The 115,343-nt window shown below is 34.5% G+C and carries 110 protein-coding genes, 1 tRNA gene and 3 pseudogenes (2 of these 114 running past the window's edge); 82 read left to right on the top strand and 32 right to left on the bottom strand.

All coding sequences use genetic code 11. The annotated features are described in order from the left end of the window. The 7 genes from ABEB23_RS03830 to ABEB23_RS03800 all read right to left on the bottom strand — a co-directional run. On the bottom strand, window positions 1-443 hold the 5' portion of the coding sequence (locus ABEB23_RS03830) for a DUF6642 family protein (protein ID WP_348811047.1). 130 nt of this gene lie to the left of the window's left edge; the window shows 443 of its 573 coding nt (coding positions 1-443); it begins with the start codon at window positions 441-443; its stop codon lies off the left edge, out of view. Window positions 444-588: 145 nt separating this feature from the next. Continuing rightward, window positions 589-1,182 (bottom strand): 2OG-Fe(II) oxygenase, encoded by a 594-nt coding sequence (locus ABEB23_RS03825; protein ID WP_348811046.1) that lies wholly within the window; start codon window positions 1,180-1,182, stop codon window positions 589-591. A 192-nt stretch (window positions 1,183-1,374) separates the two neighbouring features. Further along, window positions 1,375-2,838, bottom strand: a complete 1,464-nt coding sequence (locus ABEB23_RS03820; protein WP_348811045.1) for a magnesium chelatase — start codon at window positions 2,836-2,838, stop codon at window positions 1,375-1,377. A 180-nt stretch (window positions 2,839-3,018) separates the two neighbouring features. Further along, entirely contained in the window at window positions 3,019-4,137 is a 1,119-nt protein-coding gene (locus ABEB23_RS03815) for a vWA domain-containing protein (protein ID WP_348811044.1), read from the bottom strand. A gap of 69 nt (window positions 4,138-4,206) precedes the next feature. Further along, on the bottom strand, window positions 4,207-4,587 hold the full coding sequence (locus tag ABEB23_RS03810) for a YchJ family protein (RefSeq protein ID WP_348811043.1): 381 nt from the start codon (window positions 4,585-4,587) through the stop codon (window positions 4,207-4,209). 14 nt (window positions 4,588-4,601) lie between these two features. Further along, the gene (locus ABEB23_RS03805) at window positions 4,602-4,832 is read right to left on the bottom strand and encodes a hypothetical protein (RefSeq protein WP_348811042.1); all 231 of its coding nucleotides are present in this window, start codon (window positions 4,830-4,832) and stop codon (window positions 4,602-4,604) included. A gap of 138 nt (window positions 4,833-4,970) precedes the next feature. After that, window positions 4,971-5,540: a hypothetical protein gene (locus ABEB23_RS03800; RefSeq protein ID WP_348811041.1), complete on the bottom strand. Its 570-nt coding sequence runs from the start codon at window positions 5,538-5,540 to the stop codon at window positions 4,971-4,973. 91 nt (window positions 5,541-5,631) lie between these two features. Between ABEB23_RS03800 and ABEB23_RS03795 the strand changes: the two genes are divergently transcribed. The 6 genes and pseudogenes from ABEB23_RS03795 (at window position 5,632) to ABEB23_RS03770 (ending at window position 8,513) form a co-directional block, all read left to right on the top strand. Next, complete coding sequence (locus ABEB23_RS03795; RefSeq protein ID WP_348811040.1) at window positions 5,632-5,880, top strand: hypothetical protein; 249 nt, start codon at window positions 5,632-5,634, stop codon at window positions 5,878-5,880. 164 nt (window positions 5,881-6,044) lie between these two features. Next, window positions 6,045-6,485: a KTSC domain-containing protein gene (locus ABEB23_RS03790; RefSeq protein WP_348811039.1), complete on the top strand. Its 441-nt coding sequence runs from the start codon at window positions 6,045-6,047 to the stop codon at window positions 6,483-6,485. A gap of 181 nt (window positions 6,486-6,666) precedes the next feature. Further along, window positions 6,667-6,921 carry a hypothetical protein gene (locus tag ABEB23_RS03785; RefSeq protein WP_348811038.1) on the top strand — a complete coding sequence of 85 codons (255 nt, stop codon included), beginning with the start codon at window positions 6,667-6,669 and terminating at the stop codon, window positions 6,919-6,921. A 164-nt stretch (window positions 6,922-7,085) separates the two neighbouring features. Continuing rightward, window positions 7,086-7,853: a DUF4369 domain-containing protein gene (locus tag ABEB23_RS03780; protein WP_348811037.1), complete on the top strand. Its 768-nt coding sequence runs from the start codon at window positions 7,086-7,088 to the stop codon at window positions 7,851-7,853. A gap of 18 nt (window positions 7,854-7,871) precedes the next feature. Beyond that, window positions 7,872-8,258, top strand: a pseudogene (locus ABEB23_RS03775) (TlpA family protein disulfide reductase); the annotation flags it as partial. A 174-nt stretch (window positions 8,259-8,432) separates the two neighbouring features. Further along, window positions 8,433-8,513, top strand: a tRNA-Tyr gene (locus tag ABEB23_RS03770). A 159-nt stretch (window positions 8,514-8,672) separates the two neighbouring features. Here the strand turns inward: ABEB23_RS03770 and ABEB23_RS03765 are convergent. Together ABEB23_RS03765 and ABEB23_RS03760 are read right to left on the bottom strand one after the other, a co-directional pair. Further along, the gene (locus ABEB23_RS03765; RefSeq protein WP_348811036.1) at window positions 8,673-9,362 is read right to left on the bottom strand and encodes an SIMPL domain-containing protein; all 690 of its coding nucleotides are present in this window, start codon (window positions 9,360-9,362) and stop codon (window positions 8,673-8,675) included. A gap of 52 nt (window positions 9,363-9,414) precedes the next feature. Next, window positions 9,415-10,053, bottom strand: a complete 639-nt coding sequence (locus tag ABEB23_RS03760) for a rhomboid family intramembrane serine protease (RefSeq protein WP_348811035.1) — start codon at window positions 10,051-10,053, stop codon at window positions 9,415-9,417. 123 nt (window positions 10,054-10,176) lie between these two features. Between ABEB23_RS03760 and ABEB23_RS03755 the strand changes: the two genes are divergently transcribed. Then, a complete protein-coding gene (locus ABEB23_RS03755; protein WP_348811034.1) occupies window positions 10,177-11,046 on the top strand; it encodes a lysophospholipid acyltransferase family protein in 870 nt (289 codons plus the stop codon). Between the two features lie 126 nt (window positions 11,047-11,172). On the opposite strand, the gene ABEB23_RS03750 is transcribed toward ABEB23_RS03755, so the two are convergent. Continuing rightward, window positions 11,173-12,660 carry an aminotransferase class V-fold PLP-dependent enzyme gene (locus ABEB23_RS03750; RefSeq protein ID WP_348811033.1) on the bottom strand — a complete coding sequence of 496 codons (1,488 nt, stop codon included), beginning with the start codon at window positions 12,658-12,660 and terminating at the stop codon, window positions 11,173-11,175. A gap of 356 nt (window positions 12,661-13,016) precedes the next feature. Between ABEB23_RS03750 and ABEB23_RS03745 the strand changes: the two genes are divergently transcribed. Further along, complete coding sequence (locus tag ABEB23_RS03745; protein WP_348811032.1) at window positions 13,017-14,504, top strand: glycosyl hydrolase; 1,488 nt, start codon at window positions 13,017-13,019, stop codon at window positions 14,502-14,504. A gap of 71 nt (window positions 14,505-14,575) precedes the next feature. Here ABEB23_RS03745 and glmM read toward each other — a convergent pair whose 3' ends face one another. Further along, the gene (gene glmM, locus ABEB23_RS03740) at window positions 14,576-15,964 is read right to left on the bottom strand and encodes a phosphoglucosamine mutase (RefSeq protein ID WP_348811031.1); all 1,389 of its coding nucleotides are present in this window, start codon (window positions 15,962-15,964) and stop codon (window positions 14,576-14,578) included. 240 nt (window positions 15,965-16,204) lie between these two features. Between glmM and ABEB23_RS03735 the strand changes: the two genes are divergently transcribed. From ABEB23_RS03735 to ABEB23_RS03690, 9 genes and pseudogenes are all read left to right on the top strand, one after another. Beyond that, window positions 16,205-16,789: an acyl carrier protein phosphodiesterase gene (locus tag ABEB23_RS03735; protein ID WP_348811030.1), complete on the top strand. Its 585-nt coding sequence runs from the start codon at window positions 16,205-16,207 to the stop codon at window positions 16,787-16,789. After that, the gene (gene ggt, locus ABEB23_RS03730; RefSeq protein WP_348811029.1) at window positions 16,786-18,468 is read left to right on the top strand and encodes a gamma-glutamyltransferase; all 1,683 of its coding nucleotides are present in this window, start codon (window positions 16,786-16,788) and stop codon (window positions 18,466-18,468) included. Before ABEB23_RS03735 ends, ggt begins: the two co-directional genes overlap by 4 nt. A gap of 21 nt (window positions 18,469-18,489) precedes the next feature. Further along, window positions 18,490-19,158, top strand: a complete 669-nt coding sequence (locus ABEB23_RS03725; RefSeq protein ID WP_348811028.1) for a DNA alkylation repair protein — start codon at window positions 18,490-18,492, stop codon at window positions 19,156-19,158. A 42-nt stretch (window positions 19,159-19,200) separates the two neighbouring features. Next, window positions 19,201-20,985 carry a chloride channel protein gene (locus tag ABEB23_RS03720; protein WP_348811027.1) on the top strand — a complete coding sequence of 595 codons (1,785 nt, stop codon included), beginning with the start codon at window positions 19,201-19,203 and terminating at the stop codon, window positions 20,983-20,985. Window positions 20,986-21,034: 49 nt separating this feature from the next. Further along, window positions 21,035-21,495, top strand: a pseudogene (locus ABEB23_RS18330) (Fic family protein); the annotation flags it as partial. A gap of 101 nt (window positions 21,496-21,596) precedes the next feature. After that, a complete protein-coding gene (uvrA, locus tag ABEB23_RS03705) occupies window positions 21,597-24,428 on the top strand; it encodes an excinuclease ABC subunit UvrA (RefSeq protein WP_348811025.1) in 2,832 nt (943 codons plus the stop codon). A 141-nt stretch (window positions 24,429-24,569) separates the two neighbouring features. After that, window positions 24,570-25,298: an LOG family protein gene (locus ABEB23_RS03700; protein WP_348811024.1), complete on the top strand. Its 729-nt coding sequence runs from the start codon at window positions 24,570-24,572 to the stop codon at window positions 25,296-25,298. Window positions 25,299-25,412: 114 nt separating this feature from the next. After that, window positions 25,413-28,241: a gluzincin family metallopeptidase gene (locus ABEB23_RS03695; RefSeq protein WP_438861665.1), complete on the top strand. Its 2,829-nt coding sequence runs from the start codon at window positions 25,413-25,415 to the stop codon at window positions 28,239-28,241. Window positions 28,242-28,428: 187 nt separating this feature from the next. After that, window positions 28,429-30,837: an alpha-ketoacid dehydrogenase subunit alpha/beta gene (locus ABEB23_RS03690; protein WP_348811023.1), complete on the top strand. Its 2,409-nt coding sequence runs from the start codon at window positions 28,429-28,431 to the stop codon at window positions 30,835-30,837. A 62-nt stretch (window positions 30,838-30,899) separates the two neighbouring features. On the opposite strand, the gene ABEB23_RS03685 is transcribed toward ABEB23_RS03690, so the two are convergent. Next, window positions 30,900-31,403 (bottom strand): CAP domain-containing protein, encoded by a 504-nt coding sequence (locus tag ABEB23_RS03685; RefSeq protein WP_348811022.1) that lies wholly within the window; start codon window positions 31,401-31,403, stop codon window positions 30,900-30,902. 844 nt (window positions 31,404-32,247) lie between these two features. Between ABEB23_RS03685 and ABEB23_RS03680 the strand changes: the two genes are divergently transcribed. The 14 genes from ABEB23_RS03680 to ABEB23_RS03615 all read left to right on the top strand — a co-directional run bounded on the left by ABEB23_RS03680 (window position 32,248) and on the right by ABEB23_RS03615 (window position 44,137). Then, window positions 32,248-32,925 (top strand): peptidoglycan DD-metalloendopeptidase family protein, encoded by a 678-nt coding sequence (locus ABEB23_RS03680; RefSeq protein WP_348811021.1) that lies wholly within the window; start codon window positions 32,248-32,250, stop codon window positions 32,923-32,925. 3 nt (window positions 32,926-32,928) lie between these two features. After that, entirely contained in the window at window positions 32,929-33,405 is a 477-nt protein-coding gene (locus ABEB23_RS03675; protein ID WP_348811020.1) for a hypothetical protein, read from the top strand. A gap of 341 nt (window positions 33,406-33,746) precedes the next feature. Further along, the gene (locus ABEB23_RS03670) at window positions 33,747-34,292 is read left to right on the top strand and encodes a helix-turn-helix domain-containing protein (RefSeq protein ID WP_348811132.1); all 546 of its coding nucleotides are present in this window, start codon (window positions 33,747-33,749) and stop codon (window positions 34,290-34,292) included. A 106-nt stretch (window positions 34,293-34,398) separates the two neighbouring features. Next, window positions 34,399-36,348: a PAS domain-containing hybrid sensor histidine kinase/response regulator gene (locus ABEB23_RS03665; RefSeq protein ID WP_438861664.1), complete on the top strand. Its 1,950-nt coding sequence runs from the start codon at window positions 34,399-34,401 to the stop codon at window positions 36,346-36,348. 2 nt (window positions 36,349-36,350) lie between these two features. Then, window positions 36,351-36,785: a response regulator gene (locus ABEB23_RS03660; protein WP_348811019.1), complete on the top strand. Its 435-nt coding sequence runs from the start codon at window positions 36,351-36,353 to the stop codon at window positions 36,783-36,785. 217 nt (window positions 36,786-37,002) lie between these two features. Beyond that, window positions 37,003-37,197 carry a hypothetical protein gene (locus tag ABEB23_RS03655; RefSeq protein WP_348811018.1) on the top strand — a complete coding sequence of 65 codons (195 nt, stop codon included), beginning with the start codon at window positions 37,003-37,005 and terminating at the stop codon, window positions 37,195-37,197. A 109-nt stretch (window positions 37,198-37,306) separates the two neighbouring features. Continuing rightward, the gene (locus ABEB23_RS03650; RefSeq protein ID WP_348811017.1) at window positions 37,307-37,699 is read left to right on the top strand and encodes a low affinity iron permease family protein; all 393 of its coding nucleotides are present in this window, start codon (window positions 37,307-37,309) and stop codon (window positions 37,697-37,699) included. A gap of 95 nt (window positions 37,700-37,794) precedes the next feature. Next, complete coding sequence (locus ABEB23_RS03645) at window positions 37,795-37,980, top strand: CsbD family protein (protein WP_348811016.1); 186 nt, start codon at window positions 37,795-37,797, stop codon at window positions 37,978-37,980. Window positions 37,981-38,127: 147 nt separating this feature from the next. Further along, the gene (locus ABEB23_RS03640) at window positions 38,128-38,280 is read left to right on the top strand and encodes a lmo0937 family membrane protein (RefSeq protein ID WP_348811015.1); all 153 of its coding nucleotides are present in this window, start codon (window positions 38,128-38,130) and stop codon (window positions 38,278-38,280) included. A gap of 31 nt (window positions 38,281-38,311) precedes the next feature. Beyond that, window positions 38,312-38,512, top strand: a complete 201-nt coding sequence (locus ABEB23_RS03635) for a YtxH domain-containing protein (protein WP_348811014.1) — start codon at window positions 38,312-38,314, stop codon at window positions 38,510-38,512. Between the two features lie 282 nt (window positions 38,513-38,794). Then, complete coding sequence (locus ABEB23_RS03630; RefSeq protein WP_348811013.1) at window positions 38,795-39,268, top strand: nuclear transport factor 2 family protein; 474 nt, start codon at window positions 38,795-38,797, stop codon at window positions 39,266-39,268. A 473-nt stretch (window positions 39,269-39,741) separates the two neighbouring features. After that, window positions 39,742-41,976, top strand: a complete 2,235-nt coding sequence (gene pflB, locus ABEB23_RS03625; protein WP_348811012.1) for a formate C-acetyltransferase — start codon at window positions 39,742-39,744, stop codon at window positions 41,974-41,976. A 134-nt stretch (window positions 41,977-42,110) separates the two neighbouring features. Continuing rightward, window positions 42,111-42,893, top strand: coding sequence for a pyruvate formate-lyase-activating protein (gene pflA, locus ABEB23_RS03620; protein ID WP_348811011.1), 783 nt, complete (start codon window positions 42,111-42,113; stop codon window positions 42,891-42,893). 59 nt (window positions 42,894-42,952) lie between these two features. Beyond that, window positions 42,953-44,137: an L-lactate MFS transporter gene (locus tag ABEB23_RS03615; RefSeq protein WP_348811010.1), complete on the top strand. Its 1,185-nt coding sequence runs from the start codon at window positions 42,953-42,955 to the stop codon at window positions 44,135-44,137. Between the two features lie 162 nt (window positions 44,138-44,299). Here the strand turns inward: ABEB23_RS03615 and ABEB23_RS03610 are convergent, their stop codons facing one another. The 3 genes from ABEB23_RS03610 to ABEB23_RS03600 all read right to left on the bottom strand — a co-directional run bounded on the left by ABEB23_RS03610 (window position 44,300) and on the right by ABEB23_RS03600 (window position 46,973). Continuing rightward, window positions 44,300-44,707 carry a c-type cytochrome gene (locus ABEB23_RS03610; protein WP_348811009.1) on the bottom strand — a complete coding sequence of 136 codons (408 nt, stop codon included), beginning with the start codon at window positions 44,705-44,707 and terminating at the stop codon, window positions 44,300-44,302. 329 nt (window positions 44,708-45,036) lie between these two features. Then, the gene (locus ABEB23_RS03605) at window positions 45,037-46,617 is read right to left on the bottom strand and encodes an NADP-dependent glyceraldehyde-3-phosphate dehydrogenase (RefSeq protein WP_348811008.1); all 1,581 of its coding nucleotides are present in this window, start codon (window positions 46,615-46,617) and stop codon (window positions 45,037-45,039) included. Between the two features lie 41 nt (window positions 46,618-46,658). After that, window positions 46,659-46,973 carry a rhodanese-like domain-containing protein gene (locus tag ABEB23_RS03600; RefSeq protein ID WP_348811007.1) on the bottom strand — a complete coding sequence of 105 codons (315 nt, stop codon included), beginning with the start codon at window positions 46,971-46,973 and terminating at the stop codon, window positions 46,659-46,661. Window positions 46,974-47,267: 294 nt separating this feature from the next. Between ABEB23_RS03600 and ABEB23_RS03595 the strand changes: the two genes are divergently transcribed. Together ABEB23_RS03595 and ABEB23_RS03590 are read left to right on the top strand one after the other, a co-directional pair. Beyond that, window positions 47,268-47,894: a Crp/Fnr family transcriptional regulator gene (locus ABEB23_RS03595; RefSeq protein ID WP_348811006.1), complete on the top strand. Its 627-nt coding sequence runs from the start codon at window positions 47,268-47,270 to the stop codon at window positions 47,892-47,894. Window positions 47,895-47,968: 74 nt separating this feature from the next. Beyond that, window positions 47,969-48,754 (top strand): sulfite exporter TauE/SafE family protein, encoded by a 786-nt coding sequence (locus ABEB23_RS03590; RefSeq protein WP_348811005.1) that lies wholly within the window; start codon window positions 47,969-47,971, stop codon window positions 48,752-48,754. 53 nt (window positions 48,755-48,807) lie between these two features. Here ABEB23_RS03590 and cydB read toward each other — a convergent pair whose 3' ends face one another. After that, window positions 48,808-49,884, bottom strand: a complete 1,077-nt coding sequence (gene cydB, locus ABEB23_RS03585; RefSeq protein ID WP_348811004.1) for a cytochrome d ubiquinol oxidase subunit II — start codon at window positions 49,882-49,884, stop codon at window positions 48,808-48,810. A gap of 3 nt (window positions 49,885-49,887) precedes the next feature. Next, a complete protein-coding gene (locus ABEB23_RS03580; protein WP_348811003.1) occupies window positions 49,888-51,219 on the bottom strand; it encodes a cytochrome ubiquinol oxidase subunit I in 1,332 nt (443 codons plus the stop codon). A 223-nt stretch (window positions 51,220-51,442) separates the two neighbouring features. On the opposite strand from ABEB23_RS03580, the gene ABEB23_RS03575 reads away from it, so the two are divergent. Genes ABEB23_RS03575 through trxA form a run of 6 tightly spaced genes read left to right on the top strand, consistent with a single transcriptional unit; the run spans window position 51,443 to window position 54,733 of the window. Continuing rightward, the gene (locus ABEB23_RS03575) at window positions 51,443-52,858 is read left to right on the top strand and encodes an MBL fold metallo-hydrolase (protein ID WP_348811002.1); all 1,416 of its coding nucleotides are present in this window, start codon (window positions 51,443-51,445) and stop codon (window positions 52,856-52,858) included. A gap of 27 nt (window positions 52,859-52,885) precedes the next feature. Next, a complete protein-coding gene (locus ABEB23_RS03570) occupies window positions 52,886-53,089 on the top strand; it encodes a YgaP family membrane protein (RefSeq protein WP_348811001.1) in 204 nt (67 codons plus the stop codon). 1 nt (window position 53,090) lies between these two features. After that, on the top strand, window positions 53,091-53,399 hold the full coding sequence (locus tag ABEB23_RS03565; RefSeq protein WP_348811000.1) for a DUF202 domain-containing protein: 309 nt from the start codon (window positions 53,091-53,093) through the stop codon (window positions 53,397-53,399). Beyond that, window positions 53,389-54,225: a methyltransferase domain-containing protein gene (locus ABEB23_RS03560; RefSeq protein ID WP_348810999.1), complete on the top strand. Its 837-nt coding sequence runs from the start codon at window positions 53,389-53,391 to the stop codon at window positions 54,223-54,225. The genes ABEB23_RS03565 and ABEB23_RS03560 overlap by 11 nt, the downstream gene beginning before the upstream one ends. A 6-nt stretch (window positions 54,226-54,231) precedes the next feature. Beyond that, window positions 54,232-54,444: a hypothetical protein gene (locus ABEB23_RS03555; protein WP_348810998.1), complete on the top strand. Its 213-nt coding sequence runs from the start codon at window positions 54,232-54,234 to the stop codon at window positions 54,442-54,444. Continuing rightward, window positions 54,431-54,733 carry a thioredoxin gene (gene trxA / locus ABEB23_RS03550; protein WP_348810997.1) on the top strand — a complete coding sequence of 101 codons (303 nt, stop codon included), beginning with the start codon at window positions 54,431-54,433 and terminating at the stop codon, window positions 54,731-54,733. The genes ABEB23_RS03555 and trxA overlap by 14 nt, the downstream gene beginning before the upstream one ends. A gap of 83 nt (window positions 54,734-54,816) precedes the next feature. Here the strand turns inward: trxA and ytxJ are convergent, their stop codons facing one another. Beyond that, window positions 54,817-55,209 (bottom strand): bacillithiol system redox-active protein YtxJ, encoded by a 393-nt coding sequence (gene ytxJ / locus ABEB23_RS03545; protein ID WP_348810996.1) that lies wholly within the window; start codon window positions 55,207-55,209, stop codon window positions 54,817-54,819. Window positions 55,210-55,361: 152 nt separating this feature from the next. On the opposite strand from ytxJ, the gene clpB reads away from it, so the two are divergent. From clpB to ABEB23_RS03450, 19 genes are all read left to right on the top strand, one after another. Then, window positions 55,362-57,965, top strand: coding sequence for an ATP-dependent chaperone ClpB (gene clpB, locus ABEB23_RS03540; protein WP_348810995.1), 2,604 nt, complete (start codon window positions 55,362-55,364; stop codon window positions 57,963-57,965). Between the two features lie 342 nt (window positions 57,966-58,307). Continuing rightward, window positions 58,308-59,708, top strand: coding sequence for an anthranilate synthase component I family protein (locus tag ABEB23_RS03535; RefSeq protein ID WP_348810994.1), 1,401 nt, complete (start codon window positions 58,308-58,310; stop codon window positions 59,706-59,708). Window positions 59,709-59,783: 75 nt separating this feature from the next. Next, window positions 59,784-60,350: an anthranilate synthase component II gene (locus ABEB23_RS03530; protein WP_348810993.1), complete on the top strand. Its 567-nt coding sequence runs from the start codon at window positions 59,784-59,786 to the stop codon at window positions 60,348-60,350. Between the two features lie 83 nt (window positions 60,351-60,433). Then, entirely contained in the window at window positions 60,434-61,426 is a 993-nt protein-coding gene (gene trpD / locus ABEB23_RS03525) for an anthranilate phosphoribosyltransferase (protein WP_348810992.1), read from the top strand. Window positions 61,427-61,467: 41 nt separating this feature from the next. Beyond that, window positions 61,468-62,247, top strand: coding sequence for an indole-3-glycerol phosphate synthase TrpC (trpC, locus tag ABEB23_RS03520; protein ID WP_348810991.1), 780 nt, complete (start codon window positions 61,468-61,470; stop codon window positions 62,245-62,247). Between the two features lie 103 nt (window positions 62,248-62,350). Continuing rightward, on the top strand, window positions 62,351-62,977 hold the full coding sequence (locus tag ABEB23_RS03515; RefSeq protein WP_348810990.1) for a phosphoribosylanthranilate isomerase: 627 nt from the start codon (window positions 62,351-62,353) through the stop codon (window positions 62,975-62,977). A 9-nt stretch (window positions 62,978-62,986) separates the two neighbouring features. After that, the gene (gene trpB / locus ABEB23_RS03510) at window positions 62,987-64,168 is read left to right on the top strand and encodes a tryptophan synthase subunit beta (protein ID WP_348810989.1); all 1,182 of its coding nucleotides are present in this window, start codon (window positions 62,987-62,989) and stop codon (window positions 64,166-64,168) included. Between the two features lie 211 nt (window positions 64,169-64,379). Then, complete coding sequence (locus ABEB23_RS03505; RefSeq protein ID WP_348810988.1) at window positions 64,380-64,700, top strand: gamma-glutamylcyclotransferase family protein; 321 nt, start codon at window positions 64,380-64,382, stop codon at window positions 64,698-64,700. A gap of 42 nt (window positions 64,701-64,742) precedes the next feature. Then, window positions 64,743-65,504 carry a carbon-nitrogen hydrolase family protein gene (locus tag ABEB23_RS03500; RefSeq protein WP_348810987.1) on the top strand — a complete coding sequence of 254 codons (762 nt, stop codon included), beginning with the start codon at window positions 64,743-64,745 and terminating at the stop codon, window positions 65,502-65,504. A 34-nt stretch (window positions 65,505-65,538) separates the two neighbouring features. Next, complete coding sequence (gene trpA / locus ABEB23_RS03495; protein WP_348810986.1) at window positions 65,539-66,300, top strand: tryptophan synthase subunit alpha; 762 nt, start codon at window positions 65,539-65,541, stop codon at window positions 66,298-66,300. A 247-nt stretch (window positions 66,301-66,547) separates the two neighbouring features. Next, complete coding sequence (locus ABEB23_RS03490) at window positions 66,548-66,889, top strand: type II toxin-antitoxin system HigB family toxin (RefSeq protein WP_348810985.1); 342 nt, start codon at window positions 66,548-66,550, stop codon at window positions 66,887-66,889. Further along, entirely contained in the window at window positions 66,889-67,449 is a 561-nt protein-coding gene (locus ABEB23_RS03485; protein ID WP_348810984.1) for a helix-turn-helix transcriptional regulator, read from the top strand. The genes ABEB23_RS03490 and ABEB23_RS03485 overlap by 1 nt, the downstream gene beginning before the upstream one ends. Before the next feature lie 129 nt (window positions 67,450-67,578). Beyond that, window positions 67,579-68,031, top strand: a complete 453-nt coding sequence (locus ABEB23_RS03480) for a hypothetical protein (protein ID WP_348810983.1) — start codon at window positions 67,579-67,581, stop codon at window positions 68,029-68,031. 269 nt (window positions 68,032-68,300) lie between these two features. Further along, complete coding sequence (locus tag ABEB23_RS03475) at window positions 68,301-68,753, top strand: GNAT family N-acetyltransferase (RefSeq protein WP_348810982.1); 453 nt, start codon at window positions 68,301-68,303, stop codon at window positions 68,751-68,753. Between the two features lie 12 nt (window positions 68,754-68,765). Continuing rightward, on the top strand, window positions 68,766-69,239 hold the full coding sequence (locus ABEB23_RS03470) for a GyrI-like domain-containing protein (protein WP_348810981.1): 474 nt from the start codon (window positions 68,766-68,768) through the stop codon (window positions 69,237-69,239). Window positions 69,240-69,454: 215 nt separating this feature from the next. After that, on the top strand, window positions 69,455-70,081 hold the full coding sequence (locus ABEB23_RS03465) for a TetR/AcrR family transcriptional regulator (protein WP_348810980.1): 627 nt from the start codon (window positions 69,455-69,457) through the stop codon (window positions 70,079-70,081). Beyond that, on the top strand, window positions 70,071-71,396 hold the full coding sequence (locus ABEB23_RS03460) for a TolC family protein (protein ID WP_348810979.1): 1,326 nt from the start codon (window positions 70,071-70,073) through the stop codon (window positions 71,394-71,396). Before ABEB23_RS03465 ends, ABEB23_RS03460 begins: the two co-directional genes overlap by 11 nt. Window positions 71,397-71,408: 12 nt before the next feature. Next, a complete protein-coding gene (locus ABEB23_RS03455) occupies window positions 71,409-72,488 on the top strand; it encodes an HlyD family secretion protein (protein WP_348810978.1) in 1,080 nt (359 codons plus the stop codon). A gap of 1 nt (window position 72,489) precedes the next feature. Beyond that, the gene (locus ABEB23_RS03450) at window positions 72,490-74,070 is read left to right on the top strand and encodes an MDR family MFS transporter (RefSeq protein ID WP_348810977.1); all 1,581 of its coding nucleotides are present in this window, start codon (window positions 72,490-72,492) and stop codon (window positions 74,068-74,070) included. Between the two features lie 77 nt (window positions 74,071-74,147). Here ABEB23_RS03450 and yaaA read toward each other — a convergent pair whose 3' ends face one another. Further along, window positions 74,148-74,906, bottom strand: a complete 759-nt coding sequence (gene yaaA / locus ABEB23_RS03445; protein ID WP_348810976.1) for a peroxide stress protein YaaA — start codon at window positions 74,904-74,906, stop codon at window positions 74,148-74,150. Window positions 74,907-75,103: 197 nt separating this feature from the next. On the opposite strand from yaaA, the gene ABEB23_RS03440 reads away from it, so the two are divergent. The 5 genes from ABEB23_RS03440 to ABEB23_RS03420 all read left to right on the top strand — a co-directional run bounded on the left by ABEB23_RS03440 (window position 75,104) and on the right by ABEB23_RS03420 (window position 81,203). Beyond that, window positions 75,104-75,631 (top strand): GNAT family N-acetyltransferase, encoded by a 528-nt coding sequence (locus ABEB23_RS03440; RefSeq protein WP_348810975.1) that lies wholly within the window; start codon window positions 75,104-75,106, stop codon window positions 75,629-75,631. Window positions 75,632-75,633: 2 nt separating this feature from the next. Next, a complete protein-coding gene (locus ABEB23_RS03435) occupies window positions 75,634-76,911 on the top strand; it encodes an MFS transporter (protein WP_348810974.1) in 1,278 nt (425 codons plus the stop codon). Window positions 76,912-76,933: 22 nt separating this feature from the next. Continuing rightward, window positions 76,934-77,707, top strand: coding sequence for a TSUP family transporter (locus ABEB23_RS03430; protein ID WP_348810973.1), 774 nt, complete (start codon window positions 76,934-76,936; stop codon window positions 77,705-77,707). A 76-nt stretch (window positions 77,708-77,783) separates the two neighbouring features. Next, window positions 77,784-79,034, top strand: a complete 1,251-nt coding sequence (locus tag ABEB23_RS03425; RefSeq protein WP_348810972.1) for an ATP-binding cassette domain-containing protein — start codon at window positions 77,784-77,786, stop codon at window positions 79,032-79,034. Window positions 79,035-79,349: 315 nt separating this feature from the next. Further along, complete coding sequence (locus ABEB23_RS03420; RefSeq protein ID WP_348810971.1) at window positions 79,350-81,203, top strand: TlpA family protein disulfide reductase; 1,854 nt, start codon at window positions 79,350-79,352, stop codon at window positions 81,201-81,203. A gap of 44 nt (window positions 81,204-81,247) precedes the next feature. Here the strand turns inward: ABEB23_RS03420 and ABEB23_RS03415 are convergent. Next, window positions 81,248-82,287 (bottom strand): annotated as a pseudogene (locus ABEB23_RS03415) (RluA family pseudouridine synthase). Beyond that, window positions 82,277-82,906, bottom strand: coding sequence for a PASTA domain-containing protein (locus ABEB23_RS03410; RefSeq protein ID WP_348810970.1), 630 nt, complete (start codon window positions 82,904-82,906; stop codon window positions 82,277-82,279). The pseudogene ABEB23_RS03415 and the gene ABEB23_RS03410 overlap by 11 nt, the downstream one beginning before the upstream one ends. A gap of 119 nt (window positions 82,907-83,025) precedes the next feature. Here ABEB23_RS03410 and ABEB23_RS03405 point away from each other — a divergent pair, with 119 nt between their 5' ends. The 3 genes from ABEB23_RS03405 to ABEB23_RS03395 all read left to right on the top strand — a co-directional run bounded on the left by ABEB23_RS03405 (window position 83,026) and on the right by ABEB23_RS03395 (window position 85,255). Beyond that, a complete protein-coding gene (locus ABEB23_RS03405; protein WP_348810969.1) occupies window positions 83,026-83,997 on the top strand; it encodes a D-alanine--D-alanine ligase in 972 nt (323 codons plus the stop codon). A gap of 73 nt (window positions 83,998-84,070) precedes the next feature. Continuing rightward, window positions 84,071-84,526 carry a pantetheine-phosphate adenylyltransferase gene (gene coaD / locus ABEB23_RS03400; RefSeq protein WP_348810968.1) on the top strand — a complete coding sequence of 152 codons (456 nt, stop codon included), beginning with the start codon at window positions 84,071-84,073 and terminating at the stop codon, window positions 84,524-84,526. Between the two features lie 150 nt (window positions 84,527-84,676). After that, window positions 84,677-85,255: a PhnA domain-containing protein gene (locus ABEB23_RS03395; protein WP_348810967.1), complete on the top strand. Its 579-nt coding sequence runs from the start codon at window positions 84,677-84,679 to the stop codon at window positions 85,253-85,255. A 99-nt stretch (window positions 85,256-85,354) separates the two neighbouring features. Here ABEB23_RS03395 and ABEB23_RS03390 read toward each other — a convergent pair whose 3' ends face one another. Both ABEB23_RS03390 and ABEB23_RS03385 read right to left on the bottom strand, forming a co-directional pair. Next, entirely contained in the window at window positions 85,355-85,795 is a 441-nt protein-coding gene (locus tag ABEB23_RS03390) for a hypothetical protein (protein WP_348810966.1), read from the bottom strand. Between the two features lie 291 nt (window positions 85,796-86,086). Continuing rightward, window positions 86,087-87,433 (bottom strand): DEAD/DEAH box helicase, encoded by a 1,347-nt coding sequence (locus ABEB23_RS03385; protein WP_348810965.1) that lies wholly within the window; start codon window positions 87,431-87,433, stop codon window positions 86,087-86,089. Window positions 87,434-87,605: 172 nt separating this feature from the next. Here ABEB23_RS03385 and ABEB23_RS03380 point away from each other — a divergent pair, with 172 nt between their 5' ends. After that, entirely contained in the window at window positions 87,606-89,336 is a 1,731-nt protein-coding gene (locus ABEB23_RS03380; protein WP_348810964.1) for a M14 family metallopeptidase, read from the top strand. 10 nt (window positions 89,337-89,346) lie between these two features. Here the strand turns inward: ABEB23_RS03380 and ABEB23_RS03375 are convergent, their stop codons facing one another. Further along, window positions 89,347-89,949, bottom strand: a complete 603-nt coding sequence (locus ABEB23_RS03375) for an NUDIX hydrolase (RefSeq protein WP_348810963.1) — start codon at window positions 89,947-89,949, stop codon at window positions 89,347-89,349. A 7-nt stretch (window positions 89,950-89,956) separates the two neighbouring features. Here ABEB23_RS03375 and pyrE point away from each other — a divergent pair, with 7 nt between their 5' ends. Continuing rightward, the gene (gene pyrE, locus ABEB23_RS03370) at window positions 89,957-90,604 is read left to right on the top strand and encodes an orotate phosphoribosyltransferase (protein ID WP_348810962.1); all 648 of its coding nucleotides are present in this window, start codon (window positions 89,957-89,959) and stop codon (window positions 90,602-90,604) included. 28 nt (window positions 90,605-90,632) lie between these two features. Continuing rightward, complete coding sequence (locus ABEB23_RS03365; protein WP_348810961.1) at window positions 90,633-91,025, top strand: SRPBCC family protein; 393 nt, start codon at window positions 90,633-90,635, stop codon at window positions 91,023-91,025. 64 nt (window positions 91,026-91,089) lie between these two features. On the opposite strand, the gene ABEB23_RS03360 is transcribed toward ABEB23_RS03365, so the two are convergent. Then, window positions 91,090-91,818, bottom strand: a complete 729-nt coding sequence (locus tag ABEB23_RS03360; RefSeq protein ID WP_348810960.1) for a biotin--[acetyl-CoA-carboxylase] ligase — start codon at window positions 91,816-91,818, stop codon at window positions 91,090-91,092. Between the two features lie 95 nt (window positions 91,819-91,913). Here ABEB23_RS03360 and rsfS point away from each other — a divergent pair, with 95 nt between their 5' ends. From rsfS to ABEB23_RS03325, 7 genes are all read left to right on the top strand, one after another. Beyond that, window positions 91,914-92,285, top strand: coding sequence for a ribosome silencing factor (gene rsfS, locus ABEB23_RS03355; protein WP_348810959.1), 372 nt, complete (start codon window positions 91,914-91,916; stop codon window positions 92,283-92,285). Between the two features lie 15 nt (window positions 92,286-92,300). Beyond that, on the top strand, window positions 92,301-94,226 hold the full coding sequence (ftsH, locus tag ABEB23_RS03350; protein WP_348810958.1) for an ATP-dependent zinc metalloprotease FtsH: 1,926 nt from the start codon (window positions 92,301-92,303) through the stop codon (window positions 94,224-94,226). Window positions 94,227-94,336: 110 nt separating this feature from the next. Further along, window positions 94,337-94,939, top strand: coding sequence for an LUD domain-containing protein (locus ABEB23_RS03345; RefSeq protein ID WP_348810957.1), 603 nt, complete (start codon window positions 94,337-94,339; stop codon window positions 94,937-94,939). A 1-nt stretch (window position 94,940) separates the two neighbouring features. Next, window positions 94,941-95,831, top strand: a complete 891-nt coding sequence (locus ABEB23_RS03340; RefSeq protein WP_348810956.1) for a phosphatidate cytidylyltransferase — start codon at window positions 94,941-94,943, stop codon at window positions 95,829-95,831. Beyond that, window positions 95,821-96,474, top strand: a complete 654-nt coding sequence (locus ABEB23_RS03335) for a phosphatidylserine decarboxylase family protein (RefSeq protein ID WP_348810955.1) — start codon at window positions 95,821-95,823, stop codon at window positions 96,472-96,474. Before ABEB23_RS03340 ends, ABEB23_RS03335 begins: the two co-directional genes overlap by 11 nt. Continuing rightward, window positions 96,474-96,743 carry an acyl-CoA-binding protein gene (locus ABEB23_RS03330; protein WP_348810954.1) on the top strand — a complete coding sequence of 90 codons (270 nt, stop codon included), beginning with the start codon at window positions 96,474-96,476 and terminating at the stop codon, window positions 96,741-96,743. Before ABEB23_RS03335 ends, ABEB23_RS03330 begins: the two co-directional genes overlap by 1 nt. A 6-nt stretch (window positions 96,744-96,749) precedes the next feature. Continuing rightward, window positions 96,750-97,529: a superoxide dismutase gene (locus ABEB23_RS03325; RefSeq protein ID WP_348810953.1), complete on the top strand. Its 780-nt coding sequence runs from the start codon at window positions 96,750-96,752 to the stop codon at window positions 97,527-97,529. Between the two features lie 72 nt (window positions 97,530-97,601). On the opposite strand, the gene ABEB23_RS03320 is transcribed toward ABEB23_RS03325, so the two are convergent. Beyond that, window positions 97,602-99,470 (bottom strand): alpha-amylase family protein, encoded by a 1,869-nt coding sequence (locus ABEB23_RS03320; RefSeq protein ID WP_348810952.1) that lies wholly within the window; start codon window positions 99,468-99,470, stop codon window positions 97,602-97,604. Window positions 99,471-99,755: 285 nt separating this feature from the next. Between ABEB23_RS03320 and ABEB23_RS03315 the strand changes: the two genes are divergently transcribed. From ABEB23_RS03315 to hemN, 6 genes are all read left to right on the top strand, one after another. After that, window positions 99,756-101,399: an OstA-like protein gene (locus tag ABEB23_RS03315; RefSeq protein WP_348810951.1), complete on the top strand. Its 1,644-nt coding sequence runs from the start codon at window positions 99,756-99,758 to the stop codon at window positions 101,397-101,399. Window positions 101,400-101,517: 118 nt separating this feature from the next. Then, window positions 101,518-102,705, top strand: a complete 1,188-nt coding sequence (locus tag ABEB23_RS03310) for an aspartate aminotransferase family protein (RefSeq protein ID WP_348810950.1) — start codon at window positions 101,518-101,520, stop codon at window positions 102,703-102,705. A gap of 318 nt (window positions 102,706-103,023) precedes the next feature. Beyond that, window positions 103,024-104,421, top strand: a complete 1,398-nt coding sequence (locus tag ABEB23_RS03305; RefSeq protein WP_348810949.1) for a tetratricopeptide repeat protein — start codon at window positions 103,024-103,026, stop codon at window positions 104,419-104,421. Continuing rightward, on the top strand, window positions 104,421-105,170 hold the full coding sequence (locus ABEB23_RS03300; RefSeq protein WP_348810948.1) for a shikimate dehydrogenase family protein: 750 nt from the start codon (window positions 104,421-104,423) through the stop codon (window positions 105,168-105,170). Before ABEB23_RS03305 ends, ABEB23_RS03300 begins: the two co-directional genes overlap by 1 nt. Before the next feature lie 286 nt (window positions 105,171-105,456). Further along, on the top strand, window positions 105,457-107,481 hold the full coding sequence (locus ABEB23_RS03295; protein ID WP_348810947.1) for a DUF349 domain-containing protein: 2,025 nt from the start codon (window positions 105,457-105,459) through the stop codon (window positions 107,479-107,481). A gap of 442 nt (window positions 107,482-107,923) precedes the next feature. Further along, window positions 107,924-109,288, top strand: a complete 1,365-nt coding sequence (gene hemN / locus ABEB23_RS03290; RefSeq protein WP_348810946.1) for an oxygen-independent coproporphyrinogen III oxidase — start codon at window positions 107,924-107,926, stop codon at window positions 109,286-109,288. A 160-nt stretch (window positions 109,289-109,448) separates the two neighbouring features. Here hemN and ABEB23_RS03285 read toward each other — a convergent pair whose 3' ends face one another. The 6 genes in view from ABEB23_RS03285 to ccoN are tightly spaced (at most 53 nt apart) and all read right to left on the bottom strand, a layout consistent with a single transcriptional unit that may run on beyond the window. Continuing rightward, window positions 109,449-110,150 carry a sulfite exporter TauE/SafE family protein gene (locus ABEB23_RS03285; RefSeq protein WP_348810945.1) on the bottom strand — a complete coding sequence of 234 codons (702 nt, stop codon included), beginning with the start codon at window positions 110,148-110,150 and terminating at the stop codon, window positions 109,449-109,451. A gap of 9 nt (window positions 110,151-110,159) precedes the next feature. Next, window positions 110,160-110,609 (bottom strand): FixH family protein, encoded by a 450-nt coding sequence (locus ABEB23_RS03280; RefSeq protein ID WP_348810944.1) that lies wholly within the window; start codon window positions 110,607-110,609, stop codon window positions 110,160-110,162. 28 nt (window positions 110,610-110,637) lie between these two features. Beyond that, complete coding sequence (gene ccoG / locus ABEB23_RS03275; RefSeq protein WP_348810943.1) at window positions 110,638-112,056, bottom strand: cytochrome c oxidase accessory protein CcoG; 1,419 nt, start codon at window positions 112,054-112,056, stop codon at window positions 110,638-110,640. A 53-nt stretch (window positions 112,057-112,109) separates the two neighbouring features. Continuing rightward, window positions 112,110-113,000, bottom strand: a complete 891-nt coding sequence (locus ABEB23_RS03270) for a cbb3-type cytochrome c oxidase N-terminal domain-containing protein (protein WP_348810942.1) — start codon at window positions 112,998-113,000, stop codon at window positions 112,110-112,112. A gap of 19 nt (window positions 113,001-113,019) precedes the next feature. After that, complete coding sequence (locus ABEB23_RS03265) at window positions 113,020-113,199, bottom strand: CcoQ/FixQ family Cbb3-type cytochrome c oxidase assembly chaperone (RefSeq protein ID WP_315141231.1); 180 nt, start codon at window positions 113,197-113,199, stop codon at window positions 113,020-113,022. Window positions 113,200-113,210: 11 nt separating this feature from the next. Next, window positions 113,211-115,343: the 3' portion of a cytochrome-c oxidase, cbb3-type subunit I gene (gene ccoN / locus ABEB23_RS03260; RefSeq protein WP_348810941.1), read on the bottom strand. It continues 48 nt past the right edge of the window; the window shows 2,133 of its 2,181 coding nt (coding positions 49-2,181); its start codon lies beyond the right edge, outside the window; the stop codon is at window positions 113,211-113,213.

The following is a 115,343-nucleotide window of genomic DNA, read 5'->3' as shown; positions in this document are numbered from 1 at the left end:
GAGATAAAATCAATATTTTTCGCATAGCCCGAAATAGCCAGAGCTCCCGTTTTATGTAAAAACTCTTTGGCCTTTTTTTCTTGTATAAAAAGAGTTTTGCAACTGCCAAAATGAACAATTTTATCCTGCAACAGATTTTCGAACTGATTGCTAATCTGATCCAATGTATAGTGTTCTTCGCCAATTTGAATTTTACTTTTCCTCCCGTGAAAGGCTAAATAAATAATGGAATATTTTCCATAAATTCTTTTGTCGCCGGTAAGTGTGAATAAACGGTTGCAAAATTCTTCATAAGTGGAACAGGTTTTATAAATGGTGTCAATCTCAAGGTTGGCTTCCAGTAATTGCAAGGCACTTTGCACCGAACTTTTTTTACGTAAATCCGATTCCCAATCGCCTTCTAGGCAAAAGATGTTTTTATCATATAAATTGGCTATTGACATGATTTTAACTGTTTAAAGTACCAGCATACAGTGAAACACAAAGTTCACTATTTTTAAATAATTAAAAATCAAAAACTTAAGTTCTTTTCAGAAATCGTTGTGAAATAAGTATCCTCTTCCAATAGTTGTTGAATTAATTAACCTATCAATCGCTCTTCAACCAACCCGTAATACTCATTCGGGTATTTTTAGTTACTAAAACTTCATGGACCAACTCGTCACTTTTAAAGAAAACGGTTTTGCCTTGAGTAGGTGAAATTTTTTGATTGTTGTCTAATTGATGAATTAGCAGTTCTCCTCCATCGCTTTCTTCCCAATTGCTATTTAGATAACTAATCATGGAGTACTTCCGACTGGGATTGTTTTTGAATTGATCCAAATGCTTGAGATAAAAATCCCCTGATTCATACAAAGAATAATGGAATTCATAACCTGTTATTCCTGCATAACAACTGGTATTTAGATACTTAATAAATTCTTCGATTTGAGCAAAGAATTCATTTTCAAATGCGTTGTTGTGCTTTTTGTCAAGCCAATAAATAGAATCACTTCGTATGGCTCCATCATAAGAAAGTTTCTCAGCATTCCCAATTCCAGCGGCTTTCAATAAGCTATCCTGATTTAAAGCCAGTAGATTTTTCTTTAAATTATTGGCCAATGTGGCACTCAAAAAATGATCCGATATACCTACCTTATTTTCAATATATGTAGCAATCAAAGCTTCAAAGCTATTTTCCATGTCTGTTTTTTATTGACTGAAAAGACTGCCAACGGGACAAGGTAGACTAAATAAAATCGTTATCGTATCATTATGAAATAAATAAACAAAATTCCTGTAATTTAACCTTTTAAAAAGCTTCATTTGTTGCAATAGACCGTCAATTCACTAATAAAAAAAAAGGTCAGCTACGATTGCTAACCTTTTTTTATTTTACAGCTTACTGATAAAGCTTCCGTAAATATCCTTGAACTGATGTCCTTCTGAAAAGCGATCTTTACTCAGTTTTTTGTATTCTACTAAGCCCCAAAGGATAAATTCTTTCATGAAAAATTTATCTTCTTTTTTCAGTTCCGGTTGGTATTTCTTGATTAAAATTTCAAGCGGAACAATACTTCCCAGAATTCTTTGATATTCCTCATCCGAACAATCGTCAAATAATTCGAAACCGCTTTCTGCAAAAAACCATTCAATGACATCGGTGTATGGCGTTTTCTCACCTTGTTTTTCGAGTTTTTCAATTTTTGGAAAATAAGCAGGAAAGAAGGTATGAATGGCATCACCAATTAAATGCTGTGCCACTTCCGCAGCTCCTTCCTGTTCTCCCTCATATACTAATTCTACTTTTCCGGTAATGGATGGAATAATTCCCATAAAATCCGATAGCCGTAAAGTGGTTTTATCAGCACCCGATTTCAAAGCCCTACGCTCAGCAGTACTCAATAAGTTCTCAAATGCTGTAATACTCAATCGCGCACTCACACCACTTTTATGGTCGATATATTCACTTTCTCTAGCTTCAAAAGTAATTTGTTCCAATAAATCTTTTGCCAATGAAGGAACATAGACCAAATCGCTTTGTGCTACATCCAGTTTAGCTTCTTGTTCTGTTATGGTTCTCGCAATTTTAATAGTTTCAGGATAATGCGTCAGGATCTGCGAACCTATTCGGTCTTTCAATGGCGTTACAATACTGCCACGATTTGTATAATCCTCGGGATTAGCCGTGAAAACAAATTGCATATCGAGTGGCAATCGCAATTTAAAACCACGAATTTGAATATCACCTTCCTGCAAAATATTAAACAAAGCCACCTGTATTCTTGCCTGTAAATCCGGTAATTCGTTGATAACAAAAATGCAGCGATTTGCTCTTGGAATCATCCCAAAATGAATTACACGATCATCAGCATATGAAAGTTTCAAATTGGCCGCTTTTATGGGATCGACATCACCTATTAGATCGGCAACAGTAACATCGGGTGTAGCCAATTTTTCATAGAAACGATCGCTTCGGTGCAACCAGGAAATCGGTGTATCATCACCTTCGGATTCAATAATATCTTTGGCAAAACGCGACAGAGGCTGCAATGGATCATCATTTATTTCTGAACCAGTGACAAACGGAATATACTCGTCCAGCAATTCAATCATTTTACGCGCCAATCTAGTTTTGGCTTGACCGCGAAGACCCAACAAATTAATATTATGACGGGATAAAATAGCACGCTCCAATTCAGGAATAACTGTGTTTTCAAATCCGTGAACACCTTCGAATGTAGGTTTCCCTGATTTTATTTTTTCTCTGAGATTGGAACGCAATTCGTCCTTAATACTTTTGCTTTGGTATCCTGATTTTTTTAATTCGCCTAATGTGTTTATGTTTTCTATTTTCATGTTTTATATTTAAAAATTGAAAGATTTAAAAATCAATATACTTTGTTTTTCTAAAAAGTTTTTTTGACTGCGCTCAGTGTACCAACTAAAAAACTTAGATTCTTAGTAACTTAGAACCTTTATAAAAGTACTTCAACTTCGCTAAGCGTGACAATCGAAAACTGAGACTGTGATTAAAAACTATTTTACTCGCTTCTTCCTATTCGTTTCATAATCTTCAAAAATCATTTCTCCCAAACCTTTCAGTCCGGTATAAAATGCTTTCCCCTGATTGGCTTCGGTAAACCGATTGACAAATTTTTGCAAATACGGATCATTAGCAATCATAAAAGTGGTGATGGGAATATGTAATTTTCGGGCTTGTTGTGCTTGAGTATAACATTTGTCCACGATATACTCGTCTAGACCATTACTGTTCATATAATAGGAACCGTCTTTTTCTCGCACACAACTCGGTTTGCCATCGGTAATCATGAAAATTTGTTTGTTAGTATTTCGTTTCCGACGAAGTATATCCATGGCAAGTTGCAGTCCTGCCACCGTATTGGTATGATAAGGACCCACTTTCAAATATGGTAAATCTTTGATGGCAATTGTCCAAGCATCATTTCCAAAAACCAAAATGTCCAAAGTGTCTTTAGGATAACGAGTAGTGATTAATTCGGCCAAAGCCATCGCTACCTTTTTGGCTGGTGTGATTCGGTCTTCACCGTACAAAATCATACTGTGACTGATGTCTATCATCAATACCGTACTCATCTGTGATTTGTATTGGGTTTCTTCGACAACCAAATCATTCTCGGTAAGATGAAAACCATCTACTCCATTATTGATTTGGGCATTTCGCAAACTCTCGGTCAGAGAAATACGTTCTAATCCGTCACCGAAATGAAACTCCCGAAATTCTCCGGTATGTTCATCCCCATTTCCGGTATGTTTCGTTTTGTGATTGCCACTTCCGGAACGTTTTAAATTACCAAAAATATTGTCTAATGCTTGTTGCCGAATAGCGCGCTCCGTTTTGGAAGTGATTCCCAGTCCGGGTGTTCCGTCGTCTTTGAGTTCTTCACGGATGTAACCTTTTTTCTTTAGATCTTCAATAAAATCATCAATCGTATACTGTTCATCGGTGAGTTTATATTCTTTGTCCAATTCCCGCAGCCAATCAATTGCTTCATCAAAATCTCCCGAAGTATGTGTGATTAACTCTTTGAAAATCGCAAAGAGTTTATCAAACGGAGACTGGAATGGCGCTTCGTATTGCTTGAAATAAAATCCTTTTCTACTATCATTTTTCATAGAAAATAAATTTACATCATTTTAAAACGCCTTTCTAACAAACGTTTATTAATTTTTCGTTAAAAACAATTAATAAAATTCCCCATCTACATAGAACCATTTTCCATTTTCAAGTACAAAAGTGGAATGTTCGTGGTGTATTTGATTCTGTTTATTACTGTCCTGAAAATAGGCTTTAAACTCCACCGTATTTTCGGTAGTCTTAATAATTTCAAGTTTTTGCCATTGATTACTGATTGCCCAGTTATGAATATCCGATTTCGAATGATACTTTCTTTCTTCTTGCTGTGTTGTAGCAACTAAATAATCAACGGCATGTGTGGCGTAAGCCGAATATCTGGAACGCATCAAAGACTCTGCAGTTGATGCGTTTTGAATTCCTTTAATTAAAGGTTCACAACAATCGGCAAAGCTTTTTGAAGAACCGCAATAACATTTATCTGAAGTCATTTTTTAATAAAAACTTAAATTTGCCCATCAAGTTCCACTATTCTTTGGTGCAATTGATTCAATAAAACCTGGTAACGGCTTAATTCCATTAAATCTTCATCATCTTCTGAATAATCAAGTAACTCATCCAATTCCTCACTAACTTCAGCCAATTTATTATTAGCCTCTCTCCCATTTCTACTGGCGATCAAATCAATTATTTCCTGAACACCAATTTTTAAATCATCAAAATTATTTTTTTTCATTGTTTTGGTTATTTAGTTAGTCTTCGGCGGTTTTGCTCTCATTAAATTTCTTCGTGATTTCCTTTAATTTTTCCTTACGAAGAATTTCTGCCTGCTTAACTTTATTCTGCGCTTTATGCAACTTATCGTTGTGCTTTTTTATATTTCTTTCGTTGTTTCTACCCATTGTATTTCTCTTTTTATTTCTTCCAAAGTCTTATTGGTAAAAATTAGTTCATTTATAATTTTTTGTCTCAGAATATCCAAATCATCATAATCAAAATGTTTGGCCCAAGAAGTCAGATTTTGCAAATTTCGAATCTGTTTTATTCTTTTAGTAGTTTCAAAACTTGTCCGAAGTACCGCTTTATTATCGTATTCAGGATTATTTTTATGTTGATAATTAACCGTATTTTTGATATAATCGGCCTTTATGTAATACAGTTTATCCAAAGCATTGTCCGGATAAAATGCTGTCCAGGGAGCAAAACCCAGTTTAATTTTTGATTCAGTTTCCGGCTCCAAAGGCTCTAATCTCCATTTACTGTTCGCCAAGCGTCCCCAATGATTCGATAAGCGATACATTCCTTTTTTTGTATAATAATAGGTGCTGCCAGATTTACTTTCATACTGCACCGGCAAACCTTCAATTGCCTTCCTGTTTTCTTCTTTAAATATACAAAAGGTATTTTTGAAAGAATTGGGACTGGGGCGAAATACTTTTTCCATGAAAACAAAGGTAATGAGAAACTCTAAAACATTACGAAACAAACAATAATTGATTAACTTTGCAACTTGAAATTCTTAAATTAAATTGATCATGTCCAAATCTTCACAAGAAAAAATGCTGCAAAAGGGAGTTTACACCGGAATAATGGAAAAAGATGAAAACGGCAATTATTTTTGTGGTGAATATCTTTTGGATTATAAAATGGCACAAGCCAATCATACTGTTGGTGATTGGATTACCATAAAATCTGTAATTGAAAACCCAAGTGATATCAGTTATAACAAATACCCAAAGAAGTCAAAAAACTTCGACAAAGCCAATAATAAGCCTCAACAATAAATACGGCTTCTCACTTTTTTCGCATTCAAAAAAAGACCATTGATTGAATATTTTTTTTGGATAAACCAAAAAGTTAAAAAAAAGTGTACCTTTGCAAAAAATTTGTCGATTTTGAATTTAAATAATACTGAATTCATACTAAAAGACAAGTAGTTACCTTATTTATGAAAAAAATAGTTGAATACCGCAAACTGCTAAATGTAGACAAAACTGCTGAGCTTAAAGATTTAAAAACAATCTACCGTAATGCAATGAAAGAAGCGCATCCTGATAAATTTCAAGGAGACGAAGCTGGATTAAAAGAAGCAGAAGAAAATAGTAAAAAAATTATTGAAGCCTACCACTTTTTGGTTAGTATCAATCCTGAAACTATTAAACAAAATTTACCAGAATACACTGAAACTATCTCAACTTCTACCATTACGGATTATAAATTCGTTGAAGGTCGATTGATTATTAACTTTTCAAACGGAAGTGTTTACGAATACATCAGTGTTCCTAAAGCAACTTATGTAAAAATGGTTAATGCTGATTCTCCTGGAAGATTTGCAAAAAGACATATTCTTAATTCTTTTACTTGGAGAAAAACAATCAACCAAGACTAGTTTTATTGTACATTGAACAGAAAAGCACTCCCAAAAAGAGTGCTTTTTTTTTATACATATAATTCTTGATTTACCAATAAAATAACGTTCGTAATAATTAATTTACAAAGTATTGCACAATAAACATGTTTTTAATAGTTTAGCCAAACCAAACTAACTATAATTAAACCTACTTATTATTATGAATACCCCTTGCAAATTATACAAACGGCAATATAAAAAAGCAAAAGAAACCCTTGACCTGCTTGAAACACAGAAATCTCAAATCGATTTCAAATTAAAATCAAATCCTGTATGTCCTGATTTACACAAAAAATTAAGATTGATAAATCTAGATATCAAGATTACTAATAATGAATTGGAACAGGCTGAATCTGACATTGAAGAATGCGAATCGAAATACAATTTTTCAGAAATGGAGACTCAGCTCTTTTAAATCTATTTTTAGTTCATTATTTCTATTAAATAGTCCAAAAAAAACACCATTCTCTTCCGTTCAGTTAAAAAACAAAAACTATAACAAAAATTTAGCCTGTAAAATTGTTGATACTTTATAATTTTAAATACTTTTGCAGACTTAAATCAATTAACTAATTTATAATGAAAAAAATAATTTTATTACTTTCTGCTACTGTTGTATTATTTTCTTGTAGCAAAGTTGGAAAAGATGAATACCTTATCACAGGTACTGCAACAGGGGTTGAAAATGGTAAAACAATAATCCTGGCTACACAAGATACTAATGGTATGTTAGTTGCCAAAGATACTGTAAAAGTTGAAAATGGTAAATTTGTAATGGAAGGTAAAATCACTGAACCTGCATTTTACACTATCCAACTGGAAGGTGCACAAGCGCCAGTCCCTTTTATTTTAGAAAATGCTGAAGTTACTATCGCTATTAACAAAGATAGTATTCAAAAATCAAAAGTTTCAGGAACTTATAACAACGATGAGTACGTTAAATTTAACGAGGAAATCACAAAAGTTCAAAAGAAATTGATTGATTTTCAAACTAAAAACACACAATTGATGAATACAGCACAACAAACTAAAGACACTGCTGTAATCAATGGTTTGATGAAAGAATTCGCAAAAATTCAACAAGAAGTTGGTGAAGCCTCAAAAGCTAAATACGTTACTTATGCTGAATCACACCCAAAATCTTTTATATCTGCTTTAATCGTTAAAGGTATGCTTAATGACCCTAGCACTGATGTAAAAAAAGCAGAAGCTTTATACAACAGCCTTGACGAGTCATTAAAAAACACAAAACCAGGTAAAGACGTTAAAGCTAAACTAACTGAAATGAAAGCTCCTTCAGTTGGTGCTACTCCTCCTCCAGCTCCAGCAGCAGAGGAAGCTAAATGAAGAACAGATTTTTCAGCTCCTAATCCTGAAGGAAAAGTAATTTCCCTGAAACAGAGTTTAGGAAAAGTTACAATAGTTGATTTTTGGGCATCATGGTGTGGTCCTTGTCGTCAAGAAAATCCAAACGTTGTAGCAATTTATAAAGAGTTCCACTCAAAAGGTCTTAATATTATTGGCGTTTCTTTAGACAAAGATGCTAAAGCTTGGAAAGAAGCTATCGCAAAAGATAAATTAACTTGGACACAGGTTTCTAATCTAAAATTTTGGGATGAACCAATCGCAGCTCAATACAAAGTCGAATCTATTCCTGCCACATTCATATTGGATGCATCAGGTAAAATAGTTGCAAAAGACTTGAGAGGTGATGCCCTTCGAGCAAAAATTTCAGAACTTTTGTCTAAATAAAACATCAATTCTACCTAAATAAAAAAAATCTCCCTTGTGGAGATTTTTTTATTTTATTCAATACCAACAGGTTAAAAATAATAGTAAAATTAAGTGCAAATATTGTTTGGAAACTTCAAAACAGTTGCTATATTTGCACCCGGTTATCGCAATAAGCTATACCAGTTCAGTCTTGGGGAGATACTCAAGCGGCCAACGAGGGCAGACTGTAAATCTGCTGTGTGAACTTCGCAGGTTCGAATCCTGCTCTCCCCACAAAAACTCTTCAAGCAATTGAAGAGTTTTTTTTTATACAATTTTGCCCTGCCCAGAGCAAATATTTTTTTTTCTATTCAGACAGCAATTTTATAGAGAACATTACAAAAAAAAGTCCCGATAGTTATCGAGACTTTTTCAATTATATTATTCTTTTATTTATTCCAAAATAAAATTGACGCTTACGTTAGCTGTAATATTGATTTCACCTATTGCCAAAGTTTCTCTTGGTGCCGCTTCGCTATCCATCGCCATTGTTTTCATGGCTCCATATACTGGCTGAGGATAATAAGTTTGTGAGTTATCAGAAATAGTAATCGCTTTACCTATTTTTTGCCCTAATACTGATACATAATCCTCCGCTTTTAGTTTAGCCTCTTTCATAGCCAATTTTCTGGCTTCCGATTGGTATTGCGCTAACTTCGATGATTGGAAAGTTACATTGTCAATTCTATTTATTCCTTCACCAACTAAACCTTCCATCAATTCATCATACTTTGATAAATCTTTCAACAAAATTTCAATGGTTTGAGTCGCATTGTAACTGTGTTTCTTCTTCTCATAGTCGTATTGAGGATTCAAAGAAACACGCTTGGTTTTAAAATCCTCCGGAGCTAAATTCATTTTTTTAATGAATTTCAAGACAGCTTCTATCTTTTCGTCGTTTTGTTTTTTAACGTCTTTGGCATTATTCCCCTTTGTTTCCACAGTGACAGCTATTGCTGCCTGATCTGGAACCACTTTTACTTTGCCTTCTCCGTTTACGATAATTTGAGGAATTTGCTTAACTTCTTGTGCCTGTGATACTGTAATGAACAGAATTGCTAAAACTAATAATGCTTTTTTCATTTGAATAAAATTTTAATTATTTTGTATAACTTCCCTTTCAAAAGTTGTGCCATTATAATTTTCCCATTTTTTCCATTACGAAAAGAATCACAATAGGAATCGCCAATAAAACAACCATTAAAGTATGATCTGTGAATAATTGGGGCTCTTTGATAAGTGTAATCAAATAACCACCAATAGCGCCTCCAAAATGCGCCGTATGCCCAATATTATCATTCTTTGCTTTCATTCCATAAATAGAATACAGCAAATAGAGTATTCCAAAAAGGTAGGCAGGCATCGGAATGATAAAAAAGATCCCCAACATCATATCCGGCTGCAATAAAATAGCAGAATACAATACTCCGGTTACCGCTCCAGATGCTCCAACAGCTCTGTAACTATAATCATTTTTATGAAAAACCATAGTCAACAAACTGCCAAATATCAAACTGCCAAAATAGATCAAACCAAAAGATAATTCGCCCAAATAGTTCATCACTACTGGAGCAAAAAACCAAAGTGTCAACATATTAAAAATTAAATGGGTAATATCTGCGTGCAGAAAACCAGAGGACAACATTCGGATTTGTTCACCCGAACGAATGCTGCCAACATGAAATTCGTATTTTCTAAAAAAAGCATAATCATTAAACCCCTTGTAGCTAATTAAAACATTTGCAACAATTATTGCAATTAAAATGGTACTCATAAATTGGTATATATTTTTATTAAAATGTAAATCTAAGTAATATTATAATTCTAAAATTCATCAGAACTCATAAACTGTCTATCGAAAGGATTTTTTGAATTATATTTGTCGAAATTTCAAAAAATGCGTTACTTAATTTACCTTATTGTCTACCCTTTTTTATGGTGTATTTCGATACTGCCATTTCCTTTATTATATCTGTTTTCAGACTTCATCTACTACATTGTTTATTATGTAGTGGGATACCGAAAAAAAACTGTTCGGGAAAATTTAGCTATGGCATTACCTCATCTGTCTGCTGAGGAACGATTAGTAATAGAAAAAAAGTTTTTTCACCATCTGTGCGACATGTTTTTGGAAATGATCAAAACAATGACTATTTCACAAGCCGAAATGGAAAAACGTTTTGTTTTTACAAATCTTGAAATATATAAAGAATTAGAGAAAAAAGAAAAAAGTGTTGCCTTAATGTGTGCTCATTACGCGAGCTATGAGTGGTTGGTATCCATGAATTCTTATACTACATTTGAAAGTTATGGTATTTATAAAAAATTAAAGAATCCTTACTTCGATAAGTTAGTCCGTAAAATTCGATCTAAATTTAAAGCCAGCCTAATTACAACGAAGGAAACCATTCCTACTATTATCGAGAACAACAGAATCAAAAAACTTTCACTGTACGGGTTTGCCAGTGATCAATCACCCAGAGCAAATTCTGCATACCATTGGACTAAGTTTATGGGTATCGAAACGCCAGTGCATACAGGAGCCGAAATGCTGGCTAAACGATATAATATGAATGTTATTTTCCTTAAAACAAAAAAATTAAAAAGAGGGTATTACGAATCCAGTTTTGAAATTCTTTCTGAAAATGCAGAAGAAGTTCCAAATTACGAAATTACAGATCATTTCTTAAAACTCGTAGAACAACAAATCTATGAAGCACCTGAGTACTATTTATGGACTCACAAGAGATGGAAACACAGTCGTTAGAGGTAGAGTGTTCAGTAATCACGCAGTATTCAGTCTTGGTGATCAGTTAAATAAAAAATCACTTATTCAAAAATTATAATTTTTGAATAAGTGATTTTTTATTTAATTCTATGAATCTATGAATCTTTACAAAGAAAACCATTCTTTCACTAATTCATCCTCTATTGGCTGAGCCTGCTTGTGAATAAATTCATTGGTCTCTCTATTATAGTCATAGTCCAAAGCCCACGTTTTATGATTTTCCGCCAATGATTTGATACTATTGCAAACAAATTCAATTTCAGCATTGGTAGTGGTCGGATGAATCGACATTCTGATCCAGCCCGGTTTTCTGATTAAATCACCTAAACTAATTTCATTAATCAATTTATTGGATGCTTCCTGATCGACATGCAGAAGAAAATGACCATAGGTACCGGCACAACTGCATCCGCCACGTGTTTGAATTCCGAATTTATCGTTTAGCAACTTCACGCCCAAATTGAAATGTAAATCTTCAACAAAAAAAGAAATTACTCCTAATCTATTATGATGTTGACCGGCAAGAATTTTGATATTTGGAATATTTCCCAATTCTTGAAAAACATAATCTACAATCTCATGTTCTCTCTTCAATATATTCTCAATTCCCATTTGCTCCTTTAACTGAATAGCCAATGCGGTTTTTATAACTTGAAGAAATCCCGGTGTTCCCCCATCTTCCCTATCTTCGATATTATCTATATATTGGTGCTCCCCCCAAGGATTGGTCCAAGAAACGGTTCCTCCTCCAGGACAATCAGGGACCATATTTTTGTATAACTTTTTATTAAAAACTAAAACACCGGAAGTTCCTGGGCCACCAAGAAATTTATGTGGCGAAAAGAAAATAGCATCCAAGTATGACTCTGGATCCTCAGGATGCATGTCGATTTTCACATAAGGTCCTGAACAGGCAAAATCAACAAAGCAAACACCATTACGTTCATGCATTAATTTTGCAGCCTGATGATAAGGTGTCTTAATTCCGGTAACATTTGAACAAGAAGTTATAGAAGCAATTTTGTAAGCCCTGTCTTTATATTTTTCTAATAAAATAGCGAGATTCTCCAAACTAAAAAGGCCGTCTTCCGTCGATGGAATTACTTCAACATCGGCGATGGTTTCCAGCCAAGAGGTCTGATTGGAATGATGTTCCATATGTGAAATAAACACGATAGGTTTCATTTCGGCTGGAAGGTTTATAAAATCTTTTAGATTTTCGGGTACTTTCAAACCTAAAATACGTTGAAATTTATTGACTACCCCCGTCATTCCGGTTCCATCAGTGATCAGAACATCATCAGTACTGGCATTTACATGATTTTTGATAATATTTCTGGCTTTAATATAAGCCTTTGTCATTGCAGTTCCTGAAACTGTTGTTTCGGTATGTGTATTGGCTACAAAAGGACCAAACTCGTTCATTAATTTTTCCTCAATAGGACGATATAATCTTCCGCTTGCAGTCCAATCCGTATAGATGATTTTCTTCTTGCCATAAGGAGATTCAAACTCCTGATCGATCCCAATAACATTCTTACGAAATTGATCAAAGTATTGTTCTAATTGGGTCGAAATTTTAATATTTGTCATTGTATTATCCATTTGATTACAAATATATTGTTTTTTGAATGGATTTAGTTGTTTGAAAATGTTAAAGAAATCTTGAAAAATCCATCCACCCCTTTTGCCATCCATACAAGATTACAAAAACGCAAGAATCAATAAAAAAACAATCCACAAACCAACACATAGACAATTCATTACTAAATAATTAAATTTTATTTTAGTAAGTTTTTGTATAGTCGTAAGATCCTATTTGATGTGTTTTTGTAGGGAACTATTATTACTATTTAATCGATTGGTCACCCTAAATTTGAAATTCAAAAAAGTTCCAAAAAACATTTTTCAAAGTACTTCTGTAAAACTTATAAAAACTCATCCTACTAATGATCAAAATAATAGTACTTTTTATTCTCAGTTTTGTTATCTCTTTTCTCTCTCCTCTTTTTGCCCAAAGTCCAAAACGCGGTATTGCATATGGTTCCCATTCCGTAGCAGACATTACTGCGCTAAAACCAGGCATTTCTTGGTGGTATAACTGGTCTCCGGTTCCAGAAACTGCCGTTAATGCAAGTTATGCTTCTTTAGGAGTTGAATTTGTTCCAATGGCGTGGGGCAAAATCAATAATCCAGATTCATTTATTGCCAATATAAAACCAGGAGCTAAATATTTGCTTGCTTTTAATGAGCCTAACTTTAATGATGGAGCAAAATTAACTCCCCAAGAAGCGGTTAATGCATGGCCAAATATTGAAAAGATAGCCTCCGCAAAAGGTTTGAAAATTGTTAGTGCATCACCTGCTTACAATGGACCTGATAATTATGGCGGCTATCAAAGTCCTATTGCCTGGCATGATGAATTTTTTAGGCTCTGTCCAACTTGTATCGTAGATTATATAGCCTTTCACACTTATGATGATACTGCTGCTTCGGTTATTGGAGTAACCAATGGTTTAAAAAAGTACAACAAACCTATTTGGGTAACTGAATTTGCTAATCGAGTAATTCAAACCAGTACCGAGAAAATCAATTTCATGAAAGACATTTTGACAAGTTTTGAAAACGATCCAGATATTTACAGGTATTCTTGGTTTACCGGCAGAGTTCCTGCAAACTGGACAGATATGTTGGAAGGACAATTATTAAGTCCAACAAGTGGTGTTTTAAAACCTATAGGCTCAGCATACATAAATGTGCCTTATACTGCAAAAAAAATGAATGTTCCCGGTCTGATTCCTGCTAAAAAACATTATCGACGTAACGGTACCGGTTTGCAAAATACAACTGATAGCGGAACTGGGCAAAATGTTTGTTTTATAAACCCTGGGGACTGGGCAGAATATATGATTAATGTAGCAAATGCCGGATTATACAGTATGAAATTCAGATTAGCATCTCCTGCAATTCCTGGTAAATTTGACATTAGTGTAAACGATGTTATTGTAAAAACGGATGAATCTTTCCCTATAACAGGTGCTTGGCAAACGTATGCAGATAAAATAGTCAGTGGAATTACATTGCCAAAAGGAGAAGTCTATCTCAAAATTATTTTTAAAACTAAAGACTTTAATTTTAATTATATCGATGTTACTGCTGAATCAGCTCTTGGAACAGACGATATTAAACTGGAAACGGATTCCAATATCTTTTCTCCAAATCCTTTTACAAATGAAGGCACATTCAAAATTAAATCAGTAACGAATGAAAAATTAGATTTAAAAATCTTTGATATAAAAGGAATTGTTTGCTATTCCTCTGATGCTTTTTTCACCAACCAAGACATCAAAATTGGGGCTGATCTTGCCAAAGGCATATACATTGTGTCCGTAACTTATGGGACTTCACAGCAATCGTTCAAAGTCATTAAAAATTAATCTTTCAAAAAAAAATAACCCTTTCAGAGTGGATTACTTTGAAAGGGTTTTAAATTTAAATAGCAGTGTTTTTATATTCCTGCCACTGCTTTTATTTCATCTATAATTCGTAATGCTAAATCATCTGCCAATTTTTGAGAAGCAGCTTCTGTATAGATACGAATAATTGGTTCCGTATTCGATTTTCTTAAATGAACCCAATTTTCAGCAAAGTCAATTTTTACTCCATCGATAGTTGTGATATCTTCATTTTTGTATTTTTCTGTCATTGCTACTAAAATCGCATCAACATCAATTTGTGGTGTTAATTCGATTTTATTTTTACTCATATAATACTCCGGATAAGAAGCACGCAATGCAGAAACAGTCATTTTTTTGTTGGCCAAATGCGTCAGGAATAAAGCCACACCCACCAAACTGTCACGTCCGTAATGCAATTCCGGATAAATAATTCCTCCGTTTCCTTCACCACCAATTACAGCATTATTCTTTTTCATCAATTCTACTACATTTACCTCACCTACAGCACTGGCTTCGTAGCTGCCATTATGTGCATTCGTTACATCACGCAAAGCACGTGAAGAAGACATATTCGAAACAGTATTCCCTGGAGTTTTGCTCAACACATAATCCGCACAAGCCACCAAAGTATATTCCTCTCCAAACATTTCTCCATCTTCACAAATGAATGCCAAACGGTCCACATCCGGATCTACTACAATACCTAAATGCGCTTTTTCTTTTACTACCAATTCTGAAATATCCGTCAAATGCTCTTTTAAAGGTTCTGGATTATGTGGGAAATGACCATTTGGTTCACAATATAATTTCACGACTTCCACTCCCATCAATTCCAATAATTTTGGAATAATGATTCCTCCAGAAGAGTTTACACCATCAACCACCACTTTGAATTTAGCTGCTTTTACCGCATCCACATCTACCAAAGGCAAATTCAATACCTCATCAATATGAATGTCCATGTAAGCATCATTATTCATTACAGCACCGATACTGTCCACGTCCGAAAAATCAAAAGCTTCGGCTTCGGCAATTTGTAATATTTTTTCTCCTTCAATACCATTTAAGAATTCTCCTTTTTCATTCAGCAGTTTTAAGGCATTCCATTGTTTTGGATTATGAGATGCAGTCAGGATAATTCCTCCTTCAGCTTTTTCTAAAGGAACAGCAACTTCAACAGTTGGTGTAGTCGAAAGTCCCAAATCAATCACATCAATTCCAAGACCGATTAAAGTGTTTACCACCAAATTATGAATCATAGGTCCAGAAATACGGGCATCACGACCTACAACAACGGTCAATTTTTCTTTTCCTGTATAACTTTTCAACCAAGTTCCATAAGCAGAAGCAAATTTCACTGCATCAACCGGAGTCAGATTATCTCCTACCTTTCCTCCTATTGTTCCTCGAATTCCTGATATTGATTTTATTAATGTCATTTTTTTATATTAATGGTTATTTGTTACAAATATAAAAAAGTTGCTGAGTTTCTGAGGTGCTAAGTTTCTAAGTTTTTTTTTAAATTCATTAACTAAAAAGAATGGCTCTAAGAATTCGATAGTGAAACTTTTGCCTCAATTTTTTATTTTGAACTAATGTATGGTCAATTAAAAGTTTATACATTTACGAAAACAAACTTAGAATCTCAGTTTCTAAGAATCTTAGCAACTTAATAAAAAATGAACTTCCTAGCACATATCTATCTTTCTGGTGATAACGATTTGGTTAAAATCGGCAATTTTATGGCTGATGGAATTCGGGGGAAGCAGTATGAAAATTTCCCGTACGAGATTCAAAAAGGAATTCTTCTGCATCGAACCATTGATACTTATACTGACGCGCATCCTATTTTTAGACAAAGTACAAAACGTTTACACAAAAATTACCATCATTATGCCGGTGTAATTGTAGATGTTTTTTATGATCATTTTTTAGCCAAAAATTGGAACACTTATTCGCCAGAAAAACTCGAAGAATATGTGGAGCGATTTTATCAATCCTTACATCAAAATCGTGACATACTAACGTCCCGAACCCAAGGTTTGATGCCTTACATGATTCAACACAATTGGCTAGTCAGCTATCAAACGGTGGAGGGAATCAAGCGAATTCTTACACAGATGGACAGCCGCACCAATCAGCAATCAAAAATGCGTTTTGCTACCAATGAACTTTTAGAATTCTATTCGGACTTTGAAGCCGAATTCACTGCTTTTTTTGAAGATTTACAAACCATTTCATTAGAAAAATTAACCCAGTTATGAGAAAAATAATCCTAAGTCTCGTTTGCGCTTTTATTTGTTTGTCGGCCAACATCGCAATATCGCAAACCGGTTTGGTTGCACAAAAAGCTATGGTCGTTTCAGCTCGTGAAGAAGCCTCCAAAATAGGTGTCGAAATCATGAAAAAAGGCGGTAATGCATTTGATGCAATGGTTGCCACTGAATTGGCTTTGGCTGTAGCCTATCCTTATGCCGGAAACATTGGCGGCGGCGGTTTCATGGTATTCCGAAAAGCAAATGGGGAAGTCGGGTCTTTGGATTATCGTGAAAAAGCTCCATTGGCAGCAACCAAAGATATGTTTTTGGACAAAGATAAAAATGTCGTGAAAGGAAAAAGCACCGAAACATCTCTTGCAATTGGTGTTCCCGGCACTATTGCGGGAGTATTTGCAGTACATAAAAAATACGGTTCCTTGCCGATGTCCGAAATTATGAAACCAGTAATCGCATTGGCGGAAAAAGGTGTTATTGTCACCCAAAAACAAGAACAACGATTGCATGATTACAGGGATGTGATTATAAAAGCAAATGGAGAGAAAACAAAATTTGCCACTGTTTACAAACAAAACGATACGATCAAATATCCTGAATTAGCCGAAACTTTAAAAAGGATTTCCAAAAACGGCAGAGATGAATTTTACAAAGGAAAAACAGCTAAAATATTAGTCCAATATCTGAAAAAAAATGGCGGTATCATTACCTTGAAAGATTTGGCAAAATATGAAGCAAAATGGAGAACGCCTTTAGATTTCAACTATAAGGATTTAAAAATAATTTCTATGGCTCCACCAAGTAGTGGCGGAATTTGTTTAGCCGAAATCATGAAAATGATAGCACCTTATGATTTATCTAAAATGGGACATAATTCCCCAGAAGCCATTCAAGTAATAGTAGAAGCCGAAAGAAGAGCTTATGCCGACAGAAGTGTTTATTTAGGTGATCCTGATTTTGTAAAAATTCCTTTAAAAGAGTTAATGAATGATGTCTATCTGAAGCAAAGGATGTCAAATTTTACTTTTGAAAAAGCCACTTTATCATCGGATATTAAAGAAGGAAAAGTAAAATATAACGAAAGTACAGAAACCACCCATTATTCTATTGTAGATCAATTTGGTAATGCCGTTGCTGCTACGACTACAATCAATGACGGATTCGGATCCAAATACTATTGTGATGAACTGGGATTTTTTCTAAACAACGAAATGGATGACTTCAGTGCCAAACCGGGTGAACCCAATATGTTTGGATTGGTAGGAAATGAAGCCAACAGCATTGCTCCCGAAAAAAGGATGCTGAGTTCAATGACTCCAACAATTGTAGAAAAAAACGGAAAATTATTTATGGTTGTAGGCTCACCGGGAGGCTCTACCATTATTACATCTGTATTGCAAACTATATTAAATGTTTACGAATACAACATGAGCATGCAGGATGCGGTAAACGCTCCACGTTTTCATCACCAATGGCTGCCGGACTTGATCACTTTTGAGCCGAATACTTTCGAAGCTAAAACAATTGAAACATTGAAAGCCAAAGGATATCTTATCAATGAGAAAACTACGCCCGTTATAGGAAAAGTAGATGCGATTTTGGTTTTACCAAATCAGGAACTGGAGGGTGGTGCAGATTTTAGAGGAGACGATAAAGCAGCCGGTTTTTAAAAAGATTTGAACTAAAAACTTATGACATTTATACTTGAATTAGAAACCGCCTTCAGGAAAAAACAAAACACCGAGAATGCTTTTGCCATGGCAAAATACATGAAAAATAATTTTCCTTTTTTTGGAATTAAAACCGATGACAGAAGACATGTTTTTAAAGAAATCTGGAAGAATAATGAAAATGAAGTTTCCACAAATGCTAGAGCAATTGCCGAAGAATTATACGCTAAGCAAGAACGTGAACTTCACTATTGTGCGATAGAGGTTTTAATGAAAACCCTCAAAAAAAATTACATCAAAGAAGATATTCATCTCATTGAAAAACTAATTATCACTAATTCCTGGTGGGATAGTGTGGATACGATTGCTAAATTTATTTTAGGGGAATATTTATTAGAATTTCCAACAGAAACTGTTAGCGTCATTAATCATTTCTCCAATTCGGAAAATATGTGGCTTAACAGAAGTGCTATTTTATTTCAATTGGGATACAAAGAAAAAACCGATTTTGATTTACTAAAAGCAATCTGTGAGAAACACAAATCCTCAACGGAATTTTTTATTCAAAAAGCAATTGGCTGGTCCTTACGCGAATATGCAAAAACAAATCCCGTAGCAGTTCGAAACTTTGTTCTTAATACCGATTTAAAAGTTTTAAGTAAAAAAGAAGCATTAAAAAATATTAGTTGAGCTTAAAATAATACTAATTTTGCACCCCTTTAAAAAATTATAATGTTCAAAAAGTTCACATCCCAATTAGAAAGCATCATTGCCTGGTCGCAAACCAAAATAACGGCAAAACAGTTTATATTTTTATCAGCAGTTTTAGTAGGTATTTCAGTGGCTTTTGCGGTAATTGTTCTTAAAGCTTTTGCACACTGGGTCTTTTTGTTTGCAACTTATGTCAGCGGTATTTTAAAGCTAGGATTCATTAATGGTATTTTACCGATAATTGGTATTCTACTTACTGTTTTTGTTGTCAAAAGATTTTTAGGAGGAACAATCCAAAAAGGAACTTCACAAATTTTATATGCTGTTGCAAAAAAAGCGAGTATTATTCCTCGAAAACAAATGTATGCCCAAATCGTAACCAGTTCCCTGACCGTTGGCTTAGGAGGTTCTGCAGGTTTAGAAAGTCCTATTGTAATTACGGGTGCCGCTTTTGGTTCTAATTATGGTCAAAAATATAAACTATCCTATAAAGACCGGACTTTGTTAATTGGCTGCGGTGTCGCTGCCGGTATTGCCGCTGCGTTTAATGCTCCTATTGCCGGAGTTTTGTTTGCCATTGAAGTTTTATTGGTTGATGTTAGTATAGCGGCTTTCACGCCGATTATGATTGCTGCTGCAACCGGCGCTTTGGTTTCGGTAATTGTTTTAGACGAGACTATTTTATTGTCGTTCAAACAACAGCAAACTTTTGATTATCATAATATTCCTTTTTATGTGTTTTTAGGGTTATTTACGGGATTTATTTCCGTTTATTATTCCAGAAATTTTGGGCGAGTTGAACATTTTTTTTCCCGACTTAAACTTTCTCCCTATAAAAAAGCACTCTTTGGCGCTTCGATTTTGGCGATTCTAATTTTTATTTTTCCAACACTTTTTGGAGAGGGTTATGAAAGCATCAAAACCTTATCCGACGATGATCCCGGAAAATTACTGGAAAACACCCTATTTAGTGGATTTCGTAATAACAGTTGGGCCTTATTGATATTTGTTGGTTTAACTATGATGGTCAAAGTTTTTGCAACTGGAATTACTCTGGGAAGTGGAGGAAACGGAGGAAACTTTGCTCCTTCTATGTTTCTTGGATCCTATGCTGGTTTTTTCTTTTCTAAATTTTTTAATTTAACCGGAATCACAAAATTACCGGTAAGCAATTTCACCCTAGTTGGGATGGCTGGAATTTTAAGTGGCTTGTTTCATGCTCCTCTGACAGCTATTTTCCTTATTGCCGAAATTACAGGTGGCTACAACTTAATGATTCCATTAATGATTGTTGCTTCTATCAGTTTTGCTATTTCAAAACGATTCGAAAAACATTCAATGGACGTAAAAAATCTAGCGAAAAAAGGACATGCATTTACGAGCAATAAAGACACTAATATCCTTTCTACATTAGATACCAATTCAATTATTCAAACCGATTATTTAACGGTTACACCAAATGAAAATCTCGAAAAGCTAGTTGATTTGATTTCCCATTCCAATCAGGTAATTTTTGCTGTAGTCAATTCTGCAAATGAATTATTGGGTATTGTGCATTTTAATGATATTCGGGAAATAATATTCAATACTTACAGGGTAAAATATACATTAGTCAAAGAAGTAATGACAGCCCCAGCAGAAATTATTTTTCCGGAGGACAGTATGGAAATGGTTATGAATAAGTTCGAAAAATCAAGAAAAGCTTTCTTACCCGTACTTAAAAACGACAAATACTACGGCTTCATTTCTAAATCTACGGCGCTCGAAGCCTATCGAAGTAAGCTAAAATCAATGACGATAGAATAATTTTAATATCGGATAGATTTAATTTTTTAAATATCCGATAACAACAATTCCTTTACAGCTCAACGATATTGAGTTAGCAACCGTCTTTCACCATAAATTAGTTTGGATACATCCTTTCTTTGATGGGAATGGTCGTACGGTTCGTTTGGCTATGAATTTATTACTGATGCGTTGCGGTTTTCCACCTGCCATAATCTTGAAAAATGACAGAAAGAAATACTATGAAGCATTAAATCAGGCTAATGGTGGCAATTATCAAAAATTAACACTGTTGATGTGTCAATCATTAGAGCGCACTTTGAATATTTACATTAATGCTCTACCAGGTAATGACAAAGAATATGTAGAAATTTCAAATCTCGTACAAGAACCAAATATGCCTTATGGTCAGTAATACATCAGTTTATTGGCCAGAACGGGCAAAATTGATGCCTACAAAGAAGGCAGGAACTGGCTAACCACCAGAGAAGCCGTCGAAGTTACATGGCAACCCGAAAAAGAAAACGCTAACTCCAATTAGCGTTTTTTTATATCCCATTTTAACACAATCTTCTATCCTGTTCTATCAAAAGTAGCAATCAAAATGGTAACTTTGCTTTTTTGCAAAAATTATGCTAGATACAGACAATACGATTGAAGTTCAAGGTGCTCGCGTTCACAATCTAAAAAACATAGATGTTTCGATTCCCCGTGAAAAACTGGTGGTGATTACCGGACTTTCGGGTTCCGGCAAATCCTCATTAGCTTTTGACACCATTTATGCAGAAGGACAGCGTCGTTATGTGGAAACTTTTTCTGCTTATGCACGACAATTTCTTGGTGGACTGGAACGTCCCGATGTGGATAAAATTGATGGTCTTTCGCCTGTAATTGCGATTGAACAAAAAACAACCAGCAAAAGCCCACGCTCGACGGTGGGAACTATTACCGAGATTTATGATTTCCTGCGTTTGCTTTATGCCCGTGGTGCCGATGCCTATAGTTATAATACTGGAGAAAAAATGGTTTCTTATTCTGACGAACAAATCAAAGATTTAATTATTCAGGATTTTACAGGAAAACGCATCAATATTTTGGCACCGATTATTCGCGCCCGAAAAGGACATTATGCCGAACTTTTCCAGCAAATAACCAAACAGGGATTTTTGAAAGTTCGTGTTAATGGCGATATTCAGGATTTGGTTTCCGGAATGAAACTAGATCGGTACAAAACCCACGACATCGAAATTGTTGTCGACAGAATGCTAGTCGAAGATACTCCTGACAATCAAAAAAGATTATCCGAAAGCATTAATACAGCCATGCATCATGGTGAAAATGTTTTGATGATTCTGGATCAAGACACCAATGAAGTACGCTATTTCAGTAGAAATTTGATGTGTCCAACTACAGGAATTTCGTATCAGAATCCGGAACCGAATTTGTTTTCTTTTAACTCCCCAAAAGGAGCTTGTGAGCATTGCAACGGTTTAGGAACTATCAATGAGATCAATACCAAAAAGATCATCCCTAATCCTAAACTGTCTATAAAAAGTGGTGGATTTGCACCTTTGGGCGAATATAAATCATCTTGGATTTTTAAGCAATTAGAAATTATAGGTGAGAAATACGGATTTAAATTGACTGACCCCGTAGAAACCATTTCGGAAGAAGCAATGGAAATGATTTTGAATGGCGGAAAAGAGAAATTCGTTGTCAATTCTAAAGACTTGGGGGTTTCCCGCGAATATAAAATTGATTTTGAAGGGATTTCGCATTTTATCAAAAACCAACATGACGAAAGCGGATCCACCACAATAAAACGTTGGGCAAAAGAATTCATGGACGAGGTAAAATGTCCTGTTTGTGAAGGTTCCCGTTTGAAAAAAGAAGCTTTATTCTTCAAAATTAATGAAAAGAATATTGCCGAATTGTGTGATATGGATATTTCAGATTTGACCAAATGGTTTCAAGACCTAGACCATCATTTATCCGATAAACAAAAACGAATTGCGACTGAGGTTATCAAAGAAATTAAAGACCGATTGAACTTCCTGATGAATGTTGGTTTGAACTATTTGGCTTTAAGCCGAAGTTCTAAATCCCTTTCCGGTGGTGAAGCACAGCGTATCCGATTAGCGACGCAAATTGGTTCACAATTGGTCGGTGTTTTATATATTCTGGATGAACCGAGTATTGGTTTACACCAAAGAGATAATGAGAAACTGATTCATTCTTTAGAGCAATTGCGCGATATTGGAAATTCAGTGATTGTGGTGGAGCACGATAAAGATATGATTGAACGTGCCGATTATGTGATTGATATTGGTCCGAAAGCCGGGAAATACGGTGGTGAAATCATCAGTGAAGGAACGCCTGCCGAAATCCTCGCTTCAAATACTATCACCGCACAATTCCTTAACGGAGAAATGAAAATTGAAGTTCCATCAAAAAGACGTGAAGGCAACGGAAAATTCCTAAAACTGACTGGAGCAACCGGAAATAACCTGAAAAACGTTTCGATAGAATTGCCTTTGGGTAAAATGATTTGTGTGACTGGTGTTTCAGGAAGCGGAAAATCAACCTTAATTAACGAGACGCTTTACCCTATTTTGAATGCCTATTATTTCAATGGTGTCAAAAAACCGCAACCATACAAAAAAATTGAAGGATTGGAGCATATCGATAAAGTGATTGATATTGATCAAAGTCCAATTGGAAGAACACCGCGTTCAAATCCAGCAACCTATACTGAAGTTTTTACGGAAATCAGAAATCTGTTTACGATGACTTCCGAAAGCATGATTCGGGGATATAAAGCAGGACGTTTCAGTTTTAACGTAAAAGGCGGGCGTTGCGAAACCTGCGAAGGTTCGGGTGTACGTACGATAGAAATGAACTTTCTACCCGATGTGTATGTGGAATGTGAGACCTGTCAAGGAAAACGTTTCAACAGAGAAACATTGGAAATCCGCTATAAAGGAAAATCCATTTCGGATGTACTGGATATGACGGTAGATGAGGCGGTTCCGTTTTTTGAAAATATACCAAAAATTTACCGAAAAGTAAAAACGATTCAGGATGTAGGTTTGGGTTATATCACGCTGGGACAACAGAGCACCACGCTGTCCGGTGGTGAAGCACAGCGTATCAAACTGGCCGGAGAATTATCCAAGAAAGATACCGGAAACACATTTTATATCCTTGACGAACCCACAACAGGATTGCACTTTGAGGACATTCGGGTGTTGATGGATGTGATTAACAAACTGGTTGACAAAGGAAATACGATTTTGATTATTGAACACAATATGGATGTCATCAAACTGGCCGATTATATTATCGATATTGGTCCGGAAGGCGGAAAAGGTGGCGGACAACTTATTGCCAAAGGAACTCCTGAAGAAATCATAAAAATTAAAAAAAGCTACACTGCGCAGTTTTTGAAAAAAGAGTTATCTTAGTCAAAACATCCTTGATAAAGATGAATTGAAAATAAAAAATTAAATTGAAAACGGGATGCCCTAGCCCCTTTGTATGGTGATTTTTCTTCACCGTAGAAAGATACAAGCGGATAGCTGGAATAGCTCCCAAAATAAAAGATTATGAGATTAGAAGATTTTGATAATGATGAAGATAAAGTAATTCAAGACAAACTGAAACGTAAAACCTGGAACGAGATCAGAACCAATGATAGTTGGGCGATTTTCAAGATTATGTCTGAGTTTGTTAATGGTTATGAAAACATGGGACGTATTGGTCCTTGTGTTACTATTTTTGGATCGGCCAGAACAAAACCTACTGACCCATATTATTTGCTTGCCGAAAAAATTGCTTATAAAATCAGTAAAGCCGGTTACGGTATAATTACCGGCGGTGGCCCAGGGATTATGGAAGCCGGAAATAAAGGAGCCCATCTTGGTGGTGGAACCTCCGTTGGTTTAAACATTGAATTACCATTTGAGCAGCATTACAATCCGTATATTGACCGCGATAAAAACCTGAATTTTGATTACTTTTTTGTTCGAAAAGTGATGTTTGTCAAATACTCGCAAGGTTTTGTTGTTATGCCGGGCGGTTTTGGAACTATGGATGAATTGTTTGAGGCCATGACTTTGATTCAGACCAAGAAAATTGGAAAATTCCCGATTATATTGGTAGGATCCAGTTTTTGGTCCGGATTGGTAGAATGGATAAAGACCGTTTTGGTAGAAAAAGAACATACCGTAAGTGCCGAAGATTTGGATTTATTTAAAATAGTTGATACTGAAGATGAAGTAGTTGACGTTTTAGACAAATTCTACAAAAAATATGATTTAACCCCTAATTTTTAGCAGTAATCGGGGCTTAAAAATAATTCGGACACTACTACTATTTTAATAGATTTACCCTTCTTTTTGTAGGTAAAAATCCGTATATTGGTTTACGTTTTAAAATTCTAAAAACTATTGAAATCAATCTGTAAAATAGCGGTATCCATTCTTGTTTTTTTTGCCCCTGTAAAGCTGTTTTCACAACATCATTCTCAATTATCTGTTGAGGCCAATTTAGTTACTAAAACACTTAACATTCAGCAAGAAATCACTTTTTTCAATCAGTCGGACGATACCTTGCGTTCGATTGTTTTGAATGATTGGAATAATGCCTATTCTGAAAAGAACTCTCCTCTGGCCAAACGTTTTTCGGATGAGTTTTACAAAGGTTTTCATTTAGCCAAAGACAGAGAACGCGGAAGCACAGAAAACCTTACCATCATTGGCCCCCACAAACTATTTCTTAGCTGGGAAAGAACCGAAAAAAATCCTGATTTTATCGAAGTGGAATTAAGGGAAAAACTGGCGCCAAACGAAAAAATAACCTTGTCTCTTACCTACGTAACCAAAGTCCCAAGCGACAGGTTTACTGAATATGGCTATACTGACACCGGCGGTATGAACCTTAAAAATTGGTTCCTTACTCCTGCCCGTTTTGAAAATCATGAATTTGCCAGATACAGCAATTACAATTTGGATGATTTTGCCAATGCAATTTCTGATTTTGATATTGACATAAAAATTCCAAAATATCTTGAGGTTATAACCGATCTAAATACTGATTCTAAAACACAAGACGACAAGTTTTTGATTTATAAATTAAATGGACACAATAGAACTGATTTCAGTCTTTTCATAGAACCAAAACTCAGTTTTTACAGCTATAAGAACGATCATCATGAAGTTCTTACTGACATGAAAAGCAGCAGATTGAACGATATTCAAAAAGCGATTGTCATTGACCGAATCGTAAATTTTACAACAAATTTGATTGGGGAATATCCGCATGAAAAAATCCTCGTTTCACAAGCCGATTATAACCGAAACCCATTTTATGGCTTGAATCAACTGCCCTCTTTTATCAGTCCTTTTTCGGATGAATTCATGTACGAAATTAAGTTTCTGAAAACCTATTTAAATACATACCTTAAAAAAAGCCTGCGTTTGGACCCGAGAAAAGACAACTGGGTTTATGACGGTATTCAGATATATACTATGATGAAATATATGGACGAGTACCATCCGGACAGTAAAATGCTGGGTAGCGCCTCAACTATTGGATTGCTGAAAGGTTATAATTTGACCAATATCGATTTTAATGAGCAGTACAGCTATTTTTATATGCTTATGGCACGAAAAAACCTTGACCAGCCATTAGAATACCCTAAAAACTCGTTAATCAAATTTAACGAACAAATTGCCAGTAAATATCGTGCGGGTTTAAGCATCCGATTTTTGGATGATTACTTGCAAAACAACACCGTCCCGAACAGTATCCGCCAGTTTTACGCCTTAAACATGGAAAAACAGGTTTCCCGAAACGAATTTGAAACACTGTTACAATCAAATTCTTCTAAAGACATCAACTGGTTTTTTAACACTATTATCAATTCAAGGGAAATCATTGATTATAAATTCGCCAGCGTTTCCAAAACAAAAGACAGCATTACTTTTTCGATTATCAACAAAACCGAAATCCCGGTTCCTATTCCTATATATGGAACCAAAAAAGGGAAAATAGTTTTTAAAGAATGGCTTGATATCGATGCTTGCGACAGCACTTTTACATTCGCCAGAAAAAATGCCGATAAAATTATTCTAAATTACAAAAACGAAGTACCTGAATTCAATTTAAGAAATAATTGGAAAAAATTGGAAGGTTTTTTTCCAAATAACCGACCGCTGAAATTTACTTTCTTCAAGGATTTAGAGGATCCATATTACAACCAGATTTTATATGTGCCAATAATAAGTTATAATTATTATGATGGAATTGCGCCAGGAATGAGATTTTACAACAGAACCATTTTAGACAAGCCCTTCATTTTTGACTTGAACCCCGCCTATTCTATAAAATCAAAAAATTTGTCGGGATCTGGTGCCTTTATCTATAATACAGATTACAGAAAAAGTCATTTATATAACGTAAAATATTCTATTTCGGGATCCTACTTTCATTATGCCCCCGACGCCGCTTATCTGAGAATAAATCCTATGGTGCAATTACGTATTCGCGGAGACGACTTCAGGGACAACCGAAAACAAGTGATCTTTGCACGTCAGGTAATTGTACAGAGGGAAGAAAGCGCTATTGTTGTTGACAATTCCGAAGAAAATTATTCTGTTTTTAATATCAAATATTTCAATACTAGAACCGAGGCTACCAATCATTTCAACTTTGTACCTGATTTACAAATTTCAAGTCAGTTTGGAAAAGTATCAACTGAGATAGAATTTAGAAAACTATTTGAGAGTAACCGTCAACTTAATTTAAGATTTTATGCAGGAGCATTCCTGTATAACGATACTGATTCTGATTATTTCAGTTTTGCGCTGGACAGACCAACAGATTACCTTTTTGATTACAATTATTATGGAAGATCAGAAGACAGCGGTTTTTTTAGTCAACAATACATTCAAGCTGAGGGTGGTTTTAAATCAAAATTAAGTACGCCTTATGCGAATCAATGGCTTACTACTGTGAACGCCAGTTTTAATATTTGGAATTGGGTCGAAGTATATGGTGATCTTGGTTTATTAAAGAATATGCATCAAAATAAACATTTTGTTTATGATAGCGGAATCCGTTTAAATTTAGTTACAGACTATTTTGAATTGTTTTTACCAGTATATTCTAATAACGGGTGGGAAATTTCTCAAAGTAATTACAGTGAAAAAGTACGGTTTGTGATTACTTTGGCACCTAAAACATTAATCAATCTTTTCACTAGAAAATGGTTTTAATCGACAACAAATCACCTATTTTTATTAAATTATTCTCAGTAAAATCCATAAAAATTAAATTTAATTAAAAAAAAGACAGTATTTTTTTTACATTCGTTATAAATAATAAAATTATATTTTCTTCAATGAATTATGAAAATAGCCAGTTTTTAAGTAAATTTGCCGCATTAAGTGATACTTTTCAATTATGATAAAAGAACAAATAAATTCTACATTGACATTTGAAGACTTCAAATCCGAAGTATTAAATGACTATAAAATCGCTATAACAAGCAGAGAATGCAGTCTGCTGGGGCGTAAGGAAGTATTAACTGGAAAGGCAAAATTTGGAATTTTTGGCGATGGCAAAGAAGTACCGCAACTAGCCATGGCAAAATCCTTCAAAAACGGTGATTTCCGTTCCGGCTATTATCGCGATCAGACATTTATGATGGCTATTGGAAAATTGACCATAGAGCAATTTTTCGCCGGATTGTATGGTCATACTGATATTGAGAAAGACCCAATGTCTGCAGGAAGACAAATGGGAGGTCATTTTGTGACACACAGTTTAAATGAAGACGGATCTTGGAAAAATCTTACTGAACAAAAAAACTCTAGTGCTGACATCTCTCCAACCGCAGGACAAATGCCTCGTTTATTGGGACTTGCACAAGCATCAAAAATATATAGAAATGTTTCAGGTATAAAAAATGCATCTAATTTTTCTATTGAAGGAAATGAAATTGCATGGGGAACTATCGGAAACGCAAGCACTTCTGAAGGTGTTTTCTTTGAAACCATCAATGCAGCAGGAGTTTTACAAGTACCAATGGTTATGAGTGTTTGGGACGACGAATACGGAATTTCTGTTCATGCCAAATATCAGACGACTAAAGAAAGTATTTCTGAAATCCTAAAAGGATACCAAAGAGAAGAAGGAACTAATGGTTTTGAAATCCTTACCGTAAAAGGATGGGATTACGTCGATTTAGTTGCTACTTATGAAAAAGCGGCTGATATCGCCCGTGAAAATCATATTCCTGTTTTAATTCATGTCAACCAATTAACACAACCTCAAGGACATTCCAGTTCAGGTTCACATGAAAGATATAAAAATGCTGCCCGACTGGCTTGGGAAAAAGACTTTGATTGTATCCGTCAGATGAAATTATGGATGATTGCTATTAATATCGCTTCTCCGGAGGAAATTGACGAAATAGATGCTGCAGCAAAAAAAGAAGTTCTTGAAGGTAAAAAAGCTGCATGGAAAGCTTTTATTGAACCTATAGTTGAGGAGCAAAAAGAGCTTGTTTCATTGTTAGAAAAAATCGCAGAAACCAGCAAGAGTAAAGATTTAATTTTACAGCATACTGCTAAATTAAATGCTATAAAAGATCCATTGAAAAAAGAAATATTGGTTACTGCACGTAAAGTTTTACGACTGCTAATCAATGATAATGGGCAAAATGAATTATCGCAATGGATTACCGATTACACCAATAAAACGCAACGCAGGTTTAGCAGTAATTTGTTTTCTGAGTCCGATTCGAATGTATTTTCGGTAAAGAAAGTTTTACCGGAATATTCAGAAGACGCTAAAGAAGATACTGATGGACGTATGATTTTGCGTGATAATTTTGATGCCATTTTTACGAAATACCCAGAAACTCTAGTATTTGGTGAAGATGCAGGAAATATTGGAGATGTTAACCAAGGTTTGGAAGGCATGCAAGAAAAATACGGTGAACTACGTGTTGCCGATGTGGGAATTCGTGAAGCAACTATTCTAGGACAAGGAATCGGAATGGCATTACGAGGCCTGCGCCCTATTGCAGAAATTCAATATCTAGATTATTTATTGTATGCAATTCAAATCATGAGTGATGATTTGGCGACCCTACAATACAGAACAGTTGGAAAACAAAAAGCACCGCTTATTATACGTACCCGTGGCCACCGCTTAGAAGGTATTTGGCATTCCGGTTCACCAATGGGAATGATAATCAATGCCGTAAGAGGTATTCATGTGTTGGTTCCAAGAAACATGACACAAGCTGCCGGATTCTATAATGCACTTTTGGAATGCGATGAGCCTGCACTTGTAGTAGAATGCTTGAACGGTTACCGATTGAAAGAAAAGATGCCGTTGAACTATGGTGAATTCAAAACTCCAATTGGAGTCGTTGAAACCTTAAAAGAAGGCTCAGATATCACCTTGGTTTCTTATGGTTCTACATTACGATTGGTTGAACAAGCTGCCAAAGAGCTTCTTGAAATCGGTATTGATTGTGAAATTATCGATTTACAGTCTTTACTTCCATTTGATATCAACCATGACATTGTGAAAAGTATTGCTAAAACGAATCGTCTTTTAGTAATAGATGAAGACGTTCCGGGTGGAGCTTCTGCATATATTTTACAACAAATCATCGAGCAACAGGATGGTTATAATTATTTGGACAGTAAACCACAAACATTAACTTCAAAAGCGCACAGACCTGCTTATGGAACGGATGGGGATTATTTTTCAAAACCCTCTGCTGAAGATATTTTCGAAAAAGTATATAGCATGATGAATGAGGTGAATCCTTCCAAATTCCCTGATTTATATTAGAAAATTTTAAATCATTAAAAAGCCAGATAAAATTATTTTTGTCTGGCTTTTTTCGTTGTAAATTAAATTTTAATAAAAATATTAGTGTAATATTTTCTTTTGTTATGAGGGTTTTCCCTTATTGAAATTCCAAAATGCGTATAATCCCCAATGATAGTTTCTCTATGTTTAGGACTATTCATCCATGCAGCAAAAGCAGCTTGAGGAGAATTGTAATTATAAGCTATAATTTCACCCACTGTCTTGGCTCCCAAAACATTTGTCATGTTCTCTGAGCGTTCAACAAAACCATTATGGTTGACCACATTATGGGCAATCATATAATTATCGTGTTCTTCTGATTTATAGGAGATGTGATTAATTTTCTCCAACGCATTTAAACCTATACTTACTCTGTAATCATTTATCAATTTCAGAGTCTCTAATTCTGATGAAATATAAGTATAGTCCATAACCTTGAGAGAGGATACATTGGTATCTTCTGGTTCTACATTATCAGAGGAACAACAATTCATGGTGTACGCAATCACAATTAGCGATAATACACCGTACAAATTTGATTTCATAATAACAGCTGTCAAGTTTCACAAGGTTGTTGACGAAAGTTGATTTAATTTTCATTCAAAAAAATTGGAATTATAAAATTTAGAAATACAGAAACAAATCCTTTTTATTCTATTCCTAAAGCCTTATTCTCTTTCAACAATAAGAAGGAAAGGGTAGAAAAAATAGAATAACTCAATATTTCCAAATAGTATTAGGTTACAATAAAAGACAAGAATAGCCACTAGAGAAATTAAAATAGCTTCTCTATTCTTTCTATAAAAAATTGGGGGACGGTTTATCCTTTTAGAGGATGCTTAAGAAGAGGTTGTTTTCCATAGACGCCTTGTTTTAAATTATTATTTTAAAATCGGCACAAAATAGAGCCAGTTACCAATGGTTCGAATGTAACCCGAACAATCATCAATAAGTAAAAATGCAGTAGACGAGGCGTTTATTATGATCAAAAGACAAATTATATTATGTCTCTTTTAAAAAAGTTTTACCTTAATCAAACTTTTAGAAAAATACTTTAAAAAACAGCCCGAAGTTAAAAACAACAAATCTAATAAATTCAATTTTAACCTTAATTAACACTAAATCAACGAATTACAAGAGCTCACTGATTACTATTTAATAAAACAATACTGACTTGCCTATGAAAAATAAGGGGCTATTTGTCGAGAAAAATATATCACATTAGGGCAATCAAAGAAGCTAATCCAAAATGGAATGCTTTTTTTGGATTTGTATTCCTAATCCAATGAATATGAGACTCAATTCACAATTAAAAGTTATAATGCCTCACAAATTATTTATCTTGATTTTTTTTATTTTAAATTTAGACTTCCTAAAAAAATAAAGTAAATGAACCCTTTGGAAAAACTCCTAAAAAGCATTCAAAATGTAAACGTAATAGACGATTCAATTCCTCATGATCAATATATTCCTTTGGATTTATCCGTTTCTAATACGACTTTAGCAGGACTTGCTATAGACAATGCGATTGATTTTGAAAATTTCATCGAAAGAACCTTAGCGGATAATTATTCGAAAGTGGCCTACGGGGGATATAATGAGGAGCGAAATTTATACAAAAGAAGTTCCGTTTTTAATGACAACAAAACCGAAGAAAGAAACATACACATCGGATTAGATTTATGGATTAAAACCGGAACACCTGTATTAGCAGCTCTTGATGGAACTGTTCATAGCTTCAATTACAATAACAATCTGGGAGATTATGGTCCCACAATCATATTGGAGCACCAATTGGAAAATCAGACTTTTTATACTTTATACGGACATTTATCGTTAGAAAGTATTGCGGAACTCAAAATTGGGACTTCTTTTTTAAAAGGACAACAATTAGCCTCATTGGGAGATGCTACCGTTAATGGTGATTATGCACCTCATCTACATTTTCAAATTATTAAAAACATCGGTGATAATTGTGGTGATTATCCAGGTGTTTGCAGTAAAAGTGACCTGGATTATTATTTAGAAAATTGTCCTGATCCTAATCTATTATTGAAAATCCCATAAATCATGAAAAAGATAATCCTCCTTTTTAGTCTTGTTTTGATTATTGGCTGCAAATCCAAAACAATTAGTAATGAACCAAAGCCTGAGGAAGTTAAAATCGTAAAACTAACGCTTTCTGACGCAACTGCATCGCAAAAAGACAAAGCGTACGAATTAGGAAAAAGAGTCCTTATGACTTGTAACACTTCAAAGTTCAAACCTTTTAACGAAAGTGAAGCTACTGCTTCTGTAATTAAAAATACTACGCTTGAAAATCTAACAAAAACCTGTACGAGATTCAGACAATATTACGGTACATTCAAAGACCTTCAGTTAATTGAAATCCACAAAAACCTAAATGAAAACACCCTTATTTTTCGCTATAAAGCCTTATACTCTAAAAAAGTAGCCAACAAAGAACTTCGTGTGTCTTTGAATGATGAAAATAAGGTTTCGTCTATAAAATCACTCGATTGGAAAGATACTTTTGAATTAAACTAGTCCTATCAAAGTAAAAAAAATCCTCCAGACAGTTTCAAATAAAACTGAAAAAGACTACATACCCACCTCACAAACAGCAACTTTGCTCAAATAACGCCCTTTGTCGAAGTTTATTCGTAAATTACAAAAAAGGAAATTGCCCTTGTGAATCTGTTTTTAAAAACAGTCTCTGATACAACTCCCCTTTTCGCAGAATCCTTCCTCTTATTAAAGATATAAAAAATTAATAATGTGTGAATTATGCAACTTATATCAAAAGTTATGTAAGTCTTTCCGGCAAAATTTAACCGAGTTTTACAAAATCTTCTAAAAAAAATAATTTGAAACTATATATCAAATACATGGTCAGTAATCGTTGTAAAATGGCGGTAAAAGAGGAATTGAGAAAACTGGGTCTACATTTCATTGTTGTTGATTTAGGAGAAGTCGAAATCATGGAGAACATTTCTATGGAACAAAGAGAAAAACTTAAATTGTGTCTCTTGAGTTCAGGACTTGAATTAATGGATGACAAGAAAGCCATGCTCATTGAAAAAATAAAAAATGTAATTATAGAAATGGTTCACCATTCTGAAGAAGTTATAAAAATTAATTTTTCAGACTATTTGCACGAGAAATTAAATCACGATTATACCTACTTGTCAAATTTATTTTCAGAAGTTCAAGGAACTACAATTGAGCAATTTATCATATCGCACAAAACAGAACGCATCAAAGAATTAATCATTTATGGAGAGCTCAATATTACCGAAATTGCCTGGAAGATGAATTATAGTAGCGTTGCACATCTCTCTTCTCAGTTCAAAAAAGTAACCGGTCTTTCTCCTTCTCATTTCAAAAAATTGAAGGACAAAAGAAGGAATCCGCTTGAAGAAATTGGGAATTGAAATCAGTAAAATCCAATTTATATAAATTTTATTAATACAAATAGAAATCATAAAAAATCAAGAATCACGATACGCGAGAAGTCTAATTGAGGCAAGCCTTGACCCATTGGTTACAATCAATACCGAAGGGAAGATTACCGATATGAATGAAGCATTAATGAATATAACCGGAATGACACGGGAAGAACTTACTGATTCCGACTTCTTCGATTATTTTACCGAAAAACAAAAGGCACGCGAAGTTTATCAGGAAGTTTTTGAAAAGGGTTCTGTTGCTGATTCGCCTCTTACACTACGACACAAAGAAGGCAAACTAACCGACGTATTGTTCAACGGCTCTGTTTATAAGGATGACAGCGGAAACGTTCTTGGTGTTGTTATTGTTGCCAGAGATGTTACAGATCAAAAAAGAATCGCCACTGAATTGATTGAAGCCAGAATTTTTGCTGAATTAGCAACAGAGATTGCTGAAGAAGCTAAAATAAATGCTGAAAACGCCACAATTATTGCTGAAAACGCCGTGAAAGCCAAGCAACAATTTTTGTCCAATATGAGCCATGAAATTCGTACCCCGATGAATGCAATTATCGGATTTACAAAAGTGGTATTAAAAACAGATTTGACCGCTAAACAAAAAGAATATCTAAACGCAATTAAAATGAGTGGCGATGCATTAATTGTCCTGATTAACGACATACTCGATTTGGCAAAAGTAGATGCGGGGAAAATGACATTTGAGAAAACACCTTTCAAAATGAAATCTTCCATAACAGCAATGCTTCATTTATTTGAAACAAAAATTCAGGAAAAAAATTTAAGATTGGTTACAGAATATGACAGTAATATTCCTGAAGTCCTTGTGGGTGACCCGGTTCGTTTACACCAAATTATATTAAATCTGGTCAGCAATGCCGTAAAGTTTACAACAAAAGGAAAAATTACAGTAAGTGTTGATTTATTACATGAAGAGGAAGACAAAGTTATTATCCAATTCTCCGTAACAGATACAGGAATTGGTATATCTAAAGAAAAAATAGGCAAAATATTTGAAAATTTTCAACAGGCATCCAGTGGAACTTCGAGATTGTATGGCGGAACAGGATTAGGTCTAGCCATTGTAAAACAATTAGTAGAATCACAAGGTGGTAGCATTCGTGTAAAAAGCATTGTTGATGAGGGATCCATATTTAGTTTTACACTGAGCTTTCAAAAAACAAATTCGGAAGCGGAATTAGAAAATGAGATAGTCGAATTGGATACCGAAATAAAAAACATAAAAGTATTGGTGGTCGAGGATATTCCGCTCAATCAATTACTTATGAAAACATTATTGGATGAATTTGGATTTGCAAGAGATATTGCTGAAAATGGTAAAATCGCAATCGAAAAACTAAAAACCAATGATTACGATATCATTCTAATGGACTTACAAATGCCCGAAATGAATGGATTTGAAGCTACAGAATACATTCGCGAGACCATGAATTCAAAAATTCCTATTATCGCTTTAACTGCTGATGTTACAACAGTTGATTTAGCCAAATGCAAAGCGGTTGGAATGAATGATTACATTGCAAAACCAGTTGACGAAAGACTATTGTACAGTAAAATTATCGGAATATTAAAAAAGCCAAAACTTGAAAAAACTAGCACAAGTCTTGCTAAAAATCAGGAATGTAAAAATATAACAGAGAAAAAAATAAAATGCATTGACTTGGTTTATTTAAATCAAAAGACCAAATCAAACCCAAAACTGATGATGGAGATGATATCGCTGTATTTATCCCAAACACCTCCTTTAATCAATACTATTAAGCAAAGTTTAGAAGATAAAAATTGGCAATTGTTAGGCGCTGCAGCTCATAAAATGATTCCCTCTTTTTCAATAATGGGGATTGGTGCTAATTTTGAAAATTTGGCAAAAAAAATTCAAGAATTTGCAGTAGTTCAAGAACATACAGAAAAAATCAATGATTTAGTAGTGCAACTCGAAGAGATTTGTCTACAGGCCTGCAGTGAATTAGAAGAAGAACTCAGTGTAATTAAAAATACTTAATTGTGAAAAACGAAAATAAAATAAAAATTTTTCTGGTCGACGATGATGTGCTATTTTTAAAATCTTTAGAAATTGAATTCATTCATCATACAGATTTTATAGTTGAAACTTTTCCAACAGGGGAACTTTGTATTGCTAATTTATCAAAAAAACCCGATGTAATTATTCTTGATTACCATCTTGATGGCATCGATAAAAATGCTATGAACGGTATTGAAACTTTGGATAAAATCAAAGAATTCGATCCGGATATTCCTGTTGTCATGTTATCATCACAAGATAAAATTGATGTTGCGATAAGCTGCATGCACCACAAAGCATTTGATTATGTGGTAAAAAGTGAAACTGCTTTTTTACGTCTCCAAAAAAACATTACTGCCTATTTTCACTTCGAAAGAATCGAAAAAGAATTGAATTGGTATATGGCCAGGATGTAGGCGACTTTATTTTTCTTCATTTTTAAAGTGTGAATGATATAACTTTTATTGACAATTGTGTAACACTTTTGAAGTCTAATCAAAATACATTTGGACTATCATTATAACATTTACAAAATGTTTTAAATAATGGGTTCAATGTGTTTGATCTCTAAATTAATTAGACTTCAAAAGCAAAAAATAAATTTTACAATTCAACACTTTAAAAATAAAAATCATGAATATTAAAAGACTTTTTGGCGCGCTACTTACTGTCCTCGGAATTGGCGGCCTGATTTACACAGCAATCCTATTTGCAAATGCATCAACTGAAATTAGGGATATAAAACCTTTGATCACTTATGGTCTGCTAGGTATTATTTTCTTCATGTCCGGCATCAGTCTCGTTCGTACAACAAAAGACGAATCCTAATTTAACGTTACCGACAGTACCAAAAAACTGTAATCCCATTGTTTTAAATAATTAGTTAAAACAAGCTATTACATTTATAATTTAAAAATTAAACCCAAAAAGATACTTCATGAATAAGATATACAGTCATATGGAACATGTTTTTGAAAAACTGACTTCAACCGCCACAACCATACTGGGTAATTCTATAACATTTGTTTTTGCACTATGTTTGGTAATCGCATGGTGGATCAATAATTTATTTACTACCAGGGATGTTCATCAAATTATTGGAGATATCATTTTTGGAATTACTTTTTTAAGTCTATTTATTATTCAAAAATCATTTAACCGATTTTCGGGTTCGTTACATTTGAAGGTAAATGAACTGGTATCTTCCCATGAAACGGCCAGTAATGCAGTTATGAATGCCGAAATAAAATCAGAGCGCGAAATAACAGAGCTTTCTAAAGAATACAGCGAATTAGCCGAAAAAATAGAAGAATTAGTTGAGAAACTATAGCTTATTATTTTTTCTAAAAACAATAATAGAAATTATAAAACCTATCTGATATCTAATGTGTTATCAAACATTTTTACTACCTAAATAAAATACAAATGAATACTAAAGAGCCAGAAGGAAATTGGGAAGAGCAAAAAGTAAAATTAAAACAAAAGTTTACTGCTTTAACTGAAAATGATTTGCTTTTTTCAGAAGGTAAGAAAGAGGAAATGATTGGAAAACTTCAAATCAAGTTAGGAAAAAACAGAGAGGAATTACTTAAAATTATTGAAGCTCTTTAAAGGATTAAATTTTACCAAATTATATGATATACAACAATCGCGATTAGATTGATTACATGCTTAAGGGCCTCAGATAATTTTAAGTTTAACAAATAATTTGTTTTAGCTTCAATTCATAAATAGAAACAACTATTAAAAAAAGAAATCATGAGCAATTTACTTTATACACTAGCCGTAATTTTAGTCCTCTTTTGGGCTATTGGATTCTTTGCCTATAGCGCAGGATCAATTATTCACATTCTACTTATCATCGCTGTTATTGCGGTACTATTAAGACTTATCCAAGGAAAAAAGATTTAAAAACAAAATTGAAACAATTAAAAAAATAATTATGAGAACAGATAAAATAGTATTAGGAGTAATAGGTGGTATTGCCGCGGGTGCACTACTAGGTGTATTGTTCGCTCCGGAAAAAGGAAAAGAAACCAGAAGAAAAATTTTAAGCAAAAGCAATGATTTTGCAGAGGAATTAAAGGACAAGTACGATACTTTATTAGAGAGCATTACACATAATGTAAAGAAATTAGGGTAGAGACCATAATTTGATTCCTAAGCTCCTTTCTTTGATTTTGAGAAAGCTTAATAATAAAAAAATATACAATTTATAAATTACAAAGAGGATAGACACTTAAAAGGCTATCCTCTTTTTGTTTACAATTTAAAGTCAATAATAAATCTAATTCAATTACTAAAGACCAATCACCACCACTATTTTTAAAATTAAAGATAAATCCTATATGATTTTTCGACATTCCTTTTTAAAACATACTTTTGAATATAAAATTGATTATTTTTACTTTTCACTTTATGAAATATGAACGCAAACGAAAACACACTTATTAAATTCTATACAGCATTTAACAACTCTGATACTGCTACAATGTGCGAATGTTATGCGCCTACTGTCAAATTTCGTGATCCTGCCTTTGGTACTTTAAAGGGAAATAAAGTCTGTCAAATGTGGAAAATGCTAATTGAAAATAGTAAAGGAAATATCAAAGTCCAATTCTCTGACGTAAAAGCAGATGATTTCGTTGGTTCATTAACATGGACAGCGACATATAATTTCAGTAAAACCAACAGACCTGTAGTAAATGTTATTCACTCCCACTTTCACTTTAAAGATGGTTTAATCATAAAACACGTCGATGATTTTGACATTTGGAAATGGTCAAAACAAGCTTTAGGACTCAAAGGCTTTTTATTTGGATGGACTGGTTTTTTTCAGAATAAAATTCAGGAAAAAGCACTTTTGTCATTGAAGAAATACCAAGACAAAAAAAAATAAAGAATTTTCTTTCAACTATATCGATTGAAATTTTATCAAAAATTAAACAAATCAGTAGATACCCCCTGATTAATTACTTATTACTACCTTGAAAAGGTATTTTCTTCAACCGTTACCCCTTCAAAATTTAAGCCTTAAATAGAAATAAACTATATCATCATCATTTTTATGAATGACTATTTCTTGTCATCCAAGCATTTTTTTCATACTAAAAACATGTTTTTGTAGTTTTTTTACTTCAAATTACACTTTTACCAACTAACAAAACAACAATTTTAACATCAAAAAAAACATAAAAACAAAAATAAAACGGCAAAACAGATCATAAAAACACCATAAATTCATAAAAAACCAAACATCATAGAAAAGTGTTTTTCGACCCAATTTCTTACTTCAAAAATTGTTAAATTTGAGTGTAGATCAATCTTTAAAAGAGCATTTACATCAAGTATCTAATTAAAATTAAGAATATTATGAAAAATATGACTGAAACGATTCAGTTTAAAACTGGAGAATGGAATGACACTATTAATGTATATGATTTTGTATTAAAAAATATCTTCCCTTATGAAGGAGATGCCAGCTTTTTAGTTGGTCCATCCAAAAAAACCGCTGATTTATGGGACGAATGTAAAAAAGCATTATTAGAAGAGCGCAAAAACAATGGCTGCTTAGCTATTGACACTGATATAATTTCAAATATTACTTCATTTGGACCTGGATACATTAACAAACAGAATGAAGTTATTGTTGGATTACAAACTGATGCTATCTTAAAAAGAGCTATGAAGCCCTACGGAGGTATTAAATTAGTTGAATCTGCTGTAGCCGAAAAAGGATTAAAAGTTTCTGATCGTGTGACAGACATTTTTAACTACGCTAAAGACCACAATCAGGCTGTTTTTAATGCTTATGACAGTGAGATACGAAACTATCGCTCTAAACACGTTTTAACAGGTTTACCGGATAATTATGCCAGAGGAAGAATCATTGGCGATTACAGACGAGTAGCGCTTTACGGAATAGACAGACTTATTGTTGCCAAAAAAGCGGATTTCGCCAATACAAAAGGCGAAATGACTGATCATAAAGTACGCCTACGCGAAGAAATATCTGATCAGATCAAAGCCTTACAAGACATGAAAATCATGGCACAAAGTTATGGTATCAATATTTCAGGTCCTGCAAAAAATGCTCTTGAAGCTGTTCAATTCACTTATCTAGCCTATTTAAGCGCAGTTAAAGAACAAGACGGTGCTGCAATGTCTCTGGGTAATGTATCATCCTTTTTAGACATTTATATTGAAAATGATTTACAATCCGGCCTTATCAATGAAGAAGAAGCCCAAGAGTTTATTGACCAGTTTGTCATGAAGCTAAGATTAGTGCGTCACCTCCGCCCTGGTGCTTACGATGAAATTTTTGGTGGAGATCCAACTTGGGTAACCGAAGCTATTGGCGGACAATTAAGTGACGGAAGAACCAAAGTAACCAAAACTTCTTTTAGATTTTTACAGACATTGTATAATTTAGGAGCTTCTCCGGAACCCAATTTAACCATTTTATGGTCAAAAAATTTACCGCAGGGATTTAAAGATTTCTGCACACAAGTATCTATTGATACTTCATCTCTTCAATACGAGAATGATGACTTAATGCGAACCAACCGAGGTTCTGATGATTATGGAATCGCCTGTTGTGTTTCTTACCAACAAATAGGAAAAACCATTCAGCATTTTGGAGCACGCGCCAATTTACCTAAAGCTTTATTAATGGCTTTAAATGGAGGCCGCGAAGAACAAAAAGGCGCATTAGTCATCAACAATATACCTGAAATGAATGATGCTGTTTTAGACTATGACAAAGTTATGGAGGCGTTTAAAACAACTTTATCTGAAGTGGCACGTGTTTATGCCAAGTCTATGTACATCATCCATTACATGCATGACAAATACTATTATGAAAGAGCACAAATGGCTTTGATTGATAGTGATCCAAATATTGATATTGCATATGGCGCTGCGGGAATTTCAATTATCGCCGACTCTCTTTCAGCAATTAAATATGCAAAAGTATCTCCAATCAGAAATGAAGACGGATTAACGGTTGACTTCAAAATAGAAGGTGATTTTCCTCAGTTTGGTAATGACGACAATCGTGTAGACGATATTGCAATCGAAATCACAAATATTTTTATTACCGAATTAAGAAAACATGTCGCTTATAAAAATGCTACTCCTACCCTTTCTTTACTGACCATTACTTCTAATGTAATGTACGGAACAAATACAGGAGCAACACCGGACGGACGTAAAGCAGGCGAATCTTTTGCTCCAGGCGCCAATCCAATGCATGGTAGAGACGTGAATGGAGCTATTGCTTCTTTAAATTCGGTCAGTAAATTGAAATACAACGACGCCCAAGATGGTATATCTTACACTTTCACCATGGTCCCAAAATCACTAGGATCAAGTAAAAAAGAACAGATTGCGAATCTAACAACTACTCTGGATGCCTATTTCGGACGTAATGCACATCATTTGAATGTAAACATCCTGAACCGCGAAACATTGGTTGATGCTTACAATCATCCTGAAAATTACCCGCAGTTAACTATTCGAGTATCCGGATACGCCGTTAATTTTGTTAGATTATCCAAAGCACATCAATTAGAAGTAATTAGCAGAACATTCCATGAAAACATGTAATTCCATAGCAATTCATTTTTTAATTCATTTAAATTAACAATAACAGCCTGTCCAGAATAAATTTTAACCCTTTTTATTCTATACGACAGGCTGTTTTTTATACCTGAAACAAGTAAAATTGTTTATCATTTACTATGTACTTTCCACAGCAAACCAATCAAGACGAGTTATTAAACAATTCTGATACTGATTTTCTACGTATTCACTCTCTAGAGACTTTTGGCACTCATGATGGTCCGGGAATACGAATGGTCGTTTTTGTCCAAGGATGCCAATTCAGATGTTTGTACTGTCAAAATCCAGATACTCTCGACATCAATGGTGGAAAACTGGTTCCTGTTGACGAACTAATCGAAAAAGCTTTAAGTCAAAAATCATATTTTGGAGCGACTGGTGGCGTAACGGTTTCTGGAGGAGAACCTTTGCTACAGCGAGCCAAATTAATTCCGTTTTTTGACCGTTTACACGAACACGGTATCTCAACTTGTCTGGACTCAAACGGACGTGTGTTAGACGACCAAACCAAATCCCTTTTAGAAAGAACAGATATACTGCTGTTAGACGTGAAACACATCAACAAAGAGTGGCATAAAAAACTAACTGGCCTAAAAAACGGAACTACTTTAAAAATTGCCGAATACAGGGAAAGCACAGGGAAACCAATGTGGCTGCGCTACGTTTTAGTTCCCGGCTGGACTGACCAGGAAGAGTACTTACACGAATGGGGACAACATTTTGCTGATTACAAAACGATTGAAAGAGTAGAAATTATTCCATTTCACCAATTGGGCAAACATAAATGGGAACTTTTGGAATTAGAATATGCCTTCGCAGAAATATCTCCGCCAACCACGGAAGAAATTGATAAAGCTGCAGGTATTTTCAAACGCTATTTCAATACTGTCGTAGTTAAGTGATTTTACTTTATCATTCATTCGAATACTCTCTATTTTACTAAAACAAAAAACTAGAAATTATGTCTAAAAATAAATACCTGATGGCTGCCGCTGGCATGACTATTCAATTGTCTATTGGTTCCGTCTACGCATACAGCATTTGGGTTGACCCCATAAAAAACGCTCTTGGTTGGGATGTCAGCCTATTAAAAAATGCTTTCATGTTGGCCATTTGCTTTTTAGGTCTTTCTGCAGCTTTTCTTGGCAAAATCGTTGAAAAAATTGGCCCTAAAAAAGCAGGTATCCTAGCCGCCTTATTCTATGGATTGGGATTAATTGGTGCCGGGTTTTCTGTTCATTTAGAAAGCATCATAGGTTTTTATTTGTTCTACGGTGTTATAAGCGGCATTGGCTTGGGGCTAGGTTATGTAACTCCTGTTGGAACTGTTCTCAAATGGTTTCCGGAAAAACCTGGTTTTGCATCCGGTTTAATTATTATGTCTTTTGCCTTTGGCTCCATAATTGCCTCCCAGATTATCACTCCTTTGACACAAAATTTTGGCGTCGCAAATGCCTTTTATATTCTGGGTGCAGTTTATTTTGTTTGTATGCTGCTATCCGGATTATATCTTGAATCTCCAATAAATAATGTAACCGCAAAAATAAATATTGAAACAAACAATATCCCAAAAAAGAACGCTATTTTTCAACAAAGTACTTTTTACAGTCTTTGGCTACTCCTTTTTTTAAATACCGTTTGTGGTATTGCGATTATCTCAAAGGCAGCCATCTTAGGGAAAGAATTTGCAAATCTAGAAAGCTCACAAGTGATTTTATTTGTGGGACTAATTGGGTTGTTTAATGGTTTAGGCCGTTTGTTTTGGTCTTCCATCTCTGATAAAATGGGAAGATGGAAAACATTTATGACCTTTTTAAGCATTGAATTTGTCTGTTTTATAGCCTTGGCATTTACGACAAATGCCTTTCTTTTTCAAATATTAGTCTTTATAATTATAAGCTGTTACGGAGGTGCATTTGCTACAATTCCTGCATTCATAAGAGATATTTTCGGATCCGATCAAGTAGGAACTGTATTGGGTTACGTTTTAACAGCCTGGGCTGCTGCAGGAATTGCCGGTCCCATTTTGATAACACTTTCAAACAATTCAACTATCTTTTTAGTTTTTTCAGGAATTATCAGTGCGGCACTATTCGTTGGCTTGAGTCTAAAACGTAAAATCAGTGTTCAGTTAGCCACTTCATAAATCTAATTTTCTGCTGAAAAAGGGTAAAAAGCCAATCGGTCCTATGGCTTAAATCCCAAAAATGAGTCCATAAAAAAACTCCGATTCTTGGTTAATGAATACGGAGTTTTTTACTTTGGTTATGGTTAGTGGAAAAATATGAATGAAACAACTTTTACAAAGTTATTTTGTGTTTGCTCCTAATACCCTGATATAATTGACCAGTTTCCATCTTTGGTCATCTGTCAACAATTCTTCATAGGATGCCATCGGTGATTTTCCGTTAGTTATTTTCCAAAAAATCTCCCCATCCGTTTCGTTAACTACCTTCAATTCCAAGAAATTTGCAGGTTTTGTTTCCAGGGTCAATCCGGCTGCACCGTTACCTTTTCCCTGTTCTCCATGACATAAAACACACATTTGATCGAAGATTTTCTTACCATCAACAGCGGCCTTTTCATTACCCATAAATGGATTTTTTAAATTTTTTGAATGATCCGGAGCCACCCAAATACTGTTTTGAGCATTGATTTTATTACTCCCTATGGCTATCAATGCTATTACTACTAAAAACAAATATTTATTTTTCATTGCATTAAAGATTTAGTTTTGTCCTCCAAAGTTATCTGATTAAATAAAATCAGATAATGATAATTATCATTTATTCCTGAAAAAATTATATTATATTTAAAAAAAAGACTTTAAATTATAAAAAATGCATTTATAAAATTCGCAACCTATTCTAATCTACATAACAATCTGATTTTCAATAGTAAATTTAATAAAAAAGCAATTGGAAATAACTCTAAAGCAAATATATTTTGAAAATAAAAACGGACAAATTACTGATTATCAAAAAATAAAAAAGCCGTCTCATTTCCTAAAAATGAGACGGCCGGTTATTTATTTGTTTAAACTAACTACAAAATGTAATCGGTATTAATGAAATTCGATTCTTTGCTATTCAATAATTCTTGCAAAATAGCATTGTTATATTCATTGTCTTTTGAAGCTACAAAAGTTCTGATTGAGAACGAACGTAAGGCATCGTGAATACTCAAAGTTCCCACAGCAGAGTCTTTGCGTCCCGTAAATGGGAAAACGTCTGGTCCTCTTTGACAAGAACTGTTTAAATTCACTCTACAAACAAGATTCACCAAGGTATCAATTAGTGGTGCAATGGTTTTGATGTCTTTCCCAAACAAACTTACTTGCTGTCCGTAATTTGATTCAGCCATATCATTTAATGGTTCCTGGATATCTTTGAAAGTCAAAACTGGTACAACAGGCCCAAATTGCTCTTCGTGATATACACGCATTTCTTTGCTTATTGGAAACAAAATAGCCGGGAAAATAAAATTATCGGTAAGCTCTCCTCCTTTTGCATTAATTACTTTTGCTCCTTTACTGGTTGCATCATCAATTAATTCCTGGATATAAGCAGGTTTTTCTTTTTCTGGTAATGGTGTTAACATTACTCCTTTTTCCCATGGATTTCCGTAAGCCAATGCATCTACTTTTGCTGCAAATCGTTTGTTGAATTCCTGAGCGATAGATTCGTGTACATATAAAATCTTTAAAGCTGTACAACGTTGACCGTTGAATGATAAAGATCCCACGATACATTCTTGGATAGCCAAATCCAAATCGGCATCCGGTAAAATTATCGCTGGATTTTTAGCTTCTAATCCTAATACTAAACGCAATCTGTTTTTATTTGGATGTTGGTCTTGTAAAGCAATAGCTGATTTACTGTTTCCAATCAAAGCCAAAATATCTACTTTTCCGGACTTCATTATAGGCGAAGCAATTTCACGTCCTCTACCATAAACGATATTGATAACCCCTTTTGGAAAACTGCTTCTAAATGCTTCTAACAAAGGTGAAATCAATAAAACTCCGTGTTTCGCAGGTTTAAAAATCACAGGATTCCCCATAATTAAAGCAGGGATAAGCAGGGTAAATGTTTCATTCAAAGGATAGTTGTAAGGTCCTAGACACAATACAACACCTAGAGGTCCTCTTCGAACCATCGCATTTATCCCTTGAACTTTAGAAAAATGGGCACTACGAGCATTTAATTCTTTTAAACTTTCGATAGTATCATAAATATATTCTACCGTTCTGTCAAATTCTTTTTCAGAATCACCTAATGATTTTCCGATTTCCCACATCAAAAGTTTTACTACTTCAGTACGGGTCGCTTTCATTTGAGAAACAAAATTCTCCATACATTTGATACGATCCACCACTTTCATCGTAGGCCATAAACCTTGACCATTGTTATATGCAGATGTAGCCGCCTCGACAACTTCCATAGCTTCCGCTTCTCCCATAAACGGGATAGAACCTAATAAGGTAGGCTCATATTTTTCTGTTGAAGAAATGGTCGAAAATACCGGTGTCGTCTGTCCTGTCCATTTTTTTAATTCACCATTTACTAAATAAGTATCTTGAGTAAGTAAGTCGCTAATTTGGTATTCTTGAGGTATTGTATTCATTTTAATCTGATGTGTTTTATTTAATATAATTTAGAAAAGGACTATTCCGGAGCAACAACTTCTCCGTCCCAATCTAAAATTCCGCCTATTAAGTTATAGGCATTTTCGAATCCTAACTCATTCATGATTTCGCACGCTTTTGCACTTCTGGCTCCTGAGCGGCAATACACATAATAGTTTTTATTTTTATCCAATGATTCCAGCTCCTCTATAAAACCTTGTCCTTTGTGGATATCTATATTAATAGCGCTAAATATAATTCCATCATTATATTCGTCTTCAGTTCTCACATCAAGTATGACCGCATTATCATCAGCCTCATATTGAGAAATCCAATCTTCTTGTGATAAATTCATGTTCTTTTTTTTGTAAAAATACGATGTTTTTGACTAACAATAAACCGTCAATTTGTTAATTAGATAATATTTCCAAGAAAACGTTTTCGCATAAACGTAATAAGCAGTAAATTGCGAATTAGTTAAATAAATCGCAAAATAAATTAACAAAAATCAACCCTTATAGAGTTATTTTGTTTTTAATATAAGTTTTATGCTAATTTTATCACTAAAAAAATCAATCCCAATTTTGATTTTTTTACCGTACTTTTACGGTGTATAATTCAAATCAAATTCTTTTTAAAGAATACAGCTATGCGCGACCAGATAAAAAAAACATTCCCTTCTTTTTCGAATGAATTAATTGCTGATATCGAAGAAAATGACTCCGTTCAATCATTTGAAACTGGTACTACAATAATGCGAACCGGTCAATATATAAAAAACACAGTCCTGGTTATCAAAGGCAAAATCAAAGTATATCGCGAGGGTGAAGATGGTGGTGAATTTTTCATGTATTATTTACAGCCAGGTCAGGCTTGCGCTATTTCTATGGTATGCGCTACCAAAAACGAAAAAAGTCAGGTCATGGCAAAAGTGGTTGAAGATGTCGAATTGATAATGGTTCCTTTAGCCCTAATGGACAAATGGATGATGAAACATCGCAGTTGGTACGAATTTGTAATCTACACTTATAGAAGCCGATTTGAAGAGGTGCTCGAAGTAATAGACAGCATTGCTTTTAGGGCTATGGACGAACGCCTTGAATTTTACTTAAAACGCCACAGAGATGCTTGTGGATGCAATGATTTAAAATTGTCCCACCAGGAAATTGCATCTGAATTAAATACCTCAAGAGAAGTTATTTCCCGTTTATTAAAAAAAATGGAGCAACGCCACTTATTAAAATTACACCGTAATCATATTGAGTTAATAAAATAAAACTCTCTCAGTGTGATAAATGTTACTGTGTTTCGAAATTTTACGCCTGACCTTTGTCACCAAATTTTTAACAAATGGAATACTTAGGTTATTTTGCTTCAATTATAATAGGGCTTTCACTTGGCTTGATCGGCGGCGGCGGATCCATTTTAACGATTCCTATTTTGGTTTATTTATTCAAAATAGAACCTGAATTAGCAACAAGTTATTCTTTATTTATTGTAGGTATTACTGCTCTCTTTGGATGTTTCCGACATTATAAAATGGGAAATCTTCAAATCAAATCCGCACTTTATTTTGCGGTTCCTTCCGTTTTTTCTATTCTGATTATCCGAGAAGTTATTTTTCCAAAAATTGCAGCAACACTTTTCTCTATTGCTTCTTATCAGGTTTCAAAAAACTTCCTGATTATGGTCGTTTTTTCTATACTCATGATCGCATCGGCCATTTCTATGATAAGTAAAACCAGTACGAAAATAAAAACAACTAAAGTAAACTACACACAACTTGGAATTATAGGGTTTGTCGTAGGAATTGTAACTGGTTTTCTGGGTGCTGGGGGTGGATTCCTTATCATTCCGGCCTTATTGTTTTTTGCTAATTTACCAATGAAACAAGCTGTAGGTACATCATTACTGATCATTTTTATTAACTCAAGTATTGGTTTTGGCGGTGATTTATACATTGGTACCCAAATCGATTATCCCTTTTTATTGACCATTACCTGTTTCGCGTTTTTAGGAATGATAATTGGAACCAGACTTTCCAAAAATATTGACGGAAGCAAGCTCAAACCGATCTTTGGCTGGTTTGTACTGGTAATGGGTATTTATATTATTACGAAAGAAATTTTCTTTTAATAAAAAAAAAGTATTCCGATTTGGAATACTTTTTTTTCTGTTAAAAATAATCGTCAGTGCTCCCCGTATCCAACATCATCCATTTTACCGCTAAAAACCTTATACTGAATCACAAAGTAGACAATAACTAAAAACAGAGCGATAAAAAACCAGCTCATTCCTGCAGACAAACCATATTCACCAGTTGCAGTATTGTAAATAGTTAATGATGGATTTACCTTGTTCGTTGAAGGCAGTACATTCGGAAAAATAGAAGCTGTGGTTGATGCAAATCCTCCAACGAGAAACATACTGGAAAACAAAAACCCAAGACCGTCTTTTTTAAATGTTCTTACTTTAAACAAGCCAAAAATACCTATAAACGAAAGCAACGGAAATACCCAAAGCAAAGGGTTTTCATTAAAATTATGAAAAGGTTCCGGCTCTATTCTATTCCAAATCAATAAGGAAATAATTACCAATCCTAGTAACACAAAATTGAGTTTAAAAACCACCTCTTTTAATTTAGCATTCAAAGAAGAATTGGTTTTATATATAATCCAATTGGCCCCATGAATTGTCAGCGTAACGGTACTGACTACCCCTAAGAACAGTGTGAACCAATCGATAATTCCCAATTGATCTGCTTGCGGGCTAAAAGTCGGATTCCATAAAGGCAAAAAGAAATAATGGCCTTCCTGAGTTGAAACACCATTTTGAACCATCCCAAGATTTACACCCCGAACCACATTCCCCAAAGCCACTCCAAAAAACAAGGCCAATAACAAACTGGCTATCCCAAAAGCTTTATCCCATATAACTTCCCACATCGGATGATGAATTTGACCTCGCATTTCTAAACCGATGGCCCTAAAAATCAGCAACCATAAAATCATCATTAAAGGCAGATAAAATCCACTGAAAGAAGAAGCATACAAAGTAGGAAATGCAAAAAACAAAACGCCGCCTGCAGCAATAATCCATACTTCATTGGCATCCCAAAAAGGACCTATAGCACTCGTTATCGCTTTCTTATCTTTCTCCGTTTTCGCAAAAAACAAATGAACGATTCCTGCTCCAAAATCATAGCCATCCAATACAATGTAAACAGCCAAAATCCCCATTAAAACTACATACCAAAAGAATTCCATAATTTATATATTTTCTGTTTGAGGTCCTTTATTTATAATTTTACCCACTAAGAGTAAAAACAACATTCCTAATAAGAGATACAATCCTATGAATCCGAGGAGGGTAAATAAAGTATTCCCGGATGAAACCGTAGGTGAAGCTCCTTCTGTGGTGCGTAACAAGTTATAAACCAACCAAGGCTGTCTTCCTAATTCAGCGGTATACCATCCCGTTGTGTTTGCGATATATGGAAAAGGAAGCATAAAAAGCAGGGACCATAAAATCCATTTGGTTTCAAACAATTTTCTTCTGATCAACTGAAAAACAGCTAAGCCCATTAATCCGATGAAAACGGTTCCCAGTCCAACCATGATATGATACGCATAGTACAGTCCTGAAATATTTGTTGGATGATTTTCTTCTTTAAATTGATCTAAGCCTTTGATTTCCTGATGCCAATTACCGTAGGTCAAAAAACTTAAAATATTGGGAACAGCAATTTTATTATCTAATTTTTTATCTTTTACATCTGGCTGACCAATTAAAACAATTTCCGAACCTTCTTTTTCAGTATGAAAAATACCTTCCATAGCCGCAAAGGTTACGGGCTGGTGTTTCACCACATTCTTGGCTAGCAAATCACCGGTAGGAACGGCTACAATTAAACTGGAAACCAATCCGAAAATGACTCCCGTCTTAACAAACAATTTTCCAAAATCCACATTCTTTTTCCCAAGAATATAAAAAGCTCCAATACCTGCTACAACAAATGAACTGGTTACCATAGAGGCGGCCTGATTATGCAAATAGGAGGGCCACAACCATGGATTGGTGAATAAGGCAGAGAAATTATTCAATACAAATTTACCATTAGCCAAAATTTCATAACCTACGGGGTATTGCATCCAGGAATGCGTTGCAATGATTAAAAAACCACTCGCCCAAGAACCAATAAAAATCAGTAATCCGGTAACAAAATGCCATTTATGCCCAAGTAATTTTTCGCCATATAAAAACAAGCCTAAAAAGGAAGACTCCAAAAAGAAAGAAAACATTCCTTCCATGGCTAAGGTTTGCCCAATAATCCCTCCTGTTAATTCTGAAAACTTAGCCCAATTGGTTCCAAACTGAAACTCCATTGGAATTCCTGTTACCACACCCATCGCAAAATTAAGCGCAAAAATTTTCATCCAAAACTTGGTTGCCTGATTGTACTGCTCATTTTGAGTACGCAAAAACTTCCATTTAAAATAAACAATAATCAAGGAGAGCCCCATGGTCAGCTGAGGAAAGAGGTAGTGAAAAGTAATCGTAAATGCGAATTGCATTCTATCGTAAAAAAGCATTTCTTCCATATAGAGAGTTTTATCAGAGGTTCTGCAAATTTACCCATTACAAGTAACATTTCTTTGACAAAAAGAACATAGTTATCCATGCTTTGTTAATAATTTAAACAAAAACAGCCTGATTTCTACTAGTCATTTTTTATGATAATATTAAAATTTTGTGTAACATTAGTCACGCTTTATTTCAAAAAACAGAATTACCTTTGTATTCTAAAATTGAAATTTCAACATCATGCAAATAGAGCAAATATACACGGGTTGTTTAGCACAGGGCGCTTACTACATCACTTCAAATGGTGAAGCTGTAATAATTGACCCGCTTCGGGAAATACAACCCTATTTAGATCGGTTAGAAAGGGACAATGTAAAATTGAAATATATTTTTGAAACCCATTTTCATGCAGATTTTGTTTCTGGTCATATTGATTTGAGTAAAAACACAGGAGCTCCAATTGTTTACGGACCAACAGCCAAACCAGAATTTGAAGCCATCGTTGCTTCTGACAACCAAATATTTGAAGTTGGAAACATCAAAATCAAAGCGTTGCACACTCCAGGACATACCATGGAAAGCACTACGTATTTATTGATTGATGAAAACGGGAAAGATTATGCTATTTTCTCTGGTGACACTTTATTCATCGGCGACGTTGGAAGACCAGATTTAGCGCAAAAAGCGGCTTCAATGACCAAGGAACAATTAGCGGCCACTTTATACCATTCGCTAAGAACAAAAATAATGACGCTGGCTGATGATGTTATTGTGTATCCTGCTCATGGTGCAGGAAGTGCTTGTGGTAAAAATATGAGTAAAGAGACCGTATCTACCATTGGTAACCAAAAAGCAACTAATTATGCATTGAGAGCCAACATGACCGAAGCCGAATTTGTGACCGAAGTGACCGAAGGTTTGTTACCTCCGCCTGCTTATTTCGGAATGAATGTAGCCATGAATAAAAAAGGATACCAAAGTTTTGAAACCGTTTTAAATAACGGAATGAAAGCTATTGAGGTTAAAGATTTTGAAAAAGTAGCCGATGAAACCGGAGCCTTACTTTTGGACACCAGAAACAATACTGATTTTGCCAAAGGATTTATTCCACAATCCATAAACATAGGGATAAACGGTGATTTTGCCCCATGGGTTGGCGCTTTAATTGCCGATGTTAATCAGCCAATAATCTTAATTACCGAAACAGGTCGTGAAGAAGAAACAGTGACCCGCTTGAGTCGCGTTGGTTTTGATAATTTAATTGGTCATTTAAAAGGTGGTTTTGAAGCTTGGACTAAAGCGGGCGAAGAAATTGATACCGTAAAAAGGATTTCTGCAGAGCAATTTGCTAATGAAGTAAAAATTGGCGAAAGCGAAATAATAGATATCCGCAAAGAAAGTGAATATTGCGCTGAACACATTGAGGACGCCTATAACAAGCCTTTAGCTTATATTAATGATTGGATAAAAGACATCAATCCCGAAAAACATTTTTACCTGCATTGTGCAGGCGGTTATCGCAGTATGATTGCAGCATCTATTTTAGAAGCACGTGGGTTTAGAAATTTTACCGAAATCGAAGGTGGATTTTCTGCTATTGCAAAAACAAAAATACCGACAACCGATTTCGTATGCCAAAGTAAAGTTTTGAAGTAATTTATTAATAACCTAATATCAATACGCATGAAAAAAAATGTAGGTCCAGCAGACAGAGTTATCCGGATAGCCATTGCAGCTATTGTAGCGGTATTGTATCTAAGCAACGCCATTAGCGGTACACTTGCACTGATTTTAGGAGCTTTTGCAATTATCCTATTGATAACCAGTTTCGTAAATTTTTGTCCTTTGTATTGGCCTTTTGGAATAAGTACAAGGAAACCAAAATAGAATGAAAAACGAAGAGACTATAAATAAAGACTTAATCCTCAGGGAACGATTAGCCTTGCAAAGAACAATATTAGCCAATCAATCTACTTTTTTGGCTTTTCTTAGAACGGCCATGTATTTTTTGGTAGCAGGTCTAAGTATTCGAAATTTATTAAAAATAGAGAACAGTTTCTTTATTGAGGTAGCGTTCTATTTTGTTTCTTTTATCATATTCGGGTTTGGAACAGCTAATTATTTCAGACATAAAAAAATGATACTTGAAAACGAAAAACACATTGGCAATTATAAAATGGAGTACTATGGAAAATGAAAAATGCTGTGTTGTTTCCTGCGAGAAACCTTTAGACAAAGAATATTGGGACGCACAATACAAATCTAACACAACAGGTTGGGACTTAGGAAAAATATCTCCTCCCATCAAGACTTATATCGACACATTAAAGAATAAAAATATTCGGATTTTAATTCCCGGATGCGGCAATTCCTATGAAGCTGAATACCTTATTGAACAAGGTTTTACAGATATTACCGTTATTGATATTGCGCCGTCATTGGTAGCAAATATTAAGCAGAAATTTGAGAACAACATCAACATTCATATTGTCTTAGGTGATTTTTTTGAGCATCAGGGAAGCTATGATTTGATTATTGAGCAGACATTTTTCTGTGCTTTGCCTCCAACGATGCGTCAAAAATATGTTTGGAAAATGCATCAGCTTTTAGCCGATAATGGAAAATTAGCTGGCCTTTTGTTTAATCGGACTTTTGAAGTGGGGCCTCCTTTTGGCGGTAACAAAGAAGAGTATTTTTCGTTATTCAAAGACGCTTTCGATATTGAAAAAATGGATATCAGTGAAAATTCTGCAGCTCCACGAGCCAATTCCGAATTGTTTATTGAATTAAAAAAGAATGCACAGTTTAGGGTAAACCTTTATGAATTTGAAGGAATTACTTGTAGCGGTTGTATGAACAGTGTATCCGATGCGCTTTCTAAAATAAAAGGAGTCCTTAATGTCAATATGAGCAGTGATTTTGCTGAAGTGCTTATTGTTAGTACCGGAGAAATCCATTTAGAAGAATTACAAAAAGTAATTTCCTATGATGAAAAATATAAAATAAAGAAAATCAATAATTAGAAAAAAATGAAAGAGTTATTGTTTCAAAACTGGCATTTCATGCGTTGGATCCGTTTAGCATTTGCCCTGTTTTTATTTGCACAGGCATTTATATTAAAAGAATGGATGTTTATCGCTTTTGGATTATTTTTCTTTATTCAAGTGGTTTTTAATTTAGGTTGCGGTCCCAATGGTTGCGCAATTCCAAACATAAAAAATAAAAAAGATGAGCAACTTTAATCAAATCATCCAATCAGAAACACCTGTTTTAGTCGATTTTTTTGCGACTTGGTGTGGTCCTTGCCAAACGTTGGCTCCCATTCTGAAACAAGTAAAAGACAGTTTAGGCGACCGTGTGTCGATTATAAAAATTGATGTCGATAAAAACCAACAAATCGCATCACAATATCAAGTTCGTGGCGTTCCTACCATGATTCTCTTTCAAAACGGAAAACAATTGTGGAGACAATCCGGCGTTCTTTCCAAAGAGGATTTAATCAGGACTATTTTAGAAAAAAGCAACAAATAAACTTTAAAATCTATCTCATAAAAAAATCCATAAATAGAAATTTATGGATTTTTTTTATGTTAAAATTCAGGCTTTAAACAGCACTATTTCAATATTTTTTTCAACTCCTCAGCATCAATATCACTGTGAGAAGCATCGTAAATTGATTTTCCCTCTTTAATCAAGACCAATTGTGGAGACTGATGAATCACTTGAAATCGATTGGCTATTTCATTGGAAACATCACGATTCGAAATCAAATCCAGAAAATAAGTATCAACCTCATCTGCTAAATCAAACTCATTTTCAAATTGTTTTAAAGCCATTCGACTTACGCTACAACGTGTACTGTGTTTAAAAATAACAACCGGTTTTTCGCCTGAAACAGCTACAATTTCATTCAATTGACCTAAATCAGTCAAATCAATCCAATTGATTTTCCCAGTCACTTTCTTGTTCTCTTCTGAATTCCCAAAAATGGAATTAAATATACTCATTTTGTCTTATTTTATGTCTTTTTGTCTTTATAAAATGATGAAAATCATAGGTTAAACGTCAATTTGTCCGTAAATTTATAGTGGAATACCATTTGACAATTCGATTGCAAAGTTAAGTATTAAACAGTATAAAAACATAAAAACCTTTAATCATGAACATTAATAAATTTACCATTAAATCGCAAGAAGCCATACAGCTTTCGCAGCAATTGGTTCAGAGTTTGGGTCAACAGCAAATAGAAAACGAACACATCCTTAAAGCCATTTTTGAAGTAGACGAAAATGTGGCACCATTTATTTTGAAAAAACTCAACGTCAATCTGCCTTTGTTTCTTCAAATATTAGATAGTACCATAAACAGTTTTCCTAAAGTCACAGGTGGTGAAATACAACTCTCCAGAATAGCCAACACTACTTTGAACGAATCTGAAATCATCGCCAAAAAAATGAATGATGAATATGTTTCGATCGAACATCTGATTTTGGCCATATTTGATTCTAAAAGCAAAGTAGCCCAAATTCTTAAAGATCAAGGCGTAACCGGAAAGGGATTGAAAGCCGCTATAGAAGAATTGCGCAAAGGAGAGAGAGTAACCTCGGCCTCTGCTGAAGAAACTTACAATTCATTAAATAAATACGCCAAAAATCTAAACGAATTGGCAAAAAGCGGAAAATTAGATCCTGTAATTGGCCGTGATGAAGAAATTCGTCGGGTGCTGCAGATTCTAACCCGCAGAACCAAAAACAATCCGATGCTGGTAGGTGAACCCGGAGTGGGTAAAACTGCTATTGCTGAAGGTTTGGCCCATAGAATTGTTGACGGAGACGTTCCTGAAAACCTGAAAGACAAAATCGTGTATTCTCTTGATATGGGAGCACTGATTGCAGGAGCCAAATACAAAGGAGAATTTGAGGAACGACTAAAAGCGGTTGTCAAAGAAGTTACCTCTGCAGAAGGAGATATCGTTTTGTTTATTGACGAAATTCATACTCTTGTTGGCGCTGGTGGTGGTGAAGGTGCCATGGACGCCGCAAACATCCTGAAACCGGCTTTGGCTCGTGGAGAATTGCGTGCTATCGGGGCAACCACTTTAGACGAGTATCAAAAATATTTTGAAAAAGACAAAGCGCTTGAAAGACGTTTCCAAAAAATTATGGTTGAAGAACCGGATACAGAAAGTGCTGTTTCTATTTTACGTGGAATCAAAGAAAAATATGAAACACATCACAAAGTTCAAATAAAAGACGAAGCCATTATTGCGGCGGTTGAATTGTCTCAAAGATATATTACCAACCGTTTCCTTCCGGATAAAGCCATTGACTTAATGGACGAAGCGGCTTCTAAATTGCGTATGGAAATCAATTCAAAACCCGAAGAACTCGATGTTTTGGACAGAAAAATTATGCAATTGGAAATTGAAATTGAAGCCATCAAAAGAGAGAAAGACGAAAGCAAACTCAAAGTCTTGGGAATGGATTTGGCCAATCTCAAAGAAGATAGAAATGAGATTTTCGCCAAATGGAAATCTGAGAAAGATGTGGTGGACAACATTCAATCCGTAAAAACAGAAATTGAAGACTTTAAATACGAAGCCGAACGTGCGGAACGTGATGGTGATTATGGAAAAGTTGCCGAAATTCGTTACGGAAAAATCAAGGAAGCACAAGAACGTCTGGATACTTTACTCAAACAATTACAGGAAAATCAGTCCGGCAGTTCTTTGATAAAAGAAGAAGTTACCCGTGAAGATATTGCTGAAGTAGTAGCCAAATGGACCGGAATACCTGTTATGAAAATGCTTCAGGGAGAAAGAGAGAAACTACTCAGACTGGAAGATGAGTTGCATCACAGGGTGGTTGGACAGGAAGAAGCTATTCAGGCAGTGAGCGATGCTGTTCGAAGAAGCCGTGCAGGATTACAGGATATGAAAAAACCTGTGGGAACCTTCCTTTTCCTTGGGACAACAGGAGTTGGGAAAACCGAATTAGCAAAAGCATTAGCCGAATATCTATTTGACGACGAAAATGCAATGACCAGAATCGACATGAGCGAATACCAAGAACGTCATAGCGTAAGCAGATTAGTTGGTGCGCCTCCGGGATATGTGGGTTATGATGAAGGTGGACAATTAACAGAAGCTGTTCGAAGAAAACCATATTCTGTAATATTATTGGACGAGATTGAAAAAGCACATCCTGACACCTTTAATATTTTGCTACAAGTATTAGACGAAGGACGTTTGACAGATAATAAAGGTCGTCTGGCCGATTTTAAAAATACGATTATCATCATGACTTCTAATATGGGAAGCCAGATTATTCAAGAGAAATTTGAGAATCTAAAAGGAGGAATCGAAGCGGCTACGGAAGCGGCCAAAGTAGAAGTATTAGGCTTATTGAAACAAACCGTTCGTCCGGAATTCCTCAATCGTATTGATGAAATCGTAATGTTTACACCGCTTACCAATGCCAATATTGCCCAAATCGTAGGCTTGCAATTGAAAAGCGTTACCAAAATGCTGGCGCAACAAGGCATCACCATGGACGCAACACCAGATGCAATTGCCTATCTATCTGAAAAAGGATATGATCCGCAATTTGGTGCCAGACCTGTAAAACGTGTAATCCAAAGAGATGTCTTAAACAGATTGTCGAAAGAGATTTTAGCCGGAAAAATTAAAACAGACAGTATCATCCTTTTGGATGCTTTTGATGGAGAATTGGTATTTAGAAATCAAAGTGAATTGGTTTCATAATCGAAAAACTGATTTATTAAAGAAATTACCATTCGAAATCAAAGCCTGATTTTAAAACACATATTTAACAAAAAAACGAAAAATAAATATTTTTTTTCGTTTTTTTGTTTTTGAATAATCGAATATCATTTATATCTTTGTTGCAACAAAAAAACAATATGAGAACAATTACTAACAATACTTGGTGGTGGAATAATTTACGTCAGTCGTCGTGAACAAAGCTCCTATAGTATTAGTAAACTATAAATATAAAAGGCTTGTCATCACGACAGGCCTTTTTTTTTGATCTAATTATTAAACATACAAACAAGTCGGGACTTGTCTCTATCAAACAACAAACAAATGAAACCTTTTATACTAAACACAAATTACAAGCAAATCCTAGCCGATACGATTACTCCTGTGAGTGTGTATTTTAAAATTCGCGACAAATTTCCTAATAGCTTATTACTGGAAAGTAGTGATTATCACGGCAATGACAATAGCTTTTCTTATATTTGTTGCAATCCGATTGCTTCTATAAAAATAGAAAATGAAATCATCCAAAAGACTTTCCCTGACGGTAGTTCTGAGAAAACGGCAATTGATGCCAATACTAATATTCCAGAGGTAATTCAGGAATTTTCAAGTCAATTCCAATCTGATAAAAATGATTTCAAATTCATTACAAATGGTTTGTTTGGATACATATCCTACGATGCTGTCCGTTATTTCGAAAAAGTAACAATCGCCAAAAAAGACAATAGTATTGCCATTCCGGATGTGTACTATGCCGTTTACCAAAATATAATAGCCATCAATCATTTCAAAAATGAGGCTTATATTTTCTGTCATAGTCTGGATGGAAGAAATAACATTTCAGAAATTGAACAATTATTACAATCCAGAAACATTGCTTCTTATAAATTCTCAAAAGAAGGAGAAGGATTTTCGAATTTAACAGACGAAGAATTCAAACATAATGTGGCTTTGGCCAAAAAGCACTGTTTCAGAGGTGATGTATTCCAATTAGTGTTATCCAGAAGATTTACCCAAGGTTTCAAAGGAGATGAATTTAATGTATACAGAGCCTTGAGAAGCATCAATCCTTCTCCATATTTATTCTTCTTTGATTATGGTGATTTCAAAATATTTGGCTCTTCTCCAGAAGCCCAAATTATTGTAAAAAACCGTAAAGCTGAGATTCATCCGATTGCAGGAACTTTTAAACGAACAGGAGATGATGAGAAAGATGCTATTCTTGCCAAAGAATTATCGGTAGATAAGAAAGAAAATAGTGAGCATGTGATGTTGGTCGATTTGGCCAGAAATGATTTGAGCAGAAACGGTCACAACGTCAATGTAGAGAAATATAGAGAAGTACAGTTTTTCTCTCACGTAATCCATTTGGTTTCAAAAGTGACTGGGCATTTACATGAAAAAGCCACGACTATGCAAGTGGTCGCTGATACTTTTCCAGCTGGAACTTTGAGTGGTGCGCCAAAACACAGAGCCATGCAGCTGATTGAAGATTATGAAAAAACAAACAGAAGTTTCTATGGTGGTGCCATCGGTTTTATGGATTTCGAAGGAAACTTTAATCATGCTATTATGATTCGTACTTTCCTAAGTAAAAATCATCAATTGCATTGCCAGGCCGGAGCTGGAATTGTTGCCAGTTCTGATGAAGAAAGTGAAATGCAGGAAGTATACAATAAATTAAGAGCTTTAAATGCAGCTTTGGATTTAGCAGAAAGTATTTAAAAAATTAAAAAATTGAATGATTGAAAAATCCCTGATCTTTAAATTTTTCAATCTTTAAATCGTTAAATGAAAAAAATGAAAAAAATACTAGTTATAGACAATTACGATAGCTTCACTTATAATTTAGTGCATTATCTGGAAGATTTAGATTGTGAAGTGACCGTTTACAGAAACGATGAGTTTGACATTGATGAAATTGCAGTTTTCGATAAAATTTTACTTTCCCCAGGTCCCGGGATTCCAGATGAAGCCGGTTTATTGAAAGAAGTAATTAGAAAATATGGCCCCACCAAAAGTATCTTTGGAGTTTGCTTGGGACAACAAGCAATAGGTGAAGTTTTTGGAGGAACACTTTCAAACTTAGACAAAGTATACCATGGCGTTTCTACAACGGTAAAAACCTTGGTTGATGATGACCTTTTATTTGAAGGATTAGGAAACGAATTTGAAGTGGGGCGCTACCATTCTTGGGTGGTCGACGCTAATTTACCAGATGTTCTGGAAGCCACCTCAGTAGATGAAAACGGTCAAATAATGTCTTTACGTCATAAAACATTTGATGTGCGCGGCGTACAATTTCATCCTGAAAGTGTTTTAACACCTAATGGAAAAAGGATGTTAGAGAATTGGGTGAAGAGTTAGTGATCAATATTCAGTGATCAGTCCCAGTAATCAGATAACCGAAAGCTTACATCATATAGCAAAAACTTTGCACCTTAAAAAAAATGAAAAATATATTAAACAGACTTATCAATCACGAAATGCTTTCGAAAGAAGAAGCTAAAAACGTATTGGTAAATATCTCTAACGGAAGTTACAACACGAGTCAGATTGCCTCATTTCTTACTGTTTACATGATGAGAAGCATCAGTATTGATGAGCTTGCCGGTTTTCGTGAGGCCTTGTTAGAATTGTGCATTCGAGTAGATTTATCAGCATACAATACCATCGATTTGTGTGGTACCGGTGGAGACGGCAAGGACACTTTCAATATTTCTACTTTGGCTTCTTTTGTGGCAGCCGGTGCAGGAATAAAAATTGCTAAACACGGTAACTATGGTGTTTCTTCCATTTCGGGATCGAGTAACGTGATGGAAAAAATGGGAATCAAATTCAGTAATGACAATGATTTTTTACAGAAATGTATGGACCAGGCAGGAATTTGCGTTTTGCACGCACCACTATTTCATCCTGCTATGAAAAATGTTGGCCCTATCCGAAAAGAATTAGCAGTAAAAACATTCTTCAATATGTTGGGACCAATGGTTAATCCATCGTTTCCTCAAAATCAATTGGTAGGTGTTTTCAATTTGGAATTGGCCCGAATGTATGCTTACTTGTATCAAAATACCAACACTAATTTTACGATTTTGCATTCATTGGACGGCTATGATGAAGTTTCTTTAACCTGTCCTACCAAGACCATTACAAACACCATGGAAGGAATGTTAAAGCCTGAAGATTTTGGCGTACGTCTTTTGCTGCAAAGCGAAATCGAAGGAGGAACAACCATCGAAGAATCAGCCCAAATGTTTACCGATATCATTTCCGGAAAAGGAACAGAAGCTCAAAATAATGTAGTGTGTGCCAATGCCGCAATGGCGATTGCAACCGTAACAAAATGTTCTCCATTAGAAGGTTTTGAGTTAGCAAAAGAAAGTTTATTTTCGGGAAAAGGACTGGCTGCATTGAATAAATTGAAAGATTTAAGTAAGTAAAAATTAGAATTAAAAAATTGAATGATTGAAAAATTAAAAAAATGAACATCCTAGATAAAATTATAGTCGACAAAAGAAGAGAAGTTATTCTCAAGAAATCAATCATTCCTGTTTCGCAATTAGAAGCCTCAGTTTTCTTTGGAAAAAAGACCATTTCTCTAAGTCAGAACTTAAGAAACAGTAGCTCCGGAATCATCGCTGAACACAAACGTCGCTCTCCTTCAAAAGCCGAAATAAATTATGGTTTTACGGTTGAAGAAGTTGTAAAGGGTTATGAAACTGCCGGTGCTAGCGGAATTTCAGTTTTGACCGATGGAAAATATTTTGGGGGTTCATTGGACGATTTACTTTTGGCAAGAGCCTCCGTAAACATTCCGCTTTTGAGAAAAGAATTCATTGTGGATGAATACCAAATTTTGGAAGCCAAGGCCCACGGTGCTGATTTAATTTTGCTTATCGCTGCGGTTTTAACCAAAGAAGAAATCAAATCATTATCAGAGTTTGCCCAAAGTTTGGGATTAGAAGTTTTATTAGAAGTACATAATCAAGAGGAATTAGAAAAATCAATTATGCCTACGTTGGATATGATTGGTGTGAACAACCGAAACCTGAAAACCTTTGAAGTAAGTCTGGATTTCAGTAAGCAATTAGCATCACAAATACCGGATGAATTCGTAAAAGTTTCTGAAAGCGGTATTTCATCCGTGGAAGCCATCAACGAATTAAAACCTTACGGTTACAAAGGTTTCCTGATTGGAGAAAACTTCATGAAAACCGACAACGCAGGAGAAGCAGCAACGGAATTTATTAAAAAGCTGTAAGCTATAGGCAATATGCAGTAAGCCATATGCCTATCCATGAATATTAATTTAGCATAAAGCAAAAGCCTAAAGCTTACTGCCTATTGCTTAAAGCATTAAAAAAATGAAACTCAAAATCTGTGGCATGAAATATCCCGATAATATTCTCGAAGTAGGTTCACTCCTACCCGATTATATGGGCTTTATATTCTGGGAAAAATCGGCTCGGTATTTTGACGGCGATTTGCCCAATCTACCAAAATCGATTCGGAAAGTAGGGGTTTTTGTAAATGAAAGCATTCCGGTTATTTTAGAAAAAATAGCCAAATACGATTTACAGGCTATCCAATTACACGGTCATGAATCAGTGGAATTTTGTAAAGATTTAAAAAGTGAAATCGATGCTGCCATTGAAATCATCAAAGTGTTCTCCGTTGATGATACTTTTGATTTTAATGTTGTTGAACCTTTTGAAACAGTTTGTGATTATTTTCTTTTCGATACCAAAGGAAAATTACCGGGCGGAAACGGAACCACTTTCGACTGGAAAGTATTGGCAAATTATCCCTCAAGCAAACCTTTTTTCTTAAGTGGCGGAATCGGATTAGATGAAATGGATGCCGTAAATGAGATTTTAAAAACGAATCTGCCCGTTTATGCCATCGATGTAAACAGTAAATTTGAAATAGAACCCGGATTAAAAAATATAAATCATGTACGGACAATTCGCCAAATGTCCCTACGCAATTAAAATAAAATTATGTCATACAACGTTAACGAAAAAGGCTATTACGGAGAATTTGGAGGTGCCTACATTCCTGAAATGTTATATCCAAATGTGGAAGAATTACGCCAACAATATTTAAAAATTACAGCAGAACCTTCCTTTCAAGCCGAATTTGATGCCTTGCTAAAAGATTATGTAGGTCGTCCTACTCCACTCTATTTTGCAAAACGTCTGTCCGAAAAATACAATACAAAAATCTACCTCAAAAGAGAAGATTTATGCCATACCGGAGCACACAAGGTAAACAACACTATTGGGCAAATTTTATTAGCCAAGCGTCTCGGTAAAAAAAGAATCATTGCCGAAACAGGTGCCGGTCAACACGGAGTTGCCACTGCTACTGTTTGTGCTTTGATGGGACTGGAATGCATTGTGTACATGGGGGAAATCGACATCAAACGTCAGGCACCAAACGTGGCTCGTATGAAAATGCTGGGTGCCGAGGTTCGTCCTGCACTTTCTGGTTCCAGAACCCTAAAAGACGCTACAAATGAAGCGATTCGCGATTGGATTAATAATCCTGTTGATACCTATTACATCATCGGATCTGTGGTGGGACCTCACCCTTATCCAGATATGGTAGCCCGTTTTCAGTCGGTTATTTCAAAGGAAATCAAATCCCAATTATTAGAAAAAGAAGGTCGTGAAAACCCGGATTACGTGATTGCCTGTGTAGGTGGAGGAAGCAATGCTGCGGGAGCATATTATCATTTCCTTGATGAAACAGATGTCAATATTATTGCTGTTGAAGCGGCTGGTTTGGGAGTGGATTCTGGCGAAAGCGCTGCAACCTCAGCATTGGGTAAAATCGGAATCATTCACGGAAGTAAAACCTTATTGATGCAAACTCCTGACGGGCAAATCACCGAGCCGTATTCAATCTCTGCCGGTCTGGATTATCCTGGTGTTGGTCCTATGCATGCTCATTTGTTTGCTTCAGGAAGAGCAAAATTCATCTCCATTACGGACGATCAGGCAATGAATTGGGGATTACAGCTTTCTAAAATGGAAGGGATTATTCCGGCTATCGAAAGCGCACATGCCTTTGCTGTTCTCGACGAAATGAAATTCAAACCAGAAGATATTGTGGTATTGAATCTTTCAGGTCGTGGTGACAAAGATTTGAATACCTATATTGATTATTTTAAATTATAATTCGGCTAATCCTGATTTTTTCAGGGTTTTCCTGAATTTATTTTAGGGTTTATCCTGAATTTATTTCAGGGCGTTACCACAAGGGTCGGGCTGTACGCTATATCTTTATTATCCCAAAAAACGGGACAATAAAGGATGCCGCTTCCATCCCTAACGCGCAAAGCATACCGATAAAAAATGAAGTTTAATTGACATTTTTAAAATAGAAACTATGCAAAAATTATTCACCTATGGCACCTTGCAACATGATGATGTACAAGAAAATCTTTTTGGACGTACTCTCGAAGGAACACCAGAAACATTAGTTGGTTACGAGTTAAAGGAAATTCGAATTGAAGAAGAATTTGGATTAGTACACTACCCTATCATTGTGGAAACAAATAATCCAGATGATACTATCAACGGAATTGTATACGAAATCACAATGAGAGACCTTCATCAAGCCGATAAGTACGAGGGATTGCATTACAGACGCGTTGAAGTGCATTTGCAATCGAATCAAAAAGCATGGGCCTACAGCGCCGCGATCTAATACAACAAGAATTTAATACAGGAAAACTAAAAAAGAACCATAATGATTTTAGCAGCTGCACAAACAAAACCAAAACGGGGAGATATTGATTCTAATCTTTTGGATCATTACCGTCTCATCGAATTGGCTGCAGTAAATAATGCTAATTTAATTGTGTTTCCAGAATTGTCAATTACGGGTTATGAAAGAGAAAATGCAGGAGAATTGGCTTTTTCAGTAAACGATTCCCGTTTACATCAGCTGAAAAAATTAGCTATTGAACATCAAATCACTATAATTGCCGGAGCACCAATAAAGATAAATTCGGATTTATTTATTGGCGAATTTATAATTTCTCCAGACGATACGGTTTCTATATATACCAAACAATTTCTTCACCCCGGTGAAGAGGTCTCTTATAAATCCTCATTCGATTATAACCCAATAATTGAAATGGAGAACCAGCGAATTTCATTTGCCATTTGTGCCGATATTGATCATCCATTGCATCCTGAAAAGGCGAAAGAGAACAAAAGCACCCTCTATATTGCCAGTATTTTCTTTTCACCAAACGGAATTCCAGAGGCGCATCAATCCTTACAAAGCTATGCTTCAGAGCATAAAATGAATGTATTAATGGCGAATTTTAGTGGAGAATCATACGGAATTCCTTCAGGAGGCCGATCTGCTTTTTGGAATAACAAAGGGGAATTAATAGCAAAAATGGAAGACTCAAATGCCGGATTATTACTTGTAGAAAAACACGATGTCGGTTGGACAAGTAAAATACTAAATGATTCATATAAACATAAAACTCAACTGTAGGATTTAAAATCCAATAGCATAAAAGATAAAAAAAATGAACAGAATAAATCAAAAATTACAAGAAGACAAAAAAATACTTTCTATCTATTTTTCAGCAGGATATCCTAACTTAAACGATACGGTGCAGATCATTCAGGATTTAGAAAAAAGCGGTATCGACATGATTGAAATTGGATTACCTTTTAGTGATCCATTAGCTGATGGTCCAACTATTCAGGCAAGTTCAACCCAAGCTTTGCATAACGGAATGACAACGCAAGTTTTGTTTGACCAATTAAAAGACATTCGTAAATCAGTTAGTATTCCCTTGATAATAATGGGCTATTTCAATCCGATGTTGCAATATGGAGTAGAGAATTTCTGCCAGAAATGTGCTGAAATTGGTATCGACGGATTAATCATTCCTGACTTACCGGTTGATGTGTATGCAGAACAATACAAAGGTACTTTCGAGAAATACGGATTAATCAATGTATTTTTGATTACGCCACAAACTTCCGAAGAACGCATTCGTTTTATTGACAGCGTATCAGATGGCTTTATTTATATGGTAAGCTCTGCGAGTGTAACGGGTTCTCAATCTGGTTTTGGAAGTACACAAGAAACGTATTTCAAACGCATTGCCGACATGAATCTGAAAAATCCTCAAGTAATCGGATTTGGAATCAACAATGCCGAAACCTTCAATCAAGCTACTGAATTTGCCAAAGGTGCTATTATAGGAAGTGCTTTTATCACGCATTTAAAAGAAAATGGAACAAGTAAAATTGAGGATTTTGTGAAAGCAATTCGATAACTGATTTTCATTTTACATAAAACCAAACGGTGTTTAAACTTGATTTAAACGCCGTTTTTTTATGGCGATTATTCCATAAATCAAAAAACATCTTTCGTAATTTGTAATATTTTTTTTATAAATTTGACAGCAAACGCAATTATATAGTGAGTATCTATAAGTTAGTGGTAATGCGAGTGATAAATAAAAAATCAACAATAAAGTTCGGTTATATTCCGAACTTTATATTATATTTGCTAAAGTTATTATGAGAGTAATAGGTAAAAAGACAATTTTAAAATTGAAAAATAAAAATATTGGAAATAAAAAATTATGTACTGAAATTGACAAATTAATCCAAGATTTAGAAAAATTTAAACCAGACGAATCGGTGCTAACCGAAATTCGAAATGATGCAGATTGCGTTCACAGTGATGGTTTTTATTTTTTTAATATTAATATTCATAGAACATTAATATTAATTGAGTTAGATGATGTAGGGGAAGCTACAATAATATGGGCAGGAACGCATCAAGAGTATGAAAGAGTTTTTAAAAATAACAAATCAACCATTGAAAAATGGCTTAGAGATAAAAACCATATTGAATAATGAAAACACATTTTGACATAGAAAAGTTCATTGAAAATGGTTCAATTACTAATGAATTGGATTTAGAAAGAGCCATGATTGCAGATAGAAAATTGAGATTACTATCTAAAGAGAACGTACACTTTAAAAATCTTAGAAAAAAATTAAGAGATTTAATCGAGGACTATGAAAATAGAGAATGGTCTAACTTAGACAATATAACTGAAGAGAAAGTAATTGAGAGTGACAAATCAGAGATTATTGCTGAACGAGAAAGAATTTTTATAGAAAATAGAAAGCAACAAATACGAAAAAAATTAAAAGCTCTAGATTTAACTCAAGAAAATTTGGGCCACATTTTAGGTCACAAAAGTAAAACTCACATGTCTGAGTTGATGAATGGAATAAAACCTTTTACTCTTAAAGACTTAGTTATTATAAACCGACTACTAAAAATAGATATTAAAGAATTGGTTCCAATATTTTTATCCAGAGAAGATCAAATTAAAGTTAAATCTGCAGTAATAGAATTAAATAAACCTCAAATTAAATTAGAAAAAGATGGTTTGATGTTTTGCTGAGCACTTCAGCTAACGATAAAGGTTCATTGCGTGTGCAGTGAAACAATAAATTTTTAATAGGTACGAGCGAGACGCTCGCAGCCAATGGACCAATGTAGCTAATAATACAGAAACCTGTAATTAAAAATTATGAAAAAAATAATATCAATTTTAACTGTAATTTCACTTATAGGCAGCGTATACTACTTTTATTATCTGCAAAGTGATAAAAAATTGGTAAATGATTTTGCTTATGAGGTATTTGAAAATTCTGTCAAAACAGAAGACGTCATTATCAAATATATGAAATGTAACAAAATCGGAAAAGAAATGACTTTAGCTCTTTTGAAATACCACAGAAATGAATTCAAAAAAAATCCTGGAACAATAAAAGTCTATTCCTATAAAGAAGCTACGAAACTAAAAAATCCAACTATAATTGTTTCCGAAAACTACAATAAAGTTTTTCTTATTTATTTAAATAATAAATTTCAAATGCCGATTTTATTAAATGAAGAATCTAAAATTATATCAATTTCGTATGGTCTTAGTAAAGGGAAAAGAAATTATGCCTTAATGAGATTTGATAGCGGAAACGAATAAAAACTATATTTTAAATTTGACTCCCCCCCTGCTGGCGCGAGCGTCCCGCTCGTGAACACTAGCAAAAGAAATAACTAAAAATTTGTAATAGGACTAGCGGAAAACTCGCGCTAGCCAATGCAAAACAATCTAAGCTAAAGTCCCTATTTTTCTTTACACTACTATTCCATTGGCAACAGCCAAGAACAATTCAAAAAAAATAAAATCAAATAGCTATTTTAAATTAAATGCTTGTTATTTTTGTTTCAAATTATCTAACAATTCATAACATGGTCACTTTAAAAAGAACAACATCAGACAATACCGACTTTAAGAAACTTGTTGTTTTATTAGATATAGATTTAGCCATTAGAGATGGTGAAGACCATGCTTTTTATGCACAATTTGATACAATGGATTCCATCAAAAATGTGGTAGTTTACTATCAGGGAGCAGTAGCAATTGCTTGCGGAGCCTTCAAAGAATATGATTCCGAAACGGTCGAAATCAAACGAATGTTCGTTCATCCTGATTTTCGGGGAAAAGGAATCGCCCGTTCTGTTTTAAAGGAATTGGAAACTTGGGCTGCCGAAACAGATTATTCGGCCTGCGTTTTAGAAACAGGAAAAAACAATCCCGATGCGATTGCTCTTTATCATAAATCCGGTTATGTCGTAATCCCGAACTATGATCAATATGAAAATGTTGAAATCAGTGTCTGTATGAAAAAATCCATTCGATAAATAGTATTTTAAATGATTCCAACGATAAAAATTTTAGCAGAAAAAAAGCTAATTGGCAAACGAATGCAAATGTCACTGGCCAACAATAAAACGATGCAATTGTGGCAAAGTTTCATGCCTAGACGAAGAGAAGTACAAAACACTATTGGTACTTACCTCTACTCGATGCAGGTGTATGATCCTTCATATTTCAATTCCTTTAACCTTGAAGCGCTTTTCGAAAAATGGGCCGCCGTTGAAGTATTAGACTTTGATACTATTCCTAATGAGATGGAAACTTTTATCTTACCTGGCGGACTTTATGCTGTTTTTCATCATAAGGGACAAAGCACCGCTATTTTCGAATACATTTTTAGAACCTGGTTGCCTAATGCCGAATATCTTCTAGATCAAAGACCTCATTTTGAATTATTAGGAGAAAAATACAAAAAGGAAGATCCAAATTCAGAAGAAGAAATTTGGATACCCATCAAAGCAAAACAATAACACCTTCGGTCGTTGACATCGCATTTTTGAGCACTTAAAATGTAATAAACGATCAAAAAACCACTCTTTATAAAGGAATTACCTTCCAATTAAAAACCGTTTCAACAGAAAGAGCAATCTAAACTTAACTGTTAAAAAAATGTTAAACAAAAATTAAACAGCTGTTTAAATTAAACAACTGTTTAATTTTGTCAAGAATTCGAAATTTAAGGAAATTGAAAAGTAATTTTAACGACAAACAGATTCAGATACTGAATGTAGCCGAAAAGCTATTTGCAGAAAAAGGGTTTGATGGTACTTCCATTCGAGACATTTCAAAAGAAGCGAAAATAAATATCGCTATGGTTTCCTATTACTTTGGGTCTAAAGAACGATTGCTGGAATCCTTAATCTTTTATAAAACATCCGATCTAAAAGCCCAATTAGATGATTTGTTGCAAGAAGACCTCGAACCTATGGATAAAATCAATAAGCTAATCGAGATTTACATCAATAGAATCAATTGCAACCGGGGAATCTACAGAATAATTCACTTTGAATTTACGTCCAGAAAGAAGAATCAAAATTTTCAGGCTTTTTCAGAATTAAAAAAAGGAAATTTAAAATCCTTAGAAGCTATTATTCAGGAAGGCCAAAACAAAGGCGTTTTTAGAAAAGACGTTATCATTCCGCTTATCACACCCACTATCCTTGGTACCTTTTTTCATTTTCAAATGAATAAACATTTCTTTGAAGATTTATTGAATTTAAAAACAGAAGAACTATACAACAATTATATAAAAACACATTTAACAAAGCATATCCAACAAACAATAAAAGCCCTGCTGATTTATGAAAATTAGTCCATTAATGCTCTTTAGTGTTTTCTTTATTGGAATCTCATCCATAGAAGCACAAGAAAAGACAAGTTTAACGCTCGACGAAGCCATTCATTTGGCTTGGGTCAAAAGTAATGAAGTGACATTGGCAAACACCAAAGTCAACTCCAAAAAATACGAACTGAAGACCGTAAAAAACAATCAATATCCGGATTTAAAAGCTTCCGGACAATACCAAAGATTGACAAACGCTTCAGTGGATATAAAAATCAACCAAGATGCAAATCCTGCCCGTCCTCCTGTCGTGGATCAAATGATGATTGGACAAGTGAATGCCAGTATACCTGTTTTTGCGGGTTTTAAAATACAGAACAGCATCAAAATGTCTGAAAATTTATATGAGGCAGAAACAGCCACAGCCAACCAAACAAAGGAAGAAGTGGCTATGAAAGTGATCAATCAATACGCAAATCTGTACAAAGCCCAGAAAACAATAGAGCTATTAAAAGAGAATCAAAAAAGCGCTCAACAACGTGTATTTGATTTTACAGAAATGGAAAAGAACGGAATCATTCCCCGAAACGACTTATTAAAAGCGCAGTTACAGGTTTCCAGAATACAATTGACAATAGATGAAGCCGAAAACAATCTGAAAACGGTAAACTTTTATTTAGTTACCCTGTTAAAATTACCTTCGGAAACCAAATTAGAAATTCGTGAAAGTGATTTTGACAACCTAAGAATGGATAATATCCCTACCAATGATCAATTGGCATTGGAAAACAGAAAAGATTTACAGGCTGTTCAATTTCAAGGTAAAGCAAGTGAAGCTAATATAAAAATGGCTAGAGGAGGCTACTATCCAGCTATTTCACTTATTGGTGGCTATACTGCCCTGGATCTTGCAAATGTGGTTACGGTTCAAAATGCCATGAATTTTGGCGTAGGCCTTTCATATGATTTGGGTGGTATCCTAAAAAATGGAGCTTCGGTAAAACTGGCGGAAAGCAAAGCTCTTGAAGTACAAAATTCTGAGGCATTGCTGAAGGACTATATCAAAGTAGAAGTTCAAAAGTCTATTGAGGATTACGATCTGGCCTTAAAACAAAGCGCTGTTTTGGACCAAGCGGTTGAACAGGCTTCTGAAAATTACAGAATTATCAAGGACAAATACGAAAGTGGCCTTTCGGACACCAATGATTTGCTTGAAGCTGATGTCGACCAGCTAACTTCCAGAATCAATAAGATGTTGACAAAAGTAACTATCATTCAAAAATACTATGAGTTACTATCTGTAACAGGACAATTATCTCAAACTTTCAATCTTTCAAAAATATAAGCACGCTCACCAATGGAAAAGAAAAAAACAAATATAAAATTTATTATTATCCTAGTGACTTTGATCGTATTAGGAGGAACTTACGGAACTTTCAAATACATGCACTCTCTGGCTCACGAAGAAACCGATGATGCTCAAATTGAGAAAAACATGAACCCAATCATTCCTAGAGTTTCAGGATATGTGAATAAAGTGTACATCAAAGACAATGATTTTGTAAAGAAAGGAGATACTTTATTTACTATTGATAAAAGGGATTATGAATTAAAAATAGAAGAGGCTAATGCCGCATTTATTGGAGCCGAGGGAAGTTTTGAAGTTTCCAAAGAAGACATCAATAGTGCATTGGCAAGTATTTCTGTTTCTGATGCGAATGTGCAATCAGCCTATGGAAACATCGAAACTGCGAAAATAAGATTGGGTAGAATCAACAGTGATTATGAAAGATATAATAATCTGTATAAAAAGCATTCCATCACAAAACAACAATACGAACAAGCTTTGGCTGCCAAACAAGAAGCCGAAAGTCAAGTCCGTATTTTAGAACAACAGCAAAAAGCAAGCGCATTCCAGAAATCAGTTATTGAAGCTAAATCAAGAGTTTCTAACAAACAAACTGAAGTAGCAGCGGCTAATATCAAAAGAGCCAAAGCAATGCTTGATGCGGCAAAATTGAATTTAACCTATACAGTAGTAACTGCTGCTATTGATGGTCAGGTTTCAAAAATTGATATTCAGCCAGGACAATTGGTACAAGCGGGACAATCATTGTTTTATATTATCAACAACAATGAAGCTTGGGTTGTTGCTAACTTCAAAGAAACGCAGCTGAACAAAATGATTATTGGACAAAAAGTAACTGTAAAAGTAGATGCTTATCCCGATTATGATTTTGAAGGTACAATTACTTCTTTTTCGCCAGCAACAGGTTCTAGATTTTCTTTGCTTCCTCCAGATAATGCTACAGGAAACTTTGTGAAAACGATTCAAAGACTTCCTGTAAAAATAAGCTTGAATAGTACCAACGATATTGAAAAAATAAAATTATTGCGTCCGGGAATGAATGTTGATGTTGACGTACATATAAAATAGAATGACACAAGCAGAAGATGATTTAGTAGAATATGGCTTTAGACGCGTTGTTATTACGATAACGGCAGTACTCTGTGCACTGCTGGAGATTGTAGACACCACTATTGTCAATGTGGCCCTGACTAACATGCGAGGAAGTCTGGGCGCGACATTAAATGATGTGGCTTGGGTAATTACCGCTTATGCTATTGCAAATGTTATTGTTATTCCAATGACAAGTTGGCTTTCACAACAATTTGGAAGACGTAATTATTTTGTGGTTTCCATTATTATTTTTACCGTTTCTTCGTTTTTATGCGGTAATGCCAATAATATATGGGAGCTTGTCGCCTTTCGATTTATTCAGGGTTTAGGCGGAGGCGCTTTACTTGTTACGGCACAAACTATTATTACCGAGAGTTACCCCATTGCAAAACGTGGAATGGCTCAGGCTATTTATGGAATGGGAGTAATCGTAGGACCAACCTTAGGGCCACCTTTAGGGGGATATCTGGTTGATAATTTTTCATGGCCTTATATTTTTTATATCAATATACCGCTTGGAATCATCGCCACTATTTTGGCCATGACTTTTGTAAGAAGCCCAAAATACGGTGAAAAACTAAAAGCCAAACAAGTCGATTGGTGGGGAATTTTTCTTTTGGCCTCTTTTATCGGGTCTTTACAGTTTGTTTTAGAACATGGTCAGCAAGATGACTGGTTTAACAACACCACCATTATAGTATTAAGTGTCATATCTCTTTTTGGTTTAATATTATTCATTTGGAGAGAGTTAACCTATAAGCATCCAATTGTAAATTTGAGTGTTTTAAAAGATGGAAATCTAAGAATTGGAGTCTTAATGTGCTTTATTTTAGGTTTCGGGCTTTATGGTTCCACTTTAATTATTCCAATTTATACGCAGGCCATTTTAGGATGGACAGCCACTGATGCTGGTTTATTACTGATTCCCGGTTCGATAACCACCGCTTTCATGATGCCAATTATTGGTAAATTAATTCAAAGAGGTGTGCCGCAAGGTTATATGGTTGCTGTTGGATTTTTAATTTTCTTTTTCTTCACCTTGATGATGTACAATAGGATGACACCAAATACAGGCGTAGAACATCTGTTTTGGCCATTAATCTTAAGAGGAGTCGGATTAGGATTGCTTTTTGTTCCAATAACAACTTTGTCTCTTTCGACATTAAAAGGAAAACATATTGGTGAAGGCGCTGCCTTTACCGGAATGATGAGACAGTTAGGAGGATCATTTGGTATTGCAATTATTACCACTTTCATTACCCGATTCAGTCAAAAACATCGTGTGGATTTAGTTTCTCATTTAGACGCAAGCAAATTTGAAGTACAACAACGGATTGCGCTTTTGCAAAAGGGATTTATGTCTAAAGGATTTAGTAGCAACGAGGCATTGAAAAAAGCCTATCAGGTTATGGATTATTCCATAATGAAGCAAAGTACCGTTTTATCGTATATGGATATTTTTCTTTATCTGGGGATTTTGTTTCTGTTTTGTATCCCTATTATTTTATTAATTAAAAAAGGGAAAAATAAAATAGATCCTGCCGATGCCATGCATTAGAACTTATAGAGACGCGATTTATCGCGTCTTTTCTTTTTACATTACATTTATAAAAATGAGATAAATCGCGTCTCTACCTATCTGGTGAAAACCAAATGATTCCCTTTCGATAAATTAGCGTCAAATTGATAGCCATCATAATTGAAACCTTTTAAATCCTCAATCGTTTGGGCATTGGTATCAATAATATAACGCACCATCATCCCCCTGGCTTTTTTGGCAAAAAAACTTATCATTTTCAATTTACCATCTTTATAATCCTTGAAATCCGGAGTGATAACAGGAACTTTCAGTGCTTTAACATCGACAGCCGAAAAATATTCGTTGCTGGCCAGATTAATGAATAACTCGTCTTTTTTAAGTTCTTTATTTAAGGTTTTAGTAACCGTTTCTTTCCAAAATTCATATAAATTTTTACTTTCGCCTACGGGTAATTTCGTTCCCATTTCCAATCGGTAAGGCTGGATTAAATCCAATGGTTTTAGCACCCCATACAATCCTGATAATATTCGTAATTTATTCTGCAACGTCTTTAATTTACTTGTCGGAATTGAATAGGCATCTAATCCAGTGTATACATCTCCATCAAATGCATAAACTGCTGGGCGTGCATTTTTTGCCGTAAATGGCGTTTTCCATTCTTGATTACGTTGCCAATTCAAATCAGCTAACTTATCTGAAATTGCCATTAATTCGGATAATTCTTTTGGGGATTTCTGTTTTAAAACCTGATGAACTTGTCGGGCTTCTTTTAAAAAGGAAGCTTGAGAAAAAGTTTCCGTTGGTAATTCCTTCTCAAAGTTTAAGGATTTGGCAGGCGATATAACGATTTTCATGAATAACTACTTATTTGTTTGTCTCCACAACTAAATGTGTGGGTTCATATTTTTAATTCCGAATTCAAAAGTACAAATTGAAATCAAGAAATACGCCCGTAAAAAATTGAATTGTTTAATCGCGTCATAGATAATTCAAATTGTCAGTCAATTTATTTGTGTATTTTTGGTTTCCAAAGTAAGAAAAAGAGACTATTATGAACCCAATCGAAATCAGAAAAGCCACGATTGCCGATCTAGAGACCATACAATCAATCAGCCAAAAGACCTTTATGGAAACTTTTGCAGCTGTGAATACTCCAGAAAACATTGATAATTACAATCAACAAAGTTTTAATTTAGAGCAATTAACTTCTGAAATAAACAATCCGGATTCACAATATTATCTTGCTTTTTCTGAATCGGAAGCTGTTGGTTATTTAAAAATAAATTTTGGAAAAGCTCAAACTGAAGAAGGCAAAGAAAACAGTTTAGAAATACAAAGAATCTACGTTTTACAGGCATTTCACGGAAAAAAATTAGGGCAATTATTAGTGGACAAAGCAATTGCTGTTGCGCAACAAACAGCTGTGGATTATATTTGGCTGGGGGTCTGGGAAGAAAACCATAGAGCATTACAATTTTACAATAAAAATGGATTTGTAGTGTTTGATAAACATATTTTTACCATGGGCAACGACCAGCAAACCGATTTATTGATGCAACTAAAAATGACCAAAAAATAATAATGAAAGACAACACTTCCTTAGAAATACCCAAAAACACCAAGATCCTTAATGCTGCGGTAATTGTTGCTGCACTAGGTTATTTTGTAGATATTTATGATTTACTTCTTTTTGGAATTGTACGAACCGATAGTCTTAAAGATTTAGGAATTACAGGAGACGCCATCCGTAATCAAGGGGAATATCTGATTAGCATGCAAATGTTTGGGATGTTGTTTGGCGGAATTCTTTGGGGAATTTTAGGAGATAAAAAAGGGCGAATATCTGTTTTATTTGGCTCTATCCTACTCTATTCAGTGGCTAATATTGCTAATGGAATGGTAACCACTGTTGATGGATATGCGTTTTGGCGATTGATTGCAGGAATTGGTCTTGCTGGAGAATTGGGTGCCGGAATTACATTAGTAACCGAAAGTTTGCCTAAAGAAAAAAGAGGTTACGGAACCATGATTGTCGCCTCTGTGGGGGTTTCGGGAGCTGTCGCGGCTTATTTAGTCTATCAGATTTTTCAGGATTGGCGTTTGTGTTATTATGCCGGTGGAATTTTAGGTATTCTGTTACTCTTTTTGAGAATCAGTATTTCAGAGTCGGGTATGTTCAAAAAAGTACAGGAAAGCGAAGAAAAAAAAGGCGATTTCCTCTCTTTGTTTACCACAAGAACCCGTTTTCTCAAATATGTTCAATGCATCCTTATTGGTATTCCATTGTGGTTTTTGGTAGGTGTTTTGATTACTTTTTCACCAGAATTTGCAAAAGTTTTAGGAGTGCAAGGATTTGAAACGATTGCGGCCGGAAAAGCCATCGCGTTTTGCTACACGGGATTAGTCTTTGGAGATATTGCCACTGGTTTACTGAGCCAGTGGCTTAAAAGCCGAAAAAAAATTATGTACTTATTTTTAGTTTTTAATTTCATCATGGTTTTTGTCTATTTGAACGCTTTCGGAATAACAGCTGCTACATTCTATACACTCTGCTTCATTATGGGATTCTCTGTAGGTTATTGGGTATTGTTTGTAACCATCGCTGCCGAACAGTTTGGAACAAATATCCGAGCAACGGTAACAACTACTGTTCCTAATTTTGTAAGAGGCTCCCTTCCGCTAATTATATTGATTTATGGCTTTTTTAGAGATAAAATTTTTGATGGTGATATTTTAAAATCAGGAATGATTGTAGGCTCGTTGCTTTCGGTTATTTCTTTATTGGCTCTTTGGAAATTAAAAGAAACCTTTCATACCGATTTGAATTATTCAGAAGAAGAAGCAAAGCCTTTTCTTTAACATCCTTTATTAAAAATTAAAAATGGACTATTTTATCATTTGTCTTGCTGCCTTAATCGGTTCCGGTCTAACCCTATTCTCAGGATTTGGATTAGGCACCATACTTGTTCCTGTTTTCGGTTTGTTTTTTCCAATAGAAATAGCCATTATTTTAACCGCTATTGTTCATTTTCTGAACAACCTCTTTAAATTATTTCTGTTGGGTAAAAATGCTAATGGCAGTGTGGTGTTTCGCTTTGGGATTCCTGCCATCCTTTTTGCTTTTCTGGGGGCCTACCTACTTTCTTTATTAAATGACATGCCAACATTAGCCGCCTATACGCTGGGAAATCACCACTTTGAAATCATGCCAATCAAGCTGATCATTGGAGTTGTGTTGCTATTTTTCTCCCTATTTGAAGTGATTCCGAGTTTAGCCAACTTACAATTTGATAAAAAATACCTGCCGATTGGAGGTATTCTTAGTGGATTTTTCGGGGGACTTTCAGGAAATCAAGGAGCCTTGAGAGCTGCTTTTTTGATACGAGCCAATTTATCCAAACAATCATTTATAGCCACAGGAGTCGTTATTGCCTGTCTGGTTGATATTTCCAGATTGAGTATCTATTCCAAAGAAATAATCAATCATTATAACAACTTTGATTATACTTTACTGACTTTAGCAACGCTTTCTGCTTTTATCGGAGCTTATTTTGGTAATAAACTCTTAGAAAAAGTGACTATCAAAACCATTCAGAACCTGGTGACTGTGATGCTTATTCTTTTTTCAATTTTATTGATCTTGGGAATGATTTAACCCTTTGTTTTTTTATGTTTAAATAGTATGACTTAAATTTACCGAATCACAATTTAATAAATCAGCATACTTTAAAATGTACAAAAAACTACATTGGGACATTCTTTTATCGAATCAGGTTGATAAAAACAGCTTTATTCAAACCATACTTTCAGGAGAAGCAAAAGGTGATTTAGCTCCTTTTAATACATTGAAAGGAATTCTGTTTTCTGATATTGCCATTCAAAAATTCATTGAAAAAGAAAACCAGTATGATACCATAGAAGCTGCAACGGAATCAAACCGAAAATTGCGCACTTTTTCTTCGGGTGAACAAAAAAAGGAGTTTCTACGTTATTGTCTCCATCAAAATCCGGATTATATCATTTTTGATAATCCTTTTGATCATTTAGACCAAGCCTCACGTGAAGCATTAGCCGATTCATTAAAAAAGTTTTCGTCCACAGTTGCTATCATACAATTAGTGAACCGCACAGCAGATTTACTTCCATTTATCCAAAACAAAGTCCGAATAGTTGATAATTCGTTTGCCTTACACGCGATTAATTCGGGAGAAATAAATCAAAAAATTACGAGAGCTTCTCTTATTCCAAAACCCTTGGAACCTATGACTTATAGCGAAAACATCCTCATCAAAATGGATGGTGTTTCTGTAAGTTATGAGGAACGAAAAATTGTCGACCGTATTTTTTGGACTATTAAACAAGGAGAATTTTGGCAACTTATTGGACCAAATGGATCTGGAAAAAGCACGCTTTTATCAATGATTACCGGAGACAATCCCAAGGGATACGGGCAGGATTTATATCTCTTTGGCAGGAAAAAAGGAAGTGGGGAAAGTGTTTGGGAAATTAAAAAACAAATCGGAATTTTCTCAACGGCAATGACCGAATTATTCAAAAGAAACGATTCTTTAGAACAAATGATTCTGTCCGGTTTTTTTGATTCCATCGGATTATATATCCGGCCAACCCAATTACAAAAACAACTTGTAGCAGAATGGCTGGACGTGATTCAAATGAGTCATCTTAAAAACAAAACATTCAATCGACTCTCCATCGGCCAACAAAGAGTGGCGCTGATTGTTCGCGCCATTTTAAAACATCCTCCTTTAGTGATTTTAGACGAACCTGTAGAAGGTTTAGATGATGAAAATGTTGCCCTGGTTATACAACTCATCAATCTCTTAAAGGAAGAGACCAACATGACCATCATTTATGTTTCACATCGAATAGAACCAACTCTAGCACCCACTTCGGTTTTTGAATTAATTCCATCTGCCAAGGGATCTATCGGAAACGTAAAACTGCATTCGCAACAAAACTAAAATAGTCATACTGGTTTTAATCGGTATCAGAAAAACGGGAACGAACATGCTTTCTGAGTCTTATATTACAATACCTATCCTTTTATAATTTCATTAAAAATAAAAATTACCTAACTCCTTGTTTCAAAACAGTTTATTTGTTATAAATAAGTTAAAATAATTCGTACAAAATAGATTGATATTAAAATTTGATTTACATTTGAAATACGAAATAAGTTACAAAATAATTATCTACTACATCATTGATACAGCAGATAAGGCTTTAGTAATCAGTCGTTTTTTAAAAAAATAAATCAACAACTCAATCTCACTACTATGAAAAAATCAATTGTTTTATTTTTCTTATTAGCTTTCACTTTTTCATTTGCACAAAATGGAAAAATGAAACTAAAAAATGCCGAATTTAAATCAGGGCAAGAAAACGAGTTTATCTATGAATCTCCCCAAGGTTTAATAATTCCCGAAAATGCTATTGTTACCATAGCCTATGAAGGGTATATTTCAAAGTCATTCCCACTGGCAAAAAACGAAGCCAACTATACATTTAAAGTAAAAGTACCTAATTCCATTGAAGTACTCTACTTGGCAGTTAATGACGCTAAAAAAAACACCATCGATAACAATGGAGAAAAAGGTTATGTTATTTATTTAAACAATACAACAAAAGGCGCATTAGAAAATGCTCAAATAAAAGAATTAAACTTGGCTGATTTTGCTAACTATGCTTTGAAATTGAAGATAAGTTCCGCAGAAAGTATAAAACGCTATGACGAACTCTTTAAACAGAATCCAAAATTAAAAGAAACCGATGCTTACAAGGACTATCTTTTTTTATTATATAGAGAAAACAAGGAAGAAACCACACCTAAATTAATACAGCTGGCAGAAAAATTAGAAACTAAAAAAGACGAAAAGAGTCTTAATGCAGCCTATAATATTTATTACGCAGTAAACAAAGCTGACAAACTAAATACTACAAAAAATCTGGTATTAACTAAATATCCACAAGGAGAAGTGGCAAAAAATGAATTTTGGAAAGGTTTTTATGAAAACAAAGATAAAACGGAAAGCTTCGTTTTAGAATCCTTAAAAAGCTACAACACAAAATTCAGTGATCACTCTACAGAAACTGATAGCAGATTTTATTCTCAATTACTGCCAATTTATCTTAAAAACAAAGACACACTTAATCTGGCAAAATATGAAAATCTAATCGTTGATAAATTTACGATTGCAAACGTCTATAATAATTATGCATGGGATGCATCTGGACAGGATTTAACTACACCGGCTAAAGACATCGATTTTATAGAACAAATTTCAAAGAAAACTGTGCTTATTGTCAAAGAGAGAATGGTCAATCCAAAAGAAAATGATGACCCTGCCCAATTGGAAGGAATGTACAATATGTTTGCTGACACCTATGCATTAATCCTATACAAACAGAAAAAGTATGATCTGGCTTTTCAATACCAGGATGAAATCGCGAAACTGGACGGATTGGATACTGGAGGAAAAGAAAGATATGCTGGTTTTGCCGAAAAAGTGAAAGGATTAGAATTTACCAAGAATTATCTGGAGCAACAAATAGCTGCCGGAGTTGATTCAGCAGTAATGTTAAACCATTTGCGAGAGATTTATAAAAAAATGAATCTTCCTTTAGACCAATTTGAAAAGCTCAAAGGAAACGCTGACAAAATTGCTGCTGATAAAAACAAAGAAGATCTTATAAAAACCTACGGTAGTGCCCAAGCAATTGATTTTAGTTTGGTCAACCTTGAAGGAAAAAAAATAAGCTTGGCTGATTATAAAGGTAAAACGGTTGTTTTGGATTTTTGGGCAACTTGGTGTGGTCCTTGTCGTGCTTCATTTCCCGGTATGCAGGAGTTAATTACAAAATACAAAGGTAAAGATGTAGTATTTCTATTTATCGATGTATGGGAAAAAGGAGAAGCAAAAGACATTGAGAAAAATGTAAACAAATTCATCTCTGATCATAAATACGATTTTAATGTTTTATATGATTTTAAAGATGATATTGTAACAAAGTATAAAGTAAAAGGAATTCCTTCTAAAATCGTCATTAACAAAGAAGGGAATATTGTAAACGCAAATGCGTTCATTTCTCACGAAAATCTAATTGCGTTGATTGAAGAAAATATAAAATAATCATTTCAAATAACCACAAAAAAGCCCCAAATCTGGGGCTTTTTCTATTCTTCTTCTTCCGTACTATGTGATTTGGAATAATTTCTCCATCTTTCGTACAATCCTTAAAATCATCTGGGAGTTCCGTATCAAAACGCATCATCTCACCAGTTACTGGATGTATGAAACCTAATGTTTTCGCATGCAATGCCTGTCTTGGCAAAGCCTTAAAACAGTTGTCTATAAATTGTTTGTATTTTGTAAAGGTTGTTCCTTTCAGAATCAAATGACCACCATAACGCTCATCATTAAACAATGGATGACCAATATGTTTCATATGGGCACGAATCTGATGTGTTCTTCCTGTTTCCAATTGACAGGAAATCAAAGTCACATATCCAAAACGTTCCAACACTTTATAATGTGTTACAGCAGGTTTTCCAATTTCCGGATCGTCAAAAACCGCCATTTGCATACGATCTTTCAAGTGTCTTGCCAAATTTCCTTCAATTGTTCCTTGATCATCAGCCACATTTCCCCAAACCAAAGCAATATATTCTCTTTCGGAAGTTTTCGCTTCAAATTGTTTGGCCAAATGTGTCATAGCGGCCTCTGTTTTGGCAATGACCAATAAGCCCGAAGTGTCTTTGTCAATTCGGTGAACCAATCCGGGACGTTCACTGCTGTTCATTGGCAAATTATCAAAATGGTACGCCAATGCATGCACCAAAGTTCCCGTATAATTTCCATGACCGGGATGTACTACCATTCCTGGCTCTTTATTGATCAACAACAAGGCGTCGTCTTCATACACAATATTAAGCGGAATATTCTCTGCAATAATATGGTTTTCATAAGGAGGATGGGAAAGCATTACACGAACCACATCAAAAGCTTTTACTTTGTAATTCGATTTTACGATCGCGTCATTTACAAAAATATTCCCTTCGGTGGCGGCATTCTGAATCTTATTCCGAGTGGCATTTTGAATCAAACTCATCAAATATTTATCAATTCGCAAAGGTGCCTGCCCTTTGGGAACCTCAAACCTGAAATGCTCAAATAATTCTTCTTCTAAATCTAATGGCTCAATATTATTGTTCATCTACTGGTATTTCTTCTTCTGTTGGAGTAGCCGTTGCCGTACTATCCGCTTCGGTTTGTTCTTCATAACTCACTTTTCCATCGCCTAAAACCAAATCAATTTTTGATGATTTCAATACGCGTTCGCCTGGTTTTAGATTTCTGCCTTTATAACGCATTTCTAAAACCATATCTTTTCCTAAATTCGGAATATAAGTAATCGTTCCCTCTTCAAGTCCTAAAGCTTTCAGTGTCGGAACCGCTTCACGATAGGTTTTTTCAATTAAATCAGGAAGTCGTACAGACGAGAATCCCGAAGAATTAATTTTTATATATACTTTCCTTCCTACTTTTACTTTGGTTCCCGGTAATGGATCTTGCTCTACAACAGAAAACTTAGGATAATCCCCTCTAAAATCTACACTGTCAAGCAATTCATAATCTAAATCCAACTCATCCAACTTCTCCTCCACTTGCTCCTCTGTTAATTTACTCAAATTCGGAACCGATATTTCGTGGCCATGATCAGTCGTAAAAGTCAACCAATGCATAAACAAATAACCCAAAACGGCAATAATGGCAAGAGCAATTAGTACTTGCCCAAAAAAGACACGGCTGGTAAGATATTTACGTAAACTCATAAATTTATTTTTATATGCGGCAAAGATAAAGCTATTTCGTTTCAAAAAAAATGATAATTTTGTTTTGAATACGTTTAATCGGTTAATAGATTAAACGTCTAACCGATTAAACTTATAAAATGAAAAACATTGCCATCATCATGGGCGGCTATTCCAGCGAATACAAAATCTCACTAATCAGCGGAAACGTCGTATATCAATTTCTTGACAAAACAAAATACAACGGATTCCGTATCCATATCTTCAAAGAAAAATGGGTCTATGTAGATGCAAATGATGCCGAATTCCCTATTGATAAAAATGATTTTTCTGTAACCGTAGCAGGAGAGAAAATCAATTTTGATTGCGTTTTCAATGCCATTCATGGAACTCCTGGTGAAGACGGATTAATGCAAGCATATTTTGAATTACTAAATATCCCTCAAACTTCTTGCGACTATTATCAAGCTGCTTTGACCTTCAACAAACGTGATTTACTTTCTGTTCTTAAACCATACGGAATAAAAACGGCCATCTCTTATTACTTAAACAAAGGTGATAAAGTCAATACCGATGAAATTATCAATAAAGTAGGATTGCCTTGCTTCGTAAAACCCAATAAAGCGGGTTCCAGTTTTGGAATCTCCAAAGTAAAAACTGCAGCCGAATTACCTATCGCTATTGAAGTAGCATACAAAGAAGACAACGAAATCATCATAGAAAGTTTCCTTGATGGTACCGAGGTTTCTGTTGGTGTTATCAATTACAAAGGAACAATCACTGTTTTACCGATAACCGAAATAGTTTCCGAGAATGATTTCTTTGATTATGAAGCTAAATATCTTGGAAAGTCACAAGAAATCACTCCGGCAAGAATTTCAGACGAAATGACTCAAAAAGTGGGTGAAATTGCCAAACGTGCCTACGAAGTCTTAAAAATGAAAGGTTTCTCCAGAAGCGAATTTATTATTGTAAATGGCGAACCACACATGCTCGAAATGAATACCATTCCAGGGCTTACCACCGAAAGTTTGATCCCACAACAAGCCAAAGCAGCCGGAATTTCATTAGAAGATTTATTTACTAATGCAATAGAATTGGCTTTAATATAAATTGCCAGAAAACTAATGTTCTAAGGCACTTAGCGACTTAGTTTCTCAAAATCTTAGAATCTTTAAAAAAAAAATGAGAAAAGCCATATTTCCGGGATCCTTTGACCCCATCACTTTAGGTCATGAAGACATTATCAAAAGAGGAATTTCTTTATTTGATGAAATCGTAATTGCCATTGGAGTGAATCACGAGAAAAAATACATGTTTTCACTGGAAGAAAGAAAGCGTTTTATCGAAGAGACATTCAAGGATGAGCCAAAAGTATCTGTGATTACTTATGAAGGTCTAACCATCGATTTATGCCATAAAATCAATGCCAATTTTATCCTTCGCGGTCTTCGTAATCCTGCTGATTTCGAATTCGAAAAAGCGATTGCCCACACCAACCGACGTCTGTCAAAAATAGAAACCGTGTTTTTATTGACTGCTGCCAGAACATCCTACATCAGCTCCAGTATTGTAAGAGATGTAATCCGTAATCATGGTGAATACCAAATGCTCGTGCCGGATGCGGTAAGAGTGAAATAATTTCAGCAGATATCTTTTTGTCAAGTTGATTGTAGTCCAGACTAGATAATGGCAACTGCAGTCGGCTTCATAAAAGAAACGGTCCCAATATAAATTTGCGAAAAGCGCTATTTAGCCTTACTTTCGCCGAAAAATAAAAGCCATAAGATAATGAGTATAGAGAGAGAATTAAACAAACGTAGTGGTTCAAAATGTGAACTTTGTGGTGCAACCGAAAACTTAAAAGTTTATCAAGTACTGCCTACCAGAAAAGGTGGAATAGATGAAAGCATTATGGCCTGCAGTACCTGTATTGACCAAATTGAAAATCCAGATAAAGTAGATTTAAACCACTGGAGATGTCTAAACGACAGCATGTGGAGCGAACATACGGCCGTTCAGGTTGTCGCTTGGAGAATGTTGAGCAGAATGCGTGCAGCGGGATGGCCTCAAGAACTATTGGACATGATGTATTTAGATGAGGATACTTTGGCTTGGGCTCAGGCTACAGGTGAAGGTGAAGACGATGAAAACAAAATTATCCACCGTGACAGCAACGGAGTGATTTTGGAGCACGGAGATTCAGTAGTTTTAATCAAAGATTTAAAAGTAAAAGGATCAAGCATGGTAGCCAAACAAGGAACGGCAGTCCGCAACATCCGACTAGATCACGAAAATGCTGAGTACATAGAAGGAAAAGTAGATGGCCAACAGATTGTAATCATTACACAATACGTAAAAAAGATATAGTTTTCAGTGATTCGATAGCATAAAAAAAATCGTTAGCAGTAGAAATTGCTAACGATTTTTTTTTTACTGAAAACTGTAACTGAATACAGAATACTCAATTTAGCTTTTTTGAAACAATTTTTCAATCTGGTCTCTTGATAATGGCTCAGAAACATAGGTCGCATTGGCAGCTTTGTTTGAAACCATAAACTGTACGGTTGTTTTATCAGAATTGGCTATATAATGCAGCCAAACAAAATTATTAGGCAATTCTAATTTTACATCATTCAAAGGGCTGGCCGCAAATCCGCTTGTAATAATACCGTAAAGACTTTGATAAGCATTATCAATGTTTTTAAATGTAAAATTCTTTAAGGCAGCCTCTTCTTCATCACTTTTAACTGTTGTATAAAAAAAGGTGTATTCCTCTCCTATTTTTTGAACATAAAAATTACTATTAACTCTGCCCAATTTCTCAACAGGGACAGTTTCAACAACTTTAATTTGGCTGTAGCCAATAGAACTCATAAACATAATCGCAATCGCAATAATTTTTTTCATAATTAATTTGGGGTTTAATGATATACTTTGTAGGTTAGTATTTGTTCGCAAACATAATAATTATAAAAAACAACTCCTTTTTTGAATTGATTATTTATTAACATTTAATCATATATTTTGTTTGTAAACTAAACCCTCAATACACAATAATAAAACCAATTACCTATTATAAATTATAATTCTCAATCACAGTCATAATTTTTAGTAGATTTCATTACATAAAAAAATCGTTAGCAGTAAATTATACTGTTAACGATTTTTTTAGCTGAAAACTGGCGCTGAGACTGAAAACTACTCCTCTTCTTTCTTAATCACATTTCTCGCGACCTCAATTTTAAATTTCTTTCCTTTCATTTTCTCATCTCTGATATTATGAAGCAAATCTTTTACTTTATTGAATTTTACTGCCGCAAAAGAGACAAAATCTTTTACTTCAATCAATCCCAGATCGCCTTTCTCTAATTTCCCTTTTTGGGAAAAGAAACCTACGATATCAATTTTATTTAATTTATTTTTCTTACCACCGCTAATATAAATGGTTTGGTACTCTGGCGGTTTTGGCAATGTGTTTGCGTTGTCCACTTTCAAGACTTCCATTCCATAATCGATGTAATCTAATTTCTTTTCGCTTTCATGAACAATGATATAAGCTGTTCCTGAAGCCAGCATACGTGCAGTACGACCATTTCTATGTGTGAACTCATCTTCTTTCAGTGGTAAATGATAATGAATCACATGCTTCATTTCAGGAATATCGAGTCCACGGGCAGCTAAATCTGTGGTAACTAAGTAACTTACACTTCCGTTTCTGAACTGAATTAAAGCGCGCTCTCTTTCATCCTGATCCATACCTCCATGATAATACGTCGAATAAATTCCTTTTTCATTTAAAGTATCGCTAATACGCTCTGCAGCGTCTCTATGATTGCAAAAAATAATTGCCGATTGCGATTTTAAAGAACAAATCAGATTAAACAAAGCCCCAATTTTGTCCTTTTCCTTAGAAACGACCATTTTCATCGAAAGATTCGTTTCTTCTTCATTTTCCGGAATAAAATCCAATATGGTTGGATTCACGACACGTGTATATTTCGGAATCTCAATATCCGAAGTAGCCGAAACTAAAATGCGTTTGTTCAGTTTGGTTAATTTCCCAATGATAAATGACATTTGCTCGTGAAAACCCAATTGTAATGATTTATCAAATTCATCGAGAATCAAAGTTTGAATTTTGTCTACACGAAAGCTGCCTCTGTCAATATGATCTGCAATTCTTCCAGGAGTCCCGATTAAAACGGCTGGAGGATTACTTAAATTCTTGATTTCTGTGTCTATTGAATGCCCTCCGTAGCAGACATTTACCTTGTAATCGGTTCCCATTTTTTTCCAAACCTGCTCAATTTGCAATCCTAGTTCACGCGAAGGAACCAAAATTAAACATTGAACCGATTGGATTTCAGGCTGTAACATTTCTAAAATAGGCAACAAAAAAGCCAATGTTTTTCCGGAACCTGTTGGTGAAAGTAATAATACATTATTATCGTTCAGGATAGTATCTTGTGCAACTTCCTGCATTTCATTTAGACTTTCGATGCCTAAATTCAAAAGTATATTGTTGGAATGGTGTTTCTTATTCATTTTGCAAAGGTAATTTTTAATTTTAAGTATTGAATTTTGAGTTATGAATTTTCATTTTTATTCCAATGCATCATTAAATTGTTGAAATAATACAGAATTTGTCCTTCAGAATACTCTTGGTATTGACATTGAAAAAATAGTATATTTGACCGACGTCTTAAAAACCCCAAACATGAGATTTTTTACTTTAGCACTTTTACTTGTTAGTTGTTCAATATTAGCACAAAACAATAGTAAATACGATACTTTCTTCGAAAAAGGAAACGGAAATCAATCGGCATCTTATTCTGAAACGATTGCTTATTACAAACTTTTAGCTGCTGATTTTCCCACTATTGAAATTCAGGAAATGGCCTTAACAGACAGTGGTGAACCTTTACATATAGTAACTTTCAATGCAGAAAAAGAATTTAATTTTTCAACCATTCAAAAAGACAAAGCCGTTCTTCTAATCAATAATGGCATTCACGCAGGGGAACCTGACGGAATAGACGCAACAATGCAATTATACCGCGATTTAGCTTTAGGCAAAATAAAAACACCCAAAAACACAGTTATTGTGACTATACCTGTTTACAATATTGGTGGTGCATTAAACCGAAACTCCACTTCAAGAGCCAATCAGGACGGTCCTGAAATATATGGTTTTCGCGGTAATGCCAGAAACTATGATTTGAATCGTGATTTCATTAAGTCTGACACACGAAACACAAAGAGTTTTGTGGAGATTTTCCATAAAACAAACGCTGATGTTTTTATTGACAACCATGTTAGTAATGGTGCTGATTACCAATACAAACTAACTTATATCATGACCCAACATAACAAATTGGGTACTGTTTTAGGAGATTTTCTAAATACCGAAATGATGCCGGCCTTAGTCAAAGATTTACAAAAAAAGAAGATTGAAACGACACCATATGTTAATGCTTTTCAAGACACTCCAGATAAGGGTTTTGGTCAATTTTTCGAAAGCCCAAGATTTGCAACCGGCTATACTTCTCTATTCAATACAATTGGATTCGTTGTAGAAACACACATGTTGAAAAAATATGCTGATCGCGTAAAAGTGACTTATGAATACATGAGAACTGCAATTGATTTTACTGATAACAACTATCAAAAAATCAAAGAACTGCGTTTAAAAAATGCAGAGCAATATCAGCCCCAAAAAAACTATACCATTAAATGGGCAATCGACAGTACAAAAGCGACTACTTTTCCATTTTTAGGATATGAGGCCGGTTATAAAAAAAGTGATGTCACAACCGGCAATCGTTTGTTTTATGACAAAACAAAACCATACAAGAAAAACGTCCCATTTATAAAAGAATTCAAATCGGTAAAAGATATTATTATTCCGGAAGCTTATGTAATTCCGAAGGGATTTTGGCCAGTTATTGACTTATTAAAAAACAACGGTATCTCTTACCACCAGCTTGAAAAAGACACACTTATTGAAGTAGAGAATTATAAAATCACTGATTTCAAGACAACAAATTCTGCCTATGAAGGCCATTATTTGCATCAAAATACTGCAGTTACTTCTAAAATCGAAAAAGTGGCTTTTGCCAAAGGAGATTATGTTGTCTCAACACAACAAAAAGGAGTAAAATATTTATTGGAAACACTCGAACCAGAGGCAATTGATTCCTTCTTTAATTGGAATTTCTTTGATACTATGCTTCAACAAAAAGAAGGCTATTCGGAATATGTTTTTGAGGATACTGCCACGCAGATTTTAAAAGAAAATCCAAAACTGAAAGAAGAGTTCGAAAATAAAAAACAAAACGACAGCGTCTTTAACAAAAATCCGGAAGCGCAATTAGACTGGATCTACAAACATTCTGTTTATTATGAAAAAGCTCATTTACAATATCCTGTTTACAGAATTTTAAACTAAAAAAAAGCTCCTATTTCAGGAGCTTTTCTTCTTCAAATAATAATTTTATGTTTTCATAGGAATTTTTCAATGCCTCTTTAATTTGTTCTGGATTTAACCAAGCTACTTTTTCGATTCCTTCTTCTAATTGGCCTTGAGGCGTTCCTTCAAAACTGGATTGCATTTCGAACCAATGGGTAATTTTTAACTTGTATTTACCGTTACGTTTAAAAACATGATAGGTTTTTTGAAGTTTTTTAGTGACCTTCAGCTTGTTAACTCCGGTTTCCTCTTCTACTTCGCGCATAGCTGTAGCCTCAATTTCTTCGCCTTTTTCAATTCCTCCTTTAGGTAAATCCCATTTTCCATTTCTGAAAATAAATAGCACTTCTCCTTTTTTATTGTAAACAAAGCCGCCTCCTGCTTTACAAACAGGAATTTTTGCCTTCAAAGTTTTCATAATCTCCTTCTCATCAGGATGATACAGGTAGGCTTTTTGAATTTTATTTTGAAAGATTTTGACTATAATTTGCTCAATATCTATGCTTTCTAACAAAAAAAGTTGAAAATCTGTCTCCTTAGAGATTTGATTTGTCAAAAAAAGTGGTTTGTCGTTAACAAAAACTTTATACATTTGTACTATGATTTTTAATAAAGATACAGCCGAAAAAACAGCCGAATTGCTTTTGCAAATAAATGCAATTAAATTGAATCCAAGAAATCCTTTTACATGGGCTTCTGGATGGAAATCGCCAATATATTGCGATAATCGTCTAATCCTTTCATTTCCAGCCATAAGAAATTATGTTCGGGATGAGTTTGCCAAAAATATTGAAAAACAATTTGGCAAACCCGATGTTATAGCTGGTGTTGCAACCGGTGCTATAGGAATTGGAATGCTCGTTGCGGAGAGTTTAGGACTCCCGTTTGTATATGTGCGTCCGGAACCAAAAAAACACGGAAGACAAAACCAAGTGGAAGGTTTCCTACAAAAGGGTCAAAATGTGGTCGTTGTAGAGGATTTAATAAGCACAGGAAACAGTAGCTTACTTGCCGTTGAAGCACTTCGTGAAGCCGGAGCCAACTTAAAAGGTATGGCAGCGATATTTACCTATGGTTTTGACGTAGCAGAAGAGAACTTTAAAAACGCCCACATCGATTTGTTTACCTTAAGTAATTATCAGAATTTATTGAATTTGGCTGTAGCCAAAAAATACATTACTGAAGAAGAAGAGCAAACTTTAAGAGAATGGAGTGTAACACCATCAACTTGGGGAGTCCAAGTATAAAAAAATAAAAATACAATACACTAAAACCATGAACTTAGAAAGTCCAAAAGTTACTGTTCCGAAATCTGCACAAGAATTATTTGATTTATTGAGCGATGTGAAAAATTTTGAAAAATTAATGCCTGAAAACATTGCTAAATTTGAAGTTATTGGTGACGATGCCTTCATTTTTGGATTAAAAGGAATGCCTGAAATAAAATTAAAAATGAAGGAAAAAGTAGCGCCCAGTAAAGTAGTTTTGGGAGCTGCAAGCGATAAGCTTCCTTTTACATTAGTTGCAAATATTGATACTGTTTCAGACAACTCCAGTGATGTAAAACTTGATTTCGAAGGAGATTTCAATCCGATGATGGCAATGATGATCAAAGGTCCAATTGGGAAATTTATCGAAACCTTGGCCACAAATATGACCAAATTATAAATTCCTAATTACAAAGAATAAAAATGTTTAAGATTTGAATTGATTTCAATCTTAAACATTTTTTTTAATACAACATTGTTATTTCCTTTATATCAAATTCAGCAACACTATCATCTTCCAAAAGAATTTGGAGTTTCCCAATTGACGATACTCCCTGAATAATGCCCATAAAATTTTGATCATTTTGATTTGAAAAAGCCATTGGAATTCCTTTTCGGAATAATTTATCAGTATATTCCCTCCAAAACCTATCCGAAAACTGGCTCCATAGCTCCAATTTCTTCTTTAAGTTTTCAATAATCATTAAAAGTAATTCTTCTTTATTAAAATAAGTATTACACAGCAACGCTAACGAAGAAGCTTTAGGTAAGTTTTCAAAAATCGTTTGATTGACATTCAGGCCTAAACCTACAATTGACACAATAGTCTCTTCACTTCTAATACTATTCTCTATCAAAATGCCACCTATTTTCTTATTGTATGACATAATGTCGTTCGGCCATTTAATACTTAAATCAGGAATATTCATCACTTCCAAAGTATCTATTACCGCTAAGGAAACGGCAATATTGAGATTAAAAATCTGATTAATATCAAATAAATAATCCCTAACCAAAACACTCATTATTAGATTTTTACCCGCTTCAGTATTCCATATCGACCCCATTTGCCCTTTGCCTTTGGTTTGGTTCTCAGCAGTAACAACCGTGAAATTTTCCAATTCCTCCTTATTCGATAAACCTTTAAGGAATTCATTTGTAGAATCTATGGCATCGAGTTTGATTAGTTTCATATACGTTTTTTTGTGAAACAGAATTTAATATTATGTTAAGGTTCAAAAATAATCACAAAAAATGGTAACTTTACAAACTTATATAAAAATTATTCATGGCGAAAAAGACTATAAATAATGATGTACTCTTAGCGAACATCATCAAAGGAATCGAGGAAGTAAAAGGAAATGATATTACAATTCTTGATTTAAGAGAAATAGATACTGCAGTTTGCGACTATTTCATCATCTGCAACGGAAATTCCAACACACAAGTTAATGCCATTGTCAACTCCATACAAAAAACAGTTTCAAAAGAATTGAAAGATAAGCCTTGGCATGTAGAAGGTACAGATAATGCTGAATGGGTGCTTATGGATTATGTAAACGTAGTGGTTCACGTATTCCAAAAACACATTCGAGAGTATTACAACATTGAAAGTCTTTGGGGTGACGCAAAAATTACTACGATCGAAAACAAATACTAAAGAAACATACTTGTAATGGCTAAAGATAATAATCCAAATTCGAATAAATTTAAAGTAAGTCCTTGGTTAATTTATACTGCAATACTGTTAATTTTTCTATTCATCAGTTTTGCAACCGGTGGAAGCAGTCTTCAAGAACCAGCTCAATTAACCTCTTCTAAATTCAATACTTATTTAGAGAAAGGTCAAATTGAAAAAGTAATTGTATACAACAAAAACGAAGCAGAAGTATATCTAAGTTCTGCAGCATTAAAAGATAAAATCCATTCAAAAGTAGCTAAAGATGTTTTTGACAGACCTAATAAAGGGCCTCACTACACTCTAGAAATTGGAAATGACCAAATATTCCAAACCAAATTAGAGAAAGCGGTTAATGAAGGAAAATTAAAAGATTTTAACTTCTTGCAAAAAAACAACTGGACAGATATTTTAATCAGTCTGTTACCAATCATTATTATCATTGCCGTTTGGATATTCATCATGAGAAAAATGTCAGGTGGAGCCGGTGGCGGTGGCGGACAAATTTTCAATATTGGTAAATCAAAAGCTAAACTTTTTGATGAGAAAACGGATATTAAAACTACTTTCAAAGATGTTGCTGGTTTAGAAGGTGCTAAAGAAGAAATTCAAGAAATTGTTGAATTCCTTAAAAACCCTGAAAAATACACTAATCTTGGAGGAAAAATACCTAAAGGCGCCTTATTAGTAGGGCCTCCGGGGACAGGAAAAACATTATTAGCAAAAGCGGTAGCTGGCGAAGCACAAGTACCGTTCTTCTCTTTATCAGGTTCTGACTTTGTAGAAATGTTTGTAGGTGTAGGAGCTTCTCGTGTACGTGACCTGTTCAAACAAGCAAAAGAAAAATCTCCATCCATTATTTTTATTGATGAGATTGATGCTGTAGGTAGAGCAAGAGGAAAAAGCAACATGTCCGGCGGAAATGACGAGCGTGAAAACACATTGAATCAATTATTGACAGAAATGGATGGTTTTGGCACTAATTCTAATGTAATTGTTTTAGCTGCTACAAACAGAGCCGATGTTCTTGACAAAGCTTTAATGCGTGCAGGACGTTTTGACAGACAAATATTTGTTGATTTACCAGATATTCGCGAGCGTGCTGAAATTTTCAAAGTACACCTTGCACCTTTGAAAAAAATTGAAGGTTTAGACACTGACTTTTTGGCCAAACAAACTCCTGGTTTTTCTGGGGCTGATATTGCCAATGTATGTAATGAAGCAGCATTGATAGCTGCCAGAAATAACAAAACTGCAGTAGATAAACAAGATTTTCTTGATGCTGTTGACAGAATCGTTGGCGGTCTCGAAAAGAAAAACAAAATTGTTACTCCAGATGAAAAGAAAGCGATTGCGATTCATGAAGCTGGTCACGCTACTGTAAGCTGGATGTTAGAGCATGCAGCGCCTTTAATAAAGGTGACAATTGTACCTAGAGGTCAAAGTTTGGGAGCAGCCTGGTATTTACCGGAAGAACGTTTAATCGTTCGTCCTGATCAAATGCTTGATGAAATGTGTGCCACGATGGGAGGAAGAGCAGCTGAGAAAGTAACTTTTGACCGAATCTCAACAGGTGCTTTAAGCGATTTAGAAAAAGTGACCAAACAAGCAAGAGCGATGGTTACTATATATGGATTAAATGAAAAAATTGGTAATGTCACTTATTATGATTCAAGCGGTCAAGGTGAATACAGTTTTTCAAAACCATATTCTGAAGAAACTGCAAAAGTTATTGATGAAGAAATTTCAACACTGATTGAAAGCCAATACCAAAGAGCGATTGAAATATTAGAAGAAAATAAAGACAAATTAAATCAGCTTGCTGATATATTAATTGAAAAGGAAGTTATTTTCAAAGATGATTTAGAAGCTATTTTCGGGAAAAGATCTTTCGATAAAAATTTGGAAGAAGTAGTCTCTTAAAAACATAATTATTTAAATATTTTAAAATCTTAATTCAAAAGACCCTTTTGAATTAAGATTTTTTTATCTTTGAACGTTTTCAAATAACATATAAAGTAGTTTATCAAAATATGAGTCTTTTCAGAAAATTTTTCGGTTCAAATAATCCCGGGTCAGAGGAGGAAAAAGAAAAAGAATACAACAAGTCCTTTCCTGACACAAACATGTCTATAGATGAGCAATTTATCTATAATTTCAAGAAAAACGGAGGGAAATTTTTGTACTGTGAAAATTTAGCAGAAGTAAAAGAGCAATTTGAAAACATTTTAGAAGAAAACGATTGGTTTGAAAGCGAAGTCCTATGTTATGACACAAAACTTTTTCCTTTACTGGAAGAGAATAAACTTACTTATGACAAGCCGGCAAATCCAAAATTTTTCCTGGCAAGCTGTGAAAATTTAATTGCAGAAGAAGGATCTATCTTATTTTCTTCCAAACAAATTAAACAAAACAAACCTAACGAATTACCTACAAACATTATTGTTCTAGCCAGTACAAGTCAGATTCTTGCTGCAAAAAGCGACGGGCTTAGCGCCATCAAAAAGAAATACGAAAGGGACTATCCTACTAACATTACTACTATAAAATATTTCGAAAAAGCAAAAGAAGAAGATTTTACTCAGTACGGCAGCTCAGCAAAAAATCTTTATTTATTGCTTTTAGAAGATCTTTAAGATGAATGAAACGCTTAAAAGAGGGATTTCTGGTGCCATTTACATCGCATTATTATTATCTGCTATCCTATTTTCTACTGAAAGTTTTATTATTCTATTCGGAATTTTTCTAATTATTGCAACTTACGAGTTTTGTAATTTAGTTCAGCTGAATAAAATTCTTCCTGTTTTTTTTGCTTCTCTTCTTTACACAACGATATCATTAATAAGTTTTTATAAAGTTGAAACCGAAAATTATATCAATACCATTCAGAACAAAAATATTGCGTTGACGATAGACATAGAGCAGCTAAATTTAACTTTGCTTGTACTGACATTAATAGTCTCTATAAAATGTATTATCTTTTTGTTTGATGATACCGTTCAATCAATAAGTACTCCTTCAAAATACATTTATTTATTAGGCTATATACTCTTACCCTTTATTTTTATTATTAAAATTTCATTCGGAATAAAAGACTATAATCCTAAAATTATTATCGGATTATTCATTTTAATTTGGACAAACGATACCTTTGCATATCTGGTCGGCAAATCAATAGGAAAACATAAATTATTTGAGAGAATCTCTCCAAAAAAAACCATCGAAGGCTTTATTGGCGGAGTAGTTTTTGCTATTTTTACAGGCTATTTAATTTCAAAATTATACATTAAGGCAAGTCCAAGTTTTAGTGAAAAATCAATACTTATTTGGACTTCAATAGCTTTAATTGTTGGGGTATTTGGTACGATAGGCGATTTAGTTGAATCTAAATTTAAACGTATTGCAGGTATAAAAGACAGTGGAAAAATCATGCCTGGCCACGGAGGCATTCTAGATCGACTAGATAGTGTTATATTTGTAGCACCAATTGTATATTTATTTTATCAACTTTTACCATATGTTTCATAAAGAAGGATCCCAGAGTATTTTGTTAGGCACATTGTTTACTGCCATAGTTTTATTATTAACTGACAATTTTATTGATACGAATTGGATCAAAATGGCAATTCAAATAATAACTTTATTATTTTTAATTATCATTTTACAATTTTTCAGAAATCCTAAAAGAACTGTAGAACTCAATAAAAATCATATCCTTGCACCAGTAGATGGTAAAGTGGTGGTAATTGAAGAAGTGTATGAGGGAGAATATTTTAAAGACAAACGTCTGCAAGTTTCTATATTCATGTCTCCAATAAATGTGCATGTAACGCGTTATCCAATTAGTGGTTTAGTAAAGTTTAGCAAATACCATCCTGGTAAGTTTTTGGTTGCCTGGCATCCAAAAGCAAGTGAGGAAAACGAAAGAACAACCGTAGTTGTCGAAAATGAAACATTCGGAGCTATCTTGTATAGACAAATAGCAGGAGCACTGGCGAGACGTATCGTAAACTATGCTGAGGAAGGTATGCAAGTTATTCAGGGAACTGATGCCGGTTTTATAAAATTTGGTTCAAGAGTCGATTTATTTTTGCCATTAGGCACACCAGTGAACGTAATATTAAATCAAAAAGCCATCGGCGGAAAAACTATTATTGCTACAAAAGCATAATGATTGAAAAAGATTTAGATACAAGATTTGCAGAAGCCGTTGAAGAAGCTTCAAAGATGACACAGGCATCCCTGCCTCAAGATGTCCAGTTACGACTTTATGCATTTTACAAACAAGCGACTTTTGGCACTGCTAAATATAGCCTATCAGAAAATTTTGATTTACGAAATGCATTCAAAAGCAATGCGTGGCTCCAAATAAGTCATTTCACAATCGATGAAGCCAAAGAACAGTATATTGAAATCATAAATTCCCTATTGAAAAAATAGAAAATCATGAAAAAAATCAATTTCTTACTATCAAATTGCCTTTTGTTTAGTGTGCTAATTTCTTGCAACGAAAAAAAATTGACTGAGGTTGTTGAAGTCCCTTTGCCATCAAAACAAGAAAAAATATCCATTGGAAATCCCGATGATGTAAAGGCTGAGGACGGTGCTTTCCAAATGGAAAGGCTGCCTTATGGCTATGATGCGTTGGTCCCTCATATCTCTACCTTAACCTTGGAAATGCATTATTCGAAACACTATTTAAGCTACACTAATAATCTAAACAAGGCAATTGCAGGAACTCCATTAGAAAACCTGGACATTGAACAGGTTTTATCTAAACTAGACTTAAATGATGCTGCGATGAGAAACAATGCCGGAGGTTACTATAATCATGGTTTATACTGGAAATGTATGGGCGCGAAATCTGTAGAACAGCCAACAGACACTTTAGCAGGAGCAATCATCAAAGATTTTGGGTCTTATGAAAATTTCAGCTCTCAATTTAAAAATGAGGCCACAAAACAATTTGGTTCCGGTTGGCTTTGGCTGGTCGTAGATAACTCAGGAAAATTACAAATTACGAGCACTCAAAATCAAGACAATCCGTTGATGCCTAATGCTCCGGTTGTGGGATATCATGGAACTCCAATATTGGCATTAGACCTTTGGGAACATGCCTATTATCTCGATTATCAATACAAGAGAAAAAATTATATTGATGCCTTCTTTAATGTTATCAATTGGAAAAAAGTTGGAGAAAACTACCAAGCTACTTTTAAGAAATAGAAATCACAAACTATTATAATAAAAAAACGGGGAAAATGTTCATTCATTTTCCCCGCTTTCTTTCTATCTAATTTATAACTGATAAATAAACGATTCCGATGGAGCAATGGTAATTTGTGCTTTTCCTTCACCATTTACTACCTGCAATTGTATACTGCTTTTTTGATACAATTGGTCCGTAATTGTATAATTACCATCTTTTAAATTCCATTTCTGAATTATATCAGAAGGTATTTTTAACTCAAAATTACTTGTCGTGATCCATGAAAAATTGGTAACAACAATCAATTTTTGGTTATCAGAATAGCGTACATAAGCATATATTCCCGGATCATAGCCTTGAGTCGTCTGACGGTTTAGGGTTTGTATTTCTTGAAATTTCCCCATTAATGCCGGGCTATTCAAAGAGAAGTTCAACAATCTCTTATAAAAATCACGTAAGTCTTTTTCTTCCTGTGTTAATTGACCTCCATCAAATTTCCCTCCATTCATCCAACGTTGGTGATTGGGAACACCCACATAATCAAAAATTGAAGTTCTGGAATGCGTTCCAAAACCAGCATTTTCGTTACCAGCTTCCCCCACTTCCTGTCCAAAATAAATCATCGTCGGTGAAGTACTTATAGTAGTCGAAACAACCATTAACGGCTTCCCTTTTTGTGGGGTTCCTGCAAATTCCGGACTGGCTAAACGTTGTTCGTCATGATTGTCTAAAAAATGCAACATATGGTGTTCGATATCACTCATCCTATTTTTGATATCAGACAAATCATCTGCTAATGATCTCCCTTGAATGACATCTTTCAGTTTATCGTAGGTCTCCACTTTATCATATAAATAATCCATTTTTCCTAAACGGATATAATTTCTATACTCATTCGGATTATATACTTCTGCCAATAAAAAAGCATCCGGATTGTTAACTTTAATAGCCGAGTTCATATAGCTCCAAAATTCATATGGCACCATTTCGGCCATATCAAATCGGAAACCGTCTACTCCTTTCGCTGTCCAATACAAGGCAATCGAACGAAATTTCTCCCATGAATCAGGAACATCTTTATCTTTCCAAAAATCAAAATGCTCTTGGTATGATTTTGTATCAAAACCGGCTGGAAGTTCTAGAAAATCTTTAGACCCGTCAGGTCGGATTCCATAATTTACTTTTACAGTTTCGTACCAGTCATTACGATCCGGTTTTGCCATGCGGGAACCATTTCCAGTCCATTTAGCAGGATATTCATCAAATTTACCATCAATAAGAGGATTACTTTCTCCATTTAAAGGTTTGTCTGTATCTGGAACTTCAAAATGGGTATTAGGTATATAATAAAAATTATTATCTCTTTTATATTCAACGGTCACATCATCATCTGCTCCGAAATCTCTAACACCTTCAGGATTACTTTTTCCTTCATATTTACGAGCAACATGATTAGGGACAATATCAATAATCAATTTTAATCCCGCTTTGTGGGTTCTTGCAATTAATGCCTCAAATTCTTTCAAACGGTTAGCTGGATTAACTGCTAAATCAGGATTTACATTGTAATAATCTTTAACAGCATAAGGAGAACCTGCTCTTCCTTTTACTACTTCCGGGTCGTCATTTGAAACTCCTATCGCGGTATAATCACGAATCAAAGCATGGTGAGGAACACCAGTGTACCAAATATGGGAAACCCCCAAATCTTTTATTTCATGTAATGCTTTATCTGTAAAATCATTAAACTTTCCAACTCCATTTTCCTCAATGGTTCCCCAAGGTTTATTAGTAGTGTTTGTATTTCCGAATAATCTCGTGAAAACTTGGTATACTACTACTTTTTTATCAGAAGTTATTTCTTTCTTATCTTCATTCATTTTTAAATCTTTCGTTTTACAGGCTGTCGCCAAAAGCACCATACTTATTCCTGCAACAATAGTTATTTTTTTTATCATACAAAAAATTATTTAGAGTAATTTGAATTCCTTCATCGATATCCAAGTTTTTGAACATCAATCCATAAATTTAATATTTTTTTTTAGTACTTCCCTGAAATCATCAGGATTTACCCCAAAAAGACCTTTTAAAATCACAACTACAACGAAACAGTTCTGCTTTTTGTTGACAACTTATTTCTAAAATAAAATGATTTGCAACCCCTTTTTCTACAATTATAAATAAATCCTAATATGGATTAGGATTGTATCCTTTTTCATAAATTTGACAAAAAAATAAATCCATTGAAGAAGTCCTTATTTTTCATTCACTGTTGTTTCCTGTTACTAAGTATCAATTTAGTTTTGGCGCAAGCTCCAAAAAAAATTATTGTCGAAAATTCTGATTTCGCAGATGTCAATCAAGTAGAAATTCCTGATGCTTTATTGCTTATTGGAAATGTTCGCGTCAACCATGACGGGGTGATTATGACGTGTAATAAGGCTTATTATTTTCAAAAAGAAAATTACATCAAGGCTTTTGGAAACGTACAATTGGTGCAAGGAGATACTTTATTCCTAAACAGTAAATATGCTGAATATAGTGGGAATGTGAAAAAGGCTTTTGCTACAGGAGATGCCGTAATGAGTTCACCAGATGCTACTTTAGCTACCGACACTATTAATTTTGACAGAAACACTCAAGAAGTGTTTTATAACACACAAGGAACCATTGTCAATAAAGAAAATACTTTACGCAGTAAATCAGGAAGGTATTATGTTGCACAAAAGAAATTTCAATTTCTGACAGCCGTTACAATTACCAATCCTACTTATGTGATAAAATCAAATCATTTAGATTACTACAGTAATTCAGGACACTCCTATCTTTTGGGACCTTCCACAATAACCAGTAAGGCCAACTACATTTATACTGAAAAAGGATTTTATGATACTAAAAAAAACCTAGCTCATTTTCTCAACAAATCCTATATTAAATATGACGACCGAATCATAAAAGGAGATAGTTTGTACTATGATCGAAACCGTGAATTTGCTTCTGCAAGTCGAAATGTAAAAATAACAGATTCAATCAATCGCGGAATTATTAAAGGGCATTATGCCGAGATGTATAAGAAAAAAGATTCTGTATTTGTAACCAAAAGAGCAGTGGCAGTAAATTTTGTCGAAAATGACTCGGTTTATATTCATGGCAAAAAATTAATGGTTACCGGAAAAGAAGGAAACCGAATTATTCGTGCTTTTAACAACGTCCGGTTTTTCAAAACAGACATGAGTGGAAAATGCGATTCTATACATTCCAGTTCTAAAACATCATTAACAAAACTGATTGGTAATCCAATCCTTTGGAATGGTGAAAACCAAATTACAGGTGATGTTATGCACCTTATTGGAGACAATAAAACCCAAAAATTAGATTCCCTCAAGGTCCTCAACAATACTTTTCTGGTCTCTAAAGATACCTTGGGAACGGGGTATAATCAGGTGAAAGGTCTAAATCTCTATGGTAAATTTTTGGATGGTAAGCTTCATGATGTCGATATAATCAAAAATACAGAAGTTATTTATTATATGCGAAACGACGCTAAAGAGCTGATTGGCATTAATAAAAATGTGAGCAGTAAAATCAATCTTATTATAGAAAAAAATGAAGTAGAAACTATCACTTTTTTCCAGCAAGTGGATGGCGATATCTACCCGGAAAAAGATTTACCTGAAAACGCCAGAAAACTGCGCGGGCTGGTCTGGCGAGGAGACGAAAGGATAAAATCTAAAGATGATATTTTTCCTGCAGAGGAAAATGTAGATAATGAAAAAATAGCCACGCAAAGCAAAGCTGAAGATGCTAAAAAAGATGTCCCAATGAAAGTTCGAAAAGAAACCTTGAATTATGACAAGAAAAAAACGAAACCGAAAGCTAAAAAATAAAATTTAGTATCAGTCCTTTTCTAAGACTATACCGAAAATAAGTCTCATAAAATACTCCGTGAACTTTGCAAATCCCGTAGCTTCGAGATTGTAGACTTAGCGATTAAATTACAACAACATGAATCCCGATTTCATAAAATACCAAGCGCAAACTTCTCCTTACCCATTGGGCATGGAAGTTTCACATGCTGTTGGTTCCTATATCTATGATGCCAATAATAAAAAATATTTAGACTTTGTAGCCGGAGTTTCCGCTTGTGCCCTTGGCCACCAACACCCAAGAGTCAATCAAGCTATCAAAGATCAATTAGACAAATATTCACACGTTATGGTCTATGGGGAGTATTCTCAAAGTCCGGCCGTACAATACTGCAAACTAATGGCCTCTCTCCTGCCCGCTCCTTTAGATAAAACCTATTTGGTCAATTCAGGAACAGAAGCTATTGAAGGCGCCTTAAAACTCGCCAGAAGAACTACAGGCAGAAGCCAGTTGATTTCGTGTCACAATGCCTATCATGGGAATACTATGGGCTCAATGAGTGTGATGGGATTTGAAGAGCGCAAACAAATATTTCGCCCACTTATTCCCGATGTTGATTTTATCACTTTCAACAACGAAGACGATTTACAAAAAATAACCACTAAAACCGCCGGAATCATCTTAGAAACTATTCAGGGTGGTGCTGGGTTTATACAACCTCACAACAATTTCCTTAAAAAAGTACGCGAGCGTTGTACTGAAGTAGGTGCCCTAATGATTCTTGATGAAATCCAACCTGGTTTTGGAAGAACAGGAAAACTTTTCGGCTTCCAAAATTATGATGTTGTTCCTGATATTGTAGTTATGGGAAAAGGAATGGGAGGCGGGATGCCTGTTGGTGCTTTCACAGCATCATCTGCGATGATGGACCTGTTAAGTCATGATCCCAAACTTGGTCATATTACGACTTTTGGTGGTCATCCTGTCATTGCGTCAGCCTGCTTAGCGACTTTGAAAGAAATTACTGAGACGAATCTTATGCCTGAAGCTCTTGAAAAAGAAAAGCTGTTCAGAAGTCTTTTGGTACATCCTTTGATAGAAGAAATTAGAGGAAAAGGATTAATGCTTGCCGCAATGACCAAAAGTGCCGATATCACAAATGAAGTGATACTCAAATGTCAAGACAAAGGATTGATTTTATTCTGGTTACTTTTTGAAGGTTGCGCCATCCGAATTACACCCCCACTAACCATTTCCGAAGAGGAAATACGTGAAGGTTGTTCTATAATCCTTGAAGTGATGGATGAAATAATGATTTCTAAATGATGACAGACGATTTTTGATTGCAGAAACATCAAATCACATATTCAATTTATTTAAACAAATAAAAATTTTGGAGTTATTTCCAGTTATTGGCTGTAAATTAAATTCATTAAACTCCAAAGAAAAAAAGAGTCTGGTGAAGTAAGCTTTCTCTTTTTTAAAGAAAAAAGAAAAAGGATTCACACTACTCAAGGGTAGGATATCAGTATTAAACCCAACTATTTTTTGTTAATTAAATTGTTCACAACAATTCTAAACTTCTCCTCTCAACAACACTAAGGTTGCCTAACTTTATTTAGGCCAAATTCAAAAAAACAAAGTATGCAATTAAGCAACGAAGAAGAAGATTATAACTTATCTCTTTCAAAATTTGAGTCGATGTTAAAAACTAACAAAGTGCTCTTTTTTGATTCCGAAGAATTTGAAGAAATTATTCTTCATTATCTCGACATGGGTAAGGCCGCTTTGGCAAAAAAAGCGCTAAAATTAGCATTGGAACAGCATCCAAAATCTACAGGCTTAAAATTAGTTCAAGTAGAAATGCTTGTTTACGATGACAAACTGGAAATAGCTGAAAAGTTATTAAACGAATTGTATGCTATCGAGCCTACAAACGAAGAAATTTATATTCAAAAAGCCAATATTTATTCCAAAAGAGATCAGCACGAAAAAGCGGTTGAATTATTAAAAATAGCTTTACAATATACCGATGATTATGCTGATGTCTATAATTTAATTGGCATGGAATATCTTTTTATGGATAATCTGGAATTGGCAAAAGAAAACTTCATCAAATGTTTAGAAGAAGATCTCGAAGACCAATCAGCTTTATACAATGTAGTCTACTGTTTTGAATTTTTGGATCAAAATCTGGAAGCAATCGCGTATTTAAACAAATACATTGATAAAAATCCATACAGTGAAATTGCCTGGCATCAAATGGGAAGATTGTATTATGGTGTGAAAGACTATGAAAATGCCATTCGTGCCTTTGACTATGCTACCCTAATCGATGATGAGTTTTTGGGTGCCTTTATGGAAAGGGCTAAAGCTTTTGAACGATTAAAAAAATATGAAGAAGCCATCGAAAGCTACAACAGAACTATCGAGCTGGATGACGCTACTTCTTATGCATTGCTTCGAATAGGCAAATGTTATGAGAAATTAGGAAACAAAGCTTTAGCTTTAAAATATTTCAACAAAACAGTTCATGAAGATCCGCTTTTAGACAAAGGATGGATTGCCATTACTGATTTTTATGTACGTCAAAAAAACTTTCAAAAAGCCTTATTTTTTGTCAACAAAGCATTAGCAATTGACAATCAAAATCGCTTGTACTGGAAACGTTACGCTACCATAAACAAACAAATGAACTTTTTTGAAGAAGCCGAATTCGGATACAGAAAAGCAGTAGAATTTGGAGATTACCAATTAGACACTTGGTTATTTTGGGTAGACATCCTTCAGTTTTTAGGAGAATTTGAAAGCGCCATTCAAACTTTACTACAAGCATCTGAATATTTTCCGGAAGAAAATGAAGTCGAATATCGTTTGGCTGGATTGTATTTTATGTTACAGGAAAACACAAAAGCAAAATTCCATCTAAGCAATGCGATGCGATTGAATTTCGATAATTATATTCTGATAGAAGATCTATTCCCAGTGGTATGGGCAAAAAAAATGGTGCAAAATTATATTGCAAAACATAAAAAATTGTAATGACTGAAATAGTAAGAAAACGCTTTGGATTATTAGGACGCAATATTAATTATTCTTTTTCAAAAGGATATTTCACAGATAAATTCAATAATGAGAACTTTGAAGGTTGCAGTTACGAAAATTTTGACATTCCTGAAATAAACTTTTTTACAGAATTGGTAAAAAACAATCCTGATTTAAAAGGATTGAATGTAACAATTCCATACAAAGAAGTGGTAATTCCATTTTTGGATAAGCTATCCAAAAAAGCCGCTGAAATTGGCGCTGTAAACACGATAAAATTCACAAAAAAAGGAAAATTAAAAGGATACAATACAGACTATTATGGCTTTAAAAAATCACTAAAGCCATTACTACAGCCCCACCATAAAAAAGCCTTAATTTTAGGCACGGGAGGCGCTTCAAAAGGGGTTGCTTTTGCTCTGGATGAGCTGGGTATTCTATACACTTTTGTATCCAGAGGAAGTAAAGAAAACGCAGTAGATTACGAAAGAATCAATGCAACAACATTTGATAATTACCAAATCATAATCAATTCCACTCCGGTAGGAACCAGTCCGAATACAGATGCTTTCCCTCTAATTCCTTATGAATTCTTCACAGAGAAGCATATCGCTTATGACCTGATATACAACCCTGCAGAAACTCAATTTTTGAAAAAAGCCAAAGAACAGGGAGCACAGATCAAGAATGGTTTAGATATGCTAATTTTTCAAGCTGAAAAAGCTTGGAAGATTTGGAATAAATAACGACTCAGCTTGCAGTAATATATCTGACAAGTTTTAAAAGACCTAAATGGTCAACTGAAAAAATCATAAACATAGATTCTCTATCTATTTTATGATTTTTTTTATCTTTTTTAGGCCAAGATTACGCCTAAAAACGCATTATTTAAAATCTAAATTCAGATAAAAACAAGAATTTACCTATAAAAACTATTGTAAACAGATTATAAATAGAGTATTTATTTTGTAATTTGATAGTCCTTTAGTATCTTTCGCATTCAATAAAATAGAAACCTTAAACATTGAAAAAATGTTAGAAGAAAAGAATGATAGCCTGCCTACCGCAGATGGAAATTTAGCAAATGATTCGATGGAGTCTACTCAATCCGAAACTCCTGTTTTGGAAAATGCAGTATTGTCTGAAACAGCAAATAGTGATAACGATACTTCCCTATCTGAAGAAGTATTAGTTGATTCGAAAGAAGTATTATCTGAGACGACTGCTCCACTTGAAACAGAAAACCAAAACGTACTTGACGCTATTGCCGAAACAAATGCAGCAGAAAGCGAAGATGAAACGTTGAAAGAACGTCACGATATCCCAATGCTGGATTATGATACATTGTCTCTTGAATCACTCGTAGAAGAACTGAAGAATTTAGTGACCAACGAAAAAGTGATGTCTGTAAAAGATCATGTGGAAGAAATCAAAAAAGCATTTTTAGCAAAATACAATCACCTTTTAGAAGAGAAAAAAGAAGACTTTCTTGCCACAAATCAAGACCCTAACGAAGAATTTCAATATCATTCTCCTCTAAAAACGCAATTTGACAAATTTTACTCTATTTACAGAGACTCAAAAAATTCACATTTCAAGAGTTTACAAACCAATCTAAAAACTAATTTAGAGAACCGATTGGCTATTGTAGAGGAATTAAAAGAATTGATTAATCCACAGGAAAACATAAAAGACACCTTAAAACATTTTAATGATTTAAGAGAACGATGGAAAAATGCAGGACCTATTCCAAAAGACAAATACAATCACGTATGGAATAACTATCATTTTCATGTTGAAAACTTTTATGATTATTTGCACTTAGACAGAGAAGCAAGAGATCTAGATTTCAAACACAATTTAGAACAAAAACAAAAAATTGTGGCTCGTGTTGAAGAACTGATAAAAGAGGCCGACGTAAACAAAGCTTTTCGAGAACTGCAGGATTTACATAGAATTTGGAAAGAAGAGATTGGTCCTGTTTCCAGAGAACACCGTGATGAAATTTGGAATAAGTTTAGTGACTTGACCAAACAAATGCATGACAAACGCGAAATTTTGTTCGAAAATTTGAGAGGAACAGAACTTGAAAATTTAGAGAAGAAAAAAGAAATTATCGCAAAAATTGAGGCTTTAGCAACTGAAAAAGTTAATGCACATTCTCAATGGTTAACTCAAATTGAAAAAGTGGAAGCTTTGCGTACCGCGTTTTTCTCCGCTGGAAAAGTACCTTCTGATGTAAATGAAGAAACTTGGGCAGCATTTAAAACAGCTGTCAGAAACTTCAACACCTTTAAAAATTCTTTTTATAAAGACATCAAAAAAGATCAAACCGATAACTTAAATAAAAAGACAGCTCTTGTTGCCAAAGCTAAAGAATTACAAGAAAGCGTTGATTTTGCAGCTACCACTCCTATCATGAAGCAAATTCAGGAAGAGTGGAAACAAATAGGACATGTTCCAAGAAAATATTCTGATAAAATCTGGAAAGAATTTAAAGATGCCTGTAATCATTATTTTGACAAGCTAAAAGAGCAAAAGAATGAAGAAAACAGTGAAGAAGTAGAAGCTTTTGACAATAAAAAAGCCTATTTGGAGAAATTGAGAGAATATCAATTGACAGGAGATCATAAAACCGACTTAGACGCCATCAAATTACATATCGAAACTTGGAAAAACTTTGGAAAAGTTCCCTTCCCTAGAAGACATATTGAAGGCAAGTTCAATAAAATTTTGGATGCTCTTTTTGAAAAATTGAGTTTGAGTAAAAAAGATACTGAAATGATGCGTTTTTCTAATAGAATGGGACATCTTTCTGAAAGCAATGATACTCGAAAATTAGATAACGAAAAGATTTTCTTGATGCGCAAAATTGAAGAGGTTCAGAATGAAATTTTTCAATTAGAAAACAATATTCAATTTTTCACCAATACCAAAAATGCTAAAAAAGAAAATTCAATAGTTTTAGAAGTTCGTAAAAACATCGCTGTTCATAAAGAAAGCTTAGATGTTTGGAAAGAGAAACTAAAACAATTAAGAAATTTAAAGCAAGAATAATTTTTAAATTTTAAAAAGATAGAGCCTCGAACTGTTATAGTTCGAGGTTTTTTTATAAACTATTCCGGTAATCTAAAAATTTAACTTTCATTTTTGCAAAATTAAATAATGTTCGTTCCTATAAATTGGTAATAACAAATGAAAACAAATCAGATAAAAATCCTAAAAATAGAATTTAAATTTGAATATAAAGAAGTTACTAAAAAGGACACAATTGTCCTTTATTTAATTGAAAATGAGATGAGTAATACAGTTTATTTTTATTAAGGACTTCAAATAACAAAAGAAAAGGATACAAAACATAAAAAATTATATTCTTACTTAACTATTAAATTACTTACCTACTATAACAGGTCGCCAACATGGTATTTTTTGAATATGATAATTATCATTTTAAATCTTTAGGAGTAATGTTACTTTTGACTATTAAAATGATTTTGCCATGAAAAATTCACTGATACAAAAATACAACGTTCCAGGTCCAAGATATACCAGTTACCCTACTGTCCCTTATTGGAATGAAACTGATTTTTCTTATGAAATTTGGATTGAAACCTTAAAAAAATCATTTGCTGAAAGTAATGATTCAGAAGGAATCAGTCTTTATATACACCTACCCTTTTGCGAAAGTCTGTGTACTTTTTGTGGATGCAACAAGCGCATCACAAAAAATCACGATGTAGAAAGCCCGTATATCGAAGCTGTATTAAAAGAATGGGCTCTGTATTGCAAAATACTTGGAGAAAAGCCTACAATAAAAGAAATTCATTTAGGCGGTGGAACCCCTACTTTCTTTTCGACCAAAAATTTAGAAGATTTAATCAACGGTATTCTTTCTCATGCTAACAAAGCCAAAGAGTACGAATTTAGCTTTGAAGGCCATCCTAATAATACCTCTCATGCCCATTTACAAAAACTCTATGACTTAGGTTTCCGAAGAGTGAGTTTTGGCGTTCAAGATTACTCCGCCAAGGTGCAGAAAGCTATTCATCGCGAGCAGCCTTTTCATAATGTTGCCAAAGTCACTTTTTGGGCTAGAGAAATTGGTTATACTTCGATAGGGCATGACATTATTTTTGGATTACCTTTTCAAGAAATTGAAGATGTTATTGATACTATCGAAAAAACAAAATCATTACAACCAGATCGATTGGCCTTTTATAGCTATGCACACGTACCATGGATAAAAGGAAACGGTCAACGTGGCTTCAATGATGAAGATATTCCAAAAGACGAGCAAAAGAGACAGCTATACGAAACCGGAAAACATCTTTTATACGAAAACGATTATCATGAAATTGGTATGGATCATTTCGCTTTAAAAACGGATAGTTTATTTGAATCTTTCGAAAACGGCAAATTGCATCGCAATTTCATGGGATATAGCTCTTCAAAAACAAAACTAATGATTGGATTGGGTGTTTCGTCTATCAGTGATAGTTGGTATAGTTTTGCTCAGAATGTAAAAAAAATAGAAGATTATTATCAAATTCTGGAATGGAATAAGTTACCTGTTTTCAGAGGACATTTATTGACAGATGAAGACCTAGTAATTAGAAAACATATTCTAAATCTAATGTGCCAATTTGAAACTTCCTGGTCTGATAAATCCGCCTATTTTGAAGAAATCCCAACAGTTTTAGACCAGTTGAAAGAAATGGAAAGCGATGGTTTACTCATCTTTAAAAATGAAGGAATCCAAGTTACAGAGGAAGGAAAACCATTCGTACGTAATATTTGCATGGCTTTTGATTTGCTTTTAAAACGTAAAGCTCCTGAAACAGCCTTATTTTCGATGACAGTTTAACAAAATATAATTTATCGTCTACTTAAATAAGAAAAGCACACTAGAACCAGTGTGCTTTTCTTATTTAATATGCTAATATTTTTCTGCCATTCAGGAAATTCGCTGCATAAATCAGGTTTTCTTACTCTATAATTAGATGAACAAAAGAACCAATTATACTTTAATGACAATTTGGATTTTCCTGTACAAATAAGCTCATATTTGTAGGAGAAACATAAGGAATTCCCAATCCCAGCCCACGCAGAATAAATAAGACTCCAATTAATACTCCAACGTATGGAATCGCTTTTTGAATTTTATTTCGAACAGGAATAGTCAGAAAAGAATTGAGATAAACGACGCTACTCATCAACGGTACTGTTCCTAACCCGAATAACACCATATACAAGACACCAAAACCGGCACTTTGCATGGCAATAGCTCCAAATAAAGCTACGTAAACCATTCCGCAAGGTAAAAAACCATTAAGCAATCCGATTGTAAAAAGTGATTTATAACTTCTATTTTTAAACTGACTGCCTAACTTCGTTTTGATTTTAGAAATCACTTTAAAAACAGGTTTTGAAAAATTATACCGAGCAAAAATCCTCTCAGGTATTAAAATGACAACAATTATTGAAATCCCGATAAATATGGAAAGTTTCTGTTGCATTCCTGCTAAGAAAAATCCTTTTCCAATTAAACCAAAAATAAGTCCAATTGTACCATAGGCAAATAATCTTCCTAAATGATAGGTAATAATTTGAGTTGTTTTTTTTACAGGATTATTCCTGTCTACAGGTAACATCAAGGCAATTGGTCCACACATACCTATACAGTGCAAACTACTTATTAAACCAAAAATGAAAGCTGTATAAAACATTATTTAAGTTTATTTTATATAAACAATTTCTTTTGTTAAATAGGATTTTCCGTCATATTGCCATTCCATATTAATATCCCAGCGACCGTCTACCAAACTTTTTTTAGGTATGAGCAAAGTGGAACCAGAAAGCGAAATCGGAACTTCGAAATCCAGCTTTTTGTTAGACGGTCTGTAAAGGGACATATTACCTTTAATTTTTTCTGCAACAAATACTTCGGGGAAAGAAACTAAAATTCCTTCTGAGGTAACAGTTATTGTAGGTTTTTGAGCTAAATCATGGGCGTTTTGTACCCTAATCATTTCGTCTCCAAAATGAGCATCATGTTTATAATATTCCTCAACGACCAAATCATTATCGTATTTGGAATCCGATTGTACTGTAAAAACAAAATACAAAATGAAGGTCATAAATAATGCAAATGCGATTACAATTCCAGTTCCCCAATTGATTTTCATTATTTCTTATTTAAAAATTTATCTTTAATTAGTCAAAACTTCTAGGACTTAAAAAATTTGTCGAAGTAGTTTCAATTTTTTCGTTGCCGTTATATACATCAATTTGCACTTTTGTCTTATCACTTTCCAATAAGTATTGATTGATCTCGATAAACAAAGTACCACTACTCATACCTTGCTTAGGTACTTTTACATCTTGGTTTCCAACCAATTTTAAAGTTCCTTTTATTCCAACTAATTTGAAATGAATATCTTCAAAATCATTATTAGTCTTATTGATAATTTTAAAAGTATAAATATTACTGATGTTTTCCCCTTTATGTTGGAACAATTGACCAGGTAATCTCAAAATAGACGCTTCTACTTCTGTTCTTAAAAACAACATCCCCACCAAAATTCCGATTAGAATAACTAATATAGCTGTATAGCCTTTCATTCTTCCTGTGAATTTGAACTTGGATTTTTTTTCAATTTCATCCTCAGAAGCATATCGAATAAGACCTTTAGGTAATCCGACACTTTCCATAATAACATCACATTCATCAATACAAGCCGTACAATTTACGCACTCTAATTGTGTACCGTTTCGGATGTCAATTCCCGTTGGACAAACATTGACACATTGTTTACAATCAATGCAATCTCCCTTACCTGAAGCTGCTCTGTCTTCTTGCTTATTGAATTTAGCTCTACCAATCTCTTTTTCTCCTCTAACAAAGTCATAGGCTACATTTATTGATTTATTGTCCAATAAAACGCCTTGCAATCTTCCATAGGGACAAGCAATAATACAAACCTGCTCTCTAAACCAAACAAAGACAAAATAAAAAACTGCAGTAAAAATCAGCAAGGCAATTAGTGTACTGGTATTGCTCGCCGGACCTTCTTCAATCATTTTAAGCAACTCGTCACTTCCAATTAAATAGGCTAAAAAAATGTTCGCAATAAAAAAGGAGATAATTAAGAAAATAAACCATTTGATTCCTTTCTTTCTGATTTTTTCAGCATTCCATTCTTGTTTGCTCAAACGAATTTGTGCGCCACGATCGCCTTCAATCCAATACTCGATTCGGCGGAAAACCATTTCGAGAAATATAGTTTGGGGACAAATCCATCCACAAAAAATCCTTCCAAAAATCACCGTAAAAAGAATAATGAAAACTACCCCGACAATCATGAAAAGAACAAACAAGTAAAAATCTTGAGGCCAAAATGGAAATCCAAAAATATTAAATCGACGTTCCAAAACATTGAACATCATGAACTGATTACCATTAATCTTTAAAAATGGATTAACGATAAGTACAATTAATAAAAAATAACTAACCCACTTTCTATAATCATAAAACCGACCAGAGGGTTTTTTAGGAAAAATAACTTTTCTGTGTCCCTTCTCATCAATCGTTCCAATGGTATCTCTAAAAGCTTCGTCCGGTAATTTTGACATTTGTTTATTATTTTAAAGACCAACTTCAGTAAAGAAGTTGGTCTTTCATTTTTTTATTTTGCTGCAGCATCATCAACCCATACTTCCCCTTCTGGAGCTTTTGGATCTACTGGATTACTGCCTTTTAATGAAATTATATAACTGGCAACCTTCTGCATTTCTTTTGGTTTCAGCGTACCTTTCCAGGCTATCATACCCTTTCCGTCACGTCCACCATTATTAATGGTATGAAACAAATTTTTAATTCCACCACCTAAAATCCATTGGTCGTCTGTTAAATTTGGCCCAATCTGTCCTCCAGCATCCGCTCTGTGACAAGCAGCGCAATTCGTTTCAAAAATGGTTTTACCTTCTGCTAAAGCAGCTGCGTCTGTCAATAATGTAACTGTCTTTTCATCCATTAAATCCGGTGCAGTCTTCATATATTCGGCTACTTCAATCTTAGCTTGAGCCATTTCCTTTTTAAGTTCCATTTCTTGGTCATCCGCTCCCATAATCTCAAAACGGACAAGGTAAACTACTGCAAATACAACACAAGCATAGAATAAATATACCCACCATGGCGGTAAATTATTGTCAAGTTCCTTGATGCCATCATAATCATGATCTAACAATAACTGCCCTTCATTTTCGATTGGCTCAGATTTGGTTAAACTTTTCATTAGTTTTTCATACCACTGACTTTCTTTAAAACCAGCCGAATTAGCCTTAGCAAGTTTTGCTTTTTGCTCGTCCGTCAATAACTGATACGTAATTTTATCAATGGCACTTATCGTAATCTCAACCGCTATCAAAAGAAAGAGAAACACAAATAAGAAAAGTGAAACCATCGGAAATTTTATAAAAGCTGGACGATCACCAGAGTCTATAAAATATTCCATTGCTGCAAAAACAGCAAAGAAAATAAGCGGAACTCTAACATATACAGGGATTAATTTTTTCATTTTCTAAATTTTTAAAAAATTATACTATTTGATTGTCATTCAATGGGATTTGACTCATCTCATCAATTTTTTCTTTCTTATAGGAGAAGACCCATAGACCTAGCCCAACAAAAAACAAAAAGAAGATTAATAACGATAGTATCGGATATATCGCAACTCCTGCAATAGTCTCCATATTGTGTTTTATTTGTTCGAACATAACTATTATTATTAATTATCTTTTACTTTAATGTCAGTTCCCAGCCTTTGAATGTATGCAATAATAGCAACAATTTCCCTTTCGTTCATTGGAACAAATTTTTCACCTCTTGCTTGTGCTTTTTTCTTACTGTCCTCGTAACTTTTTACAAAATCAGGGTCATTTTTAAGGCTTTCTTCAATTTGGATTGCCTGTGCTCTTAAATCTTTCTGAGCATTTGCAACTTGTGCGTCAGAATAAGGAACACCTAAACTAACCATAGTTTCCATTTTGGTTTGAGTTGTGGAAGTATCCATTGGTTTATTATCAAATAACCATTTGTATCCCGGCATAATTGACCCTGCAGAAATACTTTGCGGGTTCCAGAAATGGTTAAAATGCCAGTTATCATTGTATTTTCCACCTACTCTTAACAAATCAGGTCCAGTACGTTTGGATCCCCAAAGGAATGGATGATCATAAACAAATTCACCCGCTTTAGATTGAGGACCATATCTTTCAACCTCACTACGGAAAGGACGAACAGATTGAGAGTGACATCCCACACAACCTTCACGAATGTATAAATCACGACCTTCCAACTCTAGTGGAGAATATGGTTTTACACTTGTAATTGTAGGGATATTTGATTTTACCATAATTGTTGGTACAATTTGAATAACTCCGCCAATTAAAATCGCAACTGTTGCCAAAATAGTCAACTGAATAGGCTTTCTTTCTAACCAAGGGTGGAATTTTTCTCCTTTGATTCTTCCACTGCTAATTTTTTGTAATTCTGGTGCCTCAGCTAATTCATCTTCAATTTCTGAACCTGCTCTTACCGTTTGAATAATATTGTAAACCAAAACAAACATTCCTACCAGATACATAGAACCTCCAATAGCTCTCATCCAATACATTGGCATAATCTGAGTTACCGTTTCAAGGAAATTTCCATATGTTAAAGTTCCGTCCGGATTAAACTGTTTCCACATAGAAGCCTGTAAAAATCCAGCAACATACATCGGAAGAGCATATAATATAATTCCTAAAGTCCCTATCCAGAAGTGTAAATTCGCTAATTTGGTAGAATACAAAGTAGTTTTTGTCATTCGTGGTATCAACCAGTAAATCATACCAAAGGCCATAAAACCGTTCCATGCTAATGCTCCAACGTGAACGTGAGCAATAATCCAGTCTGTATAATGCGCAATAGCATTTACATTTTTAAGAGACAACATTGGTCCTTCGAAAGTAGCCATACCATAACCTGTAATTGCTACAACAAAGAATTTTAAAACTGGTTCAACACGAACTTTATCCCAAACACCTCTAAGAGTTAAAAGTCCGTTGATCATACCTCCCCAAGATGGAGCAATCAACATAATTGAGAATACAACTCCTAAATTCTGTGCCCAAGTAGGTAAAGCAGAATACAATAAGTGGTGTGGTCCAGCCCAAATGTAAATAAAGATTAATGACCAGAAGTGTATAATTGATAATCTATAAGAATATACAGGACGATTAGCTGCTTTTGGCACAAAATAATACATCAATCCTAAAAACGGAGTCGTTAAGAAAAATGCCACTGCATTATGACCATACCACCATTGCACTAAAGCATCTTGAACTCCTGCATATACAGAATAACTTTTCATTCCGGAAACCGGTAAAGCCAAACTATTAAAAATATGTAAAACTGCAACAGTTACAAACGTAGCCAGGTAAAACCAAATAGCAACATATAAGTGTCGTTCTCTTCTTTTTATCATGGTTCCAATCATATTGATACCAAATACTACCCAAATTAATGCAATAGCAATATCTATTGGCCATTCTAATTCGGCATATTCTTTTGAAGTACTATATCCTAATGGTAATGAAACTGCAGCTGCAACAATAATTAATTGCCATCCCCAAAAATTCAGATTACTTAAAAAGTCGCTAAACATCCTAGCTTTTAATAATCTTTGTAAAGAGTAATAAACCCCTGCAAACATAGCGTTTCCTACAAAGGCAAAAATAACTGCATTAGTGTGTAAAGGTCTCAATCTACCAAAACTCAACCACGAAATCCCGTCGGTCATGTTTGGAAAAAGAAACATCGTAGCCAGAATAAGTCCAACTAACATCCCCACTACACCAAAAACAATCGTGGCGTAAAT

The organism is Flavobacterium maritimum (assembly GCF_040049085.1).
GTDB classification, from domain to species: Bacteria; Bacteroidota; Bacteroidia; order Flavobacteriales; family Flavobacteriaceae; genus Flavobacterium; species Flavobacterium maritimum.
The sequence above is the reverse complement of the archived record's forward strand: the minus strand, read 5'-3'. Positions and strand labels throughout refer to the sequence as shown.

Coding starts and splice junctions, on each gene's coding strand:
- ABEB23_RS03825 (WP_348811046.1), bottom strand. CDS start 1,182: ATGGAAAATAGCTTTGAAGCTTTGATTGCTACATATATTGAAAATAAG.
- ABEB23_RS03820 (WP_348811045.1), bottom strand. CDS start 2,838: ATGAAAATAGAAAACATAAACACATTAGGCGAATTAAAAAAATCAGGA.
- ABEB23_RS03815 (WP_348811044.1), bottom strand. CDS start 4,137: ATGAAAAATGATAGTAGAAAAGGATTTTATTTCAAGCAATACGAAGCG.
- ABEB23_RS03810 (WP_348811043.1), bottom strand. CDS start 4,587: ATGACTTCAGATAAATGTTATTGCGGTTCTTCAAAAAGCTTTGCCGAT.
- ABEB23_RS03805 (WP_348811042.1), bottom strand. CDS start 4,832: ATGAAAAAAAATAATTTTGATGATTTAAAAATTGGTGTTCAGGAAATA.
- ABEB23_RS03800 (WP_348811041.1), bottom strand. CDS start 5,540: ATGGAAAAAGTATTTCGCCCCAGTCCCAATTCTTTCAAAAATACCTTT.
- ABEB23_RS03795 (WP_348811040.1), top strand. CDS start 5,632: ATGTCCAAATCTTCACAAGAAAAAATGCTGCAAAAGGGAGTTTACACC.
- ABEB23_RS03790 (WP_348811039.1), top strand. CDS start 6,045: ATGAAAAAAATAGTTGAATACCGCAAACTGCTAAATGTAGACAAAACT.
- ABEB23_RS03785 (WP_348811038.1), top strand. CDS start 6,667: ATGAATACCCCTTGCAAATTATACAAACGGCAATATAAAAAAGCAAAA.
- ABEB23_RS03780 (WP_348811037.1), top strand. CDS start 7,086: ATGAAAAAAATAATTTTATTACTTTCTGCTACTGTTGTATTATTTTCT.
- ABEB23_RS03765 (WP_348811036.1), bottom strand. CDS start 9,362: ATGAAAAAAGCATTATTAGTTTTAGCAATTCTGTTCATTACAGTATCA.
- ABEB23_RS03760 (WP_348811035.1), bottom strand. CDS start 10,053: ATGAGTACCATTTTAATTGCAATAATTGTTGCAAATGTTTTAATTAGC.
- ABEB23_RS03755 (WP_348811034.1), top strand. CDS start 10,177: ATGCGTTACTTAATTTACCTTATTGTCTACCCTTTTTTATGGTGTATT.
- ABEB23_RS03750 (WP_348811033.1), bottom strand. CDS start 12,660: ATGACAAATATTAAAATTTCGACCCAATTAGAACAATACTTTGATCAA.
- ABEB23_RS03745 (WP_348811032.1), top strand. CDS start 13,017: ATGATCAAAATAATAGTACTTTTTATTCTCAGTTTTGTTATCTCTTTT.
- glmM (WP_348811031.1), bottom strand. CDS start 15,964: ATGACATTAATAAAATCAATATCAGGAATTCGAGGAACAATAGGAGGA.
- ABEB23_RS03735 (WP_348811030.1), top strand. CDS start 16,205: ATGAACTTCCTAGCACATATCTATCTTTCTGGTGATAACGATTTGGTT.
- ggt (WP_348811029.1), top strand. CDS start 16,786: ATGAGAAAAATAATCCTAAGTCTCGTTTGCGCTTTTATTTGTTTGTCG.
- ABEB23_RS03725 (WP_348811028.1), top strand. CDS start 18,490: ATGACATTTATACTTGAATTAGAAACCGCCTTCAGGAAAAAACAAAAC.
- ABEB23_RS03720 (WP_348811027.1), top strand. CDS start 19,201: ATGTTCAAAAAGTTCACATCCCAATTAGAAAGCATCATTGCCTGGTCG.
- uvrA (WP_348811025.1), top strand. CDS start 21,597: ATGCTAGATACAGACAATACGATTGAAGTTCAAGGTGCTCGCGTTCAC.
- ABEB23_RS03700 (WP_348811024.1), top strand. CDS start 24,570: ATGAGATTAGAAGATTTTGATAATGATGAAGATAAAGTAATTCAAGAC.
- ABEB23_RS03690 (WP_348811023.1), top strand. CDS start 28,429: ATGATAAAAGAACAAATAAATTCTACATTGACATTTGAAGACTTCAAA.
- ABEB23_RS03685 (WP_348811022.1), bottom strand. CDS start 31,403: ATGAAATCAAATTTGTACGGTGTATTATCGCTAATTGTGATTGCGTAC.
- ABEB23_RS03680 (WP_348811021.1), top strand. CDS start 32,248: ATGAACCCTTTGGAAAAACTCCTAAAAAGCATTCAAAATGTAAACGTA.
- ABEB23_RS03675 (WP_348811020.1), top strand. CDS start 32,929: ATGAAAAAGATAATCCTCCTTTTTAGTCTTGTTTTGATTATTGGCTGC.
- ABEB23_RS03670 (WP_348811132.1), top strand. CDS start 33,747: ATGGTCAGTAATCGTTGTAAAATGGCGGTAAAAGAGGAATTGAGAAAA.
- ABEB23_RS03655 (WP_348811018.1), top strand. CDS start 37,003: ATGAATATTAAAAGACTTTTTGGCGCGCTACTTACTGTCCTCGGAATT.
- ABEB23_RS03650 (WP_348811017.1), top strand. CDS start 37,307: ATGAATAAGATATACAGTCATATGGAACATGTTTTTGAAAAACTGACT.
- ABEB23_RS03645 (WP_348811016.1), top strand. CDS start 37,795: ATGAATACTAAAGAGCCAGAAGGAAATTGGGAAGAGCAAAAAGTAAAA.
- ABEB23_RS03640 (WP_348811015.1), top strand. CDS start 38,128: ATGAGCAATTTACTTTATACACTAGCCGTAATTTTAGTCCTCTTTTGG.
- ABEB23_RS03635 (WP_348811014.1), top strand. CDS start 38,312: ATGAGAACAGATAAAATAGTATTAGGAGTAATAGGTGGTATTGCCGCG.
- ABEB23_RS03630 (WP_348811013.1), top strand. CDS start 38,795: ATGAACGCAAACGAAAACACACTTATTAAATTCTATACAGCATTTAAC.
- pflB (WP_348811012.1), top strand. CDS start 39,742: ATGAAAAATATGACTGAAACGATTCAGTTTAAAACTGGAGAATGGAAT.
- pflA (WP_348811011.1), top strand. CDS start 42,111: ATGTACTTTCCACAGCAAACCAATCAAGACGAGTTATTAAACAATTCT.
- ABEB23_RS03615 (WP_348811010.1), top strand. CDS start 42,953: ATGTCTAAAAATAAATACCTGATGGCTGCCGCTGGCATGACTATTCAA.
- ABEB23_RS03610 (WP_348811009.1), bottom strand. CDS start 44,707: ATGAAAAATAAATATTTGTTTTTAGTAGTAATAGCATTGATAGCCATA.
- ABEB23_RS03605 (WP_348811008.1), bottom strand. CDS start 46,617: ATGAATACAATACCTCAAGAATACCAAATTAGCGACTTACTTACTCAA.
- ABEB23_RS03600 (WP_348811007.1), bottom strand. CDS start 46,973: ATGAATTTATCACAAGAAGATTGGATTTCTCAATATGAGGCTGATGAT.
- ABEB23_RS03595 (WP_348811006.1), top strand. CDS start 47,268: ATGCGCGACCAGATAAAAAAAACATTCCCTTCTTTTTCGAATGAATTA.
- ABEB23_RS03590 (WP_348811005.1), top strand. CDS start 47,969: ATGGAATACTTAGGTTATTTTGCTTCAATTATAATAGGGCTTTCACTT.
- cydB (WP_348811004.1), bottom strand. CDS start 49,884: ATGGAATTCTTTTGGTATGTAGTTTTAATGGGGATTTTGGCTGTTTAC.
- ABEB23_RS03580 (WP_348811003.1), bottom strand. CDS start 51,219: ATGGAAGAAATGCTTTTTTACGATAGAATGCAATTCGCATTTACGATT.
- ABEB23_RS03575 (WP_348811002.1), top strand. CDS start 51,443: ATGCAAATAGAGCAAATATACACGGGTTGTTTAGCACAGGGCGCTTAC.
- ABEB23_RS03570 (WP_348811001.1), top strand. CDS start 52,886: ATGAAAAAAAATGTAGGTCCAGCAGACAGAGTTATCCGGATAGCCATT.
- ABEB23_RS03565 (WP_348811000.1), top strand. CDS start 53,091: ATGAAAAACGAAGAGACTATAAATAAAGACTTAATCCTCAGGGAACGA.
- ABEB23_RS03560 (WP_348810999.1), top strand. CDS start 53,389: ATGGAAAATGAAAAATGCTGTGTTGTTTCCTGCGAGAAACCTTTAGAC.
- ABEB23_RS03555 (WP_348810998.1), top strand. CDS start 54,232: ATGAAAGAGTTATTGTTTCAAAACTGGCATTTCATGCGTTGGATCCGT.
- trxA (WP_348810997.1), top strand. CDS start 54,431: ATGAGCAACTTTAATCAAATCATCCAATCAGAAACACCTGTTTTAGTC.
- ytxJ (WP_348810996.1), bottom strand. CDS start 55,209: ATGAGTATATTTAATTCCATTTTTGGGAATTCAGAAGAGAACAAGAAA.
- clpB (WP_348810995.1), top strand. CDS start 55,362: ATGAACATTAATAAATTTACCATTAAATCGCAAGAAGCCATACAGCTT.
- ABEB23_RS03535 (WP_348810994.1), top strand. CDS start 58,308: ATGAAACCTTTTATACTAAACACAAATTACAAGCAAATCCTAGCCGAT.
- ABEB23_RS03530 (WP_348810993.1), top strand. CDS start 59,784: ATGAAAAAAATACTAGTTATAGACAATTACGATAGCTTCACTTATAAT.
- trpD (WP_348810992.1), top strand. CDS start 60,434: ATGAAAAATATATTAAACAGACTTATCAATCACGAAATGCTTTCGAAA.
- trpC (WP_348810991.1), top strand. CDS start 61,468: ATGAACATCCTAGATAAAATTATAGTCGACAAAAGAAGAGAAGTTATT.
- ABEB23_RS03515 (WP_348810990.1), top strand. CDS start 62,351: ATGAAACTCAAAATCTGTGGCATGAAATATCCCGATAATATTCTCGAA.
- trpB (WP_348810989.1), top strand. CDS start 62,987: ATGTCATACAACGTTAACGAAAAAGGCTATTACGGAGAATTTGGAGGT.
- ABEB23_RS03505 (WP_348810988.1), top strand. CDS start 64,380: ATGCAAAAATTATTCACCTATGGCACCTTGCAACATGATGATGTACAA.
- ABEB23_RS03500 (WP_348810987.1), top strand. CDS start 64,743: ATGATTTTAGCAGCTGCACAAACAAAACCAAAACGGGGAGATATTGAT.
- trpA (WP_348810986.1), top strand. CDS start 65,539: ATGAACAGAATAAATCAAAAATTACAAGAAGACAAAAAAATACTTTCT.
- ABEB23_RS03490 (WP_348810985.1), top strand. CDS start 66,548: ATGAGAGTAATAGGTAAAAAGACAATTTTAAAATTGAAAAATAAAAAT.
- ABEB23_RS03485 (WP_348810984.1), top strand. CDS start 66,889: ATGAAAACACATTTTGACATAGAAAAGTTCATTGAAAATGGTTCAATT.
- ABEB23_RS03480 (WP_348810983.1), top strand. CDS start 67,579: ATGAAAAAAATAATATCAATTTTAACTGTAATTTCACTTATAGGCAGC.
- ABEB23_RS03475 (WP_348810982.1), top strand. CDS start 68,301: ATGGTCACTTTAAAAAGAACAACATCAGACAATACCGACTTTAAGAAA.
- ABEB23_RS03470 (WP_348810981.1), top strand. CDS start 68,766: ATGATTCCAACGATAAAAATTTTAGCAGAAAAAAAGCTAATTGGCAAA.
- ABEB23_RS03460 (WP_348810979.1), top strand. CDS start 70,071: ATGAAAATTAGTCCATTAATGCTCTTTAGTGTTTTCTTTATTGGAATC.
- ABEB23_RS03455 (WP_348810978.1), top strand. CDS start 71,409: ATGGAAAAGAAAAAAACAAATATAAAATTTATTATTATCCTAGTGACT.
- ABEB23_RS03450 (WP_348810977.1), top strand. CDS start 72,490: ATGACACAAGCAGAAGATGATTTAGTAGAATATGGCTTTAGACGCGTT.
- yaaA (WP_348810976.1), bottom strand. CDS start 74,906: ATGAAAATCGTTATATCGCCTGCCAAATCCTTAAACTTTGAGAAGGAA.
- ABEB23_RS03440 (WP_348810975.1), top strand. CDS start 75,104: ATGAACCCAATCGAAATCAGAAAAGCCACGATTGCCGATCTAGAGACC.
- ABEB23_RS03435 (WP_348810974.1), top strand. CDS start 75,634: ATGAAAGACAACACTTCCTTAGAAATACCCAAAAACACCAAGATCCTT.
- ABEB23_RS03430 (WP_348810973.1), top strand. CDS start 76,934: ATGGACTATTTTATCATTTGTCTTGCTGCCTTAATCGGTTCCGGTCTA.
- ABEB23_RS03425 (WP_348810972.1), top strand. CDS start 77,784: ATGTACAAAAAACTACATTGGGACATTCTTTTATCGAATCAGGTTGAT.
- ABEB23_RS03420 (WP_348810971.1), top strand. CDS start 79,350: ATGAAAAAATCAATTGTTTTATTTTTCTTATTAGCTTTCACTTTTTCA.
- ABEB23_RS03410 (WP_348810970.1), bottom strand. CDS start 82,906: ATGAGTTTACGTAAATATCTTACCAGCCGTGTCTTTTTTGGGCAAGTA.
- ABEB23_RS03405 (WP_348810969.1), top strand. CDS start 83,026: ATGAAAAACATTGCCATCATCATGGGCGGCTATTCCAGCGAATACAAA.
- coaD (WP_348810968.1), top strand. CDS start 84,071: ATGAGAAAAGCCATATTTCCGGGATCCTTTGACCCCATCACTTTAGGT.
- ABEB23_RS03395 (WP_348810967.1), top strand. CDS start 84,677: ATGAGTATAGAGAGAGAATTAAACAAACGTAGTGGTTCAAAATGTGAA.
- ABEB23_RS03390 (WP_348810966.1), bottom strand. CDS start 85,795: ATGAAAAAAATTATTGCGATTGCGATTATGTTTATGAGTTCTATTGGC.
- ABEB23_RS03385 (WP_348810965.1), bottom strand. CDS start 87,433: ATGAATAAGAAACACCATTCCAACAATATACTTTTGAATTTAGGCATC.
- ABEB23_RS03380 (WP_348810964.1), top strand. CDS start 87,606: ATGAGATTTTTTACTTTAGCACTTTTACTTGTTAGTTGTTCAATATTA.
- ABEB23_RS03375 (WP_348810963.1), bottom strand. CDS start 89,949: ATGTATAAAGTTTTTGTTAACGACAAACCACTTTTTTTGACAAATCAA.
- pyrE (WP_348810962.1), top strand. CDS start 89,957: ATGATTTTTAATAAAGATACAGCCGAAAAAACAGCCGAATTGCTTTTG.
- ABEB23_RS03365 (WP_348810961.1), top strand. CDS start 90,633: ATGAACTTAGAAAGTCCAAAAGTTACTGTTCCGAAATCTGCACAAGAA.
- ABEB23_RS03360 (WP_348810960.1), bottom strand. CDS start 91,818: ATGAAACTAATCAAACTCGATGCCATAGATTCTACAAATGAATTCCTT.
- rsfS (WP_348810959.1), top strand. CDS start 91,914: ATGGCGAAAAAGACTATAAATAATGATGTACTCTTAGCGAACATCATC.
- ftsH (WP_348810958.1), top strand. CDS start 92,301: ATGGCTAAAGATAATAATCCAAATTCGAATAAATTTAAAGTAAGTCCT.
- ABEB23_RS03345 (WP_348810957.1), top strand. CDS start 94,337: ATGAGTCTTTTCAGAAAATTTTTCGGTTCAAATAATCCCGGGTCAGAG.
- ABEB23_RS03340 (WP_348810956.1), top strand. CDS start 94,941: ATGAATGAAACGCTTAAAAGAGGGATTTCTGGTGCCATTTACATCGCA.
- ABEB23_RS03335 (WP_348810955.1), top strand. CDS start 95,821: ATGTTTCATAAAGAAGGATCCCAGAGTATTTTGTTAGGCACATTGTTT.
- ABEB23_RS03330 (WP_348810954.1), top strand. CDS start 96,474: ATGATTGAAAAAGATTTAGATACAAGATTTGCAGAAGCCGTTGAAGAA.
- ABEB23_RS03325 (WP_348810953.1), top strand. CDS start 96,750: ATGAAAAAAATCAATTTCTTACTATCAAATTGCCTTTTGTTTAGTGTG.
- ABEB23_RS03320 (WP_348810952.1), bottom strand. CDS start 99,470: ATGATAAAAAAAATAACTATTGTTGCAGGAATAAGTATGGTGCTTTTG.
- ABEB23_RS03310 (WP_348810950.1), top strand. CDS start 101,518: ATGAATCCCGATTTCATAAAATACCAAGCGCAAACTTCTCCTTACCCA.
- ABEB23_RS03305 (WP_348810949.1), top strand. CDS start 103,024: ATGCAATTAAGCAACGAAGAAGAAGATTATAACTTATCTCTTTCAAAA.
- ABEB23_RS03300 (WP_348810948.1), top strand. CDS start 104,421: ATGACTGAAATAGTAAGAAAACGCTTTGGATTATTAGGACGCAATATT.
- ABEB23_RS03295 (WP_348810947.1), top strand. CDS start 105,457: ATGTTAGAAGAAAAGAATGATAGCCTGCCTACCGCAGATGGAAATTTA.
- hemN (WP_348810946.1), top strand. CDS start 107,924: ATGAAAAATTCACTGATACAAAAATACAACGTTCCAGGTCCAAGATAT.
- ABEB23_RS03285 (WP_348810945.1), bottom strand. CDS start 110,150: ATGTTTTATACAGCTTTCATTTTTGGTTTAATAAGTAGTTTGCACTGT.
- ABEB23_RS03280 (WP_348810944.1), bottom strand. CDS start 110,609: ATGAAAATCAATTGGGGAACTGGAATTGTAATCGCATTTGCATTATTT.
- ccoG (WP_348810943.1), bottom strand. CDS start 112,056: ATGTCAAAATTACCGGACGAAGCTTTTAGAGATACCATTGGAACGATT.
- ABEB23_RS03270 (WP_348810942.1), bottom strand. CDS start 113,000: ATGAAAAAATTAATCCCTGTATATGTTAGAGTTCCGCTTATTTTCTTT.
- ABEB23_RS03265 (WP_315141231.1), bottom strand. CDS start 113,199: ATGTTCGAACAAATAAAACACAATATGGAGACTATTGCAGGAGTTGCG.